This window comes from Butyrivibrio sp. WCD2001 (assembly GCF_000424485.1).
In the GTDB taxonomy this organism is placed as follows: domain Bacteria; phylum Bacillota; class Clostridia; order Lachnospirales; family Lachnospiraceae; genus Butyrivibrio.
Window position 1 is genome coordinate 1 of the sequence record NZ_AUJZ01000012.1, and the last position, 108486, is coordinate 108486.

77 protein-coding genes and 2 riboswitches are annotated in these 108486 nt (G+C 43.1%); of the genes, 48 read left to right on the plus strand and 29 right to left on the minus strand.

Annotated elements, in window-relative coordinates; translation table 11 throughout:
* On the minus strand, positions 1–248 hold a 248-nt coding region (locus tag G630_RS24240; RefSeq protein ID WP_196805784.1), incomplete at its 3' end, for a transposase zinc-binding domain-containing protein.
* Positions 249–532: 284 nt separating this feature from the next.
* On the opposite strand from G630_RS24240, the gene G630_RS0111335 reads away from it, so the two are divergent.
* From G630_RS0111335 to G630_RS0111350, 4 genes are all read left to right on the plus strand, one after another.
* A complete protein-coding gene (locus G630_RS0111335) occupies positions 533–1861 on the plus strand; it encodes an MFS transporter (RefSeq protein WP_026498628.1) in 1329 nt (442 codons plus the stop codon).
* A 140-nt stretch (positions 1862–2001) separates the two neighbouring features.
* Positions 2002–2514, plus strand: coding sequence for a helix-turn-helix domain-containing protein (locus G630_RS0111340; RefSeq protein ID WP_026498629.1), 513 nt, complete (start codon positions 2002–2004; stop codon positions 2512–2514).
* A 112-nt stretch (positions 2515–2626) separates the two neighbouring features.
* On the plus strand, positions 2627–3994 hold the full coding sequence (locus G630_RS0111345) for a leucine-rich repeat protein (protein WP_026498630.1): 1368 nt from the start codon (positions 2627–2629) through the stop codon (positions 3992–3994).
* 78 nt (positions 3995–4072) lie between these two features.
* A complete protein-coding gene (locus tag G630_RS0111350) occupies positions 4073–5122 on the plus strand; it encodes a fibronectin type III domain-containing protein (RefSeq protein WP_026498631.1) in 1050 nt (349 codons plus the stop codon).
* Between the two features lie 68 nt (positions 5123–5190).
* Here G630_RS0111350 and G630_RS0111355 read toward each other — a convergent pair whose 3' ends face one another.
* From G630_RS0111355 to G630_RS0111370, 4 genes are all read right to left on the minus strand, one after another.
* Complete coding sequence (locus G630_RS0111355) at positions 5191–7056, minus strand: BspA family leucine-rich repeat surface protein (RefSeq protein ID WP_026498632.1); 1866 nt, start codon at positions 7054–7056, stop codon at positions 5191–5193.
* A 14-nt stretch (positions 7057–7070) separates the two neighbouring features.
* Positions 7071–8726 carry a BspA family leucine-rich repeat surface protein gene (locus G630_RS23610; RefSeq protein ID WP_081667890.1) on the minus strand — a complete coding sequence of 552 codons (1656 nt, stop codon included), beginning with the start codon at positions 8724–8726 and terminating at the stop codon, positions 7071–7073.
* Entirely contained in the window at positions 8723–10384 is a 1662-nt protein-coding gene (locus G630_RS23615) for a BspA family leucine-rich repeat surface protein (protein WP_049946181.1), read from the minus strand. The genes G630_RS23610 and G630_RS23615 overlap by 4 nt, the downstream gene beginning before the upstream one ends.
* Before the next feature lie 291 nt (positions 10385–10675).
* Complete coding sequence (locus tag G630_RS0111370) at positions 10676–11236, minus strand: hypothetical protein (RefSeq protein WP_026498634.1); 561 nt, start codon at positions 11234–11236, stop codon at positions 10676–10678.
* A gap of 683 nt (positions 11237–11919) precedes the next feature.
* On the opposite strand from G630_RS0111370, the gene G630_RS21615 reads away from it, so the two are divergent.
* A complete protein-coding gene (locus G630_RS21615) occupies positions 11920–13707 on the plus strand; it encodes an alpha-glucosidase (protein ID WP_049946182.1) in 1788 nt (595 codons plus the stop codon).
* Positions 13708–13806: 99 nt separating this feature from the next.
* Positions 13807–15399 carry a diguanylate cyclase domain-containing protein gene (locus G630_RS0111380; protein WP_196805785.1) on the plus strand — a complete coding sequence of 531 codons (1593 nt, stop codon included), beginning with the start codon at positions 13807–13809 and terminating at the stop codon, positions 15397–15399.
* Here G630_RS0111380 and G630_RS0111385 read toward each other — a convergent pair.
* Entirely contained in the window at positions 15373–16557 is a 1185-nt protein-coding gene (locus G630_RS0111385) for a substrate-binding domain-containing protein (RefSeq protein WP_026498636.1), read from the minus strand. The two genes, G630_RS0111380 and G630_RS0111385, sit on opposite strands and share 27 nt — an antisense overlap.
* 197 nt (positions 16558–16754) lie before the next feature.
* Positions 16755–18953, minus strand: coding sequence for a leucine-rich repeat domain-containing protein (locus tag G630_RS23620; protein ID WP_026498637.1), 2199 nt, complete (start codon positions 18951–18953; stop codon positions 16755–16757).
* Positions 18954–19197: 244 nt separating this feature from the next.
* Between G630_RS23620 and cysS the strand changes: the two genes are divergently transcribed.
* Positions 19198–20682, plus strand: a complete 1485-nt coding sequence (gene cysS, locus G630_RS0111395) for a cysteine--tRNA ligase (protein ID WP_026498638.1) — start codon at positions 19198–19200, stop codon at positions 20680–20682.
* 129 nt (positions 20683–20811) lie between these two features.
* Complete coding sequence (locus G630_RS0111400; RefSeq protein WP_026498639.1) at positions 20812–22311, plus strand: hypothetical protein; 1500 nt, start codon at positions 20812–20814, stop codon at positions 22309–22311.
* 13 nt (positions 22312–22324) lie between these two features.
* Here the strand turns inward: G630_RS0111400 and G630_RS0111405 are convergent, their stop codons facing one another.
* Positions 22325–25729: a ligand-binding sensor domain-containing protein gene (locus G630_RS0111405; RefSeq protein WP_026498640.1), complete on the minus strand. Its 3405-nt coding sequence runs from the start codon at positions 25727–25729 to the stop codon at positions 22325–22327.
* A gap of 557 nt (positions 25730–26286) precedes the next feature.
* Between G630_RS0111405 and G630_RS24690 the strand changes: the two genes are divergently transcribed.
* Positions 26287–26439 carry a hypothetical protein gene (locus G630_RS24690; RefSeq protein WP_155829228.1) on the plus strand — a complete coding sequence of 51 codons (153 nt, stop codon included), beginning with the start codon at positions 26287–26289 and terminating at the stop codon, positions 26437–26439.
* A 394-nt stretch (positions 26440–26833) separates the two neighbouring features.
* On the opposite strand, the gene G630_RS21625 is transcribed toward G630_RS24690, so the two are convergent.
* The 3 genes from G630_RS21625 to G630_RS0111425 all read right to left on the minus strand — a co-directional run bounded on the left by G630_RS21625 (position 26834) and on the right by G630_RS0111425 (position 30024).
* A complete protein-coding gene (locus G630_RS21625) occupies positions 26834–28579 on the minus strand; it encodes a CotH kinase family protein (RefSeq protein ID WP_049946183.1) in 1746 nt (581 codons plus the stop codon).
* A 13-nt stretch (positions 28580–28592) separates the two neighbouring features.
* A complete protein-coding gene (locus tag G630_RS0111420; RefSeq protein WP_026498641.1) occupies positions 28593–29264 on the minus strand; it encodes a DUF4956 domain-containing protein in 672 nt (223 codons plus the stop codon).
* Between the two features lie 64 nt (positions 29265–29328).
* Complete coding sequence (locus tag G630_RS0111425; RefSeq protein WP_026498642.1) at positions 29329–30024, minus strand: polyphosphate polymerase domain-containing protein; 696 nt, start codon at positions 30022–30024, stop codon at positions 29329–29331.
* Between the two features lie 245 nt (positions 30025–30269).
* Between G630_RS0111425 and G630_RS0111430 the strand changes: the two genes are divergently transcribed.
* Together G630_RS0111430 and G630_RS0111435 are read left to right on the plus strand one after the other, a co-directional pair.
* Complete coding sequence (locus G630_RS0111430; protein WP_026498643.1) at positions 30270–32528, plus strand: glycoside hydrolase family 3 protein; 2259 nt, start codon at positions 30270–30272, stop codon at positions 32526–32528.
* A 56-nt stretch (positions 32529–32584) separates the two neighbouring features.
* Positions 32585–33979 (plus strand): hypothetical protein, encoded by a 1395-nt coding sequence (locus G630_RS0111435; RefSeq protein ID WP_026498644.1) that lies wholly within the window; start codon positions 32585–32587, stop codon positions 33977–33979.
* Positions 33980–34015: 36 nt separating this feature from the next.
* Here the strand turns inward: G630_RS0111435 and G630_RS0111440 are convergent, their stop codons facing one another.
* Both G630_RS0111440 and G630_RS0111445 read right to left on the minus strand, forming a co-directional pair.
* Positions 34016–34678 carry a methionine ABC transporter permease gene (locus G630_RS0111440; protein WP_022761544.1) on the minus strand — a complete coding sequence of 221 codons (663 nt, stop codon included), beginning with the start codon at positions 34676–34678 and terminating at the stop codon, positions 34016–34018.
* Positions 34678–35649 (minus strand): methionine ABC transporter ATP-binding protein, encoded by a 972-nt coding sequence (locus G630_RS0111445; RefSeq protein ID WP_026498646.1) that lies wholly within the window; start codon positions 35647–35649, stop codon positions 34678–34680. Before G630_RS0111445 ends, G630_RS0111440 begins: the two co-directional genes overlap by 1 nt.
* 123 nt (positions 35650–35772) lie before the next feature.
* On the opposite strand from G630_RS0111445, the gene G630_RS0111450 reads away from it, so the two are divergent.
* The 5 genes from G630_RS0111450 (at position 35773) to G630_RS21635 (ending at position 42432) form a co-directional block, all read left to right on the plus strand.
* The gene (locus G630_RS0111450; protein ID WP_026498647.1) at positions 35773–36294 is read left to right on the plus strand and encodes a CinA family protein; all 522 of its coding nucleotides are present in this window, start codon (positions 35773–35775) and stop codon (positions 36292–36294) included.
* 95 nt (positions 36295–36389) lie between these two features.
* Positions 36390–36995 carry a hypothetical protein gene (locus G630_RS0111455; RefSeq protein ID WP_022761547.1) on the plus strand — a complete coding sequence of 202 codons (606 nt, stop codon included), beginning with the start codon at positions 36390–36392 and terminating at the stop codon, positions 36993–36995.
* A 176-nt stretch (positions 36996–37171) separates the two neighbouring features.
* Complete coding sequence (locus tag G630_RS0111460) at positions 37172–38170, plus strand: MetQ/NlpA family ABC transporter substrate-binding protein (protein ID WP_026498648.1); 999 nt, start codon at positions 37172–37174, stop codon at positions 38168–38170.
* Between the two features lie 183 nt (positions 38171–38353).
* Positions 38354–42052: a response regulator gene (locus G630_RS23625; protein ID WP_026498649.1), complete on the plus strand. Its 3699-nt coding sequence runs from the start codon at positions 38354–38356 to the stop codon at positions 42050–42052.
* Positions 42053–42072: 20 nt separating this feature from the next.
* Positions 42073–42432 carry a response regulator gene (locus G630_RS21635; RefSeq protein WP_049946184.1) on the plus strand — a complete coding sequence of 120 codons (360 nt, stop codon included), beginning with the start codon at positions 42073–42075 and terminating at the stop codon, positions 42430–42432.
* Here G630_RS21635 and G630_RS0111475 read toward each other — a convergent pair.
* Positions 42413–44107, minus strand: a complete 1695-nt coding sequence (locus G630_RS0111475) for a response regulator (RefSeq protein WP_026498650.1) — start codon at positions 44105–44107, stop codon at positions 42413–42415. The genes G630_RS21635 and G630_RS0111475 overlap by 20 nt on opposite strands.
* A 185-nt stretch (positions 44108–44292) precedes the next feature.
* On the opposite strand from G630_RS0111475, the gene G630_RS0111480 reads away from it, so the two are divergent.
* The 3 genes from G630_RS0111480 to G630_RS0111490 all read left to right on the plus strand — a co-directional run bounded on the left by G630_RS0111480 (position 44293) and on the right by G630_RS0111490 (position 46657).
* Entirely contained in the window at positions 44293–45141 is an 849-nt protein-coding gene (locus G630_RS0111480) for a transporter substrate-binding domain-containing protein (protein WP_026498651.1), read from the plus strand.
* Between the two features lie 79 nt (positions 45142–45220).
* On the plus strand, positions 45221–45877 hold the full coding sequence (locus G630_RS0111485) for an amino acid ABC transporter permease (RefSeq protein WP_026498652.1): 657 nt from the start codon (positions 45221–45223) through the stop codon (positions 45875–45877).
* A 21-nt stretch (positions 45878–45898) separates the two neighbouring features.
* Entirely contained in the window at positions 45899–46657 is a 759-nt protein-coding gene (locus tag G630_RS0111490; RefSeq protein ID WP_022761553.1) for an amino acid ABC transporter ATP-binding protein, read from the plus strand.
* Between the two features lie 92 nt (positions 46658–46749).
* Here the strand turns inward: G630_RS0111490 and G630_RS0111495 are convergent, their stop codons facing one another.
* From G630_RS0111495 to G630_RS21645, 4 genes are all read right to left on the minus strand, one after another.
* On the minus strand, positions 46750–47928 hold the full coding sequence (locus G630_RS0111495) for a PAS domain-containing sensor histidine kinase (protein WP_022761554.1): 1179 nt from the start codon (positions 47926–47928) through the stop codon (positions 46750–46752).
* Between the two features lie 86 nt (positions 47929–48014).
* Positions 48015–50072, minus strand: a complete 2058-nt coding sequence (locus tag G630_RS21640; RefSeq protein WP_049946185.1) for a TaqI-like C-terminal specificity domain-containing protein — start codon at positions 50070–50072, stop codon at positions 48015–48017.
* A gap of 21 nt (positions 50073–50093) precedes the next feature.
* The gene (locus tag G630_RS0111505) at positions 50094–52781 is read right to left on the minus strand and encodes a YfhO family protein (protein ID WP_026498653.1); all 2688 of its coding nucleotides are present in this window, start codon (positions 52779–52781) and stop codon (positions 50094–50096) included.
* A 15-nt stretch (positions 52782–52796) separates the two neighbouring features.
* The gene (locus G630_RS21645; protein ID WP_196805786.1) at positions 52797–55676 is read right to left on the minus strand and encodes a transglycosylase domain-containing protein; all 2880 of its coding nucleotides are present in this window, start codon (positions 55674–55676) and stop codon (positions 52797–52799) included.
* Positions 55677–55805: 129 nt separating this feature from the next.
* Here G630_RS21645 and G630_RS0111515 point away from each other — a divergent pair, with 129 nt between their 5' ends.
* Together G630_RS0111515 and G630_RS0111520 are read left to right on the plus strand one after the other, a co-directional pair.
* Complete coding sequence (locus tag G630_RS0111515) at positions 55806–56438, plus strand: YigZ family protein (protein WP_022761558.1); 633 nt, start codon at positions 55806–55808, stop codon at positions 56436–56438.
* 143 nt (positions 56439–56581) lie between these two features.
* Entirely contained in the window at positions 56582–57709 is a 1128-nt protein-coding gene (locus G630_RS0111520; protein ID WP_026498655.1) for an aldo/keto reductase, read from the plus strand.
* 43 nt (positions 57710–57752) lie between these two features.
* On the opposite strand, the gene typA is transcribed toward G630_RS0111520, so the two are convergent.
* The gene (gene typA, locus G630_RS0111525) at positions 57753–59594 is read right to left on the minus strand and encodes a translational GTPase TypA (protein ID WP_022761560.1); all 1842 of its coding nucleotides are present in this window, start codon (positions 59592–59594) and stop codon (positions 57753–57755) included.
* Positions 59595–59875: 281 nt separating this feature from the next.
* Between typA and G630_RS0111530 the strand changes: the two genes are divergently transcribed.
* The 4 genes from G630_RS0111530 to G630_RS23635 all read left to right on the plus strand — a co-directional run bounded on the left by G630_RS0111530 (position 59876) and on the right by G630_RS23635 (position 68590).
* Positions 59876–60352: a hypothetical protein gene (locus tag G630_RS0111530; protein ID WP_022761561.1), complete on the plus strand. Its 477-nt coding sequence runs from the start codon at positions 59876–59878 to the stop codon at positions 60350–60352.
* A 32-nt stretch (positions 60353–60384) separates the two neighbouring features.
* A complete protein-coding gene (locus tag G630_RS23630) occupies positions 60385–62679 on the plus strand; it encodes a response regulator (protein WP_026498657.1) in 2295 nt (764 codons plus the stop codon).
* Between the two features lie 9 nt (positions 62680–62688).
* On the plus strand, positions 62689–63168 hold the full coding sequence (gene ybaK, locus G630_RS0111540; RefSeq protein WP_022761563.1) for a Cys-tRNA(Pro) deacylase: 480 nt from the start codon (positions 62689–62691) through the stop codon (positions 63166–63168).
* Between the two features lie 331 nt (positions 63169–63499).
* Entirely contained in the window at positions 63500–68590 is a 5091-nt protein-coding gene (locus G630_RS23635; RefSeq protein WP_026498658.1) for an InlB B-repeat-containing protein, read from the plus strand.
* 75 nt (positions 68591–68665) lie between these two features.
* On the opposite strand, the gene G630_RS0111550 is transcribed toward G630_RS23635, so the two are convergent.
* Positions 68666–69862 carry a response regulator gene (locus G630_RS0111550; protein ID WP_026498659.1) on the minus strand — a complete coding sequence of 399 codons (1197 nt, stop codon included), beginning with the start codon at positions 69860–69862 and terminating at the stop codon, positions 68666–68668.
* A gap of 127 nt (positions 69863–69989) precedes the next feature.
* Here G630_RS0111550 and G630_RS21660 point away from each other — a divergent pair, with 127 nt between their 5' ends.
* Positions 69990–73739: a chemotaxis protein CheB gene (locus tag G630_RS21660; protein ID WP_049946186.1), complete on the plus strand. Its 3750-nt coding sequence runs from the start codon at positions 69990–69992 to the stop codon at positions 73737–73739.
* 44 nt (positions 73740–73783) lie between these two features.
* Positions 73784–74134 (plus strand): hypothetical protein, encoded by a 351-nt coding sequence (locus G630_RS0111560; protein ID WP_026498660.1) that lies wholly within the window; start codon positions 73784–73786, stop codon positions 74132–74134.
* A gap of 245 nt (positions 74135–74379) precedes the next feature.
* Here the strand turns inward: G630_RS0111560 and G630_RS0111565 are convergent, their stop codons facing one another.
* Both G630_RS0111565 and G630_RS0111570 read right to left on the minus strand, forming a co-directional pair.
* Positions 74380–75603 (minus strand): dicarboxylate/amino acid:cation symporter, encoded by a 1224-nt coding sequence (locus G630_RS0111565; RefSeq protein ID WP_026498661.1) that lies wholly within the window; start codon positions 75601–75603, stop codon positions 74380–74382.
* Positions 75604–75637: 34 nt separating this feature from the next.
* Positions 75638–76354 (minus strand): lysophospholipid acyltransferase family protein, encoded by a 717-nt coding sequence (locus G630_RS0111570; RefSeq protein WP_026498662.1) that lies wholly within the window; start codon positions 76352–76354, stop codon positions 75638–75640.
* A gap of 163 nt (positions 76355–76517) precedes the next feature.
* On the opposite strand from G630_RS0111570, the gene G630_RS0111575 reads away from it, so the two are divergent.
* The 3 genes from G630_RS0111575 (at position 76518) to G630_RS0111585 (ending at position 81126) form a co-directional block, all read left to right on the plus strand.
* Positions 76518–77771 carry a carbohydrate-binding protein gene (locus G630_RS0111575; protein WP_026498663.1) on the plus strand — a complete coding sequence of 418 codons (1254 nt, stop codon included), beginning with the start codon at positions 76518–76520 and terminating at the stop codon, positions 77769–77771.
* Between the two features lie 102 nt (positions 77772–77873).
* Positions 77874–78968: a threonine aldolase family protein gene (locus tag G630_RS0111580; protein WP_026498664.1), complete on the plus strand. Its 1095-nt coding sequence runs from the start codon at positions 77874–77876 to the stop codon at positions 78966–78968.
* 22 nt (positions 78969–78990) lie between these two features.
* Positions 78991–81126, plus strand: a complete 2136-nt coding sequence (locus G630_RS0111585) for an ATP-dependent helicase (RefSeq protein ID WP_044959212.1) — start codon at positions 78991–78993, stop codon at positions 81124–81126.
* Positions 81127–81189: 63 nt separating this feature from the next.
* On the opposite strand, the gene G630_RS0111590 is transcribed toward G630_RS0111585, so the two are convergent.
* Both G630_RS0111590 and G630_RS0111595 read right to left on the minus strand, forming a co-directional pair.
* The gene (locus tag G630_RS0111590) at positions 81190–81537 is read right to left on the minus strand and encodes a type II toxin-antitoxin system RelE/ParE family toxin (RefSeq protein ID WP_022761573.1); all 348 of its coding nucleotides are present in this window, start codon (positions 81535–81537) and stop codon (positions 81190–81192) included.
* Positions 81534–81794, minus strand: coding sequence for a type II toxin-antitoxin system Phd/YefM family antitoxin (locus G630_RS0111595; RefSeq protein WP_022761574.1), 261 nt, complete (start codon positions 81792–81794; stop codon positions 81534–81536). Before G630_RS0111595 ends, G630_RS0111590 begins: the two co-directional genes overlap by 4 nt.
* Before the next feature lie 239 nt (positions 81795–82033).
* Here G630_RS0111595 and G630_RS21665 point away from each other — a divergent pair, with 239 nt between their 5' ends.
* The 10 genes from G630_RS21665 (at position 82034) to G630_RS0111650 (ending at position 91634) form a co-directional block, all read left to right on the plus strand.
* Entirely contained in the window at positions 82034–82270 is a 237-nt protein-coding gene (locus G630_RS21665) for an acyl-CoA thioesterase (protein WP_049946187.1), read from the plus strand.
* Between the two features lie 21 nt (positions 82271–82291).
* Positions 82292–82879: a nitroreductase gene (locus G630_RS0111605; RefSeq protein WP_026498666.1), complete on the plus strand. Its 588-nt coding sequence runs from the start codon at positions 82292–82294 to the stop codon at positions 82877–82879.
* 19 nt (positions 82880–82898) lie between these two features.
* Positions 82899–83420, plus strand: a complete 522-nt coding sequence (msrA, locus tag G630_RS21670) for a peptide-methionine (S)-S-oxide reductase MsrA (protein WP_044959180.1) — start codon at positions 82899–82901, stop codon at positions 83418–83420.
* A gap of 103 nt (positions 83421–83523) precedes the next feature.
* Complete coding sequence (gene cysK, locus G630_RS0111615) at positions 83524–84456, plus strand: cysteine synthase A (RefSeq protein ID WP_026498667.1); 933 nt, start codon at positions 83524–83526, stop codon at positions 84454–84456.
* Between the two features lie 119 nt (positions 84457–84575).
* A complete protein-coding gene (locus G630_RS24695; RefSeq protein ID WP_022761578.1) occupies positions 84576–84752 on the plus strand; it encodes a hypothetical protein in 177 nt (58 codons plus the stop codon).
* A 63-nt stretch (positions 84753–84815) separates the two neighbouring features.
* A riboswitch (Lysine riboswitch) is annotated at positions 84816–84988 on the plus strand.
* A gap of 116 nt (positions 84989–85104) precedes the next feature.
* Positions 85105–85986, plus strand: coding sequence for a 4-hydroxy-tetrahydrodipicolinate synthase (gene dapA / locus G630_RS0111630; protein ID WP_022761579.1), 882 nt, complete (start codon positions 85105–85107; stop codon positions 85984–85986).
* Positions 85987–86004: 18 nt separating this feature from the next.
* The gene (gene dapB / locus G630_RS0111635; RefSeq protein ID WP_026498668.1) at positions 86005–86760 is read left to right on the plus strand and encodes a 4-hydroxy-tetrahydrodipicolinate reductase; all 756 of its coding nucleotides are present in this window, start codon (positions 86005–86007) and stop codon (positions 86758–86760) included.
* A gap of 37 nt (positions 86761–86797) precedes the next feature.
* The gene (gene hisA / locus G630_RS0111640) at positions 86798–87595 is read left to right on the plus strand and encodes a phosphoribosylformimino-5-aminoimidazole carboxamide ribotide isomerase (protein WP_026498669.1); all 798 of its coding nucleotides are present in this window, start codon (positions 86798–86800) and stop codon (positions 87593–87595) included.
* Positions 87596–87970: 375 nt separating this feature from the next.
* Positions 87971–89746: a methyl-accepting chemotaxis protein gene (locus G630_RS0111645; protein ID WP_022761582.1), complete on the plus strand. Its 1776-nt coding sequence runs from the start codon at positions 87971–87973 to the stop codon at positions 89744–89746.
* Positions 89747–89966: 220 nt separating this feature from the next.
* Positions 89967–91634, plus strand: a complete 1668-nt coding sequence (locus G630_RS0111650) for a dicarboxylate/amino acid:cation symporter (RefSeq protein WP_026498670.1) — start codon at positions 89967–89969, stop codon at positions 91632–91634.
* Between the two features lie 59 nt (positions 91635–91693).
* Here the strand turns inward: G630_RS0111650 and G630_RS0111655 are convergent, their stop codons facing one another.
* The 3 genes from G630_RS0111655 to G630_RS0111665 form a co-directional block, all read right to left on the minus strand.
* Entirely contained in the window at positions 91694–93361 is a 1668-nt protein-coding gene (locus tag G630_RS0111655) for a dicarboxylate/amino acid:cation symporter (RefSeq protein WP_026498671.1), read from the minus strand.
* A 127-nt stretch (positions 93362–93488) separates the two neighbouring features.
* Entirely contained in the window at positions 93489–95288 is a 1800-nt protein-coding gene (locus G630_RS0111660) for a methyl-accepting chemotaxis protein (protein WP_026498672.1), read from the minus strand.
* A 263-nt stretch (positions 95289–95551) separates the two neighbouring features.
* Positions 95552–95752 (minus strand): cold-shock protein, encoded by a 201-nt coding sequence (locus tag G630_RS0111665; protein WP_022761586.1) that lies wholly within the window; start codon positions 95750–95752, stop codon positions 95552–95554.
* Between the two features lie 340 nt (positions 95753–96092).
* Between G630_RS0111665 and G630_RS0111670 the strand changes: the two genes are divergently transcribed.
* Positions 96093–96383, plus strand: coding sequence for a YerC/YecD family TrpR-related protein (locus tag G630_RS0111670; protein WP_022761587.1), 291 nt, complete (start codon positions 96093–96095; stop codon positions 96381–96383).
* Positions 96384–96570: 187 nt separating this feature from the next.
* Here the strand turns inward: G630_RS0111670 and G630_RS21675 are convergent, their stop codons facing one another.
* Positions 96571–96987, minus strand: a complete 417-nt coding sequence (locus tag G630_RS21675) for a bactofilin family protein (protein WP_022761589.1) — start codon at positions 96985–96987, stop codon at positions 96571–96573.
* 27 nt (positions 96988–97014) lie between these two features.
* Entirely contained in the window at positions 97015–97851 is an 837-nt protein-coding gene (locus G630_RS0111685) for a peptidoglycan DD-metalloendopeptidase family protein (RefSeq protein ID WP_026498673.1), read from the minus strand.
* Positions 97852–98075: 224 nt separating this feature from the next.
* Here G630_RS0111685 and G630_RS0111690 point away from each other — a divergent pair, with 224 nt between their 5' ends.
* The 7 genes from G630_RS0111690 to ltrA all read left to right on the plus strand — a co-directional run bounded on the left by G630_RS0111690 (position 98076) and on the right by ltrA (position 108395).
* On the plus strand, positions 98076–98585 hold the full coding sequence (locus tag G630_RS0111690) for an SEC-C metal-binding domain-containing protein (protein ID WP_022761591.1): 510 nt from the start codon (positions 98076–98078) through the stop codon (positions 98583–98585).
* 178 nt (positions 98586–98763) lie between these two features.
* Positions 98764–100641 (plus strand): threonine--tRNA ligase, encoded by a 1878-nt coding sequence (locus G630_RS0111695; RefSeq protein WP_026498674.1) that lies wholly within the window; start codon positions 98764–98766, stop codon positions 100639–100641.
* A 70-nt stretch (positions 100642–100711) separates the two neighbouring features.
* Positions 100712–102379 (plus strand): hypothetical protein, encoded by a 1668-nt coding sequence (locus G630_RS0111700; protein ID WP_026498675.1) that lies wholly within the window; start codon positions 100712–100714, stop codon positions 102377–102379.
* Positions 102380–102443: 64 nt separating this feature from the next.
* Entirely contained in the window at positions 102444–103130 is a 687-nt protein-coding gene (locus G630_RS0111705) for a hypothetical protein (protein WP_022761594.1), read from the plus strand.
* Positions 103131–103455: 325 nt separating this feature from the next.
* Positions 103456–103535: riboswitch (cyclic di-GMP riboswitch) on the plus strand.
* Positions 103536–103591: 56 nt separating this feature from the next.
* On the plus strand, positions 103592–106243 hold the full coding sequence (locus G630_RS23640; protein ID WP_049946188.1) for an Ig-like domain-containing protein: 2652 nt from the start codon (positions 103592–103594) through the stop codon (positions 106241–106243).
* Positions 106240–106584: a hypothetical protein gene (locus G630_RS0111715; protein ID WP_022761596.1), complete on the plus strand. Its 345-nt coding sequence runs from the start codon at positions 106240–106242 to the stop codon at positions 106582–106584. Before G630_RS23640 ends, G630_RS0111715 begins: the two co-directional genes overlap by 4 nt.
* Before the next feature lie 530 nt (positions 106585–107114).
* Positions 107115–108395, plus strand: coding sequence for a group II intron reverse transcriptase/maturase (gene ltrA / locus G630_RS0111720; RefSeq protein ID WP_026498521.1), 1281 nt, complete (start codon positions 107115–107117; stop codon positions 108393–108395).
* The last annotated feature ends 91 nt before the right edge of the window (positions 108396–108486 follow it).

Sequence of the window (108486 nt, forward strand, 5' to 3'; positions counted from 1 at the left end):
GACATAGCCTGAGCACGTTTCTGTGAATACATGGCACCGCATGTAGGGCAGAATCTTGAATGACAACGAAAGGGAATAAATTTGAGAGTACCACAATCAGGGCAGCCGTACATGGCGCCGCCATAAGCAGGATCCCCGCAATTGATCATCTTATCGATGTTTTCTATTTCGGTCTTGCGGGGATGAAGAGTATATTGAATTTCTTCATAATGATCGCGGAACAGATCTTGTAGAGTATTTCGTTTCATAAAATCATTATGAATGAGTTGAGGCAAAAAACAACCCCACCCCTCATGATTGAGGGGCAGGGGAGTTGAGGTGCCGTAGGCACTTTTTTATTAAGCCATTGGAATACCAGGGATAATATCAACGGAAAAGTAAATAATACCCTTGGTAAAGTGTATAAATCCGTCTAAAATGTATACCAAAGTGCAAAAAAGCTACAAATATTTACGAGAACTAAGAAGTGGCAACTTTTTACCCTAAATTAGGGTATCATAGATATAGAAAAATATGGTAGGGGGAGAACGGTATGAGTAAGGATGCAAAAAACAGCACGCTTGGTTTCTGGCTATTGGTATGGCTTCTGGGGCTTGCAGGACAGCTGTGTTGGAACATGGAAAATCAGTGGTTTAACACCTTCGTATACGCCAAAATAGCCAAGGATCCCACCATAATCTCATGGATGCTGGCCATATCTGCCACCGCCACAACTATATCTACATTCCTTTTTGGCTGTATTTCAGACAGAATTGGAAACAGAAAAAAACTGGTTGCTTTAGGCTATATCCTCTGGGGCGTGTTCACCATACTCTTTGGAACCACACAGTTCATGAAGCATGGAAACGGGGATGAAATGGCATTTGTAGGTGTTGCCTTTGCAGTTATCGCTGCGGATGCCATCATGAGCTTCTTTGGATCCATGGGTAATGACATAGGCTTCAATGCCTGGATTAACGACCACATGAATGAAAAAAATTCAGGCTCTGTCGGTGCGGCCCTGGCTGTCCAGCCTGTTATCGGAACCATAGCAGGAACCGTCATGGGCGGACTTTTGGTAGGCGCTGATGATAATTATATGAGACTCTTCGTTGTTATCGGCCTTCTGGTAATCCTGCTGGGAATCGTATCCCTTTTTGGCATGAAGGATGCGGAAAGTCTTAAGCCCTCAAAGAAAGGTTCTTTTTCAAAACAGTTCTTTTCAATATTTAATGTCAAAGAATACCTGCAGCACAGGGAGCTGGTATTTGTAAACCTGATGCTGGCAGTTTACTTCATTTCCTTCAATGTTTACTTTTCCCATCTTGGTAATTTCATGATCTATTATCTGGGCTTTACTGCAGATATGATGGGACTTATCGAGGGTGTTGGACTTCTTATTGCGATGTTTTCCGCAATCCCTGCCATCAGGCTTATTCGCGACGACAGATCCTCATTTCTGATATTAGTGGCAGTAATCCTTAACGCAGTAGGACTTTTTATCATCGGACTATTCGTATCACCTTCAAATGTAAATCCCGCCACAATCTGGAATCCGCATCTTCTGGCGGGGGTACTGTTTGTGGGCATCGGTTATATCCTTTTCCTGCAGACCATTACAGTATGGTCCAAGCGTCTGTACCCGGAAGATGCCAGAGGACAGTTCGAAGGAATCCGCATTATTTTCTACGTTCTGATTCCAATGGTTGTTGCACCACTTATTTCCAATCCAATTATCAAGACCAGCGGAGAATTTGTGGACGAATACGGTTTCACGGAGTATCTCCCCACTAATACACTGTTTCTGGCGGGAGTTGTCATTTTGCTGATGACACTAATTCCGTTATTATTGGCCAATAAAGAACACAATCACAGAAAATAGTAATAAACCGGAAAACATCGATAAATACTGAGGTGGACAAGGTATGTCGGGTTGCGAAAATGACATTTCTCTCGCTTTATGTCGTGTTCGCACCAAGGCATAATTGATAGGATTTTTTCAGAAGGAGGAAACAAAATAATATGGATCAGCAAAAGATCGGAAGCTTTTTAAAAGAGCTTCGAAAGGGTAAGAGTCTTACCCAGGAACAGCTTGCAGAACAGTTTGGAGTCTCAAGCAGAACAGTCTCTCGTTGGGAAAACGGAAATAATATGCCGGATATTGATCTTCTAATAGAACTTTCCGACTATTACGAAGTTGATCTTCGGGAAATCCTCAATGGAGAAAGGAAAAGCGAGAATATGGATAAAGAAGTAAAGGACACGGTTTTACAGGCAGTAGATTACACAAATACAGAGAATGAGAAGTACAACAAGCGCATACGTATATGTAATGCCATAGGAATGCTTCTTATTATGGCATATATGATACTTGTGGATTCTGCGATTTATAATGAGTACCATCAGGTTAGAATCATCACCTCTCTAATCCAAGGTATGGCAGTTGGTATGATGCTTGCGGGACTTCTTATGTCCAGCAGATACGGAGCAAGAATCAGAGCGTTTAAGATGAGGCTGTTAAAAAAAGAAAAATAGACTCAATGTGACGAAACTTCCCATGCAAACATATCTTTTTTTTGTTATAATCTTTCCTTGAGGGGACGCCGCTTTCTGCGGTAAAAAATATAATTCTAAGGGGAAAGAATCTATGAAGAAATCACTCAAAGCACTACTTCTAACAGTCGTGTGCCTTTTTCTTGTGTTCTCTAAAGGCAGTGTAAACGCGGCGAATTCAACAATCTCAGTAACAGACAAAGATATGCTTGGCACCTGGACCGGGACTTATACCGGAACCAACTCGGGTACTAAAATCGACAGAAAAATCACGCTAAATGTTAACAGGTATTCAAAGAACGGTAAGTTTTCCGGAACAGCATCAATCGATGACAACAGAAATGGAAACTACTACTTCGAAGGCTCTATCGATTCAGAAGGTGAGATAAGATTCGAAGGTGAAAAATGGCGTCACAATCCCAGTAATTTTGGTTTCGGCACTTTCGTCGGAACTTTCGGTGATTCAAAGAAAACAATCAGTGGTACGATGGATGGCGCAACAGACAGACCTTTCACTATCAGCCACACTTCTGCTAACTATGTTGAAACGGCAGTTCCGGCTACAAAGGTTGCTGAGTACTGGACAGGTGAATATGACGGATCCAGCGGATCAACTGTTGTAAGAAGAAACCTTAAGACACATATAACACATCTTGCCGGCGGTAAAATTCAGGGCGTCAACAGATTGCTTCCTTCATCAAAGGCAGATTCACAGTACGGAGCAACAGCCAAATACTACTTCAAGGGAACTTACGATGAGGCACTTGCAACCTTCAACATTCAGGGATATGAATGGATTGAGTATCCTGCAAGTGAAGACGGCGTTTCAAATTGGTCATTCGTAGAACTGACAGGCTTCATCGATCCTGCAACGGGCACAATTATCGGATCCACAGATAACGGAATCTGGAGCATGCGCATAAGTAATGCAGCAGAGTTTGAATACACTCCTGACTACAGAGAAGACGCTGTCTTTGAAAGTGGTGAGACTACTTACTACACTTATGCAAATGGAACATCAGATGTTAAGACCTGCAAGAGCTATACAACAACACTGACAATTCCCGATACCATCGAAATGTATCATCAGCAGTATGCTGTTATCGGTATTTTCAAGAAGGCATTTTACAAGAATACTTCTATTCGAAAAGTGGACGGCGGACATAACCTCGGAAGCATAGGTGAGAAAGCTTTCTATAAGGCAAAGAATCTCCGAGAAGTTGATTTTGCCAATGCTCCGATAAGCAAGATTGATAAGAGAGCATTCTACGGATGCAGCAATCTTAAGACCGTAAGTATTAATGGTGACACCCTTTCAAAAGTTGGAGCAAAAGCTTTCACAGGCGTTAAAAATGCTAAGGTTTATGTTCATGCCAAGGATAAAAAGACTTTCAATAAGGCTGTTAAGCGCTTAAAGAAGGCCGGCATGAAGAAGTCAAAGTATAAATTTGTAAAGCATTGATAAAAAAGAATCCTGCCTTCCCCAACATGGGGAAGGTGGCGCGCAGCGCCGGATGAGGGAAAGGGGATCACGAGACGTATGAAAAAAGTAACTAAATATCTTTCTTTATTACTGGCTGTGATTTTAACGGCCACAGCTTTTCAGATGACGGATGCTTCTGTAAGTAGTGTTAAGGCCGCAGGAGAGAATGGCCTTGATCCGATAATTATTCCGTACAACACAGGCGATTATGCAAGTTATACGACGCAGTATCGCGATACTTATTATGCAATAGATCTGCCTGAGGATGGAGATCTTAAGATTACTATTCTCAGTGATTATGCTTATTTGGAAAAATTTTACACCGACTCATACAATTTTATAGATGCGTATGAGAATATAAGTACGAATAAGCCTTATGTTGCACACTTTACCGCAACTGCCGGAAGATATTATTTGTATTTCTACGGAGCCGGCAAAAATTTCAAGATTAAAACCGAGTTCTCCGGCTTTGGCTTTAAAGATGAGTTCGACGATGTCTATGAAAATCCCAAGATGTACAGCCTTGGAACAGAGGCAAACGGGGCGGTCGGATATACGGATGAGTATGACTGGTATAAGTTCGAGATTCCGGAAAACGATAAGTATAAGATCAGTTACATAGCTAACACCGGTTATTACGACTTCAATATATTAGATAATGATCTGAATAGTTATTGGTATGATAGCAGTGTAAAAGGGAATGAGCTTAAAACCGCTAACTGCTATTTCATTAAAGGTACTTACTACATCAAGATTGTTGGCGGCCGTAAGGCAAAATATAAGTTCACTATTGCGAGAACAGGCGTAACACCTACAGCAATTAAGAAAGTGAAGGCAGGTAAGAAATCTGCCAAGGTTACCTTCAAGAAGGTAGATGATGTAACCGGATATCAGATTCGATATTCAACAAACAAGAACTTCAAGGGCAAGGTTAAAACCAAGTCCTTTGCGCAAGGCTACAGCAGTACCAATAACCTGTATGCAACAATCAAGAAACTTAAGAAGAATAAAACCTATTACTTCCAGATTAGAACCTTTGAAGAAGGAAGATCAGGCAACTACTATTATTCTGACTGGTCAAACACGAAGCGCATAAAGGTTAAATAATTTCCTAAAATCAAAAGCAGCCCTTATCGTGCAATGCACGATAGGGGCTGTTAATATTTGTGGCACTTTTATTTTACAGTGGCATTTGTCTGCTTTGCGACAGCCTTAACAAGCTTCTTCTTCGCATTACCCTTTAGCCCTTTAATCTTAATAGTCGCATTCTTGGGTAATTTTTTAAATGCGCCTTTTCCAATGACAAGTTTTTTATTTGCCCTGATGGTTATGGATTTAAGCTTCTTACAGCCCTTGAAGGCATCCTTTCCTATCGTAGTTACATTTGATCCGATAGTTAGTGACTTGATTTTTTTATTGCCTTTAGCGGCATTTTCCGCAATTGTTGTGACAGGGTACGTTTTACCAAAAGCTTCAACAGTATTGATCGAAACCTTACCGGATGCTCCGATCTTAGTAACAGTAGCACTGCCATCTGCATTAAGGATGTATGTATTGTTCCCTACTGAAAATTCCTTGCCTGAAGTAGCTGTTTCCACAGTAGGAACTTTGTTTTCTTCAGATCCGGGGGATTCTTCAGAACCATGGCATTCTTCAGATCCGCTGTAATCGCCAACATTCTTTTCATCGGCCAGTCTGATAAATCTGTGGCTTTTTGCCGATATCGGAAAAGACTTATATTTCTTTCCATTATCCGGCTTTCCGTCACCGTTATCATCAAGAGCAAAAGTTGCCTTAAGCGGAACAGCCCTTGTCACATTTTTAGGAGAGATGATCACTTTAAGCTTATCGCAATCTGTTACGAAATTATAATAACTTCCGTTACTGCATACGTTAGTAAAATCGAGCTCCTTTAGGTTAATTGTCTCGATTGAAGTACAGCCTTGAAACATACTCGTAACTCCCCGCAGCTTTGACGGCTTAAAACCGGTCAAATCCACATTTTTTAAGGATGTGCAGTTTTTAAACATAGAAGATATGTATTCAAGGTTAGAGGTATCAAGAGATTTCAGACTGACACTCTCAAGGCTTGTGCATCCGCGAAACAGCCCACTCATTTCCGTTACATTTTTTGTTTTCAGCTGTGAAAGATTAACTGATTTTAACGAACTACAGTCTGTAAAGACATTGGACAAACTTATAACATTTGATGTGTTTAGTCCTCCAAAATTTACAGTTTCAAGACTTGTACAACCATCAAACATATTATCTATATCTTTTACGTTCTTAGCTTCAAACCAGCCGGGAAATGAAAAACTTTTAAGCCCTTTGCAGTGATAAAACATTAATGACATATCTGTTATTTTGGATGTATCGAACTTTTTCCAGGTAATCTCTTCAAGTTTGGAACAGGTGCGAAACATCTCGCTCATATCCGATACTCCTGACAGATCGATATTGCTAAGGTCAACCACCTTTAAGTTGTAACAATCTTCGAACATGCGGAATACTTCTTTTGGAGCCGCATTTTTAATTATATTCGAATCAAATGTAGTAAGACTACAGCATTCCTGGAACATATATTTCGCATTAGATACATTCTTTGCACTTATGCTTTTTGCACCTTCATCAGTGATGGATTCCAAAGATCTAAAGCGTTTGAACATATCCTCGCAATCGGAATTGAAAAAAATGGTTGATTTTGCATAAATGTAAACTATGAGGTTTTCTTTGTCGTAATAGGCAGTTACATTATCTCCCACAGGAGTATTGGGAAAACCTTTTATTTTTGCAAAGGTTTTGCTATTAACCGTAAAAACCATTTTCTCAGGCTCATCGCAATATGAGATGGAATTGGTGAAAGAGTCATCCTTACCTTTAACAAGCTTTTTTATATTCCCATTAAAGGTCATGCCTTTATATAGAGTTGGATTGGATTTAGCTTTTGCTGCTGCGTTTGATACAAATGAATTCGCTGCTAAAAATGCAACTGCAAAGGTAATGACCAGTGCAAGCATTATATGTTTTAAAATTTTTTTCATACCTGTATTCCCTCTTACTTAACCTTTACATCAGCATTCTTCTTTAAAGCCTTAATAAGCTTTTTCTTTGCTTTACCCTTAATGCCGTTAACTTTGATAACCGCTTTCCTATTTATCTTCTTAAAAGCACCGCTCTCTATTTTCAGATCTGTATTGGCGTTTATGGTTATCTTTTTAAGGTTTTTACATCCTGAAAATGCCTTTTTTCCTATCTTCTTTACGCCTGTACCAATGCTTAGCGATTTTATTTTTTTATTGCCCTTGCAGGCTCCCCCGGCGATTTCAGTAACAGAATATGTAAAACCGTCAACTTCAATCTTGTCAATGATGACATCCCCTGATGCAGTTATCTTCGTTGCAACGGCGCTTCCATCGGAATAAGTATTGTATTCAATCCCGGACACATTTGCCGCTCCGTCCTTTGCTGTCGGTTTTGGCGGTTCAGGCGCTTCAACTTTTTCTTCATCTTTCTTTATATTAAAAATGAAATGATATGATGAATCAGAAATCGGAATCTTGGAATATTTGCTATCTGAGTCAGGCTTATCGTCACGATTGTTGTCGAGATAGAACTCTCTCGGAAGCTCTATTTCAGCGATGGTCTTGCACGGAGTGTCAATTGTTTCAAGCACCTTGCAGCCTGTCAGCATATTTTCTGTATCACTGTTATTTGACAGATTAAAACTGCTGATATTTAAATTTGTGAGACTCCTGCAGCCATAAAACATGCCCTGTATGGTTTCGGCGCTCTCAGTATCAAACGAAGATAAATTCAGGCTCTGAAGGCTTTCACACCCTGCAAACATCTGACTCATCCAGGTCGCGGCAGCAGTATCAAAATTGTTAAGATCTAAAGTAGTCAGTTTATTGCACTGTTCAAACATTTGACGCATGCTTCTTACGCTTGAGGTATCAAAGCTTGACACATCCAATTTTGTAAGGCTCCTGCATTTTGAGAACATCTCCGTCATGAAGTCTGCATGAGATGTATCAAAACTTCTAAGGGATAGGTTCTGAAGGCACTCACAGCCATAGAACATCCTGCTAAAATCTTCTACCTTTGCGGTTTTAAAGTTCCCAAGCTTTATTCTTTTTAGTGATACACACCCCTCAAACATAGATGACATATCAGTTACATTAGAAGTATCAAATCTGCTAAGATCCACAGATTTAAGACTCTTGCAGTTCTTAAACATTTTATTTGTTGAATCCACATTCTGCGAAAATTTTACATTACCCTTTGAAAAATCAATCTCTTCCAGACTGGTGAAATTTGCAAAATCTCCGCGGGGATCATCAAAAATTATGTTGTTTGCTCTTGTGCATACATACACTGTTTCGATATTTTTATCGTAAAAAACATATACCCCATAACCCGCATATTCATATGGAAGATTACTGTAAGATGTTAAATCCGCTTTGGCGATAAAAATCATTTTCTTAACAACTACGTTTTCATTATTTTCACCAAATATTCCATTACTCACACTTCCTGTAAGGCTGTTAACTGTTCCCAGATGGGTAATAACACCATCTTCACTTGAATACTCTCTTGCGCTGCCGATTATTGATGACGTACCAATCATGATCACAGCACCTGCAAGTACGGCAATCCCCTTTATCCGTTTTATTATTCCTGCTCTCATACTTATTCCCCTGATTTCACTCATTTTACTTTTGCATTTGTCTGTTTCTTTATGGCCTTAATTAGTTTTTGTTTACTCTTTCCTTTAATGCCTTTAACTTTTATGGATGCTTTCCCTGATATCTTTTTAAAAGCATCTGTACCGATTTTTAATGATTTATTGGCATTTATAGTGACTTTCTTGAGTTTGTTACAGCCCTTGAAAGCATTCTTGCCAATTGAAGTCACATTGTTTCCGATTGAAAGTGATTTGATTTTCTTATTCCCTTTACATGCGGAAGCTTCAATTTCTTTTACAGGATATGTTTTTCTATCGTAGGAAACGGTATTTATGGATACTTTTCCGGATGCTTCGATTTTAGTGACTGCAGCATTTCCGTCACTTTTCAGCTTGTAAGTTATTCCTTTGTCAGTTATTATCGATTCCGCGCTCTTTGGTTCTGCTGCTGGTGTTTCAACCGCCGGCGCATCGGCCGGTGGTGAAAAGACCATAGTGTCGTCATCAAACGGAATCATCCTGTTCATACTGTCAGAGATGGGATTTTTATGAAAAGTCTCCGATGTGTCAGGCTGCCCATCCGAATTATTATCAATAACCATCAGCATGGGGAAATCCATAAATCCGCGTGTTGCCTTAGGAGTCATGACTGTCTTAAGGTTCAGGCAGTTGTAGAGTATTTCATCTGTATCATAGACTGCCGACAGATCAAGATTTCTTATATCGAGATATTCCAGATTTTTGCATGAGCGGAACACTCCTTTTGCTTCACGTATATGCGATGACGAGAAATTCCTAAGATCGATACTCTTTAAGGATTCACAAGCCTGAAACATACAATCAATATCGGTTGCATCACAGGCACCGAAAACACTTAAATCCAATGATTCCAGTGCACTACAGCAGCTAAACATCCACGATATATCTGCAGCGTTCTTCATATTAAAACTTGAAATATTCAGTTTCTCAAGACTGTCACAATGTTGGAACATCGCTCTGGTAGAGCAAACATTTCCGGTGTCAAAGCTGCTAAGGTCAAGTTCTTTTAGGCTATAACAAGAATCAAACATATACTCCATGTCACCGACATAATGCGTGTCCATTTTGCCAAGATCAATTTCTTCAAGATTGTAACAATCCTCAAACATCTGCTTCATAGAGTATACATGTGAGGTATCAAAGTCCTTTAGGTCAAGGCTTTTTAATTTTCTGGCATATTTGAACATGCCTTGCATGAATGTGACATTTGAAGTATCCACTCTGCCTTTTCCAAAATCAATCTCTGCAAGCTCTTTAAAGCCATAAAACATATAGCCTGTACTTTCCCCAAAAATTATCTTATCGGCTGCGCTGTATATTGAGATAGTTCCCTTCCCGTCATAGTATGCAGCAACACCTTCACCTACGGACACGCTTTTCTGTTTCTTTGGTTCTTTTGCTTTATCCTTCGGTAGAAATACGATCCTTGTGATTTTCTCATCATACTTTTCGTAGTTCATCTGTGGATCACCATTAGCGAGGCTTTTTATAGCACTACAAAAATACGATCCGTTTAACAGTGTTCCTGTTACTTTAGTCTGTTTATTGTCAGCTGCTTTTGAAATAATGGACGAATGTCCTGACAACACAAAAAAACACAGCAGAGCTGTGATGACGAAAAATAAATTCCCCAACTTACGCTTCATTTTTGATTTCCCCTTTTAAATTTTCATCCCAAATAATAGGTTCCCCTCTAATCTGATATTCTAGCAATGAGATATATAACATTGCAAGTGTTTATGTACATTTTTTCGTTAAATTAAGTTAGAATATGAGAAGAACAAGGAAAACAAATTTAGTTGGGGAATGAATAGAATAAGAAAAACCTCTGAAATGCAAATAGGTAGGCACTTCAGAGGTTTGCTGTTAATGAATTATTTTATAGTATGATTTGTAGTTGTGGAGTGATTTTTACTCCAGGATTTGTTGTCGTAGGGTCACTTGATTTTAAGTGTTGTTGTGCAGGCGCTGCTCTTATTACCCTGGTGGAACTGGAAATACATATAAAGCTGAGTTCCCTTACTGAGCTTAATTGTGCCGACACGTTTCTTCTCGCTGTTGGAATATTTCTTGGTTGCAATCATCATGAAATGGTTCTTGGTACTCTTTTTTAGCTTCACTGTCGTTCCTGCAAGACTGGTGGCATCTCCGGGTACAAAGAATTCAACCGATCCGAAAATGAAGTCTTTCTTCTTGCCCTTAACGGGGCCTGCAGTTATTGTATAAGTCTTGGTCTTTGGAGCAACAAACTTGAGAAAGCCACAAAAGTTCCCGGCATCATTTTTGGTAGTAACGATGCTGTAATTGCCGGTCTTGGTAATTGTTGAAACTGTCGGTTCAATATCCTCTAATTGGTCCGAGAAAAGATTCTGAGTAAGAGTAATTCTCTTAGCAGCCTGTACATTGATGGGAAGCAGCAGACAAACGCTCATTGCAAAGACAAGAGCAAGTGACAAAATGCGACTAAAGACGCGTCTTTTTACGGATTTATTCTTCATATAATCCCCCTTCCGATAAGAAACACATAAGAAACAAAATATAACGAAATGTTGTGACACGTATATTATAGCAAGTTAGAATCTTCGTGAAACCAGAGAATTATTATTTTTTCATAAACTTGTAAGGAGACAGATGTTGGTGAATCCAGGTAAAACTGATAAATACTCTATTTTATTGGAGATTTGTATTGGAGATTTTAGATTTGTTGGAGATTTTTCTTGTTACAACAAATAACTCTATTATCATGTCATTTGTTGTATAGGTATCAGCTAAGATGCAACAAAATAATGAGCTGACAGAAGATTTGTTGTATGGCTTTTGCTTGGAAACAACAAATTCAGTTTATATCACAAAATTGTTGTACATAGGACCCTCATATTACAACAAAAATGGCTCGATATGAAAATTTGTTGTTTTGCCTTTTTTGGGTTACAACAAAATCTTATTTTAGCGCTGTATTTATTGTATAGAAGTATTTGGATTACAACAAAAACTGATTTTGAAGCTGCATTTATTGTTCAGAAGTAATAATGGCGAATAATAGACAGCAATTCTCAATTTGATTCAGCTCCAATTGAATGGGAACTTCCAAGGGAATATACTATATTTATAGGATTATGGCACTAATAAATGAAAAGGTGTTACTGTGGAAAAACCTGTTAAAAATTCACCGAGGTGCATTATGTCAGACACAAATACAAGAGAAAAAGACTGGTACAAGCGGATGGCGTTTTACCAGATATGGGTTAGGAGCTTTGCGGACGGAAACGGAGACGGAATAGGTGATCTCTATGGCGTCTACGATAAGCTCGAATATGTAAAGTCGCTCGGAGTAGACGGCATTTGGTTTTCGCCGCTGTACCCGTCTCCGAATGCGGACTTTGGCTACGATATCTCGGATTATAAGGACATTCATCCCGATTACGGAACGCTGGAGCAGTTCAAGAAGGTGCTGGATAAAGCCCACAAACTGGGGCTTAAGATAATCATGGACCTTGTAGTAAACCACACCTCAGACGAGCATCCCTGGTTCAAAGAGAGCAGGAAGGGAAAGGACAATCCCTACAGCGACTATTACATCTGGCGGGATAAGCCCAACAACTGGGACAGCTTATTTGAGGGAAAAGCGTGGGAGTACGACGAAGAAAGAGGCCAGTACTATCTCCATATTTTTGCAAAGAAACAGCCCGACCTCAACATGGATAATCCCAAGGTAAGGGAAGAAGTTAAGTCCATCATGCGATTCTGGCTTGATATGGGAGTTGACGGCTTCAGGGAGGATGTCATCAATTTCATTTCCAAGAAGGAAGGACTTCCGAACGGATTGCCGTTTCTGCCTGCCGTAAACGGAATGCCCTACTACAAGGACGGACCGCATATCCATGAATATCTCGGAGAATTCCGAAAGGTGTGCCAGGAGTATGACTGTTTCCAGATCGGAGAAGGGCCGATGACTACGGTGAATTCTGCGCTTAAATACCTGACGGGAGAGAATAAGTCCCTCGACATGATGATCTCCTTTGATCACATGATGGCGGACTGTGTCTATACGGAGTACATTCATAGACCGTTTTCACTGGTAAAACTGAAGAAGGCCTTCACCAAGTGGCAGACAGCACTTGCGGGAAAAGCGTGGAACAGCTTGTATCTTGAGAATCACGATCATCCCAGGATTGTCAGCCGCTACGGAAGTGAACACTATCACAGGGAGAGCGGGACGATGCTTGCCGCATGCTACCTGTTTTTGCAGGGGACACCTTTCATTTATCAGGGGCAGGAGATTGGAATGACCAACATACGCCTTCACTCGATCGACCAGTATGTGGACATCTCCAGCAAGACCAACTATCACACCTACCACACCAAGGATGATGAGAAAAAGCGTATGCGAAGGATACACATCTCCAGCAGGGATTCCGCGAGAACTCCCGTACAGTGGGATGACTCAAAGAACGCAGGCTTTTCTAAGGCAAAACCGTGGTTTTATGTGAATCCGAATTACAAAAAGATCAACGTGAAAGCGCAGGAGAAGGACGAGTTCAGTATCCTCAATTTTTACAGAAAATGCCTGTCTCTCAGAAAGAGCTCCAAGGCGCTCCTCTACGGCGATTATAAGGAATATTATCCGAAGGATGGCAACATCTATATGTATGAGCGGAGCCTCGGGTCAGTGAGTTATCTGATAATCTGCTCTTTTTCAAGACTACCTGTGAAGGTCAGCATTCCTGAAAAATTCATAGGCAAGAAGGGGCAGCTGATGCTCTGTAATTACCCGGACAGAAAGCAGTACATGGGCAGCGAGAGTGTGGGCGAGAAACTGAAGGAAGAATTTAGAAACCTCAAGGAAACCGGTGGGGATTCCGAGGCTATAGGTGACATGATGCGAAAAGAACTCAGTACCTATGCGGTTCACCATGGCATGTACAGGCCTTATGAGGTGAGAATTTACCGCTTCCGAAATAGATTATAAAAATTTAAGGATTGCTAAATTGTTGCCCCTATTTTATAGCGGTACAATTAAAGCATGAAACGCATAAAATCATGCTTACTAATTACATATTGTATTCTCATGGCGCTCTTTTCCTTCGCACAAAAGGTCAATGCGAAGGATAGTTTAGAGCGCCAATTTCGTGTACTTTTCATTTCGTCTTATGGCTTTTCAAATGCTGCGGTTCCCGAGCAGCTAAAGGGCTTCGAAGCGGGAATTGATGGGATAAATGTGGATATCTGCTATGAGTTTATGGATGCAGACAAGTATTACGGCGGAATGGATATCCAGAACTTCGATAAATACTTGAAATATAAGATTTATTCGGTGAGATCCTATGATCTGATTGTGGCTTCGGATGATTCCGCTTTGCGATATGTCATTAATAACAGGAACGAGCTGTTTCCCGATACCCCGCTTGTTTTCATGGGTGTGAGCAACAAGACAGAAGCGATGACCGCTGCTGCGATGAAAAATGCGACGGGCATCACGGAGATCCCTGACTTTGAGGGTAACTATGCCCTTATGAAGAAACTGTTCCCCGGTAGGGAGCACCTTAATGTCGTTGTGGATGCGACAATAGCCGGGCAGGGTGATTATGTCGAGTACATGAAGTTCAAGGATGAAAATCCCGACATAAAAAGCACGGTGATCAATACCTCGTATTATACCGCCAATGGACTAAAAGAGCTTTTGGGGTCTCTCGGCGATGACGATATCATTCTTTTCCTTGATTTTGCAAGGGACGGAGACGGGAATTCCTACTCTCTTGCGAATGCGTCCGATTTTATGTCGACCTATGCGCCGGATGTGCCTATCATGAGGCTTGCTTCTTCTGACATTGAACACGGAGTTCTGGGAGGAATTTCCTACTCATTCTACGATGCCGGATGGATTGCGGGAGATGCCGCAAAGAGAATTATTCTCGGGGAAAATGTGGACGATATGCCGCTTATGACTTCCACGGTTACCACTCCTTACTTTGAACAGGGAAGCATGGATCATTTCGGTATTAAGTATTCAATGCTGCCCGATGGCTCGCAGGTTTTGAATGAACACAAAAATCTTGCGAAGTTTTACCGCGAAAACACTATGCTCAGTAACCTTGTTATAGTTATTGTTCTGTTGATGATTGCTATCATTTTCATCCTGAATATAACCAATGCCAAGAGAAAGAGGCTGATGCGTACGGATTTCCTTACTCAGATGCCAAACAGAATGAAGCTTATAGAAGATATGAACCAGACAATCGGGCTGCAGATGCCCTATGGTCTGATTATGCTTGATGTCGATCATTTTAAAGATATAAATGACACCTACGGACATAAGGTCGGAGATGAGATTATTGCCGGAGTGGGTGAGCGGCTGAAAAAGCTCTCGAAAAATCAGCTGCATTTTGCAAGGCTTGGAGGAGATGAATTTTCCGGACTTTTCACATCACCTTCCAATGAAAAAGCCAAGAAGATATGCGAGAGCATAATAAAGAGTACAAAGGCTCCGTTCAAGACTTCTGCGGGAGAATTGAAGCTCACCGTCAGTATCGGATGCGCAATGTACCCTCTTGATGTGGAAGATCCAAACAAGGTCATGGAGAGCGCCGACAGCGCACTGTACGTGACCAAGGAAAATGGGCGAAATGGTTATACTTTATTTGACAGCATAGATAAGACCTGATGCATTGCGGGCGTAGTAGCCGGTGTCGAACAGCTCTTTTTCTATATTATCAATTGTTATGGTGTACGGCTGAAGGAGATAGGAATTGACTACCTTTATGCCGTTGTTATAATCCTTCGTATTATAGGCACATTCAAAACCCCACGAGGAATTATCTATAAGGTCGTAGTTCGGAGTTTCTCCGGATAAAAGAGCTGTTCCAAGCGATACGGTCACGATGGATTCCTGTTGAAGCGCTTTGTATACGGTCATACTCTGGGTTCCCTCGAAAATATTGTAAATATTCGCGATGTCGCCATCCTGTCCTGTCACAAGGACTGTGTTTGTGCCGGGGTAGTCGGATTCGAGAGCGCGAACTGCGCCGAGGGCGGTGGAGTCGTTGGCACAAAGAACCGCGTCAAGTCTTGTTCCGGGAGGGTAGTAGGAATTGAGAATAATCTGAAGCCGCTGCTGCGCTATATCCGTGGACCATTGCGCGGTGGAGGTCTCATAAAAACCGGTCTGGGTGGACAGCACCTTAAGTTTCCCCGAATCAATATAGGGCTGCAGGTTATCCATTGCTCCCTGATAGAAAAAGCGAGCATTGTTATCAACGGGATCACCCGTTACAAATTCTATGTTTTTCTCGGTGCCTTCCTCTTCAAGACCAAGTTTATCTATAAGGAAATCTGCCTGAAGTACCCCGACTTTATAATTGTCAAAAGATACATAATAATCAACAGAATCAGTATTCATCAGAAGTCTGTCATAGGCGATTACTTTGACGTTCGCCTGTTTGGCTTCGTCCAGAATGGAAGTCAGCGCTGCGCCGTCAACTGCCGCGATGACAAGAAGATCTGCGCCGTCCTCAATCATCTCCCTGAGGCCATTTATCTGGGTATCAATGAGATTGTTTGCATATTTGAGCTCCACATCGCAGCCGGCTTTCTTAAATTCATCTTTCAGGAAAAGTCCGTCGCGATTCCATCTCTCCAGGAGATTATCGGGCATGGAAATACCAACCACCGTGCGCCCGTCATCCGAGTGGGTGTCAATGATTTCAGGCTCTGCTTCTGCCTGAGCAGTGTCCCCTGAAACGGCCTTGGTCGGGACGCATCCGGCAAGAGACAGCGCTGCCAATGAAGTTATAAGAAAAGCTGATAGCAATCTCTTAATCATAGTAATTTACTCTCTGCAAGCAGATTGATGATTACTACATAATTATATCATTTGGCGGGTATGATAAAGATTTTGCAGATGGGAAAATGATATTAAAATTTTATAAAGGAGAATGGTCTCTTGGTAATAAAAAGAATCCCGGGGGATATATAATTCCCCTGAGATTCTTTTTGATTGAGGTTATTACGAATGAAAAATTACTTTATCTTGATACTCTTTGCTAAGCCCTTTTTGACGAAAAGTTTTGAATATGTCTTCTTCAGTTTCTTCGGAACCTTGACGGTTACGCGGCTTCCGACTCCCTTGAAGGCTTTCTTTGCAACCGAAGAATTTGTGAGCTTGCTTGATTTTGCGTTTATTGTCTTGAGGTTCTTTGCACCTTTGAAGGCATTTGCTCTGATGAATTCTATATTATTACCAAAGGTTATGGTTGTGAGTTTGCTGCAGCCATTAAATGCCTTTGATGCAATACCGGTTACGTTGTAGGTGACACCATCCATTGTAATTGTTTGAGGAATTGTAATTTTCTTAACCTTCTTGTTAGTCGTCCGCTTATAATCAACTGTAGGATTTTCCTTAGCGGCAGATGTTACGACAAATTCAGCTTCCTGACTTTCATCAGTAAGTGCTGTGCCCTCAGGCTTCGGATCGGGAGTAGCATTTTCAACCTTTGTGGCATCGGTAGTTGATTTCTTGGCTTCGTCTTCTCCTGATGATGGTACAGGTGTTTTCTCTTCTTTACCGGGAGTTTCATCCTCCTCTGTGGGTTTTATTTCAGGCTTCGGCTTAGGTTTTTCCGGATCAGGCTTTACCGGATCAGGTTTCTCTGGGTCAGGTTTTTCAGGATCAGGCTTTACCGGAACGGTTCCTTTAGCGATTATTACTGAGCTGTGATCGGTTATCAGTTTCTCACCGGCATCATCTTCAAACCAGTCATGGCATTCGGAACATATATAATATTCTATATTTCCATCAGCAGTTTCTGTTGCAGGATTTGCCGGAACTCTTGTCAAAGTATGATGCTTAAGAGGAATGTCCCTGGTATATGTATAACCACATCTGCAGGTGACGGTTTCCTTTCCCTTTTGCGTGCAGGTTGATTCTTTTGTTACTTCGGCTTTTGAAACAGTATGTTCGTTTGATACCCAGGTTATTTTGTTTTCCTCTGCATAATCAAAAGCTTTGGAGCTGCATGCGCCTGTAATCTTGAAGCCCGTGATTACTTCGTATACCATCGTTCCACCTGAGGCATAAGATATATATCCTATGCTATGTTTTCCAAATGTAGTAACATTTGCCGGGATGGTCATGCTTGTTAATTTATACATGCCTGCTCCGTGAGCGGATTCGAAGCAACGGGTTCCAATCTCTTTTAAGCCTGTTCCCAGTTTTACTTCAGACAATTCGGAACAGTATGAAAATGCGCCTTCGCCAATTTTGCTTACACTATCAGGTATGGTAATGCTACTTATTTTTGTTCCATAAAATGCATGATTAGAAATATTTGTAACACCGTTTCCTATTATAATTGTTTTGATTTCGGATCTCATTGTATACCAGGGAACTTTGTTGTAATTGTAGTAAGTTCCCATGGCTCCGTTTCCGGATATGGTAAGAGTTGACTTCTCCGCGTTATACACACATCTGCAGCTTCCTGTTGTACCGCTTTCACAATCGACCTCACTGCCGTTTATGGTATAGCTGGTTGCATCATCACTGTTCCTGGAGACACCGGATTTTCCATACGCAAATACTTTGAAATAGTAATTGCTGTTTTCATCATATACTAATGGTACATCCTGAAAATGTGGACTGGTTTTGCCGGTATCAATAGTTGTAACAGTTGGGTCATATATACGTGCTCGCCACACATAATTACCGGTTTTGGCATCATAGACAGCAACAAAGTAATCATCTGCTCCCGGAACTTCATCCCAACTGAGAATACGTTTATTCCATTTAAGATTCTTTGGAGTTTCGAGTTTGGGAATTGCCGATTTATAAGAATATTTAACCGTGTTCGCATAGTTAAGCGAATTTACGCTGTGCATAGCTGTTACGGTAACAGTATATGTTTTTTCAGTGATGGAGGTGTTGTTCTGATCAAAGTACTTGCGTAAATCGAAAGACACACCGTTTGCTTTCCAGGTTGCGCATCCATTAAAAGAATACTTTTCAGATGTTTTCATATTTATAGAAAAACCCAATTCCGAAAAAGTAATCCGATATGCATCAGCATCCTTAACAAACTCCCAGGAAAATACTCCATCAGAAGTATAAGTAAATGCAGGAAGAGAAGAGGCAGCATGCACCGTTTCTCCATGCATAAATGGGAATCCAAGCAGAATAGCAAGGGTTAGAATACTAATAGACAGTTTCTTTCTTAAATACCTCATAAAAATACCCCCTAGAATAGAACAAAAGCTTATCGCATACATAATTATTATAAATGATATTTTGTATGGATTTTTTACGGAATATGAAGAATGTAATGCATAATTCGTACTTGACAACGCGATATAGCTATGATTGCAATAATTCGGAATGGAATGCGATTACTAATTGTGCTAAAATCGTAAGTAGTTTTTTCCAAGATATATGGGAAGAGTAGTGAAAAGAGCAATTTGAGGAGTAAGAAAAATGCCACACACTTTTAGTTTTTACAACACGCTTTCAAGAAAAATCGATGATTTTGTGCCGAGGGAAGAGGGCAAGGTTTCAATGTATACCTGCGGCCCCACCGTTTACCATTTTGCACATATCGGAAATATCCGTACATATATAATGCAGGATGCGCTTATCAAGGCGCTTGAATATTGCGGCTACGATGTGAAAAGAGTTATGAATATCACAGACGTCGGCCACCTTTCATCAGATGCCGATACAGGTGAGGATAAGATGCTTGCAGGCGCAAAGCGCGAGCACAAGACAGTTATGGAGATCGCTGATTTTTACACCAAGGCTTTCTTCAAGGACTTTGATGCTGTGGGCAATAAGAGACCTGACGTGATCGAGCCCGCTACAAACTGCATTCCTGAGTTCATACACATGGTTGAGACTCTTCTCGAGAAGGGCTATGCCTATGTTGCAGGTGGTAATGTATATTTCGATACTAGCAAGCTTGAGGACTACTATGTGTTCTCATCTGCTATAGAAAAAGAGGAGCTTCAGGTCGGTGTCCGCGACGATGTTGAAGAGGATACCGCTAAGAAGAACAAGACAGACTTCGTGCTTTGGTTCACGAAGTCAAAGTTTGAGGATCAGGCACTTAAGTGGGACAGCCCGTGGGGAGTTGGATATCCCGGCTGGCACATCGAGTGCTCATGCATTTCCATGAAGCATCTTGGTGAGTACATCGATATCCACTGCGGCGGTGTTGATAACATTTTCCCTCACCACACCAATGAGATTGCACAGTCTGAGAGCTATCTCGGACATGAGTGGTGCAAATACTGGTTCCACTCCAATCACCTTAATGACAGAGCGGGAAAAATGAGTAAGTCAAAGGGTGCGGTTCTCACCGTTTCCGTACTTCAGGAGAAGGGCTACGATCCGCTTGTTTACAGATTCTTCTGCCTGCAGTCACACTACAGAAAGCCTCTTGAGTTTTCATTTGATGTTCTTGATAACACAGTGACAGCTTATAACAACCTGGTTAAAAAGGTTGAGGCACTGATTGCTTCAGATGATGCTCTTAAGGCAGCAGATAAGAATTTAGAGAGCTTCCTTAATACTGTAAGAAGCAGTGCTGACGTTGATAAGGCTGTGCTTAAGGAATTTGAGGATAAGTTTGCTGATGCGATTTCAAACGACCTCAACACTTCCATGGCAGTAACACTTCTCTATGATGTGTTTAAGGCTGATACCAATGCAGCAACCAAGCTCGCTATCATCGACAGCTTCGATAAGGTTCTCTCACTTGATCTTATCGGACATGCACTTGCAGATGATTCTGCAGACATCGATCCCGAGCTTGAAGCTTACATCAAGGATGCGATCGAGCGCAGAGCAGCAGCCAAGAAGGCTAAGGACTTCGCAACAGCTGATGCTATCCGCGATGAACTCCTCGCCAAGGGCGTTGAGATTAAGGACACACGCGAAGGCGTGAAGTGGACACTTGTCTAAATAAAGCTAAAGCCTTCCCCCTATGGGGGCGCTCGACGTCCGGTGGACGTCGGTCCAGCGCGGACCGAAGCGGAGCGTAGACAGGTGGCGCGTAGCGCCGGATGAGGGGATAAACAAACTAAAGGAATTATGAAGAAGATCATCAGAATAGTTGCAGCGGTAATGGCCGGATGTCTTATGCTGTCGTCACCTTCCGGGGTATATGCTGCAAAAAATGCAAAAGAGTTCAACACAAACATAAACCATAAGGTGTATGCGAGCGGTAGCTACATCAACTGGGAAGGGGTATCCAACGTATCAGAATTTACGGATGAAAACGGGGATTACTGCTTCGCATATTGTAAAGGGAAGACCGTAACTGTAGTAAGGAATAAAAACGGAAAAGTAAAATCGAAGAAAAAAATTAAGATGCAGTACCCGATTTTCGGAGCTGTCTCCTGCGATCAGGAAGGGAATCTATACGTGGTCAGCGGCAGGAAGAATAACTCATCCGATCAGACAAAGAATACGGTTTTTATCACAAAATATTCTAAAAACGGGCAGTTCCTTGCAGCTGTCGGTGATAATGGCAGCGGCTGTTTTCAGAAATACTCTGAAAGGTATGGCTATAGTAGTTCCACCAGAGATACAGATTCCAATACGAAGATCCCGTTTGAAGCCGGGAACTGTGATGTGGCGATAAACGGAAATTATCTTGCGGTCAATTACGGAAGAGGAATGTATAACGGACATCAGAGTAACACCGCGCTGATAATCAATAGAAATACCATGCAGCTGGTGCAGCTTGACAGGTACTATAATTCGCATTCTTTTGCGCAAAGGGCGATTCCGTATCAGGATGGCTTTATCCTTGCAAGCGAGGGAGATGCCTACAACAGATCATTTTCGGTTGGATTCACAACACCCTCTGAGACAGTGCTTCCTCCTGATGAAAAAGCGGCAGAAGAAAGTGCCTGGTCAAATTATGATGCATATGCTCCCGCTTATAAGGACGCAGATAAAGCAGCCCGTGAATATACTACATCGGGATATTCCAGTGTGAGAAATTACGATATATTCCATTTCTGGATAAAAAAGAATTCTGCTTACAACATGTATGTTGTCAACAACAATTATGCCCATATGGGAGGCGTAGCCGTAGCTGATAACAATCATGTCGCACTCGTCGGAACTTCGGTGAAAAACCTGGATAAGAAGGCGGCAAAGCAGAAAGAATGTCTTTTCATACAGATATTTGATCCTACTCAGAGCCTTAAGTCAGAAAATGCTTTTACGATGAAGACCACAAGGTCCGGAAAATCAGGTATAGCCGGGACACAGGACGTAACTGATTATGGCGTTAAGTGGCTTACGAACGGATCATTTACCGTAAGTAACCCGCAGGTAACAGCTGATGCCAAGGGACGCTTTGTGATCCTGTTTGAAAAATATGTTGGCGGAAGTTACAAAGGCGTATATTACATGGTCATAAATAATGATGGAAAAGTGGCAAAGAAGGCTAAGCTCTTTTCGGCAACTGCCTACCTCAACCCCTGCGAGACGCCCAAGACTTGCGGCAATTATATCTACTGGACATCCAACAGAGGAGGTTCTTCAAATCTGCATACATACAGACTTAAAGTAAAATAGTAGGCGATGTTTTTTACATCGCCTCTAATTCGTAGCTGACGGAGAAGCCTTCGTGGCCCGGTGCGTCACCCCAGGTCTTGACTACACGATCAATCGGAACGAGCTGGTCTTCACCCTCGATGTTTGTTAAAAGGGCGACTGCCTGGTTTTTACCTGTGGGAGCAACTACGTCGTTAGAACGAAGTGTCCCTGACAGAATACTGAAAAACTGATCCATTATCTCATCGGACAATTCTTTTCCTTCTTCAGCATTTAACGTGAACTGCACAATCGTTACCTTAGCGTCCGTACGGCGGGACAGGCGGTCGAAGATGCGATAGATTGCCTGTAGCTTGTTGAAATCAACCTTGAAAGCACCCTTGCCTTCATTTCTTTCGCCCAGAATTTTCCTGGTTCCGGCGATGCCCTTGGCGATGCTGTCTTCCTCGGTGGTGAGCTTGGGATTGGACTTGCGATACATCGCATAGCCGTGTTTGCCGTTTTGTTTCACATTGTATAGAGCTTTGTCTGCAAGTCCGAAGAGCTCCTCGAAATCGGTACCTTCATCGGGGGCACAAACCGCACCGATAGAGGCTCCGAGAGGAATTGTCATGTCTTCGCCCATGAATTCCTTGGCGGATTTTACTATCTCTTCGTTGATGTGCTCAGCTTTAGATGCGACAACACTCTCGTCGTTGGTTCCCATGATATAAGCAATGAATTCATCACCGCCCATTCTGCCTGCAATATCGGTTTCTCGGATGCAGGAGCGAATGATGTCTGCAAACCTGATCAGAATCTTATCACCCATATCATGACCGTAAAGATCATTTACCAGCTTAAAGCTGTCAAGGTCGATCATCATGAGAATTCCCTGTTTGGTTTTACACAGTTCGGTGAGCTCTCGCTTGGAAGCTGCTTTGTTGAGGAGCCCGGTCATGGGATCGGTTGTGGCTTCAAGCTTCCAGGTTCTGGCATTTTTGATAGCCTGGATAATTCTGCGGATAACCCATCCGATAAACGCAACAAGCAGAACTCCCAGAATGAAAAGGATTACCTTAAAGTAGGTTCTTTCGTAGAGCTGGGAATCTTTTACTACATCATATACTTCATCTCTTATGATGCTTCTGTCACCTGAATCCAGAACCTGCACGTGGAGCTTATAATTTCCGTAAGGCAGGTTGGTGTAAACAAGACTGCTCATCTCATTCTGCAGACAGGTAATACCTTCATCCTTGGCACCCTCCAAGAAGATCTTCAGAAGAGGGTTGGAAAGTGTGAAGTTGAGGACAGCCACATCAAATTCAATACGTCCCTGGATAGCCGGGATTCTGTAGGTTCCGTTTTCTTCATGTATAATTTCATCGTCCGCGAGAACTCTTGATACGCGGATTTCGTAATCATTATCAAAGGAATTGTAGTCAGTCAGGGATATTTTTCTTACGCCATCGGTACAGCAAAGGTAGAGGTCATCACCTTTGACCGCATTTTTTGCATTGGCTGTAAGCGTTGTGTAGAAACCGCGACTTCTGTTGAGCAGTGTATAACTGTAGTTTTCGTTCTTCAGAAGCGCATCCTCATCTACTACGAAAATACCGGCACTGGAGGTTACCCATGCCTCACCTGATTTTGAGATATATACATCGTAGTTGTTGCTGTAAGGAAAAGCGTTCAACTTGGTGACAGCTCTTCCGGTATAGTAGTAGAGAGAATTACTTGTTACGAGGATGTATCCGCCCTTGCAGGGAACGACCTTCAGAACGACAAGGGAGCCAAGGCCGTCATCTTCGTCTATGGTATCGATTATTTTTCCATCTTCAATAATATACACACCATTTCCGTCAGAGCCCGCGATGATTTTTCCATCATCAGCCTGAACCATGGAGAGGATCTGAGTTCCGAGACCATCGCCTTCGGAGATGGTTTTCACAACTTTTCCATTATCAATGTAGTTAAGGCCTGTACTGCTGGCTGCAAGAATCTGTCCGTCTGCAAGTTCAAGGGTGGAGCGGAAGCGGCTGCCGACTGTATTTTCGGTGTTCTCGTTATATGCTTTGAAGCTTCCGTCTTTTCCAAGCACCATGAGACCATCCTGACCATAGGTGCTTGCCCAGATATTGCCCGCACTATCAAGCATCAGGTGACGAACCCTGACTCCTTCAAATTTCCTCTCGTTCATGTAGGAAATCTGCTCATCGGTGTCAAGGTCAATTGCGATAAGGCCATTATCCATGCCGACATAGAGGAAGTTATTCTTGATGAGAAGGCTGTTAACAACGCTTTCATCAACCTTCGCCCGTGCGAAGATATTCACAAAGGGATTAAGGGAATAGCGCTCTACGCCCTGCTTGTTGGAGGCGAACCACATATTGTCCTGATAATCTATGAAAACATCACTGACTGAGCTGTTGAAACCATCAGCAGACATATCGGTAATCTTATCGTTGTTGCCGATAAATCCGAGACCATTTTCGCAGCAGAAGAAATACCCGTCATTTTCCGGGGAATAAAGAAGCTTGTTAAAGTAAGAAATTCCGTTTGTGTGGATTTGCTTTAAGGTTTTAAGGGAACCATTTTCACTGAGAAGGAACTTCAGTGCGTAGTCAGAACTTGTTCCCACGAGCACTATGCCCTTATCGTTCATGGCTGCAGCAGCATAGTAAACGTTATTTTCATTCTCCATGGATCTCATGGCGAGAAGCTTTCCGTTTTTGATGAAAAACAGCTCACCGCCGTTGGTGACACCTACGATGATATCGCCTGAAACGCTGAGAGTACGCACGCTGTATATCTGGTCACCAAGGAATTCTTTGATTTTTCCGTCAGGTGAAATAATGCAGAGCTGACTGGTGGTGCCGACATAGATGTTTCCCGACTTGTCTTCGCAGATGGCACGGATTGCATTGGAAGGAAGACCTTCAGCAGTTGTATAGAAGCTGATATTGCCGCTTTCCGGCTCATAACAGGCAATTCCGCTATCGTTCGTACCAATCCAGAGATGATTCTTACTGTCGACAAACATCTGCATTACATTGTTGATGCGCTCATCAAGCTGGATTTTCTCAAATCTGTAGCCGTCATATCTGTACATACCGGAATAGGTACCGGCCCAGATATAGCCGTCACTTGTCTGGGCAACAGCGTTGATCTCAGCGGATTCAAGTCCATCCTCTGTATCGTAGCCGATTGCCGCGTAGTCTGAGGAGAAGTTTGGCAAAGATGTCTTTGGCGCTTCTAAATTGCTGTCGGAGGAAGACTGGGTGTCTCCTTTTGCGGATGCAACCAGCATGTTTGTGCCTTTATCCACTTCTAATAAGTTTGTGCCTTTAGCAGCAATGGTTAATGAATATGAAGACACTGTTAGTAAGGCCCCGGCCATGCATATCGCCAGTGCCACTCTTGTAGAAATGCGTGATTTTTGCTTATTAACTCTCTTCATTCATATCCCTCATTAGAAAACCAAATATTCTATGCGGAATAGCATTTAGGCATAATTTGGTAGATTATAAATTCCTACATACACAATTAGTTTATCGTATTGCCAGTGAGGGAGGGTTAAACGGGGATAAAAAGAGTATTAAATTTGCATAACGTATGATTGTGGCGCGCGATAAGTCTATTAGCCCAAATATGGGCTTCTGACTTGCTCGTGGGAGTAGGTTTAAGGCTTGTTGCAAGTCAATCGAGCAGAAAAACCTACTTCAGACTAATAAGAGAGCGTATAAGCAAGTAAAAGGCAAAGACATGGAACATAGATAGGTTGATGATAAATCAAAACATGAAGAATTGTCATTGGGATTTACGGAAGGAAGTAAGTAAAAAGGAGAAGGTAAATCCAATGGAAGGAAAACACCAATAGGATTTATGTATGGGAGCTTTGTAAAGAGCTAAGATAAATCCAAACGCGAAGAATTGTTATTGGGATTTACGGAAGGAAGCAAGTAAAAAGGAGAAGGTAAATCCAGCAGAAGGAAATTGCCAATAGGATTTACGCGCGTGAGATTTGTAAAAAGCGAAGATAAATCCACCACAGGAAAAATGCCAATTGGATTTATGCGTGGGAGTTTTGTAAGAGCTGGAGATAAATCCAAACGCGAAGAAATTGTTGGAAGGATTTACGCATGGAAGCTAATAAAAGAAAAAAGGTAAATCCACCGGAGGAAAAATATTAAATGGATTTACGCAAAGGTCAGATAAGCGACTAAACAAGAAAATTAAGAGGCTAAACAGAAATTCAGAGGATAAAAAAGAGCCCCAACTGCATAAAAATCTCAGCTGGAACTCTTTATATTTATCTTCTGGCCCTATATTTCAGAGCTATAAATATTGCAACAAGTAATGATACACCGCATGCTGCGAGATATATCAGATTAGTGGGTGAGATGGTTGCTGCTGACATTCCTGAGAAGTCAGGGGGACCACCATTAGAGTCTCCACCGGGGAATCCTGAAGAGTCATCCCCGCCTGAGAAACCACCGCTTGGAGGACCGAAGGATTGCTTGCTGTCACTGCTATCTGAGCTCTGATCAGCATTTTCAGTATTCTAGCTGGCATCTTCTGAGCTTAGGCTTGTAATGTCAGTACTCTGAGCATCAGAAACTTCAGTTGAGTTCTGTTCTTCTGACTCAGAAGAACTATCACTGCCCGGAAATCCGCTCGGAGGTCCACCGCCGGGGCCGCCTCCCATGCCTCCGCCCATGGAACCCAGGTCGGAGAGTGTGATGGAGGATGCGTCTATCAGTGCATCAGGGTTGGATTCCTGCTCGGAATCTGTGGAACCTATAGTTCCGTCAAGCTGTTCCTGGATGCTCTGGCTGCGAAGCTCTACAAAGCTTCTTAAAGTTTCAACACCTTTGTCAAATTCCTCTGTAGTGCAGAACTTGGTAGGATCCTTATCAACATAGTCGCGAATCATCTCATAGGTTGTATCAATAAGATCTGTCATGTAACCGCTGGTATAGAATTGCGCGATGAAATCAGCAAAGTATTCATGATACATCTCAAGATATTCATCACAGGAGGTTATCCATGTGAACATAGGTCTGTCATTACTTCCTTCGGTAATGGAGAGAGGTGTATCAATGGGATCATTCACTGCTGCACTTGAATCGGAAGCCTGGAAGGTTCCGTAGGCAAGGTTATAATCCCAGGGAATCATTGACAAAATTCCGTCTTCCTCGTAGAGGTAGTAGTTGTGGATCATTGAACCTGTGTAGCTGTCGCCGTTAACCACAAAGTTATGAACTACCATGTATCTTAAAACCTTGTCTATATCTACAGCTTCAGCGATTTCTTCAGCATCCTGATTCTCGATTCCTTCATTCAGAGACTTAAGTGAATTAATAAGTCTCTTCTTATCGGACTTCTTAATAGTAGTCTTGGCACTGTTGAAAATGGTGGAATAGCTGTCAGTATCATCGTCTATGTACTGGAGCTTTGCATCAGAGCTTCCCATTCCGGAGCCGCCAAAACCGCCAAATCCTCCGCGGCCACCTGAACCACCGTGACCAAAACTGTGATCTCCATCAGAGGATTCACCGGATTCACTTGAACCTCCAGACTCATCGGAATCCTTATTCTCAAACGGATTCGGAATTCCCATCTTGTCAAAGTCCATGTTCTTCATATCGAAGTCGCCGCCGTTTCCTCGGCCGCCGCCCATGGTCATGGTATCGGGCTTGTAAAGCTCGCCATAGCTTGTACCGTTATTTCTCTCAAGGAAAGAACCTTCAACAGCCTCTACCGCAAGGTACAGTCCCCAGTCTTCACCGTTTACCGTGATGTAGGTGTAGCTTACAAGAGGAGCATCAACGCCGAATTCTCCCATGAGTTTGTAGGCCAGATAATCCTTCATCATGGTGTAATCCTGGATCAGATTATTCAGGCAAAGCTTATCAAGACCGTAGTAGTTATTGCTTGATTCATAAGCATCAAATTCTATTTTAAAACTGTATCTTTCACTATTTAACTGGGAAACAGTTGAAAGAGAAGTATTTCCCTTACATCTGATACCGACATTTTTCATGGTCTCTCCGTCAATCACAACGTCGGCCGCCGAGTACTCCTCAGATGCTGCATTAGCAATCAGACTTTCCCAGTCGTCTTCATCTATCTGAATATCTATTGTATGAACATAGCTGTCATCAAAGATTTTGTCGGTATATTCCATCGTAATCGAATCATCTGCGGCAATTCCGATGGAGGTACCGTTCATAAAAATTACTGTCACAAGAATCGCTAGGATAGTGATAAAGATACAGACTCTGTCTATATTCTTGTGTGTTGACATTGCTGGCTCCTTTTTATCCCATGTACTCGCCGTTGTAGCTTACAAGTACTGCGCTGTTGATGCCTTCCATATCTGCAAGTGCATTGATGAAATCTGTATTATCTTCTTTAAGTCTTACTTCGAGGTTCAGCTCAAGGCTACCCTTCTGTGCGCTCTTACTCTTAACAACCATACGATTTACAGTTCCCTTGATAAAATCGCAAGCTCTCTGCTCAGCCTCATGACCTGTGCAGTTAAGCACGATTATGTAGGGCATAAGATGTGATTTTCTGTTTGCGAATACGAGAAGGATGAGACCGATGATCACACTTCCGAAAACTGCGAGCGGGATAAAACCTGCTGCAAGGACGATACCTACCGCAATTGACCAGAACAGGAACGCGATGTCCAGGGGCTCTTTGATTGCTGCTCTGAAACGAACGATGGAAAGGGCACCGACCATACCAAGTGAAAGAACTACGTTACTGGTTACTGCCAGGATAACGAGTGTTGTGATCATTGTAAGTGCTACAAGTGTTACGCCAAAACTGGAGGAGTACATTACTCCCTGATAAGTCTTTTTGTAAATCAGAAAAATGAAAAGTCCTATTGCAAAAGCGAGCACCATGGCAAGTGCCATATCCAGGATGCTGATGCTGCTTACATTTTCCAGAAAGCTTGATTTAAAGATGTCATTGAAAGTCATTTTTTTAATTCTCCTTTTTTATGTCTGTTTTCTTATTTTTGAAAAACTGTTTAATGTTTGTTGTTTAATACTCACCATATCCATGATTTATCATGGGGATTCTGCAGGCCTCATATTTTGAGAACGCTCCGCCTCTTGCGTGTGGAAGCTGGACTACGTCCCTTATTATTTCTGGTAAAAATTCGTCCCATTTTACTTCCATGATGCAGATGCCCTTTGCTGCGGGAATCGTGATGCAATCGGTATCAAGAAAATCGGTGTTCCTTAATCCTGTCCGGATATCGTAATCAAGTGTAACCCTGACATTTCCGGGACCGTAGATAAAGGGCTCTCTTGTGTAATCAACGATTGTTTTGGGTTGAAGTCTTTCGGAAACCATTTTTGAGTAAAGCTCTTTTATCAAGGCATCTTCCGACTTCTCCATCCATCCGATGTCGCCGTTTACAATAGATTTTGCCTGATCCTCTGTGAGGTTTGCGGAAATCTTTGTTCCAAGACCGCCTACCTTGCACTTTTTTTCAAGGTGGATCACTGACTTGTTGCCGTTGTAGTATCTTATTCGGAATTTCTGCCTTCTGCTGACGCCCGCCTGCTTTTCAAGCAGTGCTTTGTCATTCGGGGTGTCAAAATACAAGCTTCTTATAAGATACTTTCCGTCTATAGCATGTTCGTCCGCTCTGGCGACTGCCCGGAGTCTTTGACGAATCGTGATCATATCCGCGGTGGTGATTTCGTGTTTTAATTCATGTCTGTACTTCACGGTGCCTCTCCCTTCTGTTTTAATCACTTTCGCAATTATATTCCGCTAACCTAAATCAAACCTAAAAGAAATTTAAGTTACAAATTTATTAGGATATATCTGAGGTTACGACGAGTACTTTAGAAGATTTTTTATAATGATTTTATGTAGAATTCATATATTTTTTAGCGAATTCTTTTATATGTTGAAACCTGCGTTGTTATAATTAGAAAGGTGGAAAAACAGCAAAAAAGGGGAGTACAAATATGATTAATTATAGTATTAAGGAAAATCAAAACGGACCAACTATCGGATACGTCAAGGCCGGCGTAATCGAGAAGGATGGTCTTTTTTTCAAGGATTCGGAAGGTACAGGTGAACTCCTTCCTTACGAGGATTGGAGACTGTCACCTGAGGAGAGGGCTAAGGATCTGGCATCAAGGCTTTCAGTTGAAGAGATAGCGGGCCTTATGATGTACAGTGCTCACCAGATAGTGCCTGCAGAGGCAGGAGGGTGGTTCGGAGCTACCTATAACGGCGGAAAAGCCTTTGAAGAGAGCGGCGCAGCGCCTTCTGATCTGACAGACCAGCAGAGGAAGTTTTTGACAGAGGATCACGTGAGATATGTTCTTGCGATGATGCTGAAAAACGGCGAGATTGCAGCTAACTGGAACAACGAGATGCAGGCGCTCTGCGAGGAGATGCCACATGCAATTCCGGTTAATATAAGTACGGATCCAAGACACGGTGCCGGAAGTGCCTCCGCTGAATTTAAAACCGAAGCGAAGGATACCAGCAAATGGCCGCTGGGACTTGGACTTGCCGCTACCTTTTCACCGGAGCTTGTAAAAAGGTTTGCGAGAGTCGCAGCCAACGAGTATCGCGCTCTGGGAATTACAACGGAACTCGGACCGCAGATAGATCTTGGAACAGAGCCCAGATGGATGAGAGTTCCCGATACCTGGGGACCTTGTTCTAAGCTTGCCACGGATTATGCGAAGGCATATTGCGAGGGACTCCAGACCGATCCCGACGCTGTAAGCGGCGATGGGAAGACTAAAGGCGGCTGGGGCAGCAAGAGTGTGGCAGCCATGGTTAAGCACTGGCCGGGCGGCGGTCCCTGCGAGTCCGGAAGGGATGCCCATTACGGCTTTGGAAAATTCGCAGTATATCCGGGTAGCAATTTTGAGGAACACTTAAAGCCCTTTCTTGAGGGTGCCTTCAAGCTTGACGGCGGCACCAAGGAAGCTTCTTCCGTGATGCCCTATTACACAGTGAGTTATGGAGTGGATCCCTCCGGCAAGAACGTCGGAAACAGCTACAGCAAATATATAATCGGGGATCTCCTTCGAGATAAATGCGGCTATAAGGGAATTGTCTGCACGGACTGGGGAATCACCGCAGATCCCGATCCGGAGATGGATTCCTTCGGTTCAAGATGTTACGGAACAGAGGACCTTAGCGAAGCCGAGAGACATCTTCAGATAATTGAAAACGGCGTCGATCAGTTCGGCGGCAATAACAACATAGTCCCTATCCTTGAGGCATATCGCATAGGCTGCGAGCGCCACGGTGAGGAGGCTATGAGAAAGCGCTTTGAGGAGAGTGCGCAGAGACTTCTTGTTAACAGCTTCAGGTGCGGACTATTTGAGAATCCTTATCTTGATGCGAATAAGAGCAAGGAAATCCTCGGCTGCGACGAGTATGTGGAAGAGGGGTTCAAGGCACAGCTTCAGAGTATTGTTATGGTGAAAAATAGCGGGGTACTTCCTATAGAAAGTGGCGCTGCTTCCGGCTCTGCTCAGGCAGGTGTTACCAGGAAGAAGGTTTACATACCGGATCGCCATATCGACGAGCACAAGGGCTTTATGCGTTTTATGGAAAAAGCGCTTGATATCCCCGGAGCAAAGCAGGAAGATGTGGAGCCTTTTTATGAAGTAACGAAGGATGCGGCAGAGGCCGACTTTGCAATCTGCTTCATCGAGAGCCCCATCAGTGACGGCTACACAAAGGAGACAGGCTACAGACCTGTGACACTGCAGTACAGGGAGTATACTGCAACTGCTTCCAGAGCAGAGAGCATCGGTCAGGGTGACTTCAGGGAAAAAGAGAATCCGAATCGTTCCTACCTTGGAAAATCAAATAAGGCAGCCAACGAGAGCGATCTTGATGCGGTAATCGAAACCAAAAAGAAGATGGGTGATAAGCCCGTAATCGTGGTCATCCGCATGAACAATCCCTGCATGGTTTCTGAGTTTGAGGAGTATGCTGATGCGATTCTTGTAAACTTCGGAGTGGAGACTAAGGCTGCACTTACTGTTATCGGCGGTGGCTACGAGCCTACAGCCATGCTTCCCGTGCAGATTCCGAAGGACATGGAGACAGTGGAGAAGCACTGTGAGGACAAGCCTTTTGACTACGAACCTTACAAGGATTCTCTTGGGAATGTGTATGACTTCGGCTTCGGCCTTAACTGGAGCGGTGTAATTAAGGACGAACGTTTTAATAAGTATGTGAAAGGATGAATGGTCTGAAAAGATGAATTGCCCAAAGGGGTACGTTTTCCGAAAGGAGGGGGATTATGTTTAAGTTAAGGAAGTACTTCACGGTGATTTTTTTACCGGTATTGTTTCTGTCGTTCATGATGCAGGACAGTGCGTCAGCTGCGACTCCGAAGCAGACGACGGCGACGGTGAGCAGACCGGTGCTGACTAAAACGTCAACAGCATCAAAGGCTGCTTCCGATGAAGATTTTATAGGCATTTGGAAGTATGACGATGTTTCGGTCTATATCACCATTGAAAAAGATAAGACCTGGAGTGCAACTAACGTCTACCGCATGAAAGTTGATGGCGGAACTTATGAGATTGATGGAGACAAAATCACCCTCACTTTTGATTCAGACGGAGCAAAAGACAGCTATACACTTAATAAGAGTGGGAAGCTTGTCGATGTAGGCGGATCGGAGCTCAATAAAGTAGATGAGATGGTGCTGCTCCCGGCGCCAGAGGATAAGCTGACGCAGATGACCAGCTTCCCTGATAAATTCGACAGCGTTGATATCTACTATCCTGAACACATGCTTACATCACCAAGAAAAGACATATCCCACGCCTTGAATTTTTATCCTGAACATGGGAAAGGCACGGTGGATTATTACAGCAGCATAGTTGTTATGTTCCAGCCTCTTACCGAGGAATTCGACCGGGATCTCAAGTACGGCTCAGCCATTGGAAAAAAGGTCATGGGCTACGTGCTGGAAGATTTCATCAAGCTTTACTATGAGAAAAAGCTTGTAAAATACATAGGCTCGGATTTCAAGGATTGCGGAAATTACTACAGCATTAAAGGATACCTGTGGCTTGACGGAACTGTCTTTAAGCAGGAACTTGACTATCCGGTGCGCGGCGTTATCGAACTTCGCTATTTTGGCCCTACAGGATATGCGCTTGCTTCCATAGCAATCGCAACAGAGAAACGTGTTGAGAATTATGCGCAGATAGCAGAGAAAATGCTTGATAGCTGTACCTATAAGAACGACTGGACTACTTCTCCCAAGGCAGTCCCTCCGCAGCCCGCAACAGCGAAAAGCTCAAAGAAGAGTTCAAGTAAGAGCAGTAAGAAGAGCTCCGGTAAGAGCTCAAAAAATTCAGGTGGAAGCGATCCCGGAGATTACGGCACCGCATATTATTGGACCGATTCCGATGGAGATGTCTGGTACTGGAACGGCTATGAGAATCAGTTTATAAGCTATGGCTCAGACGGCTATGTAGACGATGACGGTTCCTACTATGAATCGAATGACGCTTATGAGGAGCCCACTTACTACTATGATGACTACGATGCGTATACCGAATGGAACAGCTCCAGCTATGATGATTACGATAGCGACTATGGTGGCTACAGTGACTACAGCGAAGACTACTATGGCGGTGATGACTATGGCGGCTACGACTACGGCTACACCGACTGGTAAAAAACAGGCCCGTGGGGAATCCCACGGGCCGTCCTATTATGACATTTTTTTATACATGTAGTTGCCGAGCATCTGGATTGCCTGCACGAATGCTATAAGGATAATCGAGCAGACGATCAGGTAGTCGGTCTTGTACTGCTGGTAACCGTAACGGATTGCGATGTCACCGATACCGCCGCCGCCGACTGTGCCGGCCATTGCGGAATAACCGATAAGTGAGATTACCAGAAGAACCACACCGTTGAGCATTCTCGGAATTGATTCCTTTACATAAACCCTCATCAGAATCTGGAAGTTCGAAGCTCCGAATGACCTTGCAGCCTCGATGACTCCGGGATTTGTCTCGCGAAGACTTGTCTCAAATACCCTTGCAATGTAAGGAATTGCGGATACCGTAAGAGGCACGATGGAAGCTGTGGTTCCGATCGATTTTCCCACACACATTCTGGTGAAAGGAATGAGAATAACCAGAAGAATGATGAACGGAAAACTTCTGAATACATTTACGATAAAACTCAGAACCTCATAAACAATCTTGTTGGGCTTAAGGCCGTCGGGCGCTGTAAGCGTTAAGATGATTGCGGGGATGAACCCGATTATTACTGAAAAAAGCGTTGACCAGAACACCATGTAAAGCGTCTGCTTGAATGCATTTAAAATGATACCGGTCATTCCGCTGTTTGATAAAATTCCGGACATTATTTGATTACCTCCCATGTAACATCTTTTTTATCAAGAAAAGCACAGACATCGTCCAGATCTTCTTCCTGAATATTGAGGACGAGACTTCCGTAAACATCCTCTCTGAAATCCTCGAGCTTAGCCCAGCAGATATTGAAATCGCGGTGAAGCTCCTGTGACATCATTGTAACGATGGGACGCTGATTGCCTTCACCATAGAAAAAGAGCTTAATGTTGAGCCCCGTTGTAGGAAGCTTGTCGCTCTCTTCACGAAGGAAATCTCTGATCTCACGCTCTTTTGGCCAAACGAAGAGTTTCTCGGGCTGTCCTACTGAGAGCACCTGACCGTTACTTAAAAATGCAACCTTTTTACAAATCTGCTTAACTACTTCCATCTGGTGAGTTACCACTATAATTGTGATGCCCATCTCCTGGTTGATCTTCTGAAGAAGAGCAAGTATGCCCTTTGTGATCTCGGGATCGAGCGCACTTGTGGCCTCATCGCAGAGAAGGAATTCAGGATCAAGCACCAGAGCTCTTGCGATAGCTACGCGCTGCTTCTGACCGCCAGAGAGTTCACGCGGCTTTGCATGAACCTTCTCCTCAAGTCCTACAAGCTTTATGAGCTTCAAAATCTTTTCCTTCGCCTCGGGAGTATTAGTGTTCATGCCCCAGAACTTCATGGGAAGCGCCACGTTCTGATATACATCAAGTCTCTCGAGAAGATTGAAGCTCTGGAAAATCATGCCCATTCTCTTCTGAAGAAGACGCAGAGACTTTTTATCTCTAATATTAACTTCCTGCCCGTCCACGGTTATGATACCCGAATCATAGGACTCGAGCCCGTTGATGCAGCGAAGAAGCGTCGATTTCCCAGCGCCGCTCTGACCGATGATACCGAAAATCTCGTGATCCTCGATCTCCATTGATATTCCTTTAAGAACTTCCGTGTTTTTAAAGGATTTTTTTACATCTTCGATTTTTATCATTTGAAAAACATCCTTAATTAATCATTATTGTGTTGGAACACACTACTGTATTTTACAATAAGCTGTTTGATGATGGAAGTGTTTCATTTTATAATTGAAATAGCAATTTTGTAGGCTTCGGGGATGAAAGAACTAATTATGCAGACCAAAGAAAACCAGATCAGACAAAAATATGAAAAAATAACAAAGACGCTAATAGAGAAGCACCTGACAATTACTACCATGGAGAGCTGTACGGCGGGGATGGTGGCGTCTCTTTTAACAGATACAGAAGGCTCGTCGGCGGTGCTGAGAGGGGCGTTTATCACCTACAGCAATGAAGCCAAGATAATGCAGGGAGTGCCGGCAGAAATAATTGAAAAGTACGGAGTGTACTCCGAAGAAACAGCGAGGGCTATGGCGGCAGCATGCAGAAAAGCCTACGGAGCTGACTTCGGGATAGGTGTGACCGGTACTATGGGAAATGCCGATCCGGAGAACAACGACAGCGTTCCGGGAGAAGTTTATTTTGCAATTGCAAGCGAAAAAGGACCGGAGTCATTTAGCAGGACTCTTGATCCTGAAGCGACAAGAAAAGCATATAAGCTTGTTGTGTGTGACATGATAGCGGATGAACTTATAAGAGAGTTATGGCAAACACTTTAGATTTTGGAATCTTCATTCAAAATCTAATCTGTGATATCATCTATTTATAGATTTAAAAATTACCTTTTCTTATTTCGAAAGGAGCTTTTTTTCTTATGAGTGTGTCACTAATATTTGAAATCATCGGTTATGTGGGATCAGCTCTGGTGCTGCTTTCATTCATGATGGTATCTGTCTACAAGCTTAGGATTGTAAACATGATGGGAAGTCTTGTATGTGTGATTTATGGACTTTTGATTCATGCATATCCTACGGTTGTCATGAATCTGGCGCTTGTCGCAATCAATATCTACTATCTTACCAAGATGAGAAGTACTGATAAAAACTATGATCTTGTCAGGGTATCGGGCGATGAAGGCCTTACAAAGTACATGATAGATCTATATAAGGAAGATATAGCGAAGTGCTTCCCCGGGATTTCCATGGATTTCAAGGATGTAAACTGCGGTTTTGTGGTTTGCCACAAAGGAACTCCTGCCGGAATTCTGCTGGGTAACCTCAAGGATCACATACTTGATATAAAGCTTGACTATTCCATTCCGGAATACCGCGACTTCTCTATCGGCGAATTTTTGATGTCCAATCTCATACACGAGGGCATTGATAAACTGGTCTACAACGGCTCGGATGAGCATCACAAGGCCTATCTTAGGAAAACCGGTTTCGTGGAGAAAAAGGGACATTACGAGAGAACACTGTAAAAAAATTGGGTCGGACTTCTTATACGGAGTCCGACCTTTTTATAGCTTCCGATTACTATTTCTTATCGGAAAATGGGTTGATTTTATAACGGTCAGGGATTAAAGTTAATAATCATATCTGACATATAAAAACCCGCTTTAATTATAGGGGCGGATTTAAGAGGAGGACAAAAGTTATGAAAAAGAAGTTTTTGACAAGTATTTTACTTTCTACAGTGCTTACATTTGGCGCTCTTACAGGTTGCGCAGGCTCATCTGCCGGTGACGCAGCAGGAACTGCAGAAAGTACAGAAACCGCCACAGAGGCAGAGAGCACAGAAGAGGCTACAGAAGCAGAGAGCACAGAAGAGGCTACAGAGGCAGAGAGCACAGAAGAGAGTGCTGATGTCACAGCAGCTCCCGCAGACGGCGACAATAAGATTGTAGTTGGTGCTACACCCGTTCCTCACGCAGAGATCCTTGACAACATTCTTAAGGATGTTCTTGCAAAGGATGGTTGGGAACTCGAGACAGTTGTATTTAACGACTACGTACTTCCCAATACTTCACTTGAAGAGGGTGAGCTTGATGCCAACTACTTCCAGACACTTGGCTACATGAATCAGCAGAACGAGGATGCAGGTCTTCACCTTGCAGCAGTAGCAGGCGTTCACATCGAGCCCATGGGTATCTACTCCGAGAAGTACACAGCTCTTGCTGATATTCCGGACGGCGGTTCAATCGGTATCCCGAACGATCCCGACAACGGTGAGCGTGCTATCGATCTTCTTGTTCAGAAGGGCCTTCTTACATCAAAGGGCGGCTTTGGTACAGACGACAACTACACAGAGGATGCACTTACAAAGGATGCTGAGGCAAACCCGCACGGCTATGTGATCACACCTCTTGAGGCAGCATCACTTCCGCTTTCACTTCCCGATCTTGACGCTGCAGCGATCAACGGAAACTATGCTCTTGAGGCAGGTCTTCCGGATTCACATCCCGCTCTTGATATCGAGGAGTTTGACGATGAGACAACTGTAAAGAGAACCAACTTCCTTGTAGTTAAGCAGGGCAACGAGGATTCTGCCAAGATTCAGGCTCTTGTAAAAGCACTTCAGTCCGACGAGGTTAAGGCATACATCGACGAGACCTATAAGGGCGCGGTTATCTCTTCATTCATTGATGGACAGTAATTAAAAAACATATAAACGATTTAAGCCAATATTAGAAATCACTCCTACCTTAAAAACGCTAAGAGTAGTGCGAAAAAGCATTACTTTTAGTGTTTTTTTATTTTGGTTTAATATATTTTTTCATAAAAAACAGTTAAGATATAAAAGGAGAATACTGCAAACCGCTGATTGAAGGGGGTTTTCATGCAAAAAAACAAGTTGTTCACCGATGATCTTACTGCAATAATACCTTCTGAGGAAAAGATGTCTGCAATGGAATGGCTTGCAGAGCAGATGCCCGGAGGATTTTTCATATACCGCGCAGATGATTCCACTGAGCTTTTATATGTAAACAGTTCGGTCTGTGATATCTTCGGATGCAGCAGTGTGGATGAATTCAGGAAATATACCGGCAATACCTTCAAGGGAATGGTTCACCCGGATGACTATGACAGCATTCAGTCATCTATAGATAACCAGATAGCCATGAACTCAAACTCAAGACACATGGACTATGTGGTATACAGAATAATCAGAAAAGACGGAACCATACGCTGGGTTGATGATTACGGTCACTTTGCGACTCTCCCGGGCTTTGGTGATGTTTATTATGTTTTCATAGGTGATATCACAGAGACCAAGCTCGCCAAAGAAGAGACTGAGAGAGCCAATACCCTTGCAATTGCTCTTGAAGAAGCTGAACAGGCGAATGTAGCAAAGAGCGCATTTTTATCAAATATGAGTCATGAGATCCGCACTCCCATTACGGCCATTCTCGGCATGAACGAGATGATACAAAGAGAGGCGGAGGATTCAGCCATACTGGATTATTCCGAAAACATCAGGAAGGCCGGGGTTAGTCTTCTTGGAATCATCAGTGATATTCTGGACTTTTCCAAGATAGAGACCGGCAAAATGGAATTGCAATGCGAAAAGTATGCTCCGGATGCACTTATCAGAGATCTTTACAATCTTATCAGATTCAGGGCTGAGGCCAAGGGACTGACTCTGCATTTTGAAATCGATTCAGAAATTCCCAAAGAACTTATAGGAGACGAAATCCGCATAAAGCAGATAATAACGAACATTCTCACTAATGCCGTGAAGTATACGGAGGAGGGAAGCGTCAATTTTGCGATGAAGCTGAAGGAGAAGAGTTCGGACTTCGTCACCATGGAGATATCCGTAACCGATACCGGAATCGGAATCAAAAAAGAGGATATAGACAAGCTCTTTGAGCCCTTTGACAGACTTGATCCCAAAAAGACGAGAAGCATAGAAGGCTCGGGACTTGGACTTTCAATCACCAGGCAGCTCCTTTCGCTTATGGACAGTGAACTCAAGGTGGAGAGCACTTATAAAAAGGGTTCAAAGTTTTATTTCACCCTGACTCAGAAGATTGGAAATGACACACCTATAGGTGATATAACGGAGGAATTCCTGCTTCACGATAACTCCGGACAAGCGCATGGACAGACTTCGTTTATTGCTCCGGGCATGAGGCTTCTTGTCGTGGATGATACGCCGATGAACCTCCAGGTTATTGCGGGGCTTTTGAAGCGCACAAGAATGCATATAGATGTGGCAAGCAGCGGCGCAGAATGCATAGAAAAATTCGGGGCCGAGCACTACGACATGGTCTTTTTGGACTATCGTATGCCGCATATGAACGGGATAGAGACCCTCACAGAGATAAAGAACAAATACCCCGAGAAGTTTGAGAAGACACCTATAATCTCTCTCACCGCCAGTGCGGTTTCGGGGGACAAGGAAAAAATGCTCTCCGCCGGTTTTACCGATTACCTGACAAAGCCGGTAAACATCGACGAGATGGAGCGCATGATGTGCAAATATCTGCCTGACGATTCTGTCTTCATGATAGGTGATGAGGTAAATGATGAAACGGCGAAGCTTCCGAAAATCGCTTTTGACTATCCGGAGCTTGATCCTGCGAAAGGTATCGAGTATTGCGGCGATGCAGAGGATTACATCTATGCTCTTGAAACCTATGAGATGTCTGTTGATGCCAAGGCGGAGCAGATAGAAAACAGCCTGAAAGATGATGATATGGATGCATATGTTCTAAATGTGCATTCACTTAAGAGTACTTCCTCTGCCATAGGTGCCGTGAGCATGTTTGAAAAAGCGAAGGCGTTGGAAATGGCTGGAAAGGATAAGGATTTTGCAACAATTCAGAGGGACACTCCGTTCCTTATAAAAGAATACAAAGAGCTAAAGGCTATCATTCACAGGATCATACAGAATTATGAGGCAAATGATGAGACTGCAGCAAAGCCTCTGGATGTTGTTGAAGAAGCAAGAAGTCAAATGCTGGCTAAAGCTCTGGAGGAAGCGGAGCATGCCAATATGGCGAAGACGGCCTTTTTATCCAATATGAGTCATGAGATAAGAACGCCTATGAATGCCATTATCGGACTTGATAACATCGCGCTCAAAAATCCTGATATCGACAGCGAGACAAGAGATATACTGGTGAAGATTGGTGCCAGCGCAAAGCACCTGCTATCACTTATAAATGACATCCTTGATATAAGCAGAGTTGAGTCGGGGAAAGCCAAACTTAAGAATGAGGAATTTTCATTCGGAAATATGCTTGAGCAGATAAATACCATGACTGAGTCCCAGTGTAAGGATAAAGGTCTTGTGTTTGATTGTCTGGTAAAAGGCCACATGGACGACTTTTACGTCGGCGATGAGATGAAGATGAAGCAGGTGGTCATAAATGTCCTCGGTAATGCCGTGAAATACACACCGGCTCCGGGAAAGGTGACTTTCACTGTTGAAGAGACAGAGCGCACGGATGATAGAGCTGTTGTCAGATTTGTCATAAAGGATACCGGCGTTGGAATGGATGCTGATTATATTCCGAAGATCTTTGAGCCCTTCTCACAGGAAAAAGAGGGAACAAGCAACCAGTACGGCAGTACCGGGCTGGGAATGGCCATCACCAAGAATATAGTTGATATGATGTGTGGTCAGATCGAAGTGCAGTCTGAAAAGGGGAAAGGCTCTGAATTTACCATAACCATACCTCTCGGAATAAGCAAAAAAGAGATAGGAGAGGCAGGCTTTGATCCGACTACTTTGACCACACTTATAGTTGATGATGACGCTACTGCCTGTGAACATGCAAAGATGGTGCTTGCAAGGATTGGCATTGAGGCAGACTACGTCCTGTCGGGCAAGGAAGCCTTGACTGCCATGGAAAAGAAGGAATCCCTCAAGTCACCTTACAAACTTGTACTGTTGGATTGGAGGATGCCGCAAATGGACGGTGTCGAACTCACGAGGGCGATCAGAAAGCGCTATGGCGATGAGGACATTACTGTTATATTAACGACCTACAACTGGGACGACATCATGGAAGAAGCTCTGGATGCCGGAGTCGATGCATTTATGGCCAAGCCGCTCTTTGCAGGAAGCATTCAGCAGGAACTTAAAAAGATCGTGGAGGGAAGCAGAGAAAAGAGCAGGGGGAATGCACACAAGGCTTCGCTTACCGGAAGAAAGATACTGCTTGCCGAGGACATGAATATCAATGCCCAGATCATGAAGCAGATTCTGAAAATGAAGGAAATAAGCGCTGATGTTGCAACCAACGGAGAAGAGGCGGTAAAGCTTTTTGAAGGAAGTGATGTGTCCCACTATGATGCCATTCTTATGGACATCAGGATGCCTGTAATGAACGGACTTGAAGCAACGAAGGCGATAAGAGCCCTGGGCAGGGAGGATGCGGCGAAAATACCGATCATTGCACTTACAGCCAATGCTTTTGACGAAGATGTACAGCTGTCTCTGGATGCGGGGATGAATGCGCACCTGTCCAAGCCCATCGAACCGGATGCCCTTTTCGGGACGCTGGAAAAACTGATAACTGACTGATTACAAATGAGGAGGTTCCTATGAAGTACATTTTACTTGTGGACGACGATGAGGATATGATGAAAATTGTTGCAAGGTGGCTTGAGAAAGCAGGCTATGAAGTATCTTCAGTTACTTCAGGGAAGGCTGCGGTCGCAGCTGTTTCCGAGAGAACACCGGATCTCGTTCTCCTCGATTACAGCATGCCCGATATGGACGGACCGGCAACGCTTGGTGCCATAAGAGAGGCGGTGCCAGATAAAAATATCCCGGTCCTTTTCAGAACCGGGAAGGATGATTTGTCTTCGCAGGAGATTATGGAAAAATGCAACCCTGCGGGCGTGATATCCAAAGCGGAAGGAAAACCTGCCCTTCTGGCTGCTATTGCTGAGATTTGTTAAACAAATCCTCCTCAAAGAATCTTTGCAGAGCATCGAGGAGTGTCTCCTTCTGAGATGACTTAAGAAGATACCCATCGGGTTTATATTCGAGAATACGAAATACGTGATCCCTGTCATTTTTTCCTGTGAGGAAAATGATGGGGATTCTGTGTGTATCGGGATTGTTTCTTATCATTTTCATGAGCTCGTATCCATCCATCTCCGGCATCTCGTAGTCGAGGATTATGAGATCAGGTATGGTGGTTGCCAGACCCTGAAGCAGATCTTGGCCGTTATCAAAGCATGAAACATGATAGGAAGATGAAAGCCAGTGATCTGCCACGGTCAGATAATCCTTGTCATCATCTACTATGAAAAGGGTTTTCGTCCTGTGATACTCAGCTAAAAGTCTCGAGAAATATTCAAAATCCTTAACAAAGGAATCAATATCGATAGGCCTTATGTAGGTTCTCGAAACGCGGAAGGCACCACCTGATGACATGGCAATATCGATGTCCTGGGGATCTCCGGCAATGCATAAAAGCTTCGAATCATCCTGGCACATCTCAGCCAGAAGGTTCATGGTCAGTTTTATATGGGATTTATCATTGGTTCCCGGATAGTAAATTATAATATCTACTTTTGAGCGGTAAGTGATGATCTTATCGGGTTCGTCCGGAATCACAGTGACCTTAAAGCGGGCCGCGGTCAGACTCTTTTCCAGGCTGGTGGGAACAATTCCGCTGTTTGTTTGAACGAAAAGAACTGATCTGGTGCAGTCTTCCGGTGGCTCGGCTTCTTCGCGGAGGCTCTTTTGTTCCGAAGCTGCCTGTGACAGATGCTTTATATCCTCATCCTCCGTAATCCTTGAAAGGAGTTTTCCATAGGCTTTGTATGAAGATAAAAAGGCGGGCGCGTCGTTTCTTATCATCCGATAATTCCCGTTTTCGGCAGCCTCTTCAAGCGCTGCGGCTTCCTCGCACAGAGACCTGGCACCTATCAGCCGTGCCATGCTTTTTAAGGAATGGACGCTGAGTTTGAACATGGTCCAGTCCTCACATACAAAATGGGTTTGAATTTCGTGAGACTTTGAATTGATTGAGGAATAAAAAATGTAGAGAGCATCAATATAATCTTCTGCGGTCTCACAGTTTGATATGCCTGCAATAAGATCGATACGGGGAACGGATTTAAGCCATACCGGAAGCTTGTCGAGCTCTTCCTTCACAGCATCGTCGGAGACATTACTGCTATCAATATGGTCTATCATGGTATTGACATAGCGCTCTTTTTCCTCGATGGCGAAGCTGTCTTCCTCAGGCAGATAAGTCATAAGGACCTCATACAATTGCCTCGGGTCGACAGGCTTTATAAGGACATCCGCAAAACCGGCTGCCTTATACAGATTTATGTTTGATCTTGCATCTTCTGTTGTGTGGCAGATAACGGGAACCTTTATCTTCTTTTTGGCAAAGATATCCTGTAATGCCAGGAAGGTGTCGACGCCATCCATATCAGGCATGCGATGATCCATCAGGATGAGATCGTAATTTTTTTCCCTGCACATATCAAGGCATTCCTGACCGCTCTCAACCTGATCTGACTGAACTCCGTTGGAAGCCAGAAGGGAAGAGAGAATCATTCTGTTTATGGGCATATCATCCACTATAAGTACGCGTGAGGCTTTGTTCTCCATGTAGGTTCCTCTTTTTCGTAAGTTATTTATCGAATATATCCCTATAAAAATACTATAAGGTATTTTGAACTCTGTTGGTATTAAAGTTTTATTAAACAAGCAATTAAATCTAAACTTGTTTGCATAATCCAATTTAGTATGATAAAGTGGTAAAGAATGAAAAATTTAGAGGAGGGCATTGTTTTATGAAAAAGAAGATAATAGCAGGATTACTTATAACAGCAATGACATTTTCGCTTACAGCATGCGGCGGAGCAAAGACAGACAGCGCCGAAGGCACATCAACTGCAGATACTGCAGAAGAGGCAGCAGAGAGCAGTGATGCGGGCTCCGATGTTGACTATATAAAAGGAAAAGGAAAGCTTATCGTAGGAATCACAGACTTTGCTCCTATGGATTACAAGGATGACAGCGGCAACTGGATCGGCTTTGATGCTGACCTTGCAAAGAAGGTTGCCGAGTCCCTCGGAGTTGAAGCTGAGTTTGTAGAGATCGACTGGGATAACAAGATTCTTGAGCTTGATAACAAGTCAATTGATGTAGTATGGAACGGAATGACACTTACAAACGAAGTTACAAACGCAATGGAGTGCACCAAGCCTTATCTTAACAATGCACAGGTTGTGGTTGTTCCGTCAGATATTGCGGATGAGGTGAAAAGTGCAGAGGATGCTGCTTCCTACAGCTTTGCGGTTGAGGCAGGTTCAGCAGGTGAGCAGGCAGCTACCGATAACGGCTATGATTTTGTATCCGTTACATCTCAGGCTGATGCTGTAATGGAAGTTCAGGCAGGTACTTCTGGCGCATGTATTATCGACCTTCTCATGGCAGGCGCTATGATTGGTGAGGGTACAAGCTATCCCGATCTTTCACACACAGTAGAACTTACAACAGAAGAGTATGGTATTGGATGCCGCAAGGGATCCGATCTTGCTGCTTACATCGATGATCAGCTTGGGGTTATGTATGCTGACGGAAGCATGATGGAGATTGCAAAGCAGTACGGTGTTCAGGACGCCGTAATTGCAAGATAATCCTGATTTTAAAAAATAGCGAAATCTATGCCCCGCTTAATGGCGGGGCATTTGAAACTACGGAAAGAGGAATCTATATATGTTTTGGATCGTTACCTTATCACTGCTTGAGGGGTTCCTGGCAACAATTAAATTATTTGCTTTAACACTTGTTTTTTCACTGCCCCTGGGGCTTCTCATTTGCTTTGGCTCAATGAATAAGCTACCTCTGATAAGGGTACCTATAAGGTTTTTGATCTGGGTTGTACGTGGAACACCGCTGATGCTGCAGCTCCTTATCATATACTACGGACCCGGAATTTTTCTTAGATTAAACGTGTGGGGAACTTCAACCTCCGGAAGATTTATGGCAGCACTTATAGCATTTGTGATTAACTACGCCTGCTATTTTTCTGAGATATACAGAGGCGGAATCCAGTCAATTCCGGTAGGACAGTACGAGGCTGCGCAGGTTCTCGGCATGACGAGATGGCAGACCTTCAAAAAAGTCATTCTCCTGCAGCTCATCAAACGAATCGTTCCGCCGATTTCAAACGAAGTTATAACCCTTGTTAAGGATACTTCTCTTGCGAGAGTTATTGCGGTTTATGAGATCATCTGGAACGGACAGGCCTTCATTAAGAGCAGCGGAATCATCTGGCCATTGTTCTACACAGGCGCATTTTATCTGCTCTTTAGCGGACTTTTGACACTGCTGTTCAGATACATCGAGAAGAAGCTGAGCTATTTTAGGTAAGGACGAGAAGGTACACGGAAAATGCCAATACTTGAAGTTAAAGATATAAAGAAAAAATTTGATAATAGCGAGATTCTTAAGGGAATCTCATTCGACATGGAAGAGGGACAGGCGATATCCATTATCGGATCCTCGGGAAGCGGAAAGACAACGCTGCTTCGCTGCCTGAATTTCCTGGAGAGAGCTGACGAAGGAACTATAACCGTAAGAGGAGAGAAGCTTTTTGATGCATCGCTTCCAATGGAAAGCGCGGATGCTCTTCGTGAAAAGAGACTCCATTTCGGTATGGTTTTCCAGCAATTCAATCTCTTCCCGCAGTACACGGCGCTTGAGAATGTTACACTTGCACCGGGACTTTTGAGCGGAGGTCAGGATAGTGATGCGATCATAAAAAGAGGTAAAGAGCTTTTGGATCAGATGGGACTTTCTGACAGAATGGATAACTACCCGCATCAGCTTTCCGGCGGGCAGCAGCAGAGAGTTGCCATAGCCCGTGCTCTTGCATTGAAACCTGATATCCTCTGCTTTGATGAGCCCACTTCGGCGCTTGATCCTGAGCTTACCGGTGAGGTTTTGAGAGTAATAAGAGAGCTTGCAAACAAGAATACCACTATGATCATAGTTACTCATGAGATGGCATTTGCAAGAGATGTTGCGGACGAGGTTATTTTCATGGACGGCGGAGTAATCCTGGAGAAGGGACCTGCGAAGGAAGTGATAAATAACCCGAAGGAGGAACGTACAAGACAGTTTCTTTCAAGTGTTCAGTCCGGATCTTAATTTAACATGTGTGGATAATAAAACGGATAGCAAAGAGCTTGCTATCCGTTGTTTTTCGTGATTTACATTGTGGGATTTAAGTTAACCCGCTGTCAGCTTTCCGGTGGTACTGCGTCGAGCTCTATTGTGGCTGTGAAGGTACTTCCGATTCCTTCTTCGCTTTCTGCGATAATATCACCCTTCATGAGACATGCAAGGCGCTTTGCGACGGAAAGTCCAAGGCCTGTACCTGTGCCATACTTGCTGGGATTCCTCTTTTCCTGTGAGAAGGTTCTGAAAAGGCTTGGCATAAAGGCACTGCCGATGCCGCAACCCTCATCTTTTACTACAAATTTTATTCTGTAAAAATCACCGTGCTTTTTGGAAGAAACATATATCTCGACAGTGTCTCCGCGCTCGCTGAACTTTACGGCGTTATTGGTTAAGTTTATCACCATCTGCTGAGTTCGTCCGAGGTCGCAGATGACCTGCGGGTTTGCTCTGTATTCTCTGTGTACGATAACTGTCACATTTTTTTCTTTTGCGAAGGCTTTGGTGATATTCTCAACGCCGTCCACGATATCATCAAGGGATGCTCTTTTCGGGTCGAGGTTTAAGTTACCGCCGTCGATTTTATCAATATCGAGAATATCGCTCATAAGTCTGGAGAGATAGTGACTGGAAGTGTAGATTTTTCTCATATCACTTCGAAGGACGTCGACATCCTCCTGATTCATTCCAAGATAGGACAGAGCGGAGATGGCGTTCATGGGATTCTTGATTTCATTACTCATGCGGGATAAGAATTCCGACATGCGTCTGTTGGCACGCTTTTCATTATCGAGAAGCTTGTCGTTTAATTTATTAAGCTGTTCGATTTTCCTGATGCGTTCCTGCTCCTCGGTGACGTCCATAAAGGAGCCTACAAATCCGATAATAACACCTTCATCATAGATGGGTGTTTTGGTAGCAATGATCTCTCTTACTTCGCCTTTAACAATACACAGGCCATGAACATTGTGAGTACTCTCACCGTGAAGGACCCGGAGCTCATCCTGCATGAAAGGTTCAGGATCCGGATGCCAGCCCATATCCTCGTCGGTTTTACCGATAACTTCATCAGCTGATTTAAAACCATAAAAATTGAGAAATGCCTGGTTTACTCCGACAAATCTGCGCTGGGTATCCTTCCAGAAGATACAGTCCTGGGTAGTATTTATGATTTTGTCGAACAACTGATCCGCATGTTCGTCAAGTGAAATTGTCTTTAACTTTTCGATATTATCACTCATCTAAATCCTCTTGAAAAAAATACAAGAAATCTCCTTACACAAAACGTGAAAGTGTATATCAATTATAACACGAAATTCCGTAAATGCTATAGTGGAAGAAATAAGTTCTCGTTTTTAAGTTCATCTTTTATGAATGAGATATCACTGTCCGATAAATTGAACAGCTTAAAACACTTATCATCGAGCTCATTGTAAAGTGCGGTTATCTTGCTTTTGCGTTCGCCCTCGGAGGGTGATTTTGAATCACCGGGGGTCCCGCAAAGCTCTAAGATACTGTCAATTATGGCAATTATTTTGTTTTGGGTATCAGCATCCGCAGCCGGAATCGGGATCTGTTCGATGTGCGATCTTAAAATTTTTACCGAACGGAATTTTTTGATGAAATAATATTCGGAGGCGCTGCAGTTTAAAATCGCCATGATATATTTCATGCTGAGATTTTCAATGTTCGGAATTACGATATTACAGCTGTTAAGAGACAGGGTTTGTTTGTCATCATATGCAAAAACAAGTCGTCCTCCGATGAAACGATAGAGCAGCTTTTCAGGTGCCCGGTACATGGAAAGAGGTGCTACCTGCTGGCATTTATCGGGATCGAAGTTTATGTAGCACTTGGGGATTCTGAAGGCATATTTGAAAATATCGGTGCCTTTCAGTATAACTTCGTTGTTTGCGGTCTTTCGTGATTTGAGCATTTCCTTGTTGGCACCTGTTACGATTCCAAGTGCAAACTCGGCATTCCCTTCGAGCCTTTTCGCACCGGGCAGAGTCTCCAGATGGTTAAGGATCCGGTACTCATTGTCGGGCATAAGGAAGTCGAAGGCGTCTCCTGTAAGCTTCCTTGCCGAAGTGATCTTGAAGGAGGATTCCTTTTCATATACGACAGGATTTTTTGAAAGGAAGCTGTCGGTGGACTTTTGTACCTGCATTATCACGGAAGGGCACTGGACATGATCGAATACATCTCCCAGATATTCAAGGTGCGTAAGTGTGGTTGTCTTCAGCAGAAGCTCACGAATTATTCGATGAGTTTTGACAAGAAGGACCGACTCCGGAAGGACGTAGGAAAGTGTACCGCCGTCTTTAAGAAGACCGAGAGCCTGCTCAGTAAAAAGATCAAAGGAATCGGGTGATTTTGCCTTGCCGCATTCGAAAGTATCCTTGAGGTAAGTCTTTTCATCTGCAGTGAAAGAAGAACCCCAGGGAGGATTGCCAAGGATAATATCGTAGGTTTTATCACTCCTGTTTTCATGGAGGAAATCCCTTACTATAAGATGCTCTTTCCAGAAATCGACATCAGGGATTCTGTACTTGAGTGCCAGGTTAATCCTTGCAAGAAGAATACTGGTCTCATCGAGATCATAGCCGTAGAGATTCCCGGCAGGGACACCCGGAGGAAGACATAATAAAAAGTTACCGGTTCCGCAGCCCGGATCAAGGATCTGTTTATCCTGACCTTCTGAGAGGATTGATGCCTCAAAAAGGTGTCCGAGAAGTCTTTGTACGATTGTTCCGGGAGTGTAATAGGTTCCCTCGCTTTTCCTTGCGCGAAGGTGCTTTAAAGATATGTATATCAGACCAAGAGTATCCTCGCCGGGAACGTACTCGAAGTTCCCGGTTAGAGAGATGATGTCCTCAGGTAAGGATGTGTCGTCTTCGGATGGATGAAGCTCCGTGATAAGGTGTGAGTATTTCTCCTGTTCTTCATCCAAAATTCTTTTGGAAATAAGCCTTTTTGCGCAGCCCGCAAGGATGGCTTTCAGCATGGAATCTGTGAGTTCAAAAGGTTTGGTCTGCTCTGAAGATTCCGCTGTTTCTTCAGGTTCTGTAGTAAGAGCACTGCAGCTTTCAAAGTCGGCAATGTCTGAAATAAGTTTGTTAACCAGCGGGAGATTGGGAGAAGTCGCAGGAATATAAGAGCTGTACAGGAGCTTACCCGATACGTAGGTTTTGTTCCTGCGGCTCTTTAAGGATTTGATCTTTCCGTTTTCAAGATCGGCTTTGAGGGAGCTGACGTACTCCTCAGAAAAGAGATACGAGCGTCCCTTTTTTCCTTCAGGCTTAATCTTACCGAGCTTTATCCAGTTTCTCCCTGTGGCGGGAGTGATAGACAGTTCTGCACAAAGGTCAGATAGTGTAAGCATTAGCGCAATCCCCCTCATCCGTCAGCTTTGCTGACACCTTCCCCCAAAGGGGAAGGCAATAGATATTATAAGCATTATTATTCCTATCAGGCTTAGGATAAATCCTGCCACGAGACCCGGGGTGTGGTAAACCAGTTTGATGTCGTGGTGGCCATCGGTCATTTCAAGAGCACTGAACATGGTGTCGGCTGTGAGGAGCTCTGTCTTTTTGCCGTCAACGTAGGCGGTCCATCCCTTGGAATAAGGAATTGATAAGAAGAGAATCTCACTGTCGCCGCAGTCAATGCTTCCTGTAATAGTATTCGTTGCAAAGGAGATGGGATTCTTGTGAAGATCCACATCCGTAAGTGTATGTGCTTTAAGCTCTGTGAGGCGGTCATGCATGGTTGCAAGCGATCTGCAATACACGCTCATCTCATCGAATTTATAGGTGCCTTTTTCATTAAAATTGATTCTGATATAGGTCTTTGCCTCGTTGGCATTTCCGAGATTTACAAGGAAATCATGCCAGCCGGAGTAGTACCAGGAGCGCTCTGTCTTGTAATCGATGTTTTTGCTGATACAGGTGCCGTCAGCGAGTTCTGTGGAGATGATGATGCTGGGCACGTCATTTTTACACTTGATTCGAAGGTTCTTCAGATACAAAAGAGTTTCGCAGCCGGGGTTACCGTTAAAGGTGAGAAGAACGGAGGAACCTGCTTTTGCCTTGAAACCGCCGTTTACTTCCTTTACATCGCCCTCAAGAGTTATGTCATAAGGAATAGACTCAGAGGTGAAAACCGGCTCAGCTTCAGGATATTTGGATGCGATATCATCTTTTAGAACGGCTCCGTAAAGGAGTGCTTCCTCGCGCTGAACAGGAGTCATGGCGCTTAGAGCAGACTCTGATATGGCGCTGCTATAAGTAAAACCAAGAGGCATAGCGTCAGGGTTTTCATAGATTCCAAAGTTGTACTTTTCATAGGACGGTACATATCCGCAGGGTACAAAAGCCTGTTGCTCAGGGGTGTTATATCTGAGGGAGTAGTATCGAACTCCGGCAATCGAATTAAGGACTGCTCTGTCGTCCAGGGCAAAGTATGCAAAGCTCTGCTGGTCGTTTATAGCCATGAGCTTGAAGTACTCGGATACGCTCTTATCGGCAAGACTCCAGAAGAACTGTGTTGAGGATATGCCATCGAGCATAGCAGCGTTCCAGACAAGGTCGCGTCCCGAATAGCGATAGAAATCATTTGAGGCATCGAGGCCTGAAGCTGCTGCATTTTCTTCGACCACCTGAACCTCGGTGCTCTGCAGCTGGGTATACATTTCCTCGGGAGTGCAGATATCCATGTAGTCTCTTATCATGTTGCCCTCGTCGGGTGAGTACGCCATGCGGCCATTTTTCGTGATAAATCCAAGTGTTATCATAAGGATCATTATACTTACGATAGAAGCGACAAAAGCGGGTTTACGCTCTTTTCCTTTTCCCATGAAGGCAGCTGCTTTATTTCCTGTGAAGTCCGTAAATTCAGCGGTTATAAAACCTGCGAAAAGGGCACAGGCAAAAGCCCATCTGTTTACTGCATAGGAGAAGGCTGCAAAGATATATCCGCAAAACGGCAGGCACAGGAAGATGGTAAGAAGTATCATGTAAACCAGTTCCTGGTAGATAGCTGCTTTTGTTCCGGATTCTGTAGAGCCTTTTCTTGCTACTAGATAATACACAGCGCGGATAATAACGAATACAGCAGCTATTACAAATACCGGTGTAAAGCCAAGCTGAGTGTCGTTTGATCCGTGATAGACGAAGCTGTAAACATTTTTCCAAAGCTCCTTGTAATATGCGGCGTCGTAGAAGAGCGGGATTGTGATGCCGGAAGCTGCTCTCGGATTATTCGGAAAAGCAACGAGAACGGGCAGCAGTATGAACATGCTCATCAGGGTGCCGATAATTCCGTAGGCAAAGAATGTGCCGATGGTACGAAGCATAGCACCGGGTTCGTGTTTTCCAATGTATGAAAAAAGCAGCCGTACGATTACATAGATGATAGTAAGGAGCACGATTATATAGAAAAAGTAGAAATTGTTGGTACCTGCGAGAAAGACGGCAACAGCGAAAAATGCCGGCTTTTTCTCTTTTAAGATCTTCTCCGCCCCGAGAAGAACCAGCGGGAGATAGATCAAAGGGTTCGCAAAGAAGGGATGCCACAGGCCGAGGTACATGAAATATGAACCGAAGCTGTAGGTGAACATTCCCGTAAGAAGTGCCGGCGCGGACATATCTTTTCGCATATATTTCGCATACAGTGAAAAGGTGATACCTGCAAGGTACGCGCGAAGAATCATAACTACCTGGAAGTAGATATGAATATATTCTGTTTTTACAAACGCGGAAAATAAATTAAGAAGATCGCCGAGGGCATAGTACTGAAGCGTAGGATACATGTCGCTTCCGTATCCTATCCCGAAGGCGAAGGTCTGAAGGCTGAGGGAGTGGTCCTTGAATACATGATAAAAAACTCCGCGGAGCCACTTTGAATAGTAAGCCGCAGCCTTAAGATGCTGCCGCCAGGTATCACCCTCGCAGATGAGGCTCTTGCCGTTTGAATAGAAATATCCATAGACAAGAGCTGACATGGCAGCAAATATGGCTGTGTAGATAAGATAGAAAACTACTGTTTTCCATCCGGATTTTTTTGAAACATTCTGATCATTATGTATATCCATTATACGGGAATCCCCTTATTCATCGTCCTCTTCTTCATCGTCGTCATCGTCCTCTTCGGGAGTGGCGGCGGGAGCTGCCTCTGGAGCAGGCGCTGCTTCGGCAGCAGGCTGAACATTCTCTGCGGGAGCTTCAGCGGGAGCCGGTGTTTCAGCAGGTGCAGGAGTTTCTGCCGGTGTTTCAGCAGGTGCTGCATTCGGATCCGTAGTATTGAGAGAATCCGGACTTGCAGGTGTAGCATTTGCATTGCCCACGGCAGGACCTGTGTAGATGATACCCTGCTGGATAAGGCTTGTCTCCTGAGCAAGAATTTCCTGTATATTCGGCTGAGCCATGAATTCAGGTGTGTGGTGACAGGTTACGGAAGGCGTTACAACCGTATTTCCTGCTTCGTCAACACTGGTAGTGTAGTTGCCTGAACCGCTGCCGCCGGGTGACTGTGCCTGAAGTGCTGCAGGCTCCGGAGGAATAAGCTCAAATACACCTGATATTTTGAAAGGACACTGCTCTGTAGCGGGATGCTGATCACTCTGACACAGGATTCCTGAATAGTGAACGTTACAGCTATCAGAGGGAGCAGTACCTTCTTCAAAGTACTCAGTCATAAGTGTGCCATCGCAGAGTCCTGCAATAGGCGATTTTCCTGATCTTGAGCAAACCGTGGCTGTGACAACGGAAGCGGGTTTCTCGAAGGTGGTGGAGGGTAGGTTCTCATGTATCTTGGACATTACGGCTCTCCACATGTCCTTCGCAAGATGCTGCTCTGCTTTGGTGGTCAGATCCACGTTGTTGTCATAGCCTGCCCAGGTAGTTGCAGTGTAATAGGTTGTGTAGCCTGCAAACCAAACGTCGTTCTCATCTGAGGTAGTACCTGTCTTACCTGCTATGGCGGTTGTTCCGAAGTTAACAGCGGTACCTGTACCCTTGGTTACAACGTCCTGCATTGCACTTGTAAGAAGATAAGCTGTGGACTCCTTGAGGATTCTTGTGGAATCGGAGTTAGTGTTATCAAGAAGAGTGTTGCCTTCGTGGTCAACAACCTTGGTATAAAGCTTTGGTTTGATGTAAACGCCGCCATTTGCGATTGCCGCATAAGCTGCGTTAAGTTCCATGTTGGTGACACCGTGTGTCAGACCTCCGAGAGCTGTAGGAAGCTGAACATCTGTGAAAATTTTACCGTTGATCTCTTCATTTTCAGCAAGGGTCGTGAAACCGAAATTTTTCAGATAATCAAAAGCAAGCTGAGGAGTGATAACGGTCATCGTCTTAACTGCGATGATGTTCATTGACTGCTCGATAGCGGTTCTTATAGAGGTAAGACCTCTGTAGGACTCGCCGTACCAGTTGTTAACGGGGCGGCCGTCGGGATAATTGAACGGAGCATCGTTAAATACTGTGGCAAGAGTAAGTCCTGCGCTGTCCAGAGCAGGTGCATAGGTTGAGAGCACCTTGAAGGTGGAACCGGGCTGGCGAACAGTGTCTGTTGCACGGTTAAGAGTTCTGGAAGCGGTCTTGTTTCCGCGGCCTCCGACCATGGCTACCACATAGCCTGTGGTGTGATCCTCAATTGTGAGAGATACCTGAGGCTGAGGTGTGAGATTCTTGCGCTCACCGTCGATGGTATCATTTGGTCCGACAACTGCAGCTTTATAGGTTTCAATTGCCGCATCTGCTTCTTCCTCTGAGTTAAACAGCATGTTGAAGCCTTTGTTCTCCTGCTGGAAATAAGATTTCATCATCTCTGTGCTGTAGTTGGTAGGATTGCCCTCAGAATCAATTGTAGTAAGTGCATAATCGAGAAGGTATTTAGTGCCTTCAGGATAATTGGATTCATCCATGTAAACCGAGTCACAGATCGACTGAATAGCAGGATCCTGTGTTGAGTAGATCTTAAGACCACCGCTGTACAGGAGCGTATAAGCCTGAGTCTCGTTATAACCTGCATCGATGAGATCGTCGATAAGCTGGTTTGTAAGGGCATCGACGAAGTAGGAGTTGATGGTGTTATCAGCAGTCTCCTTGTCAGCAACCTGAATTCTGGCATAGACATCGTCGTTCATTGCTTCATCAAACTCTATCTGAGAGATGTAGCCCTGTTTCAGCATTTTTTTCAGTACTGTCTCACGGCGCTCAGCGTTCTTGTCCGGATGCGTAATGGGATTAAAACGGCTGGGGTTCTGTGTGATACCTGCGATAACCGCGCACTCTGACAGAGTCAGGTTAGTAACAGACTTGTTGAAATAGCGAAGTGAAGCTGCCTGCACACCGAGAGTGTTAGAGCCCAGGTTGATGGTGTTCATATAGTTAAGGAGGATATCCTCCTTGCTCATGGTTTTTTCAAGCTGAATTGCGAGATACTGCTCCTGAACCTTACGCTTTATCTTGGCGATATCGGAGTTCTCACTGGTCCATCCGGTAAATACGTTGTTCTTAAGAAGCTGCTGGGTTATGGTACTTGCACCCTGAGAGAGATCATGGCTGGTGATACCAATGTAAGCAGCTCTGAAGATACCCTGAATATCAATACCGTTGTGCTGGTAAAAACGCTCATCCTCTATGGCTACGAAAGCGTGAGCAAGATTTTCGGGAATCATGTCCATTGTAACCGGGATTCTGTTTGAATCGGTTGAAACCAGCTTTGCAGTCTGGTTACCTTCCGTATCGTATACAAAGGTTGAATATCCGGTGGGAGTTACGTTTATTTTGCCAATCTCCGGCGCAGTATCAATAATACCTCTGAACACACCGATACCTGCGCATACTCCGATAACAGCAATACCGATGCATACTATAAGTATAAGTTCAAATGATATAAGAGAGATTTTCTTCCCCCATTTGGTAGTACCTGAGATTATAGAGTGTTGCTGATCTCTGATACCTTTTCTTCCAAAATTCATAAATTCCTCCAGTAGTGGTATGATATACAGAGCAATTCGTATATCATTTTTTAGTAATATTAATAAGTAGTATTATTCAAACTACTATTATATCAAATATGACAAATAATGGATAGTCTGGGGGAATACATGGGAAAAACGGACAGTTATAAAGTGATATTAGAGCAGGGATGCGGTGAAATAGTTGAAAAGAAATCCCGCTTCATTGCAAATGTCTTACCGGTGGAGAGCGTGCAGGAGGCTGAGGAGCAGATAGCTGCTTTTCAAAAAAAGTTCTGGGATGCCAGACACAACTGCTATGCTTTTGTTATCGGCTCGGATTTTGGAACAACCAGGTGCAGTGACAACGGTGAACCCTCGGGTACTGCGGGAAAACCGATTCTTGAAGTCATAAAAGGCGCCGGAGTAACTAACGTCCTTATAATAGTAACAAGATATTTCGGAGGAGTTCTTCTTGGAACCGGGGGACTTGTACGCGCCTACACTCAGGCGGCTCAGGCGGGGCTCGCCGCAGCAAAAGTGGGAGAGATGGTCTATGGCAAGAGATTTCACCTAACCGCCGATTACACACTGGTGAACGGCATTCAGTATTACCTCAGACAGGAGGAGATTCCTCTTGAAAACGAAACATACACCGACAAGGTGGAGTATGACATCACTGTTCGCATGGAAGACGCAGATAGAATTAAAGATGGTCTTACTCAGAAGACTGAGGGCAGACTTGGCATCGAGGAGACCGGAGAGGGTTATTATCCATTTTGAATTTGATTTGTATAGTCTGAAAAAGTCACAATAATCGATAATAATTATTTTACATAATGCCCTATATATTGTGCGCAATCAATATGATAAAATTTAAAATTGAGTATTTAAGAATTATTATCATTTTGTTTGGAGGACACACAATGGACAATTCATTCCCTGAAATAAAAACATTTTTCGGATTTGGATGCATGAGACTTCCAATGAAGGGTGCGGAAGTTGATATCGAGCAGTTCAAGGATATGGCGGATTATTTCATAAATAGCGGCTTTAATTACTTTGACACTGCGCATGGCTATATTGATGGTAAATCTGAAAAGGCTATCAAAATCGCTGTTTCCGACAGATATCCGAGAGAAAAATTCCTTTTGACTGATAAACTGACTGAGCCCTATTTCAGCAAGGAAGAGGATATTCGGCCATTTTTCCAGAGTCAGCTCGATGCTTGCGGCGTGGATTATTTTGACTTCTATCTGATGCATGCCCAGAATGCAAAGAATTTCGAGCATTTCAAGAAGTGCAAGGCATACGAGACTGCCTTCAAGCTCAAGGAAGAGGGTAAGATAAGGCACGTAGGGCTCTCTTTCCACGACAGTGCAGAGGTACTGGATAAGATACTCACAACTTATCCCGAGGTAGAGATCGTTCAGATTCAGTTCAATTATATTGATTATGAGGATCCTGCCGTTCAGAGCCACAAATGTCTTGATGTGTGCAGAAAGCACGGCAAGCCGGTTATCGTGATGGAGCCCGTAAAGGGAGGAAATCTTGTGAATCTTCCTGCAGATGCACAGAAGGTATTTGATGAACTGGGAGCCGGATTATCAAATGCAAGCTATGCCATTAGATTCGCTGCGAGCCAGGACGGAATACGAATAGTTCTCTCCGGAATGAGCGATTTTGCACAGATGAAGGACAACGTATCTTTCATGAAGGACTTTAAGCCTCTGGATGAGGCGGAAATGGGTGCAATAGCCAAGGTTACAGCTATCTACAAGGACCTTGATGCAATTCCCTGCACCTCATGTCACTACTGCGTAGAACAGAATCACTGTCCGATGAATATTATGATTCCGGAGATTTTCTCCTGCATGAACACCAGGAAAATTTTCAACGACTGGAATCAGAAGATGTATTATGCAAATGTGTTAACTTCTGACGGAAAAGGAAAGGCCAGCGAATGCATCGAATGTGGAGGCTGTGAAACCGCCTGTCCTCAACATTTGGAAATTCGCTCTTTGCTAAAGGATGTTGCGAAGGAACTTGAGTAAACGAAAACGGGGCCGCCCGGTATTGGGCGACCCCGATATTTTTTTATTTCTTGTTCTTAGCAGCGAAACCTGCACGTTTTCTAAGTGTAGGATCAAGGATTTTCTTTCTGATACGAAGAGTTGTGGGTGTTACCTCAAGGAGCTCATCGGTGTCGATGAAGTCGATGCACTGCTCGAGAGACATGATACGCGGAGGTACAAGTCTGAGTGCTTCATCAGCAGATGATGTTCTTGTATTGGTGAGGTGCTTGGTCTTACATACGTTAACCTCGATGTCCTCACTTTTTCCTGAAGTACCGATAACCATTCCTGAGTAAACCTTATCGCCGGGGCTGATGAAGAGCTGTCCGCGCTCCTGAGCGTTGAACAGACCGTAAGTTACAGCCTCGCCTGTCTCGAAGGAGATAAGTGAACCCTGCTTACGATAGGAGATATCTCCCTTGTAAGGTGCGTAGCCGTCGAAGATGGTGTTCATGATACCGTTACCCTTGGTATCTGTCATGAACTCACCTCTGTAACCGATAAGTCCTCTTGAAGGGATGAGGAACTCAAGGCGTGTATAACCGCCGTTTGCAAGTCCCATGTTGATCATCTCACCTTTTCTCTCACCGAGCTTCTGGATAACGCTACCGGAAAACTCCTCCGGAACGTCGATGTAGCATTTCTCCATGGGCTCAAGCCTCTTGCCGTTCTCGTCTTCCTTGTAGATAACCTCAGCCTTACTTACTGCGAACTCATAGCCCTCACGACGCATTGTCTCGATAAGAACTGAAAGGTGAAGCTCACCACGTCCTGAAACCTTGAAAGTCTCTGTTGTTTCGGTGTCCTCAACACGAAGAGATACATCGGTGTTGAGCTCTCTATAAAGACGGTCACGGATGTGACGTGAAGTTACATATTTACCTTCCTGACCTGCAAGAGGTGAATCGTTGACGATGAAGTTCATAGAGATTGTGGGCTCTGAGATCTTCTGGAAAGGAATAGCATTAGGTGCATCTGTTGCACAGAGTGTATCACCGATCTTGAGATCCTCGATACCGGAAATAGCGACGATTGAACCGATGCCTGCTTCCTGAACCTCAACCTTACCAAGACCCTGGAACTCATAGAGCTTACTGATCTTAGTCTTGTAGGACTTGTCAGGCTCGTGATGATTTACTACGAGGACTTCCTGATTTACCTTAACTGAACCGTTATCAATTTTTCCTACACCGATACGACCTACATACTCGTTGTAGTCGATTGTGCTGATGAGCATCTGTGTGCCTGCATCGGGATCGCCGACAGGAGCAGGAATGTAGTTAATGATGGTGTCAAGAAGGGGCTTAAGGTCGCTTCCGGGCTCATCAAGTGACATGGATGAAGTTCCGGCCTTTGCTGATGCAAATACGAAAGGACAGTCAAGCTGCTTATCATCTGCGCCAAGGTCAAGAAGAAGCTCTAAAACCTCATCGATAACTTCATTGGGACGAGCTTCGGGTCTGTCGATCTTGTTGATGCATACGATTACGGGGAGTTTAAGCTCCATCGCTTTTCCAAGAACGAACTTGGTCTGGGGCATCGCACCCTCGAATGCGTCAACGACAAGGATAACGCCGTTAACCATCTTGAGAACTCGCTCAACCTCTCCGCCGAAATCTGCGTGGCCGGGAGTGTCGATGATGTTGATCTTTATATCTTTATAAGAAATAGCTGTGTTCTTGGACATGATGGTGATTCCGCGCTCACGCTCGATATCGCCTGAATCCATAACACGCTCTACGACGTCCTGGCCCTCACGAAATACGCCGCTCTGTCTGAGCAGTCCGTCAACCAGTGTGGTTTTACCGTGATCGACATGGGCTATGATTGCTACGTTTCTGACATCGTTTCTTGTCTGTTTCATTTTTACCTCCGTATGAAATGAATGGTTCAATTTTACAATCCCCTCATCCGCCACCTGTCTACGCTCCGCTTCGGTCCGCGCTGGACCGACGTCCCCCGGACGTCGAGCGCCCCCAGGGGGAAGGCATAGAATAAGGAAATAACTAGTTTAATTAATTTCAAAACTCACATAGTATATCATGCACTATACCATGTTGCAATGAGCAGAATGATTAAAAAAATCTAAACAGCGCAATCTTTATTTAATTTTCCGCTTTAACGTTTTAAAATAGAGGTATGAGTATGGACAGCTATGACAAGAACCTGCAGCGCTTTGAACAAGCCCAGGGTGCAAAGATCGATCCCCATGGAATTAAGACAGGGGTAAGAGTTTGCAAAAATTGTGGAAGAAAGCTTCTTCATGGTGTGGAGGGGGATCTCTGCCCCTTGTGTGCTGAGCAGGAGCTCTTTTGTGATGTCCGCGACTATATCCGTGCGAATGATGTGAGGGATTATGAGGTGGCGCAGCACTTTAATATCCCTCTCAGTAAAGTGAAGAATTGGATTAAACAGGGTCGCATTCAGTACAAGGACGACCCTTCAATGAAACAGGTGCTCATGGGAAACTATTGCCAGGTTTGCGGAAGCCCCACAAACTTCGGTACAATCTGTCCCAAATGTATGAAAGAGAGGAAAAAGTCCCAGCAGATCGGTGTTGCTATCGGTCAGCCCAAGCCTGAAGGCAGCAATAAGATGAGATTTATGGAGGATGATAAATAGATTCATTGTGACAACACAGGGGGCGTCACTATATGTATTATTCCAGTTTAGCTTCGTTATCTTTAGTAATATGTTTTATTATAAACAACAAACTGTTTAGAACAGGATATAGCAGGGAATTACCGAAAGCAAAGCTTGAATACAGGCACTTTCTTCACAGCCTTATTCTGTTTATGGTAACAGATATCGCCTGGGGATTATTGTATGAGATGCATATTATCCCGTTGGTTTATCTGGATACTATCGCATATTTCGCATCGCAAGCTCTTGCTGTCTTATTTTGGACAAGATTTGTTGTGGCCTATCTGGATAGGAACAGCTTTACTGACAGGATTCTTCTTGATGTTGGGAAAGTCACGTTTATCTTTGTTGTTTCATGTCTTGTGATTAACATTTTTACCCCTATAGTATTTTCATTTGACGAAAATGGCATCTTCTTATCACTGCCTATACGATATCTTTTTTTGATTATACAGGATGTTTTTTTTACAGTAGTTGCATTATACACTTTCAGGGCATACTTTAAGGAGGCAAAAAACAAGAGACATCAATATCGGACAATTGCAGTATCAGGGGCAGTTATGGCTGTTTTTATGACATTTCAAACCTTTAATCCGCTTCTGCCTTTTTGTGTGACTGGCTTCTTGATTTCAACCTGTCTCATTCATGCATTTGTTGCAGAGGAAGAGGCAGCTGAAAAGGCTATTCTTCTGGATGGAGCTTTAAAAGAGGCTGAAAAAGCGAATGCTGCCAAGACAGTTTTCCTGACAAATATGAGTCATGAAATTCGTACCCCGATCAATGTAATAATGGGAATGAATGAAATTATACGGCAAAGCTCCAATGATGATAAAATCCTGTCCTGTACAGACAATATTCGGAAGTCCGGGACAAGTCTTCTTTCCATAATACGCGATATTTTAGACTTTACCAAGATAGAGACAGGTAGGATGGAGCTTGTCTGCGAAGAGTATTATTTGCCGGATGTTATCGGAGATATTTATAATCTTATTCGTTTTAGGGCTGAGGAAAAGGGACTTGAACTTCGCTTTGAAATAGATGCTAAGATGCCCGTAAGGATGAAGGGTGATGCGCTGAGAATTAAGCAGGTGATCACTAATCTTTTGACAAATGCCGTTAAATATACGGAAAAAGGAAGCGTAACCTTTAAGGCAACGGTGCTTGAGAAAAAAGAGAACATTGCTGCCATAAGAGTATCTGTGATTGACACAGGAATTGGAATTAAGGACGAGGATAAGGAAAAACTGTTAGCGCCTTTTGAACGGCTCGATACAAATCGCACACGTACTATAGCGGGTACAGGTGTAGGACTTTCTATAACCTCGGCCCTTCTTCGGATGATGGGATCACAGCTTAGCGTGGACAGTATCTATAATGCAGGGTCGAATTTTCATTTTGATGTTTCGCAGGAAATTGCGGAGAACACTCCTATTGGTGAAAACTGGATGGATGCTCTTACTTCTTATAAATATACTGATAAGGCAGAGCGTAGAAACTTTACATCACCGGATAGTCACATTCTGATTGTTGATGATACAGCTTTGAACCTGCAGGTAATTTGTGGGCTCCTAGAGCCGACCGGAATTCAGATAGATACTGCGGAGAGCGGCGCGGAAGGAATCGATAAATTTGCGGCTGGTTCATATGACCTTGTTCTGCTTGATTATTTGATGCCACACATGAATGGCATCGAAACGCTTGCCAAAATAAAGGAAGAATATCCAGAGAAGGCTGCCACAACACCTATTATTTCCATTACGGCAAACGCTGTTGCAGGAGACCGTGAGCGTATGCTTGAAGCCGGTTTTACCAATTATTTGTCAAAACCTGTGGTAGTCGGAGAACTTATGGATATGCTCATTCAGTTTCTTCCTGATGAGAAGGTCCATTTAGTCGCGCAGGCATCATCGGAAGAGGTCGAAGAGGCAAAGGAAGATGATGAACTGGAAGGAATTCCGGCAAAGCTTCTGGATATTCCTTGGATCGATGTAAAGCAGGGCGTTGAGTATTGCGGCACTGCCGAGACATATATGATGGCGCTTTCCATGTTTACGGATCATATTGATGAAAAGGCTGATCTGCTTGAGGACTGTCTTACAAATGATGATCTCGAAATGTTTATCGTGACTGTTCATGCCCTTAAGGGGAGCTCACTGACGCTTGGGATGGCGGATTTTTCAGCAAAATCGAAGGAACTTGAATTTGCGGGGAAGAGAAACGATATTGAATTTATTAAGGAGAAGATTGCTGATTACCTGGATGAATTCCGCGGGTTAAAACCCGTTCTTCAGGAGTGCAGTCAGTAGGAGAATGATATGAAAAAAGAGGAAAAAACAAATGTTATGCGTGTGCTTGACGGAAAGAAGATAGCTTACGAGAGTCACGCCTATAATCCGGATGCGACGATGTCCGGCGAAGAGATAGCAGGCCTTCTCGGCGAGGATCCCGAGAAGGTCTTTAAAACGCTTGTTACGCAGGCAAAAAGCGGAGCCTACTATGTTTTCGTGGTTCCCGTTAAGCAAGAACTTGACCTCAAAAAGGCAGCTAAGGCAGCAGGCGAGAAGGCAGTCAGTATGATCAAGCAAAAAGAACTCCTTCCGCTTACCGGTTATGTGCACGGTGGCTGCTCACCTATAGGAATGAAGAAACAGTTCCCTACATTCATCCACGAGACTGCAATGCAGTATGAGCGGATATTTGTCAGCGCCGGCAAGGTGGGATACCAGATAGAGCTAAGTCCCTCGGACCTTACCAGCGTTGTGAGGTGCACCGCAGCGGATATTGTGGTGGATTAGTAGATTTCATGTGGCAATTGAATATTACTATTATATGAATTTCATGCAGGTTTCTGATAAAGGCTTTTCTTCATTATAGAAGGAAGCCTTTTTTACTTTGTGAGTGATGAAAGGAAGTCATAAAAGATATGAATGATAGACGCAATATAATTAAAATAATAACGTAAATTTGAGCTTAAATAATAAATTGCAAATATAATGCAAAAATAGTTAAAAAATATGAGCAAAAAGTATAGACATTCTTAAATTTCTGGAGTAGACTAGATAACGGTTTGTTAAGTTATGTATTAAAAACGTTGTAATAAAACTAGTCTATTCTAGGAGGGTACTAATGAAAGGGAAGTGTTTACTTAGTGTTCTGGCAATGATGATGCTGTTGCTGTTTTTGCCGGGAAACATGGTTGCCAAGGCTGAGCCTAATGCGGGTGAGAAATATACGATCACCTTTGCTACAAGTCAGGGTGGTTTTTATAATATCAGTTCCAATGGCTATTATGAAGCTACCAGGGAACAGGTTATTGATGCCGGATCAGCTATAGGAACCGTGGCGGAACCGTTTGACAGCTATAATAATTATCTTTTTGATGGCTGGTATAAGGACTCGAATTACGATGAGCCTATAAGTGATATTGAAACCTTTGTTCCCGAAGGAAATATGACAATATACGCTAACTGGCGTGCGGTTAATGAAGACAGTGATTTATATGTTACCGTAGATTTTAATGGTGGTACATGTAATGGTTCTACATCTTTCATTGAATATGGCGATTCTGATGGAAAATGGTATATAAAAGGAGGAAAGACACTCCAGTCAACAGGAATGCCTAATGCATATCGAGAAAACTATGGTCTTACCGGTTGGTATACCGATGCAGCTTGCACCCAGCAGGTAACAGAGAATACCGCAATTACTCCCGGACAGACATACTATGCAGGCTGGACTAGAGAATGTTATTCGGTGACATTGGATGCCGGTGAGGGATATTTTAATCAGAATCCGGAGTGTAAAGACGAGAAATGGTCAATTCCTGTTGGATCAAGTATGTATTTAATTGGAAGTGTCTCGGGATATACAAGTGATGGCAAGGTTATCGCCGGATGGTATGAAGATGCCGCTTTGACAAAAGAAATTACTCTTGTTGATGGAAATTATACTCCTACAGAGGATGTGACAGTATATGCAAAGTGGGAACCCGGCTACAAGGTGACCTTTGATTACGGTATTGCTGCTGATGAATTTAGTTCTGACGAATACACACATTCCTATTATGTAAAGAAAAACTCAAAGAGTGACTTGTATCTGACCTATATGACAGGAAAAACCTATGGGGATTATGTGTTTAACGGTTGGTATCTTGATAAGGATTGCACAAGATATGTTACAAGCTTTTATGATGTCCTTGTTTCCGAGGATATGACTTTTTATGCCAAGTGGTCGGAGAAGTGCACCATCACTTATAATGCCGGTGATGGTAAGTTTTATGATGGCAGCAAGACCATGACAGTCAACATTCCTCAGGGTGAGTATTTTTCAACAAAGTATGTAACCTATGCCAATGATTCTTCAAAGGTGTGTGTAGGATGGTCATTAACAGAGGGCGGTCAGGCTGTAGAGATTAATGAGATTACAGCGTACCAGGATACAACACTTTATGCAGTATATGAAGATGGTTGCGAGGTTACCTTTGATGCCAATGGTGGAACAATCTCGTATTATATGGAAACTACTGATAATGGCGGTAATGGTCGTACGGTTAATGACTCTAAGTTGAAACTGCAATTTAAACGTAATGCTCCATTAAGCAGTAATCTGTATGTTAATTACAACGGAGCTATATGTGCTGTTAATGACGACAATCAAATGTTTAGGGGATGGAGTACATCTAAATCTGTGGATGATATAGTTGAGTTGTACTCGTATGTTCCAACCGGAAACAGTGTAACACTATATGCAATCTGGGGCGACAGATGCACAGTTACTTATGATGCAAATGGTGGATATTTTTACGATAACAGCCAGAAATCAGAATGCTCAGTGGCTTCCGGTGAAAGAATCGGAGGCTATAGTATTCCTTCATCTGATGATGCAAAAATATTCTCATCCTGGAATACCAGAGCAGATGGAAAAGGCGAGACAATAACAGATATTTATGGTTATGTTGTCACAGAAGATGTCACTTTCTATGCTCAGTGGGATGATGCTTATGTTATAACCTATGATGCAAACGGTGGTTACTTTGTAAACATGGGTACTGCTGTAGATACCAAATATATGTATAAAATCAAAAAGGGTCAGCAGACATATATGGGTAGCTACAATATGAAGAACAGTGATAGTTCTCTTGCTTTCGCAGGATGGAGCACATCTCCTGACAGAGAGGAAAATGTTCAATCTAATACCAGTTACACACCAAACTCTGATATGACATTTTATGCTGTATGGAAAAAGGGTAATAAGATAACGTATCATGCAAATTCAGATGGAGGTTATTTCAGATACGACGGTGAAGACAAAACAGAGATAGAGCTTACTGTACCTGAAGGAGCAACTATTTTTGGGAATTATTATTATATGCCCTCATATGTGAATAATGATGATAACCTACAGTTTTCAGGATATAACACCAAGCCTGACGGAAGTGGCATGGACATTACCTACGATTTCATCCCTACAGGTGATATGGATATTTATGCTAAGTGGGTCAAAACCTATAAGATGTATTTACATGCAAACGGTGGCTATTATACTTCATATAATTCGAATGCCGGTGAGTATTCCGATCTGATGATAGTGAACTGCCAGCAGGGATTGGATGCATGGCCTGGAAGTTACAGTACTCTTAAGCATCCTTCAAATATGGCATTTGCAGGCTGGAGTACTACACCTGATGGAAAGAATACAATCGATAAGGTTGAAAAAATTGATAAAGATGTATATTTATATGCTGTTTGGGAACAGGGTTATCAGATAACCTTTGACGGCAATGGTGGTAAAGTATACCCCGGCATGTGGGAAGAGGACTTCTCTGATGCTTCTGCTCTCAAGGATGCAGTGACAGTAACCCTTAAGAAAGGCAGAAGCCTCGGGTATTACGAAGATGGTGAAATAACTGCTTTAAGAGATGGTTATGTAATCGGAGGTTGGTCAACAACCCCTACAGGCACTAAGCGGATAGACTTTTATGAAACTACTCCTGATAAAGATATGACACTGTATGCTATCTGGAATAAGGCTGATAAAGTCACCTTCGATGCAAATGGTGGAAAAATCTACGGATCTAATAATAAAACTCAGATTACAAGACAGCTGGCGGATGGATCCACATTAGATTGGAGAATGCCTCATGCTACAAATGATAATCTCGGACTTGTTGGCTGGAATACAAAGGCTGACGGAACCGGAACTTATATAACAGAAGAAACAACGATAAGTTCCGATATGACGGTGTATGCTATCTGGGATGAGGGCTATACAGTTACGTTGGATGCCGGAGACGGAGAGATGGAAGTTCCTTCCACTCATAGTTATACAAGTATCTTCACAGATGTGGTACCAAAGGGTAAAACTATTAAGCTTCCGATTTGCAATATTTACTCAGGCGAAGAATCATTTGTTGGATGGTATGAGGACGCCTCATTCACTAAGAAGGTTTATGAGTATGATCCTGACAATGGGGGTATTTACTATGAATATAAGCCTACAAAGGATGTGACTCTTTACGCTAAGTATGAAAAGGGATATACCATCACCTTTAACGGAAATGCAGGATGGGTCTTTAACAACGATGAAAAGACCTATGACGTAGCTGTACGAAAAGGAAAGAAACTCGGAAGAGAAATCTGGGCATACACAGACGAGGGAGACGATCAGAGTAGTCAGGGCTTTGCTGGTTGGTATATGGACCCCGAATGTAAAACTCTTGTAGCTACCAGAACAACAATTGAGGATTATGTTCCTACAGGTGATATCACACTTTATGCAGGTTTCATAGACGGAGAAGTTAAGGTTAAGGGTGTATCACTCGGAAAGACAAATGCAACTCTGGGTGTTGGTGATTCATTCAATCTGTCTGTTGTTGTAAAGCCTTTCAATGCAACAAATGCTGCAGTAAACTTTGAGAGTTCCAATTTTGACGTTGCTGAGGTTGATGAGGAAGGCAACGTCACAGGAAAGAGTGAGGGCAGCGCTGTTATTACTGTAACTACAGTAGATGGTGGCTTCACAGCTCAGTGTGAGATTACTGTTGATGGTAAGAACGCAGAGCAGATTGCCGGCGGCATAGATACTGCTATGAACAAACTTGAGCAGCAGAAGCAGAACCACGAAACTGCGCAGATGAAGAAAACTGTTGAGGAGTCCCTTAAGGGTCTTGGAACCGTTGATTCCATGGCAGATAAGGTTGAATCCAATGGTGCAATCGCTGAAAAGCTTGAGAAACTTGAGGAAACTTATACAGAAGCAGCTGGTGTAACTGTTGTTCAGCCTTCAGAGGATGAGCAGACAAAGGAAACTCTTAAGGAAGTATTCGGAGATGATGTAAATACTAATGCCGCTTCTGTTTCCGGAGCAGGACTTAATGCTGCACCCGAACAGACAGCTAAACTTTCAATTGAGCCTACTACAGAGGAAAACCAGAAGGCTGTCGGCGAGGAGTTCAACAGCGTAGCTCAGATTGATATGTCACTTAAGGTTGGCGACGGAAATGCGGCAGATGAAGAGCTTCATGAACTTGTAGCCCCCATTACAATCACTCTGCCTATGCCGAAGAACATCTTAGGTTCAAGACTTTACGTTCTTCACTATTATGCTGACGGAACCTATGAGCTTATTAAGCCTAAGCTTGTAAATAATACAATGGTTATCACTGTAAGTCACTTCAGTACTTTTGCAATTGTTGAGCTTGCTGAAGGTGAGGCTGTAACAAATAATAACGGCAATGGTAACGGAAACGAGGATGCAGCGCAGCCCGCTAAGGCAGCAGAAACTCCTCAGCCCAGCCAGCCCAGTCAGCCTGCAGCAGTAGCTAATGACACTGCCGCTGCTGACACAACCCCGGCAGCTTCTACAAGTGCCGACACAGCTTCTACAAGTGCTGACACAGCTGATAACTCCAAGAAGGACGATGATGATCCGACAAAGGCAAGAATTACTCAGGATAAGCAGGAAATCAATGCTTCCAAGGTAGCAAAGAAGAATCAGAAGATTACTGTTAAGATCGACAGATCCAAGGGTAAGATTACAGCTAAGAACGTATCTTCCAAGAAGCTCAAGAAGTACCTTGACGTTAAGGTAAAGGGCAAGAAGGTAATCTGCACAGTCAAGAAGGGTGCCAAGAAGGGAACCTACAAGGTAAAGATTACTGTTGATAAAAACGGAAAATACAAGAAGACCACTAAGACAATTACTATTGTCGTAAAATAAAAAAATAGTTTGAGAGGCCCCACCCGCAGAAATGCGGGTGGGGCTTTTGTAATAGTGCTGTATTATAAAAAAATACTAAATATACTCTGCAACTGTGTTGTACAGCCTTCCGGAGTCGACCGGTTTTACAAGGTGTGAATTCATTCCGGCCTTGAGACTCTGCTCGTAATTTTCATGGAAAGCATTTACGGTCATGGCTATGATCGGAATCTTTCTGGATGTAGGAATGGTTGTGTTCTCCCTTATCTGCTTGGCTACAGATAGGCCGTCTATATCAGGCATTACAATATCAAGAAGAATCAAGTCGAATTTGCCATGCTCTGCTCTGTAGGTAAGAAGCGCTTCTCTGCCATCGCGTACGGTAATAACCTCTGCGCCTTTTGCTCTAAGAAGCTTATCGATTATCTCAAGATTGATCTCATCGTCGTCAGCTACGAGAATTCTTTTCTGTGAAAAGTCGAATTTGCGGTTAACCTTAGCTGAATACTCGCCAACCGATACAATAGGAAATTTGATGGAGAGCTGTACACTTGATCCCTCTTCGGGATTTGAGGTGGCTTCGACAACATCTGTTCCCATTTCATGTGCATAGAATCTGATAATAGTGATAGTCGGATCCATGGATTCAAGACTTGAATACATATCATATTCAATTGCAGCAAACTCATCTTTTAAAGCCTGCAGCTTGCTGCTCATAATAGTAGTATCTTTGCCGTAAACCTTAAAACTGATGTCAATATTATTGTTGACGCAGCCATTACTTTGGACATCCAGATGTACCACATTCTTTCGGGGCATCATCTCAGTAATTACTCTGATCATCTTGCGAAGAATTTGAAAAAGAATTGTATAATCTGCGTTGATATAACAGTTTTCCAGTTCCTTCTTTTCAATAATAAGCTCTATTCCGGTGGGATCAAGAAGATTAGCCATATCATTTTTTAGCGATTTCAGAAATTCATCCAAATTAACAAGCTCAGGATGCAGGCTGACGTTTTTCATTGCAATCTGACGCATTGCCATAACATCATCCATGGACTCGTTCATTAAATGGCTTGCATGGCTTATCTTATCAAGATAATGCTTTATTGCTGTTTCATCGTTACCGGTTTCAAGTGCTATCTTGGAAAATTCGATTATAGAATACAGAGGGCCCCTGACATTTCTGCTCATCTGCTCAAGAAAGATGTCGCTAAAATACAGCTTATGATTCACCTCAATAAGCTTGTCGACAAGCTTATTATTATTATTATTATTATTTATGTCGTTCATTACATTCCCCTCTAGAAAATATTGCGAAATATTGAGATAATAATACCATATATTCATACATAAATCCTATAAAATAACAATTAACTAAAAACTCGATTTTATATACAATCATAGGAAGGTGGTCTAAATGTATAATCCTCAGGACATGTCTGTAAATATTCAGCCGCACTGCGTAGTAGGAATAGGGGCGTCAGCAGGAGGACTCGAAGCACTTCAGCAATTCCTCACATTTCTTCCATCTAATACAGGCATGGCTTTTGTCATAATCCAGCATCTTGCACCCAATCATAAGAGCATGCTTGCTGATATTCTTGCGAAATATAATTCCATGCCGATAACAGAAATCGAGGATGGAATGAAGGTTGAGAGAAATCACATCTACATGATTCCGCCCAAATATAACGTGGAAATCCACAACAACACTCTGAACCTCAAGGAGCAGAACTCTCAGGAAATAAGCCACCCTATAGACATCTTCTTCCGTTCGCTTGCGAACGCCTATGAAAATCGTTCCGTTGCTGTAATCCTTTCGGGAACAGGTTCCGACGGTACAAATGGTATCAGAGCCATCAAGGAACAGAACGGTATGATCATCGTTCAGAGTCCCGAGTCTGCAAAATTCGATGGAATGCCGCGAAATGCCATAAGCACCGGATTTGTTGATCTTATGTTAAAGCCGGATTCCATAGCACGCGAGCTTGCACATATCGCCAAGTCTGTGATAGATGCTGAGACACAGCTCGGTGTTACTGATGATGACCTTCTTTCCAAAGTATTTTCAATATTAAAAAACGTAACCAACATAAACTATGCTTACTATAAACAAACCACCATTCTTCGAAGGATCGAAAGAAGGCTTGTTGTAACTCATAACAGAAACCTTCGTGAGTATGTCAATTACATGACCAACAATCCTGAGGAAGCAAAGCTGCTTGCTAAAGAGGTGCTCATCGGTGTTACCTCATTTTTCCGTGATCCTGATTACTTCGAAGTGTTAAAGGAAAATGTGGTCAAAAAGCTAATCACAACCTCTCACCCTGACGACGAGCTGCGCATCTGGGTTGCGGGCTGTTCAACCGGTGAAGAAGCCTACTCCATTGCAATTCTTTTTGCGGAAGCCATGGAAGAACTATCCATTCACAGGGGGGTAAAAATATTTGCAACAGACCTCGATCCGGATTCAATAAGCACTGCTGTGCGTGGAGTTTACGGAAATAACATAATAGAGGATGTGTCTGTCGCAAGACTTTCCAAATTTTTCACACGAAAAGGAAATAAATATGTCATTCATCATGACATAAGAAAAATGATCATCTTCGCTCAGCACAATGTATTCCAGGATCCGCCGTTTGGAAAACTGGATTTGATATGCTGCCGAAATGTACTTATATATTTCCAGGCGGTGCTTCAGCGCAATCTTTTTGCCATTTTTCACATGGCTCTATCCGACAGAGGATATCTGTTCCTTGGCCGCTCGGAATCAGTCATTGACTATGCAGATGTATTCCGCGTTGTATGCGCCGATGAAAAGATTTTCATACACTATGCGGAAGGCAATGCACCGGCACATGAGCAGTTTGCTTATTCCATGAGCAATATCGAACCTCCTATCGAGCCTATCAATGTCTCGGGCGGCGAGGATGATGATTCCGCGAGTTACAAGGCACATGAGCTTGATACCTCTGTGCTTGAATCTCTCATGCCCGCAACGGTTCTTGTTAATGAAAAGAACGAGCTGGTAAGAAGCTATGGTAACTGTTCAAGACTCATTTCGCTTCCTACCGGCCAGGTTACATTGGACATTTTCCAGCTTATCAGGACAGATATGAAAATTGCGCTTTCCACCGCGCTTAAGGAAGCAAGGCTTACAAACGAACGCAAGGCATACTCGGATGTTCCTGTTGATATCGATGGGAAATCAGAATTTGTTTCGATTGTTGCGCAGCCTATTAGTGACAATCACGGTGAAAAGACAGATTTTACTGCGGTTTCGTTTATACGAGGACGTGAACTGACAAATGTTGACATGCAGAAATACCAGGTTGATTTTGCTGCATCCCAGCGTATATCAGACCTTGAGCAGGAACTTAAAGCAACCAAGCATTCACTTCGACAGACAGTTACGGAACTTGAGTCAACAAATGCCGAACTTCAGGCTGCAAATGAGGAACTTCTTACAGCCAACGAGGAACTTCAGTCAAGTAACGAGGAACTTCAGTCTGTCAACGAGGAACTTTATACCGTCAATTCCGAATATCAGTCCAAGGTTACAGAGCTTGCGGTTGCCAATAATGATATGGCTAATTTCCTTTCCTCCACCCTTGTCGGAATTCTTATGGTGGATAAGGATTTAAACATTAGAAAATATACGGAATATATCTCGTCAGAATTCAGTGTTGCCGATCAGGATGTGGGAAGATCTCTCAGGTACATAAGCTTTAACTTTGCCACAATTGATCTTCTTGCTCAGTGCAATCTGGTTCTTAAGACAATGGAACCCGTAGAGCAGCGATGTGCTTCTGTTGCAGGGAAAACTTATCTTATTCGCATAGCGCCATATCATGAAATTAGTGGAACAGAAGAGCCCGGTGCTGTAATCAGTGATAGAAAGCGTGCGCTCAAGGGTCTGGTACTTACTTTTGTTGATACAACAAAACAAATTGATGATCAGGAACAGATTGATGAAATGGGCAAAGCTCTTCGTGCGGCGGTAAGATCAAGCCGGGAAAAGGAGACCTTCCTTTCACAGATGTCTCACGATATGAGGACTCCTCTTACTGCGATTTTTGGACTTACCGAGCTTTCGCTTCAGGAGGAATCCTTAACGCCTGCACTAAAGGATAATCTTGATAAGATTATGACCTCAAGCAAGTATCTGCTTACACTTATCGAGGAAATATTGGAAACAAGTAAGATTAACGCAGGAAAAGTAGTTTCCATAAGTTCGGCTGTTCGCGAGGAAAACCTTATAACTTCAATTTCAACTATTACGGCAGAGCAGGCACGTGAAGCCGGCCTTGATTTTGACTATAAGATAAACGGTTCAAAGGATCGTTATGTCCTTATGGATACAAAGCATGTTGAACGATCTATCCTGAATCTTTTGTCGAATAGTATTAAGTTCACTCCAAAAGGAGGTCGGATAATCTTTACGACTGATATAATGTATACCGATACTGCTTCCATTCATACTTACACTATAAGAGATACGGGTATTGGTATAAGTGAAGAATTTCAGCAGAGGATGTTCCTGCCTTTTGAACAGGACCGAGATTCAGACGATCCCTACCAGGAAGGTACCGGACTTGGGCTGTACATATGTAAAAACCTTGTAGAACTCATGGGAGGAACAATATCCTGCATAAGCCATGTTGGAGTAGGAACAGAGTTCACTATTGTTCTAACTTATCCTATCGCTACCGATGAGCAGATAAGCCTTCATACTCAGCAGTCAGAAAAGTATGAGGATCAGATTCTTTACGGTAAAACTATCCTTCTGGCAGAGGATAACACAATAAATGCGGAAGTTATAATTAAGCTGTTAAAAACAAAGGGAATTCATACAGAAGTTGCAAGAGATGGACAGGAAGTTGTGGATATGCTAAAAACTCGTGATCCTTATCATTATCAGGCAATTCTTATGGATCTTATGATGCCTGTAAAGAGTGGTATCGAGGCAGCTAAGGAAATACGCGCACTGGGTACTCCGGATGCAGCTACTATTCCCATTTTCGCACTTACAGCAGATATGGCTAACGATGTAGAAGGCAGATGTGCAGAAGCAGGTATGGATATTATTTTGGAAAAGCCGATTGATCAAAACAAGTTATTTGCAAGTCTGGCAAAGGCTATCCAGAAGCAGCTGGATGAGAGCTGATGCAGTGATAAGACAAAATATATTTTGATTTGCGGAGACATATTATGGACAGTAAGAAAATTGTAGCTCTTAGGGAATGGGGGGCAGATACAGAATCAGCGATTAAAAGAATGATTGGTGATGAAAAATTTTACCTTGATCTAGTGGATTCTTTCTTATCAAACAATGACTGGAGAGATCTGTGTTTAAAGATTGAAAAGAAACAATACAAGGATGCCTTTGTAATATCACATCGAATCAAAGGTTCCTGCGCAGATCTCGCATTAACGCCACTTTTTACGGCTATGTGCGAACTGACAGATGACCTTCGAAACGATGAAATACGTCCCACACTTGAAACTAATCTTAAAATTGCAGGAAAACTCCGGGATAGATTGATTGAAACTTTAAACTGACAGCATTGATTAGTGAGGCCTTTTCTATATTGTTGAAAATTTAGTTGCAGGTATTGTATTATTTATGTTACTGTCTGCGGGCTGTCAGCTTCCGGCACAAAACAGCAGGAGACTATTTCTTTAAATACACAAAGGATGATGCAGTTAAACCTGCTGCTTAATATTAGATAAAATAAAACCGGGCTTCAATGTGAACTGATCACAAGATTGAAGCCCGGAATTTTATCGTTCATTTATATTTGTTGTCAGGATGCCTTTTTAGCAGCTTTTTTTCGTTCCAGATTAGAAACGATAAGTGCGCAGGAAGCATCACCTGTGATGTTAACAACTGTTCTTCCCATATCGAAGATTCGGTCTACGCCAGCAACAAGTGCGATTCCGTCAAGAGGAAGACCAACAGAGGCAAGTACCATGGCGAGCATTACCATTCCGGCACCGGGTACACCGGCGGTTCCGATGGAAGCAAGAGTTGCGGTAAGCACGATGGTTACCATCTGGGAAGGCGTCAAATGGATGCCATAGCAGGCAGCTATGAAGATTGCACACACACCCTGATAGATAGCGGTTCCATCCATGTTGATAGTGGCACCAAGGGGAAGCACGAAGGAAGTAACTTCTTTGTCGGCTCCCATCTTCTCGCAGCCCTTCATATTGATCGGAAGTGTTCCGACTGAGGAAGAACTTGAGAAGGCAAAAATCATGGCGGGAAGCTGGCCTTTCAGGAATGCAAGAGGACTCATGCCCCCCATGACTTTAACTGCAAAGGAATAAACAATCAGCATATGCATAAAATAACATATGTATGCTGCAAGTAGCACCATCGCGAGTGATCCGATGATCGCTGCTCCGTTGGTGGCAACTACGGGACAGATCAGGCAGAATACACCGATGGGTGAGAGCTTTAAGATCATTTCCATACACTTCATGAAAATTGCATTAAAGGAATTGATGCCTTTTACGGCGGGAGCAGCTTCATCACCTACCAGGATTATTGCAAAGCCTATAAGCAGAGCCATAACGATTACCTGGAGCATGGTAGCTTCAGATAAAGGGGCTACAAAGTTGGATGGGAAAATATTTACAACGGTGTCCATAAAAGGAACACCTTCAGAAGCTTCATAGCTAAGCTCAGAGGTCTCAAGGATCGGGAAAAAGCCTTTGAACAGATTTCCTCCAACGAGGCCTATTACAATAGCTACAGCCGTTGTGCACAGGTAATAACAGACGGTTTTTATTCCGATAGAGCCAACCTTTCGGATATCGCTCATTGAGATAATGCCGGCCATTATTGAAAACAGAACTATCGGAACAACTATGAATTTCAACAGATTAAGAAAAATGGTTCCGATCGGTTTAATGTAGCTGTCCGCAAAATCAGCATGACTTTGCAGTAACAGACCTGCAATTATACCGAGAACGAGAGCAATAAAAATCTGAGTTGCGAGTGGCAGTTTTTTCCTGGTTTCCATAAAGACAATCCCCCTTTTTCTTTATGTTGTCGGTTTACTGTTTGCAGATTTCATTTATTTTGTTTTCTATTTTTTTCTTTACTATTTCTGCTATTTCTTTCGTTTTTAAATCCTTATAATCTTCATAATAGAGCGGTTTCAGGAAATGCACCTGTGTCTCTACCGGTTTGTATCCGCCCTCTCCAAAGGGTTTGTATGAATCAATCAGTGCGACCGGAACAATCGGAACCTGTGACCACAAGGCTGCTTTGAAAGCTCCGGGCATAAATGATTGCAGGTGGTTTTTATTGTCTGTGTAGCCGCCCTCCGGGAATATGATGAATCTTTTGCCGTTTTTAACTTGCTCTGCCAGTTCTTTTATAGCGGTTATTTGTTTCCTGTTGTCTTCCCTGTTTATGCGAATTCCGTCAAGAACATCAATAAATTCATGAGTAAGTTCCATCTTCGCGGTTTTACTGTCGATTACGATTGAGCAAGGTGCATCGTGAGAATAGATTATTCCTAGTGCATCGAACTTTCCCTGGTGATTGGGAGTTATGATATATCCGCCCTCTGAGGGGAGGTTTTCCAAACCATAACACTTGGTAGTGATGCGAGAATTTCTCATAACCCGTCTGACCATATTTCGTGCAACTCCGTATCTGTATTCTTCGGAATATCTGTCAGGATTTATCATCATAATCCTGATCTTAACAATGTAATAAATAATTAGTGGAAACGATATAAAAATGCAAAAGTAAAATCTGAACATGCTATCTCCCCAAAGACAGATGATATATAAAATTATAACATATAAACTGCGTATGAAACTTAGTTAAATAATTCATAAAATCGATAATTTAAAAACTGTACAATGATATAATTTTCCTATGAAACGTTTACCCGATTTGAGTGGATTGTCGGAGGTAATTCTTATGAGGAAAAAGTTTTTTAAAATATTTCTTACTGTAGCATTGACGCTGGGTTTATGCATTACAGGTGCTATTCCTATAGGTAAGATGGTAGGAACACTTGTGGTTAATGCAGCAAACATAACGTTAAAGGCGAGAGATTACGATGGTGACTACTCGGTTACAAACGGAGTTGGTCTTACCTACGATTCTGATAAAACAGCGAAGCTTGGGACAATTGCGAACGGAGATAAGGCAAAATTTAAGAATGTAAGTTTCGGAAATGTGGATCCTATCAAGGCCATCTCCTTTAAGTATTCTAAGCCAAACTCTGACAGTGTCAGGGTTACCATGTACCTTGATAAAGAGGGAGAAAATAAGATCGGTGAATGGTCACTTAGCCATAGAACAAGCAGTTTTAGTGATCCCTATAAGGAGAAGTTCTTCAGCGGAATTGAGAAAGCATCTGTTGGAAGCGGAAAACATGATATTTATTTGAAATTTACCTGTGGCGGCACAGCGGAGGATGAAGTAAATATCTATAGCATTTCCTTCTTTAGTACCACAGAGGATGAAGACACCGAAGAAGATCTCAATACGGCAACCTGGGAAGATCAGTACAAAAATGATACAAACAAGAATAAGCCATATTATAGGGCGAATATTTATACGAGAAGTTCATATGTTATTTTAAGCGATGCTTTAGACGCTTATTCAAACAAGACTATATTCGGAGATCCCTATGCAATAAAGGGATATAAGTCACTTGTAAAGCAGGTTCCGGGAATAAGTTATAACTATGCGGACAATACCCTGACTCTTAACAATTTTGATTCTGAGAATAAATACCTGGATATCCGCAACATGGGAAAAGCCTTCAAGATTAAGCTTGTCGGAAAGAATAATCTAAAAGCTATTTATGTATCCGGAGCAAACTGGCCGACACCGCTTCATTTTACCGGTAGTGGTTCGGTTGTACTTAATGCCAGCAAGTCATATTTTGTGGGGCCGGGACTCAATACAGCTGTCCTGTATCTTGATGGCTGGCACAAGGAGTCGTTTATCATTGATAAGAAAGCCAAGGTAACGGCTTACGGATATAAAAAGAATTCACCTGTTGTTTTAAGCTATGGAGAGGGAAGGCCTGCTCTTAAGAAGGCTGTAAAGATTTCCTTTAGTAAGAAAGGAAGTAAGCTGGACGGAAAATTTGTAGACGGAAAAGGCGACAGAATTCGCAGCAGATACAAGTACAATAAGAAAACCTTTAAGAAGAAGTAATGAAAGAGGGCGTCCGGAATGATTATCCGGACGCTTTTTTATGCCAGTCAGTTGTTTTGTTGCTATAATATATAGAAAATTATTCACCGGGAGAAAGCAAAAATGGATAACAGAATTTCATTTTCAAGTGATTATACAAAGGGCGCGCATCCGAGGATATTGGAGCGTCTTACTCAGACTAACTTCGAGCAGAACGATGGCTATGGCACGGATGATTATTGCAAAAGCGCGGCAGAAAAAATAAAAAACGCATGCAATTGTCCGGAGGCAGATGTGTTCTTCCTTGTGGGTGGAACTCAAACCAACCAGACGATATTGGATATGCTGCTTAAGCCTTACGAGGGAGTTGTGGCAGCAGAGACAGGACATGTGGCTGTACACGAGGCCGGAGCGATAGAGTTTTCGGGGCACAAGGTGCTGACGTTGCCGAGCATTAAAACAAATGCAAACAGAGATGATGCAACAGAAAGTGGCAGCACAGTGCATGATGACACCATAGGCAAAATCGATGCGGATGACCTTCGCACCTATATCAAGAACTTCTACGCAGACGATAACCATGAGCATATGGTTTTCCCGGGAGCGGTTTATATCTCGCATCCAACTGAGTATGGAACGCTGTATTCCAAAGAAGAACTTTCAAAAATATCAGGTGTTTGCAAAGAGTTCAATATTCCACTTTTCCTTGATGGAGCAAGACTTGGCTATGGTCTTATGAGTAAAAGAACAGATGTTACCTTAGCTGATATAGCGAGCCTGGTTGATGTATTTTATATAGGCGGGACCAAGGTGGGTGCATTCTTTGGAGAGGCAGTTGTGTTCCCTAAGGGCGTTCCCACAAAGCATCCGATTCCTGTTATCAAGCAGCACGGCGCGCTCCTTGCGAAGGGATGGCTTTTGGGCCTCCAGTTTGATACGCTTTTCACTGATGATCTGTATCTTGAAATCAGCAAAAATGCGGTAGAGATGGCTGAGGAGCTTAGAGATATGCTTGTTAAGAAGGGATATCAGCTTTTCATAGATTCCCCGACAAATCAGCAGTTCATAGTTATGGACAACGAGAGATTAAAGGAGTTTGCGGAGCACGTTCGCTATGGCTTCTGGGAGAAAATTGATGATAACCACACGGCGATAAGACTTGCTACAGACTGGGCTACGACCAAGGAGGATATCAGGGAGCTGGAGAAGTTTTTGTAAACTTACCGGGATGATTTTTGAGATGACAGAAAATGAGTTTTTAGACAGATATACAAAGAAGCTGAGCGAACAGCAGCTTGACGCGGTAAGGACTGTAGATGGACCGGTGCTCCTTCTTGCAGTGCCGGGGAGCGGGAAAACCACAGTACTTGTAAACAGGCTTGGATACATGCTCTACTGCAAGGGGATTGCGCCTGAGAACATACTGACACTTACATATACCGTGGCTGCCACAAAGGACATGGCGCAGAGGTTTGAAAAGCTTTTTGGGGAGGATATTTCCACAAGGCTTGAGTTTCGCACAATCAACGGTATCTGTGCGAAGATTATCGCGCATTATGGAAGGCTCATAGGTAAAAATGCATTTGAGCTTATCACGGATGAGAAGCTTATAGGGAAGATTCTAACAGAGAATTATGTGCGAATTTATGAAGAATATCCTACGGAGAGTGACATCAAGAATGTCCGCACGCTCATAACCTATTGCAAGAACATGATGCTCTCGAAGGAGGATATCTACAAGCTTGAAGATGAGATGGATACCGATATCTACACCATCTACGAGGCATATAACAGTGAGCTCAAAAAGAGAAGTCTGATGGACTATGATGATCAGATGATATATGCATATAGAATGCTTAAGTCAACGCCGGATCTGCTTTCATTTTACAAGGATAAATACAGATATCTATGTGTCGATGAGGCGCAGGATACGTCCAAAATTCAGCATATGATAATCAGTCTGCTTTCGGGATCTGACGGCAACCTTTTCATGGTGGGCGACGAAGATCAGAGTATATATGGCTTTAGAGCGGCATATCCTGAGGCTCTTCTCAATTTTGAAAAGGAGCATCCCGGTGCAAAGGTTCTGGTGATGGACAGAAACTACAGGTCCAATGCAAATATAGTTTCTGCCGCAGACAGATTCATAAGGCACAACACCATGCGCCATGACAAGCATATGCAGGCGGCGAAGGAGAGCGCATCCGAGATTAACTATGTAAGGCTTAATAGCAGGAAAAATCAATATAATTATCTGCTTAAAGTAGCAACTGATATAAATAGCCAGATTGCAGTTCTTTACAGGGATAATGAGAGCATACTTCCGCTGGTGGATCGCCTTGAAAGGCAAGGGATTCCATATAGGATTAAAAACGCTGATATGGCATTTTTTACACATAGAGTGGTTGGAGATGTCATAAATATCATGCGCTTTTCAATAGATCCTTATAATAGCGATCTTTTCATGAAGATATATTTCAAGTTCCAGACATATCTTGGTAAAAAGCAGGCTGAGCAGCTTTGCAGGATTGCCGCCGGATTAAACATCCCTATTCTGGATGCTCTGGAAGAGACGGAGATGATTAACAGCAGGGTTAAGGGAAAGTGCCGCGCACTTCGGACGCACCTTGCAAACATGAGACATGAAAATCCGTATAAAGCGCTTATGAGAATAGACAATTACATGGGCTACGGCGAATACATGGAGATGAATCATCTTGATTATAACAAGATTTTTATTCTTGAAATGCTCGCTGAAAATGAGCACTCGATTGACGGATTTATCAGGAGACTTCAGGAACTTCAGGATATTATACGTGACAAGGAGTCTTCATACAGGGAAAAGTTCATACTCTCCACCATACACTCCAGTAAAGGGCTTGAGTATGATGAGGTATATCTGATGGATGCCTGCGACGGTGTTTTTCCAAGTGAGGTTATTGATAACAGGAAAAAGGCATCGCCCAAGGAACTTCGTGATTATGAAGAGGAGCGAAGAATCTTCTACGTTGGCATGACAAGGGCAAGGAACAAACTGAATATCTTTACTTATAATGATGAGGAGTCCACTTTTGTTAAAGAAATCTCCGAGATATCAGCAAGCGAGAAGAAGGATATCAAGGAGAGAGTAAAGAAAGCAAAGGCTTCCATCAAAAGAAGTGTAAAAGAAAAAGGGAAGATTGATTCTCAGGAATATCCCACAAATCTTACTGTAGGACAAAAGGTGGTCCAGCCTAAATTCGGGCACGGAATAATAACGGATGTCACTTATGATGAGGATGAAATTCCGGCCAAGTTTTCGGTTAGATTTGAAGATGAAAAAGAGCGTCTTTTTGCATATCCGTTTGCGTTTGTAATGGGGATGAAACTTGAATAAAATGCGGATTGAATATTTGAATATTGATATTAATAAGAGGACTCGTTATGAGTCCTCTTATACCTATTCTTTCCAGTAATCTTCAGTTTCTTGGGGTGTAGTTTTAATGCCAAATAGTTTCCACATGAAATCTTCACGCTCATCATAGATGTTTACAATATAAATTTGTGTTTCATCAATTCTGAAAAACACATAATTTTTGACTGCATAGATATACTGGTAATCAGTGTCTACACCAAACATATCGCGGACAGAAATGCCAATGTCTTCGTGTTTTCTTATGGACTGGATTCTATTATTAATTGCTGAGAAAATTTCTTTTCTCTTAGCATCGCCAAATTGAGAGTCCAGATATTTTCGCATTTTAGCGATTTTTTCTTTATAATCCGGAGAGTATTTTAATGTCTTCAATCTTTAAGCCCCATCACTTTCAGCATTTCATCATCATCAATCCAGCCTTCTTTCTCAGCTCGTGTTTCAGCTTTCTTAAGGTCAGTAAGAACATTGTGTAATGCTCTCAGGCGATCAAGCTCATCTGCTTCCTCTACAGACATGATGGTGTAAGCTCCGCGACCATTTCTTGTAAGATATACGCGACTGTTGGCATCGACTTCTTTGAGGACATCGGTGTAATTTCTTAAATCTGATATTGGCATAATAGCTGGCATAGGTACCTCCTTATAACAGCGTGAAAACAAGACTATCTAGTTTCATTATAAGGCTGAAAAGATATATTAACAAGTATATTCGCATGCGAATATATCAGCAAAGTTGCCATCTATAAAAACATAACACGCTTACAAATAGATTGTGCGCGATTAGAGAATCATCTATAATTATCTGAAATAAAAAAGTGAAGCGCACAGAGGTCAATGAAATGGATTATATCACCAGTCATTAGCGTAACATGCGATTTCAAGAAGACAACGACATTTCTGACAAGGTTGAGATAAGCGTTACTGTTGAAGAATTCAAGGGAGTAAAGCTTCATTTGTCATATGAGATGAAAAACGGGGAAGGTGAGGTTGTATGTCTTGGAAAATCTTCTCACGCTTTTTTGAACAAGGAAGGACATCCCATAAGGATGAAACAGGAATACCCGGAGCTGTTTGAGGCATTAAATAAAGCTGCGCAAGATAATTGATTGAAAAGGAGGCAGGTTCATATGGATGCATTAGAAGCTGTTTTAACAAGACGAAGTACAAGAAGATATTCCGAAAACATGCCGGAGAGAGAACTGATTGAAAAGGTGATTGAAGCAGGAAGATATGCTCCGAGCGGTGGTAATAACCAGACAACCCATTTCATCGTTTTTACTGATAAGAACATGCTTAAAGAGATGGCAGAACTGGTATGCAATGAATTTTCCAAGATGGAAATAAAGGAAGACACCTATTCATCCCTGAAGAATTCCATAAATGCATCAAAGAAGGGCGGCTATGTTTTTCACTACGGAGCGCCGGTTTTTATTGTGACGGCGAACAAAAAGGGTTACTGGAATGCCATAGCTGACAGTGCCTGTGCACTTGAAAACATGATGATAGCTGCAAATGCTCTTGATCTGGGATCATGTTGGATAAATCAGCTTCACTGGCTTGATGAAAACGATGCCATAAGAGAGTTCATGTATAAATACGGACTTAAAGAAGACGAGACTATAACAGGCGGACTAATTCTTGGGTATCCTGAGAGCGGAAGCCCTAACAGAGAACCGCTCGAAAGAAAAGGAAACTCCGTAACCTGGACAGAGTAGAATAACAAGGAGATGAAAAATGGAGACAATATATTTTGCAGGTGGATGCTTCTGGGGAGCCCAGAGATTCTTTGATCAGTTTGATGGAGTAGCAAATACAGAAGTTGGATATGCCAATGGACCAACCCAAAATCCTACATATGAAGAAGTCTGTAATGATTCCGGTCATGCTGAGACAGTGAAGGTGGAGTTTGATCCCGACAAGATAAGCCTTGAAGAGCTTATAGACTATTACTTTAAGGTTGTTGATCCGGTCTCTGTAAACAAACAGGGCGGGGACGAAGGAATTCAGTACAGGACAGGTATATATTATACTGAAGATAGTCAGCGTCCCATCATAGAAAGTAAGATGACTGAGCTTGAAAAACAGCTTGGGCAAAAGAGTGCTATAGAAGTGCTGCCACTTGAGAACTTCTACACAGCAGAAGAATACCATCAAAAATACCTGGTGAAGAATCCCGCAGGATACTGCCATATTCCGGCTGTGATGTTCGAACTGTCAAAGAATAAAGGACAGGGGAATAAATTAAAGTCGGAATAAGTATATGTACAGTCAAGGGCATCTCGCGGGAGATGCCCTTTTAGTGATATAATACTGTTTGGTGTCTTTAAACCAGAAATAACAGTGATAAGAGGTTTTTACAATGGTATATGAAAACGTGCTCGCTGCAGTCGGGCATACTCCGATGATAAGACTTAACAGGATACCGGATCCGGACGGGGCGGAGATTCTGGTAAAATTCGAAGGTATCAATATCGGAGGATCAATAAAGACGAGAACCGCCCTCAACATGATACTGGCTGCCGAGAAGCAGGGAATTATAAATGAAAAGACTATAATAGTTGAGCCTACAAGCGGAAATCAGGGAATAGGTCTTGCGCTTGTCGGAGCGGTAAGAGGCTATAAAACAGTAATAATAATGCCTGATTCGGTAAGTGAAGAGAGAAGAAAGATTATAAGACATTATGGCGCTGAGGTCATACTTATCCATGATGAGGGAGACATAGGTGCATGCATAGAAGAGTGCTTAAATACAGCGCTCAGGATGCAGAAAGAGGATCCGAACGTCTTTGTTCCTCAGCAGTTTGAGAATCCGAACAACACGATGGCTCATAAAAATCATACGGCGCTTGAGATAATGGCGCAGGTTGAAAAACCGATACACGGCTTCTGCTCAGGAATAGGTACCGGCGGAACCATCACGGGAATCGGTGAAGTATTAAAAGCACAGTATCCTTTCATAGAGATATGGGCGGCAGAGCCTGAAAATGCCGCAATTCTCGCGGGAGGTAATATTGGAACACACCTTCAGATGGGAATAGGTGACGGCATAATCCCCGATATCCTGGATCAGTCCATTTACAGCAATATCTCCATTATTACGGACGAGGAAGCCATTGGCATGGCTCAGAGACTTGCCAGAGAAGAAGGGATAATGTGCGGAATTTCAAGCGGAACAAATGTAGCTGCGGCAGTTAAACTTGCGAAGAAACTCGGAAAGGGGAAGACAGTAGTTACCATACTTCCGGATACCGCTGAGAGATATTTTTCCACCCCTCTTTTTGATGAAAAATAATCCTGGAGAGTTCAATTTTCATAAGGCAAATGATATAATATTTGTAAGCGAATAGAGACGAGAGAATGATTATCTATATGAAGATGTGTTAAAAATTCTAAAACCAGGAGGTAGAAAGCATGGTGATTATAGATAAGATATTCGGGGAACACGAGGACGTGTACAAGAGCCCCTCAGAAGGAGAACTCCAGATGGAGCAGACCGGAACAAAGGAGAAAAAACCGAAGGCCGAGATCACGGAGGAGGATACGGTGAGGTTTACGGAGCACGATAGATTCTGGGAGGGCATGAAATAAGTTCGTTTTAATTTAATTCATCACGTTGACACTGCACTGCGCTAGTGTTATTATGACATACAAGATTCAGATAGAGGTTGCGTATTCTATCAGTAAGAATTCTGATGCGACAGGCGCAGGTGAGGAATTCCGAAAGGACAATACGCCGAAGGATGAGCCCGCCTGCAGGGTTTATACCTGGGCATACAGTTAAGAGCTGTATGACTGTCATCGCAAGATGGGGAGCTATCGCACTAATTTATTTTGGTGATGATTATTATGGAGCTAACTCTCTTTGCGATGAGTTAGCTCTTTTTCAAATGTTATACATTTGAAAAAGACGATGTACAAAATAATAAAAGGAGACAACTTTATGGCAGTATTTAAAGGTGCAGGTGTTGCTATTGCAACTCCATTTTATGAAGACGGATCGGTTAATTATGATGAGTTCAAGAGACTGATTGATTTTCAGATTGAGAACGGAACCGATGCTATCATCGTGTGCGGAACAACAGGTGAGAGCGCTACCATGACAGAAGAAGAGCACATGGAGGTATCAAGGTTCTGCATCGAATATGTAAATAAGAGAGTTCCCGTAATTGCAGGCGCAGGATCGAACTGCACTAAGACTGCAATTGATCTTTCGGTTGATGCTGCTAAGGCAGGCGCGGACGCGATCCTTTCAGTAACTCCTTATTACAACAAGGCTACTCAGGACGGACTCGTTCAGCACTTTACTGCAGTTGCTAAGGCTGTTGATATTCCGATAATCCTTTACAATGTACCCAGCCGTACAGGCTGCAACATTCTACCCGAGACAGCGGTTCGAATGTGCAAGGACGTTGATAATATCGTTGGTATCAAGGATGCTGCAGGTAATCTTGCTCAGACTACCAAGATGATGCAGCTTGCTGACGGATGCATCGATCTCTATTCAGGTGAGGACGGACTTGTTGTTCCGATCATGTCACTTGGCGGACTTGGTGTTATTTCAGTACTGTCAAACGTTGCACCCAGACAGACTCATGACATGTGTCAGAAGGCTCTGGACGGAGACTTCGCAGGAGCTGCTAAGATTCAGCTCGAGGCACTTCCTCTTATTGATGCACTTTTCTCAGAGGTTAATCCTATTCCGGTTAAGGCAGCACTTGAGATGATCGGCTTCAAGGCAGGCCCGCTTCGTCTTCCTCTCACAACTATGACTGAGAAGAACAGAGTTGTTCTTGAGAAGGAACTGAAGAAATTCTTGGGATAAGGGGAGAAAGGACAAAGTATGATTAAAGCAATTATGCACGGCTGCAATGGCCGTATGGGTCATGTAATTGTCGACCTTGCAGGGGCAGATGAAAATATCGAGATCGTAGCAGGTGTTGATGCCTATGGGGAAAATTCTTACAGTTTTCCTGTATTCGATTCTATAGAAAAATGCGATGTGGACGCTGATGTTGTAATTGATTTCTCCAATGCATCGGCTGTTGATAAGCTTCTTGAGGTATGCGCCGGTAAGAACCTACCGGTAGTACTTTGCACGACCGGACTTTCGGAAGCGCAGCTTGCTAATGTTCAGAGCACTTCAGGCAAAATTGCAATCCTGAAATCGGCTAACATGTCTGTAGGTATCAACATGCTTATGAAGGTACTGAAGGATATTTCACCTGTACTTGACGCAGCCGGTTTTGACATCGAGATAGTTGAAAAACACCACAACCAGAAGCTTGATGCTCCCAGCGGAACAGCGCTGGCACTCGCAGATTCCGTTAACGATTCACTTACTGAAAAGTGCGAGTATGTATTTGACAGAAGCACCAGACGTGAGAAGAGACCTAAGAAGGAAATCGGTATTTCTGCAGTTCGAGGTGGCACCATCGTCGGAGACCATGATGTGATCTTTGCGGGAACTGATGAGGTTATAACTCTTTCTCACAGAGCTTATTCACGAAGCGTTTTTGCAAAGGGTGCCATTGAGGCAGCTAAGTTCCTTGCCGGAAAGAGCGCAGGAATGTATGACATGAGCGATGTTATTGGGTGATTGATCCGAAGCAAAATTTCGCATAAATGAGGACAAAATGAGATTCAGACCTTGCATTGATATACATAACGGACAGGTTAAACAGATTGTAGGCAGCAGTCTGCGCGACACGGGGGACTTGGCAAAAGAGAACTTCGTGTCAGAGCAGGATGCTGCTTTTTTTGCACGCCTTTATAAGGAAACAGGGCTGCGGGGAGGACACATAATAGTCCTGAATGCAGCTGACAGCCCATATTACGAAGCATCCGTGGGGCAGGCGCTTTCCGCGCTCTCCGAGACACCGGGCTATCTGCAGGTGGGCGGAGGAATAACCGCTGAAAATGCCTGGAGATTCCTTGATGCCGGAGCTTCGCATGTCATCGTGACAAGCTATGTTTTTAAGGACGGAAAAATCAATTACGAGAACCTTAAAAAGCTCCTTCGGGAAGTCGGAAAAGAGCACCTGGTACTCGATCTTAGCTGTCGAAAGGGGACGAATACTGATAGTTCCGAACAAAACTACTACATCGTCACAGACAGATGGCAGAAGATGACTGATGTTGCCGTGACAAATGAAACTATGGATGAGCTTTCGAACTACTGCGATGAATTTCTTGTCCATGCAGTCGATGTGGAAGGAAAGCAGTCCGGTATAGAAGAGGAACTTGCAATAATGCTTGGCGGGTGGGGAAAACTACCCATAACCTATGCGGGTGGAGTTCATAACTTCGATGACCTTAACCTTTTGAAAACCTGTGCAGACGGAAAACTTGATGTCACCATCGGAAGTGCACTCGATATTTTCGGTGGGAATATGTCTTTTGAAGAAGTAGTAAAAATGATGGAACACAGCTGATATGCCTGTGTTCTTTTTTAGTACCATAAAAGTGTAGTTGTTAGAGAGTAATTAACTCTGACATCTGCACTTATTTTTTTATAATAAGGGGAGTAATTGGCCTGACGTGGCTCTTTTTGGATCAGCGCATCCGTCATAAAAACCGTTAGCCAACCCCTTATTATAAGCATTCGCTTAAGCAGGTAGGGAGAAACACCCGCGTAACCAACTAAACTGAATGATAAAAAGGCTGGAATTATTCATCCAGCCTTTTTTGTGTGTTTTTATGCATTTTTTATTAAATTTTATTAAAAAAATATTAAACGTAAAACAGCGCATTATTTGGCTGTATAATGTATATAGGTGGATATTTATTATATTGAAAGGAGTGTCGCTATGTCAAGGACAACTGAAAACAAGAAGAATAAGGTCAGTTTTTTCAAATCTATTCCGGTTCAGATTTTGTTCTTTAATATTCTGATGTTGCTGATATTTAACATAGTAAGCTACATTGTTAACGATGGAATATCATCCATGTCTGACAGTGCTCAGGGTATAATTGCCGGAGTAACCGAGCTGGTTCATAAAGAGGGAACAGTTAAGGAAGATCTGGCCAGGATTGACGGAACGATCCAGAGCGCACTGGGGCTATGGTCATATTACGCTGATGCTGATAAAGAGAGAATCGGAAGCGAGCTTAAATCCTACGAGAGCGAAGTGACCACTCTTGTAAAAGAAATCGGCGATGAGTTTGCTATGTATGGCGATCCAAACGCAACGACACAGCTTGATGCTTCGGCAAAGGCTCTTATTGCGAACGTTGATGAAGTGTTCAATATCATGATGACAACCGGCGATGGACGTGTTGCCTCGGAGATACTTACCGGAGATTATATGACTAACATGGAAGGTGTCAAAGAAGGCATGACAACCCTTGATGCATCGGTGGATGCACTTCAGGGTAATGTTGTAAATTATATGGCACAGGCAAGAAGTAAGATAACTGTCATGAATGTAACAGGAATGGTTGTGTTTATCGTGTGCCTTCTTTTGAACCTCTATGTTTCATTTGTTCTTATCACCAAAGTTATTGTTAAGATTTCCGACTCTGTTCAGGAAATTATAAATGATATCAACGCCGGAAAGGGTGACCTTACAGCAAGAGTAAATGTTAAGACCGGAAATGAGCTTGTATTTATAAGAGACGGCATAAATGATTTTATTGAAACCCTGCAGGGCGTAATGAAAGATGTTAAGAGCGGAACACTCATTCTTACAGATTCCGCAGACAAGATGACCTCACAGATCGCTTTGGCTAACGACAACATCACCAACACATCAGCGGCGCTTGAGGAGCTTTCAGCCAGCATGGACAATGTGTCAACTACAGCTTCTCACATTAAGGAGCAGCTCAATGATGTAAGAGATGCGGTGGAGAGCATCAATGATGAGGTTGCTTCAGGAAAAGAGCGTGCAGGCGAGATCCAGAAGGAAGCTGATACCATTAAGAATGAGGCTATGCAGAAGAAGGAGAATACAGGTGCCAGAGTTGAGGCGCTCAGCAAGACCCTTGATGAGTCAGTAAAGGAAAGTGAGCAGGTTAATCAGATCGGAGAACTTACCAAGGTTATCCTCGATATAGCTTCCCAGACAAACCTTCTTGCACTTAACGCCAGCATTGAGGCTGCAAGAGCAGGTGAAGCCGGCAAGGGCTTTGCGGTAGTTGCGCAGGAGATCAGTGCACTTGCCGATAACAGCAGACAGACAGCCGGAAATATTCAGACTATAAGTGAGAATGTGACAAAGGCTGTTCAGGAGCTTTCGAATAATGCCATCGAGGTTGTAGATTTTATCAACAATACTGTTATTGCCGATTATGAAGCCTTTGTTGAGACAGGAGAGAAATACGAGAGTACAGCAGAGATAATGAATGAAATTCTTGAAGGCTTTACTGAGAAGGCAGACTCTCTTGATAACACAATGCACAGCATGGCAGACTCAATTCTTACAATCACCGATTCCGTTGAAGAGTCCACACAGGCCATCAGCCTTTCAGCTTCCAACTCTACGGAGATTGTGGGAGAAATTCAAGAAATCGGAGAGGCCATGGATAATAACAATCAGGTTACGAACAAACTTAGCGACAGTACAAAGAAGTTTATAAACGTATAATACTATTAGACAGCAAGTCAACAGAAAACGCCATCGAAACTGATGAAAAGTCAAAGGATTAGTAAAAAGGCAAAAACTATTTTTTATAAAGTAGCACTAGCATGGGACTTAAGAAATCATGTTAGGGCTATTTTATACTAATTTAAGAAAAGAAGAGTGCATAATATAGTACGATATTATTAGTAAGATTCGTAGAGTTTTTGCAGAGGGGGCACTCAGAATGAGATATATCAATGCGAAGAAAAGATTTATGGTATCTGATGAGGATTGCATCAGTAGAAGTATCCAGTTCGCTGAAGAATCACTAAAAAGTATAGGCTTAAATAAAAAGCTCGTAATAAAGGCTATTCTGGTTGCAGAGGAGACGATTGCCCAGCTTATTAAAAAGATGCCTCCCAACGGTACATTTACTGTCTGTGTAAGGAAAATTCTTGGTGAGACGGAAGTGGTAATAAGGGCCAGAGGACCTGAATATAATCCGGATACAACAACCGCAGACGGGGTTGATAATTTAGAGAGGCTTGAGGATGAGGATGCGCAGGATGCAATAAGAGCGATCTTGCTGAAGGCACATGGCGAGGACTTCAAGGTAAGCTATAAAAACGGTGTCAACAAGATCAGAATTCTTGCAAGCGGTGCTGAATCTTCAATGCTTATTAACACAATGATCGGCCTTGTGCTTGGCCTTATTTTCGGAGTTCTTTTGCAGATGGTGATTCCGCCGCAGATTGCGGGAGGTATTTCAAAATATGCACTGGATCCCATAAAAACAGTCTTCATGAACTGCCTTAAGATGATAATCGCACCGGTTGTCTTTTTCTCAATCGTATCCTGTGTATCGCAGTTCAAAGACCTGTCCCAGCTTGGAAGAATTGGCGGCAAAGTAATGGGAGTGTATATGCTGACGACGGTTCTGGCTGTTTTGCTGTCTTTGAGTATTTCAATGATGATTCATCCCGGGAACTTTGGATTTGCGCTATCCCTTTCGGAAGCGGCAGTAGACGTATCCGTTGATACGAATGTTGATACGTCGATTCTTCATACGATAATTGGAATATTCCCATCGAACTTTGTACAACCATTCGTGGATTCAGATACCCTTAAGATAATATTCCTGGCATTTATATGCGGAATAGCAGTTGGAATGATCGGTGAATATTCGGCATTCCTAAAGAACTTTTTCGATGCCTGCAATTCACTTTTCCTTACAATAACAACGCTTGTCACAAAGATAATTCCTGTCGCTGTATTCTGCTCGGTAGCGCTCATGGTTAAGGACATGGGAGGTGCGTCGATTTTATCGGTGCTGGGGTTTGCCGGAACAGTTCTGTTTTCGATGTTTTGCATGATGCTTGTGTATGGTGTCCTGATTGCTATTATCGGAAGACTGAATCCCATACACTTCTATAAAAAGAATCGGGAAGGTATGCTTACAAGTTTTACGCTTGCATCAAGCAATGCGGCCATGCCGACAAACATGAGAACCTGTACAGATAAGCTTGGAATATCTCCCAGGGTCTGCAGCTTCTCAATACCGCTAGGAGCAACCGTTAATATGGACGGAACCTGTATATTCCTAACAGCGGCGGGATTGTTCCTTGCCAGAGCTTACGGGATCAGTATTCCTCCGTCAGCTTACCTGTCTCTTATCATAACCATTATTTTGCTTTCGCTTGGATGCCCCGGAGTTCCCGGAGCTGCAATCGTATGCGTAGGCATAGTTCTTGTACAGATCGGTGTTCCGATTGAGTCGGTAGGACTTATAATCGGTATTCATCCCATTATCGACATGTTCGAAACGATGTCCAACACAACAGGAGACGTGGCTGCCGCCTTGATTGTGGCCAAAACCGAAGGCCTCCTCGATGTAGACCTCTATAAATCATGAAAAACAGTTCCCCGGGTGATGAATACATATACCCGGGGAACGTTATTAATGGGATAGTATTAGTTTTTGAATTTATCCAAATCCAATAGGTTCTCGGTTTTGGCAACTATGAGGGCGGCGGCAACATCGCCTGTAGTATTCGACATGGTATCGATCATGTCTATTATAGGGTGAATTCCCATCACAATTCCGATAGCTTCCAGAGGAACGCCAATCTGCCCCAAGACAATGCCGAGACACACAAGTCCGGATCCCGGCACACCCGGGCAACCGAGTGACAGTAGGATAATAGTGATAGCAAGTGAAAAGTACGATGAAGCAGGAATGCTGATTCCATAAGCTCTGGCAAGAAACAATCCTGCGGTTACCAGAAAAATACAAGCACCATCCATATTTACCGTGGCACCAAGCGGAATGGAAAAACTGCAAACTTTCGGAGAAATCCCGAGCTTATCGGTACAGATTCGCATATTGGTAGGCATTGCTGCATTACTTGATGAAAGAGTAAAGCTTGTAAGCATGCCTTCTCTGTTCTTTTTATAAAACGTAAACGGATTCAGCCTTCCCATAATGGTAATCAGAATGCCATAGATTATGAGCATGCAGAATATCGCAAACAGCTGAGTAAAGAAAAATCCCAGAACCGAAATAAGTGACTTTCCGCCAAGATTTTTAACCATAATTGATGCAGAACAGAATACAGCGATAGGAATACATTTTGAAATTATTGTCGTTATGGTAAGGAAAAGTGAATTGCAGGCCTCGAAGAATTTTCCCAGAAACGATGAGTATTCACCGATCATCCCAACAGCTATTCCGGTCAGGGCAGCAAGAAAAATGATCTGCAGGGTATTGGAATCTACAAACGGCTGCAGAAAATTCGAAGGGAAAATGCCTACAATTGTGTGAAGAAGAGATGTATCGACAGTTGTATTTACTGATACATTTTGTGATACATCAGTAAGGGTAAGAGCAAATCCCAATTCTCCCGGTTTTATCAGCATAGAAATGCCCATGGCCATCAAAATAGCAAGCACTGTTGTAAACAGATACATGCTCATAACCTTGCCGCCGATTCTTCCGAGCTGGGATAAATCCTTAAACTGCGATATGCAGGATACGATCGAGAAAAAGACCACCGGTGCGATAATCATTTTAAGACAGTTCATGAAGACTGTTTTTACAGGATCCAGAGCATATTGTAAAATACCATCTGCAACCTGCGACGGAATTACTGTTTGCAACAGAACTCCAAAAATAAGTCCAAGCCCAAGACAGATCATAGTATTAATAAGCATTGAAGATTCTGCGCCGCAGGCGAGAATTCTGATCTTGTTGGTTCCGTTTTTATAACTTACTTTATAATCCTCACCATGGGCTTTTAGGAGTAAGGAACGTATTATGTCCTGAGCATCCTCATCTTCAAGCTTTCCGAGATTATCAATTCCATCTGCGACTGAAGTATCAGGATGATATTCGCTTCCTTTTGCAGTTATAACAACTTCCGCCTCGCCGAGCATTTTTCTCACACATACTGAAAAATGCCCATTTGGCGGTATCCTCTCTATGAGCTGAGCAATCGTTTCTTCTGCAATAAGAATAGTCTTTATCAAATGCTTTTTATTTAAATCAACACTCTTTAGGGTATCCTCAATAAAACCAATACTCTCTCTTATACAATCCTCATCAGACACCAAAAACACTTTTTTAGAATTAATAAATTTCAAAACAAACTCCTCCTTATATCATAGAAGTAAGGTCCCCCGGAGTGTATATGTTCAACACCCGATCGATTATGCACGAAGTGCAACGAAATCGGTGATGAATATATACACTCCGGGGGACCGTATTATATCAAAGTGAGAATTTTGCAACGAAGTCCTGGAGTTCCTGGGCGTTCTCGGCGAGCTTGTCGGAGGCTTCCGCAACCTCGTGGGTGGAAGCTGTCTGCTGCTGTGATGCAGCGGATACATTCTGAGTCTCGTCGGCAACGTTGGCGCTCATTTCCTCGATCTTCTGAATATTGTTGGCAATAGTCTCGGTACCGCCTGAAAGCTGGTCAACAATCTCACTCATGCGGGCACTCTGCTCGGATACAGAGTGAACACGGCTTACAATCTCGTTGAAGGTATCACCGGCCTCGTTAACGACTTCAGAACCTTCAATAACACTCTGGGCACCTTCTCGCATGGATTCTACAGCTTCTTCGGAGCTTGTCATTATATCACCGATAAGAGCAGTGATCTTGCTGGCTGCTTCGTTTGACTGATCTGCGAGCTTGCTGATTTCACTGGCAACTACAGAGAAGCCTTTACCCATTTCGCCGGCTCTTGCCGCCTCAATACTTGCATTGAGTGACAGGAGATTGGTCTGGCTAGCGATTTCTGCAATTGTATCAACGAAGGCGTCGATATTCTTTAGCTTATCGCCAAGACCTTCAACCATAGTAGCAGTATTTTCCACGGATCCTTTTATCGTATCCATCATGGCTGTTGCGCGGTTCATGTCGGCAGCACCCTTTGTAGCAGCTTCGTTTGTAGCATTTATCATGTCATTGGAGGTAACAATTGCATCCTGGAATTCCTGCATGTTATTGACAAATTGCTGAGTCTCATTGCTTGCTCCGGATACAGCAGTAATCTGGCCGCTGCAGGAGTTAGCTACAACTGTGCAGGAGTTTGCAACCATTTCACTGGCCTGTGCTGACTGTGAAGCGCTTGCGGAAAGCTCCTCAGATGCAGATGCAACGTATGCTGTAGTATCTGAAATCTTTGCCATGAGTTCACGGATATTGGTATGCATGAGATCGAGGGCTTCAGAAATAAGACCAATCTCATTATTATGTGTTTTTAACGGACGAACCTTTTGTATGTCACTGTTATCGCTAAAGTCGCTGTTTGCCATTCGCTCCATCTCTTTTGCAACGAGAACAATGGGAGTACTTATCTTTTTGCCGATATAAAATGCAAGAATTATGCCGAGAATGATCATGACAATCAGCACGATAACTGACTTGATGATGGAGTTCCGCAGAGAAGCCTCTGCTTCAGCTTTATATTCTGCTTCGAGAGCATCGATGTGATCAATCCATACACCGGTTCCTACAACCCAGTTATAGGGCTCGTAGAGCATAGTGTAACCCATCTTCGGGAGCGGCTCTGTCTCATCGGGCTTAGGAAAACTGAAATAGGAAAAACCACCGCCTGCCTTAGCATTTGCGATGAAATCCTTGATCATATATACGCCGTTGGGGTCGCAGGAATCTATACGACTTTTTCCCTCGGTATTCTCACGTCCCAGAAGCACGACATTGACACCTTCTGTGGTATCAATCCAGAAGTATCCGTCGCCGTCCATGTAGCGGAGTTCGCGGACATATTCAGCGGCGATTCGCATGGCATCGTCCTCTGTAATGGCACCGGCCTCTGCAGCTTTATGAACCTGTTCAATCAGGCTGACAACGTTCTGAACCTGATTTCGAAGCTCTGACTGCTGGTCCTCCAACAGCCTTTGTCTATATGCGGCGGTCTGCTTTTTTGTCGTAGCGATTGTGCTATTAATTGTAAAAAGCTCAATGATAATACCGGTCAGAATAACAGCACCGGCTATGACTGCAATTAAGACATACATTAAAGATCCATTACGTTTTCGCATTGTGATACCTCCATAAGAAAAATCGAACACAATTAAATCATAACAAAAACGTGATAGGGATAAAATTAAGTAGGTATAAAATTAGATTAAAACCTTATAAAATCGTAGGGATTATATATGAGATTGGAAGAAATGAAAGATGGTCTGGCCTCAAAAAACCCATCCGAAAACGGATGGGTTAGTTGATTAATCATTTGTACACTTGCTGATTCTATATATTAAGAATAAGGCACATTGTAGTCTTGATTAAATGTTGCCGCTAATTAAAGCTTGTTTACGTTAACGGCCTGGGGTCCTTTTTCACCCTGGATTACGTCGTAATCAACTGCAGCGCCTTCGTCGAGAGACTTGAAGCCCTCCATGTTGAGTCCGGAATAATGTACGAATACATCATTGCCTGCCTCATCAGAAATGAAGCCGTAACCCTTCTGGTTGTTGAACCACTTAACTGTACCCTTGTTCATAGCTTACCTCCACTAAAAAATAAAAAATAGTTCTTATCGTCAAACGAGTACATCAATTGACGATATGTTGTATTAAAACAACATAATTAGGATATCATACGGGGCATTAAAAGTAAAGAAATTATTAAAATATTCGCGAAAAAAATCACAATTTACAATACTTATGATAGCATCACTTTACTTTAATTGTTTAGTGTGTTAAAATATGCAAGCAGTGAAGTGAATTGACGAAATAAAGTAAATTATGTTTCAACATATTTATTTGCTTTTTTGGATATAGTTGCTTCATTTTTTTATGCATTAGAGGGCAATGATATTTTTTATCACACGGAGGATAATAATGAATAAGAAAATTCGTACAGAGGCTGTTGATCACTTATTTGAGGCCATTCTGTCACTTGATGATAAGGAAGAGTGCTATAGCTTTTTTGAGGATCTTTGCACGGTGAATGAGCTTATGTCTCTTTCCCAGAGATTTGAAGTTGCAGCCATGCTCAGAAAGCATAAGACCTATCTCGAGATAGCAGAGAAGACCGGAGCTTCAACCGCCACTATCAGCAGAGTTAACCGATCATTGAACTATGGCGACGACGGCTACGCTTTGGTATTCTCTAAAATGAAAGAACAGTAAGTGGTAAATCTTCTCTTCGTGGGAGATAAGATAAAGATTAAAGCCTTCTCCCTTAGGGAGAAGGTGGCAGCAACGCTGCCGGATGAGGGAGAATAAAAAGCCCGCCGGAATATATATGATATTTCAAGCGATTATAGCTTTGCTAACGAGCGAGAAATTTCATATATATTTCGGCGGGCGTATTATATTAAGTAGTAGCAGCTCTTTCTTTGGCTGTTTCAGCAGAGGTCTTTTCTGCGGTCATCTTGCATTGGCCCTGGAAAATTGCATTTTCATCGATTACGAGAGTTTTTGCGGCCAGGTCTCCGACAAGCTTTCCTGTGTCACTGATTTCAACTTTACCCTGAGAGCAGTTTACGTTGCCCTGAATTTCACCTGCAAGGAAAAGATTTGTGGCGGTAACTGCGCCTACGATTTTTCCTTCCTGACCAAGAATGAGTGATCCGCCTACGGAAACATTGCCGTTGATGGTGCCATCAACCCTTGTGCTCTCCTTAGCGGTGAACGGACCATCCAAAGTAGCGCCGGATGCGATAAACGTTGTTATCGGCTCCGCAGCAACATCAATTGAACCGTCTGATTTTGAACTGTTAAAAAGTGCCATTGTATTCCTCCTATTTTAGCGGCTTTATTAACCGTTAATCTCAACCATCTCTTCGGGATTGACAAAAACCCCGTCCTGCTTGATCTGATATCCAAGCTTTGTATTATTTTCTCCGACAACGAAAAGGGTAGCACCCTTGGCAACACTGTCACCTTCGTGAACGAGGCTCTCGCCGGCATTTCTGTAAATGGTTATATAGCCGTTGCCGTGGTCAATCGTCACGCTGTTTCCGTATTTTACATCTGCAGTAACGCTGGTTACTGTGCCGGAAGCTGAAGCAATTATAGTAGAGTTGGCCTCGGTGGTAAGAATGAGGATGGGATCAAGTCCTGTGGTATCAACAGGAGTCTTCTCTGCATCTTCGCCCTCCGCACCTTCTTCGTCAGCGTTTTCTTCGCCGCCGTCCGCCTGAAGTTCAATCTCGCTAGAATTAGGATCGTCGTAGGAATTCTCCATCGATGCTGTTCCTGAGATAGGAAGAAGAGAGGGGATGTACTGCTGCTGTTCCTCGGCTGCGGTCTGAGCCTCCGCCTCAACCTTCTGATTGAGCGCCTGACTGAGCTGAGATACTTCATTCTCAAGCTCGGAGTTTTTCTGAATGAGTTCCTTGTTTGCTGTATCGAGTTCCTCTATCTGAGCACTCTGCTGGACTGTATATTTTTTCAGAGATGAGAGTGTGATAGCTGAGTGGATGACATAACATATGAGGAATAAAAAGATCGCAAATATGGAAAATGCCAGAACCTGAGCTGCTACATGTCCCACATGGAAGCTTCCGCTGCTCCCGTCGGAATCCCCCGAAATAATCATAAATGTGTAGTGGCGTTTATGCCTGTGTTTTTTTGGTTTATTAATATCTGCCATAAAAACCCCCATTAAAATTCAACTTATAATAGCATATATTATTAAAAAATCCAAGATATAGTTGTTTGAAAAATGCGGACCGCTAAATCTGCCATTTTCATCTGAGAAACCCCGAAATATCCCAAACGTTTACATAACAATGAAAAGATACTATAATATGAAAGATTAACATCTTGTTTATGTTGATTTCGAAATACTATTATTTGGAAGTGAGGTTACACATTATGGCATTATTAAAAGAGTGGCGCGATATGGCTTATTCAGAGAAAGCTGATAAGGCCCAGCTGCAGAAACTTTGGACAGATTATTTTCAGAAGGAAAAAGAGATCTATGCAGAGCTTCTTAAGAATCCCGACGAAGTTGTAAAGGGAACAGTTAAGGAGCTTGCTGAGAAATATAGCATCGATATCATGACAATGACAGGTTTCCTTGATGGAATCAACGATTCACTTAAGGAGCAGAACGACATCGAAGCAATGGAAGAGGACACAGAGGTTCAGCTTGGCTTCGATAAGGAACTTCTCTACAAGAACATGGTAGCAGCAGGTGCTGACTGGCTTTATGGCCTTGAGGAGTGGAATGATATCTTCTCAGAGGAGAAGCAGAAGGAGCTCTACAAGGAGCAGAAGGCTTCACAGACCGTACGCAAGGAGAACAAGGTTTATCCCAATGATCCCTGCCCGTGCGGAAGTGGCAAGAAGTACAAGAAGTGCCACGGTAAGGGTAAGTTCTAAGAGAGGGTAAACTCTGATATAAAAGGACCCCTCATCCGTCTGCTAACGCAGACACCTTCCCCCCAAGGGGAAGGCAGGAGATAAGCCTTCTCCCACTGGGAGAAGGTGGCGCGAAGCGCCGGATGAGGGGCTTTTAATAAAAAATAACTGTACCCGGTAGGTACGGAAGGAGAGAACAATGACAAAAGAAGAATTCAAAGAAGTGTACCGCCATTCATTGGCACACATCCTGGCAAAAGCCGTAATCGAGCTTTACGGTGAGGAGACACAGTACGCAATTGGTCCGCAGGTGGCAGACGGTTGCTATTATGACTTTGTTTTGCCTAAGGCTGTTACTGAGGATGATTTCAAGACCATCGAGGATAAGATGCGCGAGATCATCAAGAGAAGAGAGGACTGGACAAGAAAAGAGGTGTCCAAGGCTGAGGCTCTCGAGATTTTCAAAGGTCAGAAATTCAAGACCGAGCTTATCGAGGACCTTCCCGAAGGTGAGACAATCACTACATATAATACAGGTGATGATTTCATCGATCTTTGCCGCGGACCTCACGTTGAGAACTCTCAGGAGTTGATGAATGTTTCCTATAAATTGAAGGCTGTATCAGGTGCTTACTGGAGAGGTGATGAGAAGAGAGATTCCATGACTAGAATCTACCTCTACGCTTTCCCTTCAAAGGATGAGCTTAAGGCTCACCTCAAGATGATCCAGGAAGCTTTGGAGCGCGATCACAAGAAGATCGGCGCTCAGCTTGACCTTTTCATGTTTGATGAGACAGCTCCCGGAATGCCTTACTGGCTTCCCAGAGGCTGGAGGATGTACCAGAAGCTCCTCAAATTCTCAAGAGATATTCAGGAGAGACATGGCTACACAGAAATCGCAGCTCCTCTTATCGATAATAAGAAGCTGTGGCTCATCAGTGGTCACTGGGCTCACTACATCAACAACATGTTCATAGTGCCCGGAATCGCAGGTCACGTTCAGGCTGATACAAATATTCCGGATGTAGCAGAGAGTATGGATGAGGATGCACCTAAGGCTCCCGTAAAGATTGAGAGAGGCTCGGTTATCTACAACAGAGAAGCGCTTGATACAATGGGCGCTAAGCCTATGAACTGTCCTAACGCTATGATGACTTACAAGAGAACAGTTCATTCTTATAAAGAACTTCCTATTCGTTACAGCGAGTATGATGTACTTCACAGAAAAGAGAAGTCAGGACAGATGAACGGTCTTTTCCGTGTTCAGGAGTTCAGACAGGATGATGACCATACATTCGTAATGGAGTCACAGATCCAGGATGAGATTGCAGATATCATCTCAATTGCAGACGAGATCTACAAGACATTCGGTGTAACTTACAGAGCTGAGTTTTCAACACGTCCCGAGGACTTCATGGGCGATATCGAGGTTTGGAACAGAGCTGAGGCTGCTATTAAGAGCATTCTTGATAAGAAATATGGCGAGGATGGCTATGAGATAAATGAAGGCGACGGTGCTTTCTACGGTCCCAAGATCGACCTTCAGATTAAGGATGCGCTCGGAAGAGAGTGGCAGTGCGGAACAGTACAGCTTGACTATCAGCTGCCTCACAACTTTGGCCTTACATATCAGGCTCAGGACGGAAGTCTTGAGATGCCTGTTGTTATTCACAGAGCGATCTACGGATCACTTGAGAGATTCATAGGTATCATTATCGAGAACTTCAAGGGTGCTTTCCCGTTCTGGCTCAGCCCTTATCAGGTAGGTATCGTTCCTATCCGCGTTGAGCACAATGAGTATGCTAAAAAGGTTGCAGATCTTCTTTACGAGAACGGCATCGATGTTGAGGCTGATTACTCCGACAACAACATGAAGGAGAAGATCAAGAAGTTCAAGAACTACAAGGATCCTTACATCATTGTACTCGGTGACAAGGAGGCAGCTGAGAACACTGTTTCAATCAACGTTCGCGGCTCCAATAAGCAGATTCAGAACGTACCTCTCGATAAGTTCGTTGAGATGTGCAAGAAGATGAACGCTGAGCACACACTTGAGCTTATTGATAGTGTAGAGTAAAAAAACTAATCAGAAATAAACGCCTTCCCCCACTGGGGAAGGTGGCGCGAAGCGCCGGATGAGGGGATTAATGACACTCCTTAACGATTCAAAAAAAACGTGGGACAAAGCCGAAATAATCTGCGGAAGTCTTCTATACCTGATTTCTTCAGCAATGATTATCTTTTCATCATATCTTTGCTTTAGTCCCGACATATGGTACGACGAGCTCTTTAGCATGCAGCTTGCCACTAAGCCTGTTTCTGAGATGGTTAAATTAACAGCGGCGGATGTTCACCCGCCGCTGTATTATATTATCGTCCATTTCGTGATTAAGGCGCTCACACCCTTTGGCAATTCCTTCATGTCATCCGGACTTGTAAATAGCGGAGCTGCCCTGGGGAGCATGCAGATCATGTATGCAAAACTGGCGAGTGTAATTCCGCTGTTCATTCTCTTTCTGTATGCGCTCACCATCATCAGAAAGCGCTACGGAATTCTCGTGGGAGGACTTTTTTCCTGCGCTGTGATTGCAATGCCGCAGATGGCTGATTATGCGGTTGAAGTGCGTATGTACAGCTGGGTTATGCTTTTTGTGACAGCACTTTGCATACACGTCGGGCCGTTTATTGAGACTGAAAAGGATAAGCAGATAAAGGGACTGAAGTGGGGGAAGATTTTTCCTTTATTTATATATGGGCTGTTAGCCTGCTATACTCAGTACTATGCTGCTGTCGCAGTGGCTGCGGTATATCTGTTCCTGATCATTTGGTCGGTTCGGAAAAATGTATATCAACTTGGAATCCTGCTTATCAGTGCCAACATGACTGCGGTTTGCTATGTGCCCTGGATAAGCGTGGTGCTTTCGCAGGCGAGATCAGTCTCATCCAATTACTGGATTCAGCCGCTGTCTCTAAGGAGCTTTGGCGGAATTATCAAGTTCCTGATGAAGCCCGGATTCTTTAATGATAAACTTGCAACTGTTCTTGCGGTTATGATGTTTGTGCTGGTGGCAGCAGTGGTATTTTGCAATATCAGGGACTCCTATATGTGGCTCTGCTTCATGCCGATAATCGGAATTATTGCCTTTGGCTTTGCTGTGTCATTTTTACTTAGACCTGTTTTTATATACAGGTACATGATTCCGGCTATGGGAGCTATGTGGCTTTCAGTACTGATTGCTGCTAAGCGGCTCTTTAATGGAGAACGTGGAAAACTCCTATTTGCAGGACTTCTTCTGTATACATTGATGACTATTTTCTGTATCAGAGACTTTTGGGCTTTCCGTGGAAATGAGCTCTATAAACGTGTTAATATGGTACAGACGGAGCAGTTCTGGAAGGATATATATGAAGGCAACGGTTCTGAAGACACCGATGAAGACTCGCTTTCGGAGAAGCCGATACTAATCTGTAATTTTGAACAGGTAGCGGCTCTTTCAATGTACTATGCGAATGGATACTGTGACATAGTGGGAGATGCGGGAAAAGAGCTTCCGGTACAGGTTTATCTATACGGAGCGATAACGGATAGCATTCTTGAGAGTACTTTACCGGGGATACAGGTTATAAGTGAATACCCGGAAGTTCAGGAGCTTGTGGACAGTGGAAGGAGAGTGCTTTTCATTGGAAGCTTTAATTCCCGAGAGGACATTCTGAAGGACTGGAAGGAATCACCTGCCGGAATCGAAAATAAGAACATTGGCAGCTATTTGAATGAGCGATATTGGTTTGATGTGTTTGAACTATCGCGAAAATGAGAAGACAGACAAGAGGATAGCTGATTACAGAAAGATTATTTCTATAGATATATAGGAGAGACATTTGAGAAAAAGATTTTTATCAATTATCTTCATACTTACGGTATTCACGCTTGGGAACAGCAGGATTAGCACGCTGGCTTCGGCAGGTGCGGGCGCGGTTCTGGATGACATGATTAAGGATGCGGATTCTGAGAATTCTTCCGGATCAGGTGATGAATCCAAGGTCGGAGGTATGTCAAAGCTTCCGGAAGCACTTGCCTGTACGTTTTTCGTGCCTATGGGATTTAAGGCCTCAGATGAACCCGGAGTATTTGTAAATGAGCACTATCCGCTGGAATCCGCAAACATTACTTACGAGGTTTCGGTTCTTCCGGAAAAGAAGATTCTTACCAATGCTCAGAGGGCAGCAGGGGAATCCGAGGATGCTACCAACATCGAGTATAGGTATGATGAACTCACCGCAGAGATGTATGAGACTATTCAAAAGGAAAACTACGAAAGTCTCTACGGAGAAAACATCGGCTTCACTCTGGAATCCTTTGAAAATATGGAGTATGACGGCTTCCCGGGATATATGATAAGGACATCTTTTACCCCGGAGAACACGCAGACAATCCACCAGGCTACCGCAATAGTTCTATCCAAAAACAAGGTCTTCACAATCGTCTTCTCAAGGGCAGAGGATGATGACTTTGAGGACAAATGCACACAGACACTGGATACAATACATGTTCTTGCTAAGAAGTAACCGCTCGTTTGAGCGGTTTTTCTATTATATACGATGGGGATAGTTTTTCTTTTGAGGGCCGATTTTGGGAAACGTGAGAAGTCGCTTTTGTTAACTTTAACCTTTATAAAAATAGATATCAACGATAAAAAGAATATTCTATGTCAGGTGTGCGGAAACTAAATTTGCTGATACAAAGAGAAATATCAGGAAAATAGAAGAGTTTAAGGGAATTATTAAATTTTGAATATAAAGCAATTCGTTTATAAATATTTTAGAATTAGTCTGATTGACGGAAACTAAATCGGAGAATAGACTACAGTTACTGTTTTTTGTTCTGCGACAAAACATATTTCGGCAAACTATGGGTGACCATAGGACGCAAAGCTATAGGGACTTTCATTAAGAAGTCAGCCAGTTGCACTTTCTGAGAACCTTAGCTTTGCGAAGCGAAGGTTTTTTAGAAAGGGGATTTGTTCATTATGAATCGAATCAAATCAATTCTCGCTATTGCTTTGACAATGTTAATTGTCTTTTCCGGCGTTTCGCCGACTTCTATGTCAGTAATGGCAAAGAAGGCATCTTCGGGGGAAAAATCAATTACCCTCAATTATTCCCAGTACACCCTTAAGAAGGGCAAAAAAGTAAAGCTTAAGGCAACAACATCTTCTAAAAAGAAGTCAGTTGTATTTAAGAGTAAAAACCCAAAGGTAGCAACCGTTGACAGCAAGGGCAACGTAAAGGCTGTTAAAAAGGGAAAAACAGTTATTACAGCTACAATAAAGGGCACAAAGAAAAGTGCAAAATGTACTATTTATGTAGGTTCACCCGTAAGCACTGTATCCATTGGGGACCAGCAGATAGAACTTAATGCGGGACAGAATTATCAGGTAACAGCAAAAGTAGAACCCTTGGATGCTTCTATTAAAACAGTAAGCTTTAAGAGTTCAGATGAGTCTGTTGCATCAGTTTCAGAATCAGGACTTATTGTTGCCAAAGCAGAAGGAACTGCAACAATAACAGCAACAGCTAATGACGGAAGTAAGAAAAGCGCATCTTTACTTGTTAAGGTAAACGGTGCAACACAAAACGGCAAAGATTCCAAGGATTCAAAGGATTCCAAGGATGCAAATAATACAAATAATACAAATGGCACAAATGGCTCAGGTGAGTCCGGTAACTCAGGTGGATCATCAGAGTCAACCATAGGTTCCGCATCAAAGAATTCAGGCCTTGTAACCCTGACTGCTTCAAGTAATAGTGTTGTAGCAGGAACCACAGACAATACGGTATATTTATATGCCACAGTCGCTGTAAATGTAGATAAAGTTGAACTCTATGACTCCAATGGCAACTTTGTAAAAGCGATGGAGGATGACGGAGTTTATAAAGATAGCGGCGATGATATGAAGGGAGACCAGATTTACTCTGCTTACAAAAGGTTTGTATCAGGTAATAACGGTCGTTACAGCTATTATGTAAAGGCATATGTGGGATCAGAGGAGATAACCTCTGACACAGTTGATATTGATGTTGTTTCCGTAATGTCCGCTGAAAATAGAGAAGAGATGACAGCAGCGGATAATGCCATCGAAGAGGTAACGGAAACTCTTAATCCAAATGCCACCATCGAAGTAAAAAAGACAGCAGTTCAGAATGTCTTAAATGAACAGAAAAACTCCGGAAATATTAAATCTGTCGGAACATTTGACAGTGAATCAAATGTTATAACCTTTGAATATACTGATGGCACCACAGGTGCAGTATCTCTTGAAGAGAATACAATTAAGAGTAATGGTACCGGAAAAGTTCGTAATCCCAAGGGAAGCGGACTCTGGGATACAATGATTAAGTCGGAATCTCTTGCACCGATTGTGCGTAACAGCTCAAATACTGCAGGATCAATCGGAAAAGCTATCATATACTTCGGTTTTAGCGGAAGTAATGAAGTAGGCTGGAGAAAGGCATATTATAACGACGAAGTCATTCCGGAACTGAATGGAATGGGACTGACAACAACTATGAAGGAAGCTACCTTAAAAGACTTCAAAGCTATGTCAGCCTATGATGTTATTGTTTTCAGTATGCATGGATCCTCTTATGGAAATGATCTTTTCATGTGTACCTATGAAGAGGTTACTGATGCTAAGGATAACGCATATTATGCAGATCTGATAAAGGGCAGAGTAGTAAGAACTATACTTATGGATGGTAAAACTTACTACTGGGCTAAGCCATCATTCTTCACTGCAAACCTTGGTGTTAGTGCACTGAACGGAAAAGTGCTTTTCTCTGAGACCTGTGATTTTATGGGCGAGGGAACGGCTGTAAATAATCAATTTTCATCAGCGTTCTTAGGACGCGGAGCAAGTACGGTTGTGGGCTTCCATAATTCAGTTCTTGCAATCTACAGCAGAAATCTTATGAAGGCATTTGTTACAGGACTTGCTTCCGGTAAGACAACAGGCGACGCATTCGCAAGTGCAACGGCAACATACGGGGTAAATGACGGACACGGAGCATACCCTATACTTTCAGGATCAACCAATACTGTGCTGTTCACAGATGATTTCAAAAACGGAAGCTTCGAATTAACACCTACTTTGACAGAATGGTATCATCTGGGTGATGCAAGAACCATAACAGGACTTGCGGAATTATCACCCACTCATGGTAAAAAGATGGCAATCATCACAACCGGTATCGGATCCTCCTCTTCTTCTTACGATACTCAGAAGGAGGAAGGCACAGAGGGCAGCGTACTTTCACAGACCTTTGTGGTTCCTTCGGATGCAAACTCGCTCAGCTTTACATATGACGTGGTATCCGAAGAGCCTCTGGAATATGTTAATACTGAGTTTGATGACAAATTTATAGCCCGTCTCCTGGATACTAACGGAAATCTGATTGTAGAGCTTGCACGTGAAGAAGTTAATACTTCCACATGGTACGAAATCTTTAATATAGATTTTGACGAAGGTGATGATACTGTTTATCATACGAAGTGGAAGGATGTTTCCTACGATCTGTCTTCGCTCAGAAATCAGAGAGTAACACTTGAATTCGTGACATTTGATGAAGGCGATTCAGTATTTGATACAGTAGGTATAATTGATAATGTGGTCGTAAAATGATGAAAAATGCAGTTCGAACAGTTATACTGATTGCAATAATTTCATGTTCCATTCTTTGCGGATGTAACCGCAAGATAACCGATAACGGTGATAAGGAGGCAGCGGCAGTTATGAGCAGTGATTATATCAGTGTTGTTTCGGAAAGAGTGACGAACGTTTTGAAAAATGCCACCTCTGAGGATGCCGCGTTGTCAGGATTAAGCGAAGAATTGGAAGCATTAACGAAGGAGGGATATATTCTGGACTATAAGATTGATTATCCCAAAGCAGTGAAGGTGACCTATTCGGATTCCACGGAAGGAATGATCATGCTTACACCGTTTGATACTAACTACAACTAAAAATATGAGGCGCAGGGATTAGTTCCCGGCGCCTCTTTTTGGTTTGCGCGCCATGGGCGCGCTCTAACGGGTGAAAGTCCCGAACACGCCCAGATAGTGGGAAGTGTATAGCCGAACAGCAAGGGTGTCCATTGTGAGGTGGAATCTGAAGGAAGCTGTAAGCAAATCTCTGGTCCGACGGACAGAAATCACATATAAGGCTAGGCTACGAGAGATAAGTTGGCCAAAAGCAACGAAGTCTAATAACTATCACATTTGTAGTAGCAGAGTAAATGTGGCGGATATATGGAGAGAAAGAGCGTGCACCTTAAGCGTGGAGGTCTCACAGAGGTTCCATTAGCCTAGTAACAACGAACTGTGAGAAGTCAGCCGAACCCATAGTAGCAAAGAAGTCTCTGTAATGGGGATGGAGTGAAGGGGTGAACAATCAATAAGTTTGAGTATGTCTCGTGTTGCAGAAATGACAACATCTGCCGTAACCAATCGGGTGAAGGGTGGTCAGATCAAGCGAGGCGGAAAGGAAAGAACGCATGGACACAAGTAGTCTAATGGAGCAGATACTATCTAGTGATAATCTCAATAGGGCATATCTGCAAGTCGTGCGAAACAAAGGTGCAGAGGGAGTGGACGGAATGAAGTACACAGAACTCAAGGAACATCTTGCAAAGAACGGCGAAATCATCAAGGAACAGTTGAGGACAAGAAAATATAAACCTCAGCCAGTACGAAGAGTGGAGATACCAAAGCCCGATGGTGGTGTCAGAAACCTAGGAGTACCAACAGTAACAGACAGATTCATACAACAAGCTATCGCACAGGTCTTAACACCAATCTACGAGGAACAGTTCCATGACCATAGTTATGGATTCAGACCGAATAGATGTGCACAGCAAGCAATCCTAACAGCGCTCGACATGATGAATGACGGTAATGATTGGATTGTAGATATTGACTTGGAAAAGTTCTTTGACACAGTAAATCACGACAAACTTATGACTATCATAGGTAGAACGATTAAAGATGGAGATGTTATTTCTATCGTTAGGAAATACCTGGTCAGTGGAATCATGATTGATGATGAGTATGAGGACTCCATTGTGGGAACACCACAAGGAGGTAATCTCTCGCCATTATTGGCAAACATCATGCTGAATGAACTTGATAAGGAAATGGAAAAGCGAGGGCTTAACTTTGTAAGATACGCAGATGATTGTATCATCATGGTTGGTAGCGAAATGTCTGCTAATAGAGTTATGAGAAATATCTCTCGATTCATTGAGGAGAAACTAGGTCTCAAGGTCAACATGACCAAGAGTAAAGTCGATAAACCACAAGGACTTAAATACCTTGGGTTTGGATTCTACTTTGACTCAAAAGCACATCAGTTTAAGGCAAAACCACATGCGAAATCAGTAGCGAAGTTTAAGAAGAGAATGAAAGAACTTACATGTCGTAGCTGGGGCGTTAGCAACAGATACAAGGTGGAGAAGCTCAATCAGCTTATCAGAGGATGGATTAACTATTTCAAGATAGGAACAATGAGAAATATCTGCTATAACATGGACGGCACTATCCGATATAGGCTTCGTATGTGCATTTGGAAACACTGGAAAACTCCACAAAACAGGGCAAAGAATCTTATAAAGCTTGGAGTTACTAAATGGGCTGCATGGAGAACCGCATATTCAAAAGGATACGCGAGAGTCTGTCGTGCATCTGATATATCCCAAGCCATAAGCAATAAGAGATTAGCCTCATACGGACTAATCTCTATGTTAGATTACTACACCGAAAGGTGTGTCACTTGTTAAGTTGATTGAACCGCCGTGTACGGAACCGTATGCACGGTGGCGTGAGAGGTCGAAAATGTCTTTATAATGAGACATTTTCTCCTACTCGATT

What these genes read in the sequence shown, in the direction of transcription:
- G630_RS0111335 (WP_026498628.1), top strand. Translation starts at nt 533, where the DNA reads ATGAGTAAGGATGCAAAAAACAGCACGCTTGGTTTCTGGCTATTGGTA.
- G630_RS0111340 (WP_026498629.1), top strand. Translation starts at nt 2,002, where the DNA reads ATGGATCAGCAAAAGATCGGAAGCTTTTTAAAAGAGCTTCGAAAGGGT.
- G630_RS0111345 (WP_026498630.1), top strand. Translation starts at nt 2,627, where the DNA reads ATGAAGAAATCACTCAAAGCACTACTTCTAACAGTCGTGTGCCTTTTT.
- G630_RS0111350 (WP_026498631.1), top strand. Translation starts at nt 4,073, where the DNA reads ATGAAAAAAGTAACTAAATATCTTTCTTTATTACTGGCTGTGATTTTA.
- G630_RS0111355 (WP_026498632.1), bottom strand. Translation starts at nt 7,056, where the DNA reads ATGAAAAAAATTTTAAAACATATAATGCTTGCACTGGTCATTACCTTT.
- G630_RS23610 (WP_081667890.1), bottom strand. Translation starts at nt 8,726, where the DNA reads ATGAGTGAAATCAGGGGAATAAGTATGAGAGCAGGAATAATAAAACGG.
- G630_RS23615 (WP_049946181.1), bottom strand. Translation starts at nt 10,384, where the DNA reads ATGAAGCGTAAGTTGGGGAATTTATTTTTCGTCATCACAGCTCTGCTG.
- G630_RS0111370 (WP_026498634.1), bottom strand. Translation starts at nt 11,236, where the DNA reads ATGAAGAATAAATCCGTAAAAAGACGCGTCTTTAGTCGCATTTTGTCA.
- G630_RS21615 (WP_049946182.1), top strand. Translation starts at nt 11,920, where the DNA reads ATGTCAGACACAAATACAAGAGAAAAAGACTGGTACAAGCGGATGGCG.
- G630_RS0111380 (WP_196805785.1), top strand. Translation starts at nt 13,807, where the DNA reads ATGGCGCTCTTTTCCTTCGCACAAAAGGTCAATGCGAAGGATAGTTTA.
- G630_RS0111385 (WP_026498636.1), bottom strand. Translation starts at nt 16,557, where the DNA reads ATGATTAAGAGATTGCTATCAGCTTTTCTTATAACTTCATTGGCAGCG.
- G630_RS23620 (WP_026498637.1), bottom strand. Translation starts at nt 18,953, where the DNA reads ATGAGGTATTTAAGAAAGAAACTGTCTATTAGTATTCTAACCCTTGCT.
- cysS (WP_026498638.1), top strand. Translation starts at nt 19,198, where the DNA reads ATGCCACACACTTTTAGTTTTTACAACACGCTTTCAAGAAAAATCGAT.
- G630_RS0111400 (WP_026498639.1), top strand. Translation starts at nt 20,812, where the DNA reads ATGAAGAAGATCATCAGAATAGTTGCAGCGGTAATGGCCGGATGTCTT.
- G630_RS0111405 (WP_026498640.1), bottom strand. Translation starts at nt 25,729, where the DNA reads ATGAAGAGAGTTAATAAGCAAAAATCACGCATTTCTACAAGAGTGGCA.
- G630_RS21625 (WP_049946183.1), bottom strand. Translation starts at nt 28,579, where the DNA reads ATGTCAACACACAAGAATATAGACAGAGTCTGTATCTTTATCACTATC.
- G630_RS0111420 (WP_026498641.1), bottom strand. Translation starts at nt 29,264, where the DNA reads ATGACTTTCAATGACATCTTTAAATCAAGCTTTCTGGAAAATGTAAGC.
- G630_RS0111430 (WP_026498643.1), top strand. Translation starts at nt 30,270, where the DNA reads ATGATTAATTATAGTATTAAGGAAAATCAAAACGGACCAACTATCGGA.
- G630_RS0111435 (WP_026498644.1), top strand. Translation starts at nt 32,585, where the DNA reads ATGTTTAAGTTAAGGAAGTACTTCACGGTGATTTTTTTACCGGTATTG.
- G630_RS0111440 (WP_022761544.1), bottom strand. Translation starts at nt 34,678, where the DNA reads ATGTCCGGAATTTTATCAAACAGCGGAATGACCGGTATCATTTTAAAT.
- G630_RS0111445 (WP_026498646.1), bottom strand. Translation starts at nt 35,649, where the DNA reads ATGATAAAAATCGAAGATGTAAAAAAATCCTTTAAAAACACGGAAGTT.
- G630_RS0111450 (WP_026498647.1), top strand. Translation starts at nt 35,773, where the DNA reads ATGAAAGAACTAATTATGCAGACCAAAGAAAACCAGATCAGACAAAAA.
- G630_RS0111455 (WP_022761547.1), top strand. Translation starts at nt 36,390, where the DNA reads ATGAGTGTGTCACTAATATTTGAAATCATCGGTTATGTGGGATCAGCT.
- G630_RS0111460 (WP_026498648.1), top strand. Translation starts at nt 37,172, where the DNA reads ATGAAAAAGAAGTTTTTGACAAGTATTTTACTTTCTACAGTGCTTACA.
- G630_RS23625 (WP_026498649.1), top strand. Translation starts at nt 38,354, where the DNA reads ATGCAAAAAAACAAGTTGTTCACCGATGATCTTACTGCAATAATACCT.
- G630_RS21635 (WP_049946184.1), top strand. Translation starts at nt 42,073, where the DNA reads ATGAAGTACATTTTACTTGTGGACGACGATGAGGATATGATGAAAATT.
- G630_RS0111475 (WP_026498650.1), bottom strand. Translation starts at nt 44,107, where the DNA reads ATGGAGAACAAAGCCTCACGCGTACTTATAGTGGATGATATGCCCATA.
- G630_RS0111480 (WP_026498651.1), top strand. Translation starts at nt 44,293, where the DNA reads ATGAAAAAGAAGATAATAGCAGGATTACTTATAACAGCAATGACATTT.
- G630_RS0111485 (WP_026498652.1), top strand. Translation starts at nt 45,221, where the DNA reads ATGTTTTGGATCGTTACCTTATCACTGCTTGAGGGGTTCCTGGCAACA.
- G630_RS0111490 (WP_022761553.1), top strand. Translation starts at nt 45,899, where the DNA reads ATGCCAATACTTGAAGTTAAAGATATAAAGAAAAAATTTGATAATAGC.
- G630_RS0111495 (WP_022761554.1), bottom strand. Translation starts at nt 47,928, where the DNA reads ATGAGTGATAATATCGAAAAGTTAAAGACAATTTCACTTGACGAACAT.
- G630_RS21640 (WP_049946185.1), bottom strand. Translation starts at nt 50,072, where the DNA reads ATGCTTACACTATCTGACCTTTGTGCAGAACTGTCTATCACTCCCGCC.
- G630_RS0111505 (WP_026498653.1), bottom strand. Translation starts at nt 52,781, where the DNA reads ATGGATATACATAATGATCAGAATGTTTCAAAAAAATCCGGATGGAAA.
- G630_RS21645 (WP_196805786.1), bottom strand. Translation starts at nt 55,676, where the DNA reads ATGAATTTTGGAAGAAAAGGTATCAGAGATCAGCAACACTCTATAATC.
- G630_RS0111515 (WP_022761558.1), top strand. Translation starts at nt 55,806, where the DNA reads ATGGGAAAAACGGACAGTTATAAAGTGATATTAGAGCAGGGATGCGGT.
- G630_RS0111520 (WP_026498655.1), top strand. Translation starts at nt 56,582, where the DNA reads ATGGACAATTCATTCCCTGAAATAAAAACATTTTTCGGATTTGGATGC.
- typA (WP_022761560.1), bottom strand. Translation starts at nt 59,594, where the DNA reads ATGAAACAGACAAGAAACGATGTCAGAAACGTAGCAATCATAGCCCAT.
- G630_RS0111530 (WP_022761561.1), top strand. Translation starts at nt 59,876, where the DNA reads ATGGACAGCTATGACAAGAACCTGCAGCGCTTTGAACAAGCCCAGGGT.
- G630_RS23630 (WP_026498657.1), top strand. Translation starts at nt 60,385, where the DNA reads ATGTATTATTCCAGTTTAGCTTCGTTATCTTTAGTAATATGTTTTATT.
- ybaK (WP_022761563.1), top strand. Translation starts at nt 62,689, where the DNA reads ATGAAAAAAGAGGAAAAAACAAATGTTATGCGTGTGCTTGACGGAAAG.
- G630_RS23635 (WP_026498658.1), top strand. Translation starts at nt 63,500, where the DNA reads ATGAAAGGGAAGTGTTTACTTAGTGTTCTGGCAATGATGATGCTGTTG.
- G630_RS0111550 (WP_026498659.1), bottom strand. Translation starts at nt 69,862, where the DNA reads ATGAACGACATAAATAATAATAATAATAATAATAAGCTTGTCGACAAG.
- G630_RS21660 (WP_049946186.1), top strand. Translation starts at nt 69,990, where the DNA reads ATGTATAATCCTCAGGACATGTCTGTAAATATTCAGCCGCACTGCGTA.
- G630_RS0111560 (WP_026498660.1), top strand. Translation starts at nt 73,784, where the DNA reads ATGGACAGTAAGAAAATTGTAGCTCTTAGGGAATGGGGGGCAGATACA.
- G630_RS0111565 (WP_026498661.1), bottom strand. Translation starts at nt 75,603, where the DNA reads ATGGAAACCAGGAAAAAACTGCCACTCGCAACTCAGATTTTTATTGCT.
- G630_RS0111570 (WP_026498662.1), bottom strand. Translation starts at nt 76,354, where the DNA reads ATGTTCAGATTTTACTTTTGCATTTTTATATCGTTTCCACTAATTATT.
- G630_RS0111575 (WP_026498663.1), top strand. Translation starts at nt 76,518, where the DNA reads ATGAGGAAAAAGTTTTTTAAAATATTTCTTACTGTAGCATTGACGCTG.
- G630_RS0111580 (WP_026498664.1), top strand. Translation starts at nt 77,874, where the DNA reads ATGGATAACAGAATTTCATTTTCAAGTGATTATACAAAGGGCGCGCAT.
- G630_RS0111585 (WP_044959212.1), top strand. Translation starts at nt 78,991, where the DNA reads ATGACAGAAAATGAGTTTTTAGACAGATATACAAAGAAGCTGAGCGAA.
- G630_RS0111595 (WP_022761574.1), bottom strand. Translation starts at nt 81,794, where the DNA reads ATGCCAGCTATTATGCCAATATCAGATTTAAGAAATTACACCGATGTC.
- G630_RS21665 (WP_049946187.1), top strand. Translation starts at nt 82,034, where the DNA reads ATGCGATTTCAAGAAGACAACGACATTTCTGACAAGGTTGAGATAAGC.
- G630_RS0111605 (WP_026498666.1), top strand. Translation starts at nt 82,292, where the DNA reads ATGGATGCATTAGAAGCTGTTTTAACAAGACGAAGTACAAGAAGATAT.
- msrA (WP_044959180.1), top strand. Translation starts at nt 82,899, where the DNA reads ATGGAGACAATATATTTTGCAGGTGGATGCTTCTGGGGAGCCCAGAGA.
- cysK (WP_026498667.1), top strand. Translation starts at nt 83,524, where the DNA reads ATGGTATATGAAAACGTGCTCGCTGCAGTCGGGCATACTCCGATGATA.
- G630_RS24695 (WP_022761578.1), top strand. Translation starts at nt 84,576, where the DNA reads ATGGTGATTATAGATAAGATATTCGGGGAACACGAGGACGTGTACAAG.
- dapA (WP_022761579.1), top strand. Translation starts at nt 85,105, where the DNA reads ATGGCAGTATTTAAAGGTGCAGGTGTTGCTATTGCAACTCCATTTTAT.
- dapB (WP_026498668.1), top strand. Translation starts at nt 86,005, where the DNA reads ATGATTAAAGCAATTATGCACGGCTGCAATGGCCGTATGGGTCATGTA.
- hisA (WP_026498669.1), top strand. Translation starts at nt 86,798, where the DNA reads ATGAGATTCAGACCTTGCATTGATATACATAACGGACAGGTTAAACAG.
- G630_RS0111645 (WP_022761582.1), top strand. Translation starts at nt 87,971, where the DNA reads ATGTCAAGGACAACTGAAAACAAGAAGAATAAGGTCAGTTTTTTCAAA.
- G630_RS0111650 (WP_026498670.1), top strand. Translation starts at nt 89,967, where the DNA reads ATGAGATATATCAATGCGAAGAAAAGATTTATGGTATCTGATGAGGAT.
- G630_RS0111660 (WP_026498672.1), bottom strand. Translation starts at nt 95,288, where the DNA reads ATGCGAAAACGTAATGGATCTTTAATGTATGTCTTAATTGCAGTCATA.
- G630_RS0111665 (WP_022761586.1), bottom strand. Translation starts at nt 95,752, where the DNA reads ATGAACAAGGGTACAGTTAAGTGGTTCAACAACCAGAAGGGTTACGGC.
- G630_RS0111670 (WP_022761587.1), top strand. Translation starts at nt 96,093, where the DNA reads ATGAATAAGAAAATTCGTACAGAGGCTGTTGATCACTTATTTGAGGCC.
- G630_RS21675 (WP_022761589.1), bottom strand. Translation starts at nt 96,987, where the DNA reads ATGGCACTTTTTAACAGTTCAAAATCAGACGGTTCAATTGATGTTGCT.
- G630_RS0111685 (WP_026498673.1), bottom strand. Translation starts at nt 97,851, where the DNA reads ATGGCAGATATTAATAAACCAAAAAAACACAGGCATAAACGCCACTAC.
- G630_RS0111690 (WP_022761591.1), top strand. Translation starts at nt 98,076, where the DNA reads ATGGCATTATTAAAAGAGTGGCGCGATATGGCTTATTCAGAGAAAGCT.
- G630_RS0111695 (WP_026498674.1), top strand. Translation starts at nt 98,764, where the DNA reads ATGACAAAAGAAGAATTCAAAGAAGTGTACCGCCATTCATTGGCACAC.
- G630_RS0111700 (WP_026498675.1), top strand. Translation starts at nt 100,712, where the DNA reads ATGACACTCCTTAACGATTCAAAAAAAACGTGGGACAAAGCCGAAATA.
- G630_RS23640 (WP_049946188.1), top strand. Translation starts at nt 103,592, where the DNA reads ATGAATCGAATCAAATCAATTCTCGCTATTGCTTTGACAATGTTAATT.
- G630_RS0111715 (WP_022761596.1), top strand. Translation starts at nt 106,240, where the DNA reads ATGATGAAAAATGCAGTTCGAACAGTTATACTGATTGCAATAATTTCA.
- ltrA (WP_026498521.1), top strand. Translation starts at nt 107,115, where the DNA reads ATGGACACAAGTAGTCTAATGGAGCAGATACTATCTAGTGATAATCTC.